This is a genomic window from Bacillus sp. D48C, assembly GCF_053345735.1.
The window spans coordinates 275,096-361,008 of sequence record NZ_JBKFAQ010000004.1; the positions used below are offsets into that span (position 1 = coordinate 275,096).

Annotated in this window: 87 protein-coding genes and 1 riboswitch (1 of these 88 cut by a window edge); of the genes, 31 read left to right on the forward strand and 56 right to left on the reverse strand. The window is 35.7% G+C overall.

Annotated elements, in window-relative coordinates; translation table 11 throughout:
* Positions 1–62 carry the 3' portion of a YflJ family protein gene (locus ACLBXA_RS13300; protein WP_242297927.1) on the forward strand. It extends 169 nt beyond the left edge of the window, so the window shows 62 of its 231 coding nt (coding positions 170–231); its start codon lies beyond the left edge, outside the window; its stop codon occupies positions 60–62.
* Positions 63–167: 105 nt separating this feature from the next.
* Here the strand turns inward: ACLBXA_RS13300 and ACLBXA_RS13305 are convergent, their stop codons facing one another.
* From ACLBXA_RS13305 to ACLBXA_RS13315, 3 genes are all read right to left on the reverse strand, one after another.
* Positions 168–1,121, reverse strand: a complete 954-nt coding sequence (locus tag ACLBXA_RS13305) for a TRM11 family SAM-dependent methyltransferase (RefSeq protein WP_001059321.1) — start codon at positions 1,119–1,121, stop codon at positions 168–170.
* 150 nt (positions 1,122–1,271) lie between these two features.
* Positions 1,272–2,879: an N-acetylmuramoyl-L-alanine amidase gene (locus tag ACLBXA_RS13310; RefSeq protein ID WP_000875336.1), complete on the reverse strand. Its 1,608-nt coding sequence runs from the start codon at positions 2,877–2,879 to the stop codon at positions 1,272–1,274.
* A gap of 308 nt (positions 2,880–3,187) precedes the next feature.
* Positions 3,188–4,237 (reverse strand): M42 family metallopeptidase, encoded by a 1,050-nt coding sequence (locus ACLBXA_RS13315; protein ID WP_000930044.1) that lies wholly within the window; start codon positions 4,235–4,237, stop codon positions 3,188–3,190.
* 126 nt (positions 4,238–4,363) lie between these two features.
* Here ACLBXA_RS13315 and ACLBXA_RS13320 point away from each other — a divergent pair, with 126 nt between their 5' ends.
* Positions 4,364–4,543, forward strand: coding sequence for a hypothetical protein (locus ACLBXA_RS13320; protein ID WP_001027087.1), 180 nt, complete (start codon positions 4,364–4,366; stop codon positions 4,541–4,543).
* Positions 4,544–4,564: 21 nt separating this feature from the next.
* Here the strand turns inward: ACLBXA_RS13320 and ACLBXA_RS13325 are convergent, their stop codons facing one another.
* The 3 genes from ACLBXA_RS13325 to ACLBXA_RS13335 all read right to left on the reverse strand — a co-directional run bounded on the left by ACLBXA_RS13325 (position 4,565) and on the right by ACLBXA_RS13335 (position 6,145).
* Positions 4,565–4,891: a nucleoside triphosphate pyrophosphohydrolase gene (locus tag ACLBXA_RS13325; RefSeq protein WP_001277348.1), complete on the reverse strand. Its 327-nt coding sequence runs from the start codon at positions 4,889–4,891 to the stop codon at positions 4,565–4,567.
* A 17-nt stretch (positions 4,892–4,908) separates the two neighbouring features.
* A complete protein-coding gene (locus tag ACLBXA_RS13330; RefSeq protein ID WP_000827125.1) occupies positions 4,909–5,226 on the reverse strand; it encodes a hypothetical protein in 318 nt (105 codons plus the stop codon).
* Positions 5,227–5,332: 106 nt separating this feature from the next.
* Positions 5,333–6,145 carry an enoyl-CoA hydratase gene (locus ACLBXA_RS13335; protein WP_001999174.1) on the reverse strand — a complete coding sequence of 271 codons (813 nt, stop codon included), beginning with the start codon at positions 6,143–6,145 and terminating at the stop codon, positions 5,333–5,335.
* Between the two features lie 301 nt (positions 6,146–6,446).
* Here ACLBXA_RS13335 and ACLBXA_RS13340 point away from each other — a divergent pair, with 301 nt between their 5' ends.
* A complete protein-coding gene (locus ACLBXA_RS13340; RefSeq protein WP_000256705.1) occupies positions 6,447–7,841 on the forward strand; it encodes an O-antigen ligase family protein in 1,395 nt (464 codons plus the stop codon).
* Between the two features lie 46 nt (positions 7,842–7,887).
* Here ACLBXA_RS13340 and ACLBXA_RS13345 read toward each other — a convergent pair whose 3' ends face one another.
* The 4 genes from ACLBXA_RS13345 to ACLBXA_RS13360 all read right to left on the reverse strand — a co-directional run bounded on the left by ACLBXA_RS13345 (position 7,888) and on the right by ACLBXA_RS13360 (position 14,448).
* The gene (locus ACLBXA_RS13345; RefSeq protein WP_000847500.1) at positions 7,888–9,750 is read right to left on the reverse strand and encodes an S-layer homology domain-containing protein; all 1,863 of its coding nucleotides are present in this window, start codon (positions 9,748–9,750) and stop codon (positions 7,888–7,890) included.
* Between the two features lie 142 nt (positions 9,751–9,892).
* On the reverse strand, positions 9,893–10,981 hold the full coding sequence (csaB, locus tag ACLBXA_RS13350; RefSeq protein WP_001241599.1) for a polysaccharide pyruvyl transferase CsaB: 1,089 nt from the start codon (positions 10,979–10,981) through the stop codon (positions 9,893–9,895).
* 143 nt (positions 10,982–11,124) lie between these two features.
* Positions 11,125–12,645, reverse strand: coding sequence for a putative polysaccharide biosynthesis protein (locus ACLBXA_RS13355; RefSeq protein ID WP_001044006.1), 1,521 nt, complete (start codon positions 12,643–12,645; stop codon positions 11,125–11,127).
* Positions 12,646–12,978: 333 nt separating this feature from the next.
* Positions 12,979–14,448 (reverse strand): SulP family inorganic anion transporter, encoded by a 1,470-nt coding sequence (locus ACLBXA_RS13360; RefSeq protein ID WP_000486648.1) that lies wholly within the window; start codon positions 14,446–14,448, stop codon positions 12,979–12,981.
* 187 nt (positions 14,449–14,635) lie between these two features.
* On the opposite strand from ACLBXA_RS13360, the gene ACLBXA_RS13365 reads away from it, so the two are divergent.
* Positions 14,636–15,100, forward strand: coding sequence for a hypothetical protein (locus ACLBXA_RS13365; RefSeq protein WP_000954998.1), 465 nt, complete (start codon positions 14,636–14,638; stop codon positions 15,098–15,100).
* A gap of 27 nt (positions 15,101–15,127) precedes the next feature.
* Here the strand turns inward: ACLBXA_RS13365 and ACLBXA_RS13370 are convergent, their stop codons facing one another.
* Complete coding sequence (locus tag ACLBXA_RS13370; protein ID WP_000281977.1) at positions 15,128–16,684, reverse strand: fatty acid--CoA ligase; 1,557 nt, start codon at positions 16,682–16,684, stop codon at positions 15,128–15,130.
* Between the two features lie 270 nt (positions 16,685–16,954).
* Positions 16,955–18,442: a coproporphyrinogen III oxidase gene (locus ACLBXA_RS13375; protein WP_000908777.1), complete on the reverse strand. Its 1,488-nt coding sequence runs from the start codon at positions 18,440–18,442 to the stop codon at positions 16,955–16,957.
* 253 nt (positions 18,443–18,695) lie between these two features.
* Between ACLBXA_RS13375 and ACLBXA_RS13380 the strand changes: the two genes are divergently transcribed.
* Positions 18,696–20,399 (forward strand): S-layer homology domain-containing protein, encoded by a 1,704-nt coding sequence (locus tag ACLBXA_RS13380; protein ID WP_000726533.1) that lies wholly within the window; start codon positions 18,696–18,698, stop codon positions 20,397–20,399.
* Positions 20,400–20,467: 68 nt separating this feature from the next.
* On the opposite strand, the gene ACLBXA_RS13385 is transcribed toward ACLBXA_RS13380, so the two are convergent.
* Together ACLBXA_RS13385 and ACLBXA_RS13390 are read right to left on the reverse strand one after the other, a co-directional pair.
* Entirely contained in the window at positions 20,468–23,794 is a 3,327-nt protein-coding gene (locus ACLBXA_RS13385) for a SpaA isopeptide-forming pilin-related protein (protein WP_098311518.1), read from the reverse strand.
* A gap of 385 nt (positions 23,795–24,179) precedes the next feature.
* Positions 24,180–25,052, reverse strand: coding sequence for a Cof-type HAD-IIB family hydrolase (locus ACLBXA_RS13390; protein ID WP_000640419.1), 873 nt, complete (start codon positions 25,050–25,052; stop codon positions 24,180–24,182).
* A 134-nt stretch (positions 25,053–25,186) separates the two neighbouring features.
* On the opposite strand from ACLBXA_RS13390, the gene ACLBXA_RS13395 reads away from it, so the two are divergent.
* On the forward strand, positions 25,187–25,804 hold the full coding sequence (locus ACLBXA_RS13395; RefSeq protein WP_086397351.1) for a DNA-3-methyladenine glycosylase: 618 nt from the start codon (positions 25,187–25,189) through the stop codon (positions 25,802–25,804).
* Between the two features lie 179 nt (positions 25,805–25,983).
* Here the strand turns inward: ACLBXA_RS13395 and alsD are convergent, their stop codons facing one another.
* Positions 25,984–26,742, reverse strand: coding sequence for an alpha-acetolactate decarboxylase (gene alsD, locus ACLBXA_RS13400; protein WP_153600734.1), 759 nt, complete (start codon positions 26,740–26,742; stop codon positions 25,984–25,986).
* 16 nt (positions 26,743–26,758) lie between these two features.
* A complete protein-coding gene (gene alsS, locus ACLBXA_RS13405; protein WP_447617246.1) occupies positions 26,759–28,447 on the reverse strand; it encodes an acetolactate synthase AlsS in 1,689 nt (562 codons plus the stop codon).
* A 434-nt stretch (positions 28,448–28,881) separates the two neighbouring features.
* Here alsS and ACLBXA_RS13410 point away from each other — a divergent pair, with 434 nt between their 5' ends.
* Together ACLBXA_RS13410 and ACLBXA_RS13415 are read left to right on the forward strand one after the other, a co-directional pair.
* Positions 28,882–29,442: an HAAS signaling domain-containing protein gene (locus ACLBXA_RS13410; RefSeq protein ID WP_001042971.1), complete on the forward strand. Its 561-nt coding sequence runs from the start codon at positions 28,882–28,884 to the stop codon at positions 29,440–29,442.
* A 21-nt stretch (positions 29,443–29,463) separates the two neighbouring features.
* Positions 29,464–30,069, forward strand: coding sequence for an NDxxF motif lipoprotein (locus ACLBXA_RS13415; RefSeq protein ID WP_000760031.1), 606 nt, complete (start codon positions 29,464–29,466; stop codon positions 30,067–30,069).
* Positions 30,070–30,195: 126 nt separating this feature from the next.
* Here the strand turns inward: ACLBXA_RS13415 and ACLBXA_RS13420 are convergent, their stop codons facing one another.
* A complete protein-coding gene (locus tag ACLBXA_RS13420) occupies positions 30,196–30,552 on the reverse strand; it encodes a YlbF/YmcA family competence regulator (protein ID WP_000164614.1) in 357 nt (118 codons plus the stop codon).
* A 142-nt stretch (positions 30,553–30,694) separates the two neighbouring features.
* On the reverse strand, positions 30,695–31,831 hold the full coding sequence (locus tag ACLBXA_RS13425; RefSeq protein WP_003281617.1) for a DUF445 domain-containing protein: 1,137 nt from the start codon (positions 31,829–31,831) through the stop codon (positions 30,695–30,697).
* A 129-nt stretch (positions 31,832–31,960) separates the two neighbouring features.
* Between ACLBXA_RS13425 and ACLBXA_RS13430 the strand changes: the two genes are divergently transcribed.
* Positions 31,961–33,013: a YheC/YheD family endospore coat-associated protein gene (locus ACLBXA_RS13430; RefSeq protein WP_000242801.1), complete on the forward strand. Its 1,053-nt coding sequence runs from the start codon at positions 31,961–31,963 to the stop codon at positions 33,011–33,013.
* 20 nt (positions 33,014–33,033) lie between these two features.
* A complete protein-coding gene (locus ACLBXA_RS13435; protein ID WP_447617247.1) occupies positions 33,034–34,491 on the forward strand; it encodes a YheC/YheD family endospore coat-associated protein in 1,458 nt (485 codons plus the stop codon).
* Positions 34,492–34,510: 19 nt separating this feature from the next.
* Here the strand turns inward: ACLBXA_RS13435 and ACLBXA_RS13440 are convergent, their stop codons facing one another.
* The gene (locus tag ACLBXA_RS13440; protein ID WP_000510472.1) at positions 34,511–34,756 is read right to left on the reverse strand and encodes a hypothetical protein; all 246 of its coding nucleotides are present in this window, start codon (positions 34,754–34,756) and stop codon (positions 34,511–34,513) included.
* A gap of 450 nt (positions 34,757–35,206) precedes the next feature.
* Between ACLBXA_RS13440 and sasP the strand changes: the two genes are divergently transcribed.
* A complete protein-coding gene (sasP, locus tag ACLBXA_RS13445; RefSeq protein WP_000013338.1) occupies positions 35,207–35,410 on the forward strand; it encodes a small acid-soluble spore protein, SasP family in 204 nt (67 codons plus the stop codon).
* A gap of 51 nt (positions 35,411–35,461) precedes the next feature.
* Here sasP and ACLBXA_RS13450 read toward each other — a convergent pair whose 3' ends face one another.
* The 5 genes from ACLBXA_RS13450 to ACLBXA_RS13470 all read right to left on the reverse strand — a co-directional run bounded on the left by ACLBXA_RS13450 (position 35,462) and on the right by ACLBXA_RS13470 (position 41,759).
* The gene (locus tag ACLBXA_RS13450) at positions 35,462–36,196 is read right to left on the reverse strand and encodes an amino acid ABC transporter ATP-binding protein (protein ID WP_000623613.1); all 735 of its coding nucleotides are present in this window, start codon (positions 36,194–36,196) and stop codon (positions 35,462–35,464) included.
* 28 nt (positions 36,197–36,224) lie between these two features.
* On the reverse strand, positions 36,225–36,923 hold the full coding sequence (locus ACLBXA_RS13455) for an amino acid ABC transporter permease (RefSeq protein ID WP_447617248.1): 699 nt from the start codon (positions 36,921–36,923) through the stop codon (positions 36,225–36,227).
* Positions 36,910–37,707, reverse strand: a complete 798-nt coding sequence (locus tag ACLBXA_RS13460) for an amino acid ABC transporter substrate-binding protein (RefSeq protein WP_000732844.1) — start codon at positions 37,705–37,707, stop codon at positions 36,910–36,912. The genes ACLBXA_RS13455 and ACLBXA_RS13460 overlap by 14 nt, the downstream gene beginning before the upstream one ends.
* 294 nt (positions 37,708–38,001) lie before the next feature.
* A complete protein-coding gene (locus ACLBXA_RS13465; protein WP_447617249.1) occupies positions 38,002–40,002 on the reverse strand; it encodes an ABC transporter ATP-binding protein in 2,001 nt (666 codons plus the stop codon).
* The gene (locus ACLBXA_RS13470) at positions 39,999–41,759 is read right to left on the reverse strand and encodes an ABC transporter ATP-binding protein (RefSeq protein ID WP_000953777.1); all 1,761 of its coding nucleotides are present in this window, start codon (positions 41,757–41,759) and stop codon (positions 39,999–40,001) included. The genes ACLBXA_RS13465 and ACLBXA_RS13470 overlap by 4 nt, the downstream gene beginning before the upstream one ends.
* A gap of 595 nt (positions 41,760–42,354) precedes the next feature.
* On the opposite strand from ACLBXA_RS13470, the gene gapN reads away from it, so the two are divergent.
* The 5 genes from gapN to ACLBXA_RS13495 all read left to right on the forward strand — a co-directional run bounded on the left by gapN (position 42,355) and on the right by ACLBXA_RS13495 (position 49,712).
* Positions 42,355–43,794 (forward strand): NADP-dependent glyceraldehyde-3-phosphate dehydrogenase, encoded by a 1,440-nt coding sequence (gene gapN / locus ACLBXA_RS13475; protein WP_000213629.1) that lies wholly within the window; start codon positions 42,355–42,357, stop codon positions 43,792–43,794.
* Positions 43,795–43,971: 177 nt separating this feature from the next.
* Positions 43,972–44,153, forward strand: a riboswitch (Lysine riboswitch).
* Between the two features lie 147 nt (positions 44,154–44,300).
* A complete protein-coding gene (locus ACLBXA_RS13480; protein ID WP_001186317.1) occupies positions 44,301–45,725 on the forward strand; it encodes an amino acid permease in 1,425 nt (474 codons plus the stop codon).
* Between the two features lie 60 nt (positions 45,726–45,785).
* Entirely contained in the window at positions 45,786–46,985 is a 1,200-nt protein-coding gene (locus ACLBXA_RS13485; protein WP_000021391.1) for an ABC transporter permease, read from the forward strand.
* Positions 46,986–47,175: 190 nt separating this feature from the next.
* On the forward strand, positions 47,176–49,173 hold the full coding sequence (locus ACLBXA_RS13490; protein WP_001036526.1) for a catalase: 1,998 nt from the start codon (positions 47,176–47,178) through the stop codon (positions 49,171–49,173).
* Positions 49,174–49,196: 23 nt separating this feature from the next.
* Positions 49,197–49,712 (forward strand): type 1 glutamine amidotransferase domain-containing protein, encoded by a 516-nt coding sequence (locus tag ACLBXA_RS13495; protein WP_000037536.1) that lies wholly within the window; start codon positions 49,197–49,199, stop codon positions 49,710–49,712.
* Between the two features lie 61 nt (positions 49,713–49,773).
* Here ACLBXA_RS13495 and ACLBXA_RS13500 read toward each other — a convergent pair whose 3' ends face one another.
* Positions 49,774–49,938, reverse strand: coding sequence for a hypothetical protein (locus ACLBXA_RS13500; RefSeq protein WP_176518783.1), 165 nt, complete (start codon positions 49,936–49,938; stop codon positions 49,774–49,776).
* A gap of 99 nt (positions 49,939–50,037) precedes the next feature.
* Between ACLBXA_RS13500 and ACLBXA_RS13505 the strand changes: the two genes are divergently transcribed.
* On the forward strand, positions 50,038–50,241 hold the full coding sequence (locus ACLBXA_RS13505) for a hypothetical protein (RefSeq protein WP_001063872.1): 204 nt from the start codon (positions 50,038–50,040) through the stop codon (positions 50,239–50,241).
* A 116-nt stretch (positions 50,242–50,357) separates the two neighbouring features.
* On the opposite strand, the gene ACLBXA_RS13510 is transcribed toward ACLBXA_RS13505, so the two are convergent.
* Together ACLBXA_RS13510 and ACLBXA_RS13515 are read right to left on the reverse strand one after the other, a co-directional pair.
* A complete protein-coding gene (locus ACLBXA_RS13510; protein ID WP_000789181.1) occupies positions 50,358–50,906 on the reverse strand; it encodes an NAD(P)H-dependent oxidoreductase in 549 nt (182 codons plus the stop codon).
* A gap of 23 nt (positions 50,907–50,929) precedes the next feature.
* Positions 50,930–51,469, reverse strand: coding sequence for an ester cyclase (locus tag ACLBXA_RS13515; protein ID WP_000511560.1), 540 nt, complete (start codon positions 51,467–51,469; stop codon positions 50,930–50,932).
* Between the two features lie 169 nt (positions 51,470–51,638).
* On the opposite strand from ACLBXA_RS13515, the gene ACLBXA_RS13520 reads away from it, so the two are divergent.
* Positions 51,639–51,977 (forward strand): winged helix-turn-helix transcriptional regulator, encoded by a 339-nt coding sequence (locus ACLBXA_RS13520; RefSeq protein ID WP_000997917.1) that lies wholly within the window; start codon positions 51,639–51,641, stop codon positions 51,975–51,977.
* 55 nt (positions 51,978–52,032) lie between these two features.
* On the opposite strand, the gene ACLBXA_RS13525 is transcribed toward ACLBXA_RS13520, so the two are convergent.
* The 5 genes from ACLBXA_RS13525 to ACLBXA_RS13545 form a co-directional block, all read right to left on the reverse strand.
* Entirely contained in the window at positions 52,033–53,235 is a 1,203-nt protein-coding gene (locus ACLBXA_RS13525) for an MFS transporter (RefSeq protein WP_000742945.1), read from the reverse strand.
* Positions 53,236–53,447: 212 nt separating this feature from the next.
* Entirely contained in the window at positions 53,448–54,026 is a 579-nt protein-coding gene (locus tag ACLBXA_RS13530; protein WP_002162922.1) for a TetR family transcriptional regulator, read from the reverse strand.
* Between the two features lie 129 nt (positions 54,027–54,155).
* Complete coding sequence (locus ACLBXA_RS13535; protein WP_000539671.1) at positions 54,156–54,470, reverse strand: DMT family transporter; 315 nt, start codon at positions 54,468–54,470, stop codon at positions 54,156–54,158.
* A gap of 2 nt (positions 54,471–54,472) precedes the next feature.
* Positions 54,473–54,817, reverse strand: a complete 345-nt coding sequence (locus ACLBXA_RS13540) for a DMT family transporter (RefSeq protein WP_000796019.1) — start codon at positions 54,815–54,817, stop codon at positions 54,473–54,475.
* A 411-nt stretch (positions 54,818–55,228) separates the two neighbouring features.
* A complete protein-coding gene (locus ACLBXA_RS13545; RefSeq protein ID WP_000288075.1) occupies positions 55,229–55,588 on the reverse strand; it encodes a MerR family transcriptional regulator in 360 nt (119 codons plus the stop codon).
* Between the two features lie 134 nt (positions 55,589–55,722).
* Between ACLBXA_RS13545 and ACLBXA_RS13550 the strand changes: the two genes are divergently transcribed.
* Positions 55,723–56,493: an SDR family NAD(P)-dependent oxidoreductase gene (locus ACLBXA_RS13550; RefSeq protein WP_000878080.1), complete on the forward strand. Its 771-nt coding sequence runs from the start codon at positions 55,723–55,725 to the stop codon at positions 56,491–56,493.
* A 66-nt stretch (positions 56,494–56,559) separates the two neighbouring features.
* Here ACLBXA_RS13550 and ACLBXA_RS13555 read toward each other — a convergent pair whose 3' ends face one another.
* Together ACLBXA_RS13555 and ACLBXA_RS13560 are read right to left on the reverse strand one after the other, a co-directional pair.
* Positions 56,560–57,015, reverse strand: coding sequence for an N-acetyltransferase (locus tag ACLBXA_RS13555; protein WP_000686659.1), 456 nt, complete (start codon positions 57,013–57,015; stop codon positions 56,560–56,562).
* Positions 57,016–57,143: 128 nt separating this feature from the next.
* The gene (locus ACLBXA_RS13560; protein WP_000446097.1) at positions 57,144–57,638 is read right to left on the reverse strand and encodes an Lrp/AsnC family transcriptional regulator; all 495 of its coding nucleotides are present in this window, start codon (positions 57,636–57,638) and stop codon (positions 57,144–57,146) included.
* A 205-nt stretch (positions 57,639–57,843) separates the two neighbouring features.
* On the opposite strand from ACLBXA_RS13560, the gene ACLBXA_RS13565 reads away from it, so the two are divergent.
* Positions 57,844–58,755: a DMT family transporter gene (locus tag ACLBXA_RS13565; RefSeq protein WP_001146241.1), complete on the forward strand. Its 912-nt coding sequence runs from the start codon at positions 57,844–57,846 to the stop codon at positions 58,753–58,755.
* 34 nt (positions 58,756–58,789) lie between these two features.
* Here ACLBXA_RS13565 and ACLBXA_RS13570 read toward each other — a convergent pair whose 3' ends face one another.
* The 9 genes from ACLBXA_RS13570 to ACLBXA_RS13610 all read right to left on the reverse strand — a co-directional run bounded on the left by ACLBXA_RS13570 (position 58,790) and on the right by ACLBXA_RS13610 (position 66,398).
* Positions 58,790–59,275: a PRK06770 family protein gene (locus tag ACLBXA_RS13570; protein WP_000897996.1), complete on the reverse strand. Its 486-nt coding sequence runs from the start codon at positions 59,273–59,275 to the stop codon at positions 58,790–58,792.
* A complete protein-coding gene (locus ACLBXA_RS13575) occupies positions 59,275–59,676 on the reverse strand; it encodes a nuclear transport factor 2 family protein (protein WP_001126695.1) in 402 nt (133 codons plus the stop codon). The genes ACLBXA_RS13570 and ACLBXA_RS13575 overlap by 1 nt, the downstream gene beginning before the upstream one ends.
* Positions 59,677–59,830: 154 nt before the next feature.
* Positions 59,831–60,235 (reverse strand): DoxX family protein, encoded by a 405-nt coding sequence (locus ACLBXA_RS13580; RefSeq protein WP_001077751.1) that lies wholly within the window; start codon positions 60,233–60,235, stop codon positions 59,831–59,833.
* A 152-nt stretch (positions 60,236–60,387) separates the two neighbouring features.
* Entirely contained in the window at positions 60,388–61,461 is a 1,074-nt protein-coding gene (locus ACLBXA_RS13585) for a DUF871 domain-containing protein (protein WP_000580615.1), read from the reverse strand.
* 48 nt (positions 61,462–61,509) lie between these two features.
* Complete coding sequence (locus ACLBXA_RS13590) at positions 61,510–62,874, reverse strand: PTS transporter subunit EIIC (RefSeq protein WP_000711295.1); 1,365 nt, start codon at positions 62,872–62,874, stop codon at positions 61,510–61,512.
* A gap of 24 nt (positions 62,875–62,898) precedes the next feature.
* The gene (gene murQ / locus ACLBXA_RS13595; RefSeq protein ID WP_000892343.1) at positions 62,899–63,783 is read right to left on the reverse strand and encodes an N-acetylmuramic acid 6-phosphate etherase; all 885 of its coding nucleotides are present in this window, start codon (positions 63,781–63,783) and stop codon (positions 62,899–62,901) included.
* 155 nt (positions 63,784–63,938) lie between these two features.
* Positions 63,939–64,802 carry a MurR/RpiR family transcriptional regulator gene (locus tag ACLBXA_RS13600; RefSeq protein WP_000648168.1) on the reverse strand — a complete coding sequence of 288 codons (864 nt, stop codon included), beginning with the start codon at positions 64,800–64,802 and terminating at the stop codon, positions 63,939–63,941.
* 29 nt (positions 64,803–64,831) lie between these two features.
* A complete protein-coding gene (locus ACLBXA_RS13605; protein WP_000704960.1) occupies positions 64,832–65,146 on the reverse strand; it encodes a hypothetical protein in 315 nt (104 codons plus the stop codon).
* 124 nt (positions 65,147–65,270) lie between these two features.
* Positions 65,271–66,398, reverse strand: a complete 1,128-nt coding sequence (locus tag ACLBXA_RS13610) for a cation:proton antiporter (RefSeq protein ID WP_000899807.1) — start codon at positions 66,396–66,398, stop codon at positions 65,271–65,273.
* A gap of 201 nt (positions 66,399–66,599) precedes the next feature.
* Between ACLBXA_RS13610 and ACLBXA_RS13615 the strand changes: the two genes are divergently transcribed.
* Positions 66,600–68,060, forward strand: coding sequence for an amino acid permease (locus ACLBXA_RS13615; protein ID WP_003276830.1), 1,461 nt, complete (start codon positions 66,600–66,602; stop codon positions 68,058–68,060).
* Between the two features lie 28 nt (positions 68,061–68,088).
* Here ACLBXA_RS13615 and ACLBXA_RS13620 read toward each other — a convergent pair whose 3' ends face one another.
* The 4 genes from ACLBXA_RS13620 to ACLBXA_RS13635 form a co-directional block, all read right to left on the reverse strand.
* Positions 68,089–68,259: a hypothetical protein gene (locus ACLBXA_RS13620; protein WP_001174833.1), complete on the reverse strand. Its 171-nt coding sequence runs from the start codon at positions 68,257–68,259 to the stop codon at positions 68,089–68,091.
* Between the two features lie 12 nt (positions 68,260–68,271).
* On the reverse strand, positions 68,272–68,475 hold the full coding sequence (locus ACLBXA_RS13625; protein WP_000435797.1) for a hypothetical protein: 204 nt from the start codon (positions 68,473–68,475) through the stop codon (positions 68,272–68,274).
* 79 nt (positions 68,476–68,554) lie between these two features.
* Entirely contained in the window at positions 68,555–71,017 is a 2,463-nt protein-coding gene (locus ACLBXA_RS13630) for a LamG-like jellyroll fold domain-containing protein (RefSeq protein WP_000439563.1), read from the reverse strand.
* 261 nt (positions 71,018–71,278) lie between these two features.
* Positions 71,279–71,527, reverse strand: coding sequence for a hypothetical protein (locus ACLBXA_RS13635; protein ID WP_003276823.1), 249 nt, complete (start codon positions 71,525–71,527; stop codon positions 71,279–71,281).
* On the opposite strand from ACLBXA_RS13635, the gene ACLBXA_RS13640 reads away from it, so the two are divergent.
* A complete protein-coding gene (locus ACLBXA_RS13640; RefSeq protein WP_223308658.1) occupies positions 71,415–71,795 on the forward strand; it encodes an S-Ena type endospore appendage in 381 nt (126 codons plus the stop codon). The genes ACLBXA_RS13635 and ACLBXA_RS13640 overlap by 113 nt on opposite strands.
* A gap of 53 nt (positions 71,796–71,848) precedes the next feature.
* Here ACLBXA_RS13640 and ACLBXA_RS13645 read toward each other — a convergent pair whose 3' ends face one another.
* From ACLBXA_RS13645 to ACLBXA_RS13660, 4 genes are all read right to left on the reverse strand, one after another.
* Positions 71,849–72,193: a DUF3992 domain-containing protein gene (locus ACLBXA_RS13645; RefSeq protein WP_000525819.1), complete on the reverse strand. Its 345-nt coding sequence runs from the start codon at positions 72,191–72,193 to the stop codon at positions 71,849–71,851.
* A gap of 20 nt (positions 72,194–72,213) precedes the next feature.
* The gene (locus ACLBXA_RS13650; RefSeq protein WP_001277542.1) at positions 72,214–72,582 is read right to left on the reverse strand and encodes a DUF3992 domain-containing protein; all 369 of its coding nucleotides are present in this window, start codon (positions 72,580–72,582) and stop codon (positions 72,214–72,216) included.
* A gap of 98 nt (positions 72,583–72,680) precedes the next feature.
* Positions 72,681–73,286 (reverse strand): DedA family protein, encoded by a 606-nt coding sequence (locus ACLBXA_RS13655; RefSeq protein ID WP_000435017.1) that lies wholly within the window; start codon positions 73,284–73,286, stop codon positions 72,681–72,683.
* Between the two features lie 11 nt (positions 73,287–73,297).
* Positions 73,298–73,579: a YkvA family protein gene (locus ACLBXA_RS13660; protein ID WP_000733844.1), complete on the reverse strand. Its 282-nt coding sequence runs from the start codon at positions 73,577–73,579 to the stop codon at positions 73,298–73,300.
* 351 nt (positions 73,580–73,930) lie between these two features.
* Here ACLBXA_RS13660 and ku point away from each other — a divergent pair, with 351 nt between their 5' ends.
* On the forward strand, positions 73,931–74,743 hold the full coding sequence (gene ku, locus ACLBXA_RS13665) for a non-homologous end joining protein Ku (RefSeq protein WP_000557750.1): 813 nt from the start codon (positions 73,931–73,933) through the stop codon (positions 74,741–74,743).
* Positions 74,744–74,761: 18 nt separating this feature from the next.
* Here the strand turns inward: ku and ACLBXA_RS13670 are convergent, their stop codons facing one another.
* Together ACLBXA_RS13670 and ACLBXA_RS13675 are read right to left on the reverse strand one after the other, a co-directional pair.
* Positions 74,762–75,541: a DUF2935 domain-containing protein gene (locus ACLBXA_RS13670; RefSeq protein ID WP_447617250.1), complete on the reverse strand. Its 780-nt coding sequence runs from the start codon at positions 75,539–75,541 to the stop codon at positions 74,762–74,764.
* A 14-nt stretch (positions 75,542–75,555) separates the two neighbouring features.
* Positions 75,556–75,924: a VOC family protein gene (locus ACLBXA_RS13675; protein ID WP_003257386.1), complete on the reverse strand. Its 369-nt coding sequence runs from the start codon at positions 75,922–75,924 to the stop codon at positions 75,556–75,558.
* A 93-nt stretch (positions 75,925–76,017) separates the two neighbouring features.
* Between ACLBXA_RS13675 and ACLBXA_RS13680 the strand changes: the two genes are divergently transcribed.
* From ACLBXA_RS13680 to brnQ2, 4 genes are all read left to right on the forward strand, one after another.
* On the forward strand, positions 76,018–76,233 hold the full coding sequence (locus tag ACLBXA_RS13680) for a spore coat associated protein CotJA (protein WP_001046257.1): 216 nt from the start codon (positions 76,018–76,020) through the stop codon (positions 76,231–76,233).
* A gap of 8 nt (positions 76,234–76,241) precedes the next feature.
* Positions 76,242–76,505: a spore coat protein CotJB gene (locus ACLBXA_RS13685; protein WP_000194492.1), complete on the forward strand. Its 264-nt coding sequence runs from the start codon at positions 76,242–76,244 to the stop codon at positions 76,503–76,505.
* A 12-nt stretch (positions 76,506–76,517) separates the two neighbouring features.
* Positions 76,518–77,087 carry a spore coat protein CotJC gene (gene cotJC / locus ACLBXA_RS13690; protein ID WP_000265275.1) on the forward strand — a complete coding sequence of 190 codons (570 nt, stop codon included), beginning with the start codon at positions 76,518–76,520 and terminating at the stop codon, positions 77,085–77,087.
* A gap of 218 nt (positions 77,088–77,305) precedes the next feature.
* Positions 77,306–78,622, forward strand: a complete 1,317-nt coding sequence (gene brnQ2 / locus ACLBXA_RS13695; RefSeq protein ID WP_044783302.1) for a branched-chain amino acid transport system II carrier protein BrnQ2 — start codon at positions 77,306–77,308, stop codon at positions 78,620–78,622.
* A 44-nt stretch (positions 78,623–78,666) separates the two neighbouring features.
* Here brnQ2 and ACLBXA_RS13700 read toward each other — a convergent pair whose 3' ends face one another.
* The 3 genes from ACLBXA_RS13700 to ACLBXA_RS13710 all read right to left on the reverse strand — a co-directional run bounded on the left by ACLBXA_RS13700 (position 78,667) and on the right by ACLBXA_RS13710 (position 81,364).
* The gene (locus ACLBXA_RS13700; protein ID WP_000266973.1) at positions 78,667–79,671 is read right to left on the reverse strand and encodes an ABC transporter permease; all 1,005 of its coding nucleotides are present in this window, start codon (positions 79,669–79,671) and stop codon (positions 78,667–78,669) included.
* Position 79,672: 1 nt separating this feature from the next.
* Positions 79,673–80,539, reverse strand: a complete 867-nt coding sequence (locus tag ACLBXA_RS13705; protein ID WP_000239690.1) for an ABC transporter permease subunit — start codon at positions 80,537–80,539, stop codon at positions 79,673–79,675.
* 90 nt (positions 80,540–80,629) lie between these two features.
* A complete protein-coding gene (locus ACLBXA_RS13710; protein WP_000388717.1) occupies positions 80,630–81,364 on the reverse strand; it encodes a YwaF family protein in 735 nt (244 codons plus the stop codon).
* 211 nt (positions 81,365–81,575) lie between these two features.
* On the opposite strand from ACLBXA_RS13710, the gene ACLBXA_RS13715 reads away from it, so the two are divergent.
* The 4 genes from ACLBXA_RS13715 to ACLBXA_RS13730 form a co-directional block, all read left to right on the forward strand.
* Positions 81,576–82,682 (forward strand): efflux RND transporter periplasmic adaptor subunit, encoded by a 1,107-nt coding sequence (locus tag ACLBXA_RS13715; protein ID WP_000728803.1) that lies wholly within the window; start codon positions 81,576–81,578, stop codon positions 82,680–82,682.
* Entirely contained in the window at positions 82,679–83,353 is a 675-nt protein-coding gene (locus ACLBXA_RS13720; RefSeq protein ID WP_447617251.1) for an ABC transporter ATP-binding protein, read from the forward strand. The genes ACLBXA_RS13715 and ACLBXA_RS13720 overlap by 4 nt, the downstream gene beginning before the upstream one ends.
* 26 nt (positions 83,354–83,379) lie before the next feature.
* Positions 83,380–84,531: an ABC transporter permease gene (locus ACLBXA_RS13725; RefSeq protein WP_412036596.1), complete on the forward strand. Its 1,152-nt coding sequence runs from the start codon at positions 83,380–83,382 to the stop codon at positions 84,529–84,531.
* A gap of 457 nt (positions 84,532–84,988) precedes the next feature.
* A partial coding sequence (locus tag ACLBXA_RS13730; RefSeq protein ID WP_447617252.1) for an SH3 domain-containing protein occupies positions 84,989–85,913 on the forward strand: 925 nt, incomplete at its 3' end.

The following is an 85,913-nucleotide window of genomic DNA, read 5'->3' on the forward strand; positions in this document are numbered from 1 at the left end:
ACCGCGGGCACATATTACGCAATTTATTAATTGCACAACAAGAGAAATTAAAAGAACATTAATAGATTCTCCTATCACAATATCAACTTATCGCCGCCTACAAACTGCCAATCAATCACACATTAAACTACACTAAAAAGGTCACCCAAACGGGTGACCTTCCTTTCTTATTCACAAACAAGAATTTGTCTAGTAAATGACCCTTTTCTTGTAATACAGCGATCTGTAATTTCAAATCCTGCTTCATGGATCATGTCATCCATTGTCTCCATCGTTACAACGACTACCTTTTTAGCAATGCGGCGCGCACTTGAAAGAATGGAGAGCTGGTCTTCTGGTGTGGCATGCGTAAATAAGTCATAGGGCATATCGATAATTGCAACGTCGTAGTTCTCAGTAATTTCTTCAATTGGTCCTTTTGTTACTGTTCCTTCAAATCCAAAATGTGCGATGTTTTTTCTCGTTCCAAGAACTACAAGTGGATTTATATCTCTACCAACGATATTAATCCCCATAGAAAGTGCTTCTACTACTACTGTTCCAATACCGCAGCACGGGTCAATTGCTCGTACTCCCTCTGGATTTGGTACAGCGATATTTGCAACTGATCTCGCAACACGTGTGCTAAGTGATGTCGAATAGCTATGCGGTTTTTTTATGTGATGATACCAAACTGGTTCGCTTTCTACATAGTGCCCGAAGTACCAGCGTCCTCCAAGAGGAACAATCCCGAATACACGCTCTGGATTACGAACATCCGCTTCTCCTTCGATATGCATGCCAAGGTCTCGTTCAATAAGACGTCTTTCTCCATATTCAATTTTATTCTCCCCAACGAGGTCATTGATTTTAACGAAAATAACTTTAAATGTCGCTCCCGCCAAATCAATTTGTTCCACTTGTTTTAAAATGCTTTCTAAGTCGTCCCCTTCATACATAACCTCAACGCGCTCTTTCATAAACGCACTTCTACTCGGGTCAATTTTGACATCACTTTTTAAAATATTAACGTGGGACTCCATTCCAAAGAACGAGCGCATTTCCAAGTAACATAAAGCACGCTCCTCCTCACGAAATGCATACGTATATATACAGGCAGGTGTTTTACTATGATTATTCAATCTATTATCATCCTCTATCGTTTAAAATTGTTATGATTACAATTACTCAAATACTTTTTTATATATAAAATTAAATGATATCATATGCCGGAAATAAAGAGAAACGTTAATAAATAAAAGAGACTGCCAATGGCAATCTCTTATTATTTATTAACGGAAAGAAGACACGTTGTTACCCATTTCTTCATAGTAATCTAAAATACCTTGATAAATAGCTTCCGCTGCATTTTGTCTTTGCGCTGGTGTAGCTATTTTATCTGCATCACTTTTATTATCTACAAATGCTAATTCTGCTAATACAGCTGGCATTGTATTTTCTCTAATTACGTATAAATCGCCTTTTTTCACACCACGATCTTTTGTTCCCAGTGCATCTACAAGACGCTCTTGAATTTTTTCTGCTAGTAAACGACTTTCTGATACGTTAGGATTTGTTCCTCTTGCTGTCGCTGATTCATAATAGAACGTTTCTGTACCTTGTCCATTTTTCTCTTCCGTGCCATTACCATGAATACTTACAAAAATATCCCCATTATTTTTTTGAGCAAATTCTACACGTTTCTTTAAAGAATCAGAAGCACTTGTTCCTGGACGTGTATCATCTGTACGAGTGAATAACACAGTAAATGGTGTCTTTTTCTCAAATATCTTCTGTAATCGTAGTGATACATCTAATACAGTTTCACTTTCTTTCTCATAATAACCTGGATTACCTGAATCAACTCCGCCATGACCTGGATCAATGATAATAGCTTTTCCTTCTAAGAAGTTACCTTGCTTCACTGGATTTAATTGATTTTTATTAACCCATTGGAAACCAGCGCCCATGCGGATACGAATCCAGCTGCCGTTCTCTTCAATAACAGTTACTTGTTGTGCGTTATGTGTTCCCATTACTTTTGAAGAAGAAGAAGCTTCTGCATAAGTAGTGAATCCTTCATTAATAACTTCTGTTTTCTCTACTAAAGGTGTCCATTTATCACCTTTACTTGTTGCAATTTTGATCCATCCATCTCGTTCTTCTTTAATTTCAACCATTTGTGGATTATGCTGATTTGCACTAATCCCAGAACTTAATGATGGTGCGTGATATGTAATGAATTTTCTATCTATGTACATTTTCTTTGTTTCTACTGGACGATCACTATTCTTGCTAAATTTATCTGTTTGCGCAGTAAGCTGAGCTGCTTGTTCACGCGTAATAGAATCATTCGGTTTCCAGCCATTCTCTGTACCTAAAGAAAGTTTTAATTCTACTAAAATATTAACTTCTTCTTTACCCCAATGATTCTCTAAATCAGCGAATTTTGTAGGAACTGGTCCTGTTACTTTGCTCTTCAGATTATATGCTCTTACAAGCATAGCTGCCATTTCAGCACGAGTTACTTTTCCTTCAGGATCAAATACTCCTGGTTCTCGCCCTTTAATAATATTCTCTTTTTCCATGGCTGCAATAAATGAAGCTGCCCAACTATTTTTTGCATCATTATAAGACGGCTTTGCATTTGGATCTACTTTAGCCCCAATTGCTGTTGCGATAATCTTTGCTGCCTGGGCACGTGTTAAATTTCCGTATGGCATAAAGTTACCATCTGGCATACCGTTAATTACATTTCTCTCTACTAAATAATAAATTGCGTCTTTCGACCACGCACTATCTGAAACATCAGGAAATTTCTTCGTTTCTGCTAAACTACTAATTGGATGTGCTAGTAAATTTGCTGCTAATAAACCTGCGGCTATTGCTTTGTACTTCATGAAAAATAAATCTCCTCTCAAAACTTCATATTCATACAATTTTTTTAATCAAGCTAACTAAAACATATTAACTATTAATTAATTCCTTTCATAGTGTATAACATTATATATCTATAGTAAACACGTTTCCGGCCGTATAACAAAAATCGCATATATATAACTTATAATGAATGTATATAAAATAAAACTTTAATCAGCCCACAAATAGCGGGCTAAAAAAGCGATTAGAACATGTCTCCTAATCGCTTCGCCAAATAAAAAGCTGATTAAAAATAATATTTTTAATCAGCTCTCTATTATCTATGAAATTATTCTTCAATTAAATTAGACATTACATATGCATACACTAATGATTCTGTATGCGCAATAGAACTTTCATGTGTACGTTCAAATGCGTGAGAAGAATCAATACCCGCTCCAATTAACGCATGTTTCACGTCAAATCCCGCACGAATCGCAGCTGATGCATCAGATCCGTAGTACGGATAAATATCTACTTTATATTCAATATGATTCGTTTTCGCAAGCTCTACTAAATGTTTACGTAAAGCGTAATGGTACGGGCCGCTAGAGTCTTTTGCACAAATAGATACTGTATATTCATCAGATGTTTGTCCATCACCTAACGCTCCCATATCAACTGCTAAGTATTCAACAGTTTCTTCTGGAATATTAGAATTACCACCGTATCCAATCTCTTCATTATTAGAAATTAAGAAATGCGTCGTATATGGTAATGTTACGTTTTCATCTTGTAATCTTTTAATTAATTTTAATAAAATCGCAACACTTACTTTGTCATCTAAATGACGTGATTTTATGTATCCACTCTCTGTAATTTGAACGCGCGGATCAAATGAAACGAAGTCTCCTACTTCAATTCCTAATTCGCGTACTTCATCAGCTGAAAATACGCGCTCATCAATACGAACTTCAATATTTTTCTCATCGCGTTTTGCTTCACCTGCATCTTTATATACATGTACAGATGTTTGATGCATTAAAATCGTTCCTGTATACGTCTTGCCACTTGATGTTTCAATTTCGCAATATTCTCCTTCTACAGAGTTCCAGCGAAATCCACCAATCATAGAAAGACTCAGGCGACCATCAGGCTTAATTTCTTTCACCATCGCACCTAACGTATCAACGTGTGCCGTTAATAAGCGGTGCTGCGCATCATTCTTCCCTTTTACCGTTAAAATAAGAGCGCCTTTATTGTTACGTTTCGTTTCTACATTCCACTCACTGACATAGTTTTCAATAAAATCAATAATTTTTGCTGTATTTCCAGACGGACTCGGAATAGAGACAAGCTCCTTAATAAGTTCCATCGTTTCTCTCGCATGATGTGCCATTGTCGTTTCCTCCTCATTTTCTCTACTATTCAGTATACAAAATTCACCAGAAAACCTCTACTTATATAGCTTAATTTTCTAAATTGTAGTAAAATTCTTTTTAGTATACAAAAGGAGTCCTGAAATATGAATATATCAAAAAAATATATACACATTGCACTCATTTGGTTTTTAGCATCATTATTTTGTTTACAAGTTTCTTATGCCGTTCATACTACTACTTCTATTACAATCGGCTGGATATTAACAGCTATTTTCTTCATTATTAGCTTCATTGCAACAAAAAAGCATAGCGTTACTCATTAACGCTATGCTTTTCCTATTAAACTATTCTTCCGAGACATCTAATAAATAAATCCCTCTTTCAAATCCACCGCGCTCTACTTCTTTTTTCTTACGAAGGCGTTCCACATCTTCAATTGATGCACCTTCCGCACGTGCTAATGAAATGATTACTTCTAGTGCATCCGCAAGGGAATCTAGCGCATGTTCGCGTTCTTTCATAGAAGCAAATTCACGAATTTCTTCCGTTCCAATTTTCGCTAAAGCTTGTATATATGCTTGACCTGTTAATTTTTGTGCGGTATACGTTTTTCCAGACATTAAAATCTTCTCTGGAACACGATCTCTTACTAACTTGTTATATGCTGACATCATTCATCCTCCTATATTTAATAACACCCGAGCTCTGCTTTATAGAAAAACCATTTTTTCTTCACGCATGCACTTAACATATCAATTCCTGATTCATGTGCTCTTACATGCGGAAAGAAATAGTGCTCTGAGTTTTCTTCCTTACCATATAGAGTTTGGTACTCATCTGGAATCGCTTCTTTTTTCACATCTTTTTCTTTCGTCACCCCACCAGAAAACGCAACACTTGGATGTCCCTCAAAAAATAACGCAGTCCGAACTGCCAAAGATGGTGTACTATGCAAAGCAGAATATGTAAGCAAAATAATAGTGATAACACCGATCATTCTCTTCATGTATTACTCCTTAAAAAAAAGTGCTAACACAATTATACTAAAATGTGTTAGCACTTTCTCCCCTTTATCCCGAATTAACGAGCTACTCATGAGGAATGGACAAACTTTATTCCCCTTTAAATGCTGGTAAACGTTTCTCTAAAAACGCAGCAATTCCTTCTTTATGATCCGCTGTTTGTCTCATTGCATATTGACCACGCTTTTCTAATTGCAATGTTTGCTCTAAATTAGAGCGATTTACTTCACATAAAATTTGCTTCGTTTGAATCATTGCTTTAATCGGTTTTTGTGACCATTCATTAATTTTTTGCTTCACAGCCGTTTGGAAATCTTCGCCGATTACTTCATCAATTAAGCCGATATCAAGCGCTTCTGTCGCTGATAATTTCTTACCTTCCCAAATAATTTGCTTCGTCATATTTTCACCGACGCGCTTTTGAAGGAAGAAATGACCGCCTCCATCTGGAATTAAAGCGATTCCAATAAAGTTCATTGCAATAACAGATGATATATCCGCCATTACATAATCAGCTGTTAACGCAATACTTAATCCAAGACCTGCAGTTGGTCCATGAATTGCACTAATAACAAGCTTTGGCATCGTATATAACGTCACGACAACTTCAGAAATAGTATTCATAATGCCATCAAACTTACTTTCATCATTACTTGAAAGCATCGATTTAATATCCCCACCCGCAGAAAAACCACGGCCGTTTCCGCATAACACAACGATATGCGCAGAACTTTCCGCTACTTCTTTCAACTTTTGTAATAACTCTTTTAATGTCGGCTCATCTAACGCATTTAACACCTCTGGGCGATTGACCATAACCGTTGCAACGTGGCCTTCATATTTCACAACGACAGATTCTGTTTTACTTGTTATTTCCATTATATATACCCCTCTTTTCTCCATAAAGATTATACTTATATAATTATAGAGAACCATTGAAAAATCCTTCTTTTTTCTCAATTTTCTGTCTAATAATCTCGCAATTTGTACATATACCGTATAAAACATACAATTCCGTTGAAAAATATAGAAATTAAAGTCGGTTTATCCATGCTTTTCATCTATTTACCATTACAATGAAATGGTGTATTCTTAAGTTTGATAAAAAAACAAATATTGAAATTCATTCGCCTTACTATGTAAAAAAGGCTTTATACCCATCTTTTGGGTGTTGTAATAAAGGAATGAAGAACTGGAGGAACATATGGTTACTAAGTTGAAACAAACGGATAACTACTTCCCACATTTCCTATTGCTATTCATTGTGTTTCAACCAATTTTAGATTTATTAACATCTTTTTCAATCTATATATTACACATGAGCGCAACAGTTGGAGTTGTAGTCCGTTTCGCCTTTATGCTTCTTGCATTAGGATACCTACTTCTTCATCACAAACAACAAGATGCGAAAAAGTACATCCTCTATTTATGTTTACTCGGAATCGCACTCGCAATCGGTCTTGTAAATAATATGATGGTTAAATCTCCAGTTTCATTTGGAGAAGAAGTTAAATTCATCTTAAAGAGCATATATCCAATTGTGCTACTGTTTGGATATATTATCGCCTTTAAAGAGCTAAAAAATAAAGAGTATGTATTTCATAAAATCATTACATATTTCTTATATGCAACTTTAATTTTAAGCATCACAATGATTGTCGCAATGCAAACTGGAACAGATTTCCCAAGCTATCCTCACTCAAAAATCGGTTCAAGAGGTTGGTTCTTCGCTGGAAATGATTTAAGTTCTCTTTTCGCCATTATGTTCCCAATCATTGTCTTATATTCGATACATAAAACAACTTCTTTCTCGAAAATATATTACTGGATTCCAACAATACTTGCGATGTATGCAAGTATTATGGTCGGAACGAAAGTCGGATATGGCGCAATTGTTATTACATTAGGCGTAGCACTTTTCTTCTCATTCATTGAATACATGATAAATCGTAAAAAAGAAGGAAAGGGATTTACACATATTGTAAATACCATTGTTGCCGCAGTTATACTAGGAGGTTTAATTGCTCTTACACCGCATACTCCTATCGCAAAAAATATGGGCATTCACATGCAAATATACGAATACAAAAAATCAGTACAAGAAGAGAAAGATCGAAAAGAAGGAAAAGTAATTAAAGAAGATCCAGAAGATGCAAAAAAACATGCAAAAGGTGAACTTACAGATTCTGAAGTGAAAAGTTTAATTTATAGTGATCGCGACAAATTCTTAAAAACATACAAACAATACTATAAAGACGCACCGCTTTCACAAAAACTATTCGGAATGGGTTACGCTGGTAACTACACAGATAAAATTAAATTAATTGAAATGGACTTCCATGACCTATTTTTCGCCTTTGGCATTGTCGGTTTCCTTATTTACTTAATACCACTTCTATACTTTGGTATTAAATTATTCATCAGCATGATCACAAACTTTAAGAAAATCATGAAAGTAAAGTATATGCTATTAGCGAGCACACTCATTCTATCACTTGGCATTGGTTTTATGTCTGGCCACGTATTAACAGCGCCAGCCGTTAGTATTTTCTTCGTTGTTATACTCGCTTATATCATTGTTGATTTTGAAATTGAATAGAAAGAAGGTGCTACGAAATATTAGTAGCACCTTCTTTTTTATTTAATTAATGTTTTACGTACTCTAAGCTTTCTTTTGCAATATACGCTTCAGTTACAGTAGGATTATCTGAAATAACTTTAATCCACGCTTTTCCATTTATTATTTCTTCACCAGTAACTGTGACAACTACATTTGTATTCAAACGATACAGTCGCTCATTTGATATACTAGGATTCTTTTTCACTTCTACGTTATTCATCACACGTGCAAGTTTATACTTGTTGTATTCTTTTTTACCTAAATAAGAATCAAAACGGTTCATATGCCCCGCTACTTTTTTACCCCAGTTCGCATCAGATGCATATTTCGCATTTAAACCAGCAGCTTTATCACCTGTATATGTTGCTGTATAACGCCAATGTCCTGGATTTAAATATCCTTCATTCATGTATAATTTTGCTGCATGTTCAATACAATCTTCTTTTGAATTAAATGCTTCCCCGTTACCATATGGACTATCGTCTGTTGCTTTTAAACCAAATAAATTATTTTTATCTTTTGCAAGAGCGCTTGTTCCATAATAACTTTCATGGATTGCTAATGAATATAAGAATAATGCATTTACATTATACTTGCTTTCTACTTCTTTAAATTTCTTTCCTAAACCAATTAATGGAGAGTCTGGCTTAATCGATTTCACATAACTATCTAGTTGTTCAGCTGTATAATTTGTTTTCGAACGTAATGATAAATAATTGAAATATTGATAGAAAGTTTCATCTCCAAATGTTTTTCCATCTACACTATACATTTGCTGTCCTTGCTTCATGAAAGAAGGTGCCACACCATATCTAAATTCTGTATATCCAGGTGAACTTGTATTATATGTATAATATTTATGGTATAAATATCCATCTGATTTCACATAATAAGACGACTGTTTCATTTCATTTGTAGGAATTAAAGTGATTTCATTCTTCTTCACATAACCTGTCAAACCAGAAAGTTGAACTTTCACACGATCTTCGCCAACTTCTAACACTTTCAATTCTGTTCCATACTGAATATACGTATATACTGTTGACAAATTCTCATCATAAATATTAATGATGTTTTGCCCAGTTATTCTTTTCGCACTTGCAAAACCATCTTTAATCCATAAGAATTCGTTCTCGTATTTTACCGCATTCATACCTTTATTTTGAGCAGCCGTAACTGCCTCTTTATACGTATTATAGCGCTCTACTTCTTGCTCTGTTCCGTTTTCTCTTACATTTGTCACAACATATTTCTTAGTTTCTACAGGATTGCTATTTCCGTTTTTTTCAATCGTCTGAAGCATACGATCCAACATAGCTGAAGCCATCCCTCTTGTAGCTGATAAATGTGGTCTAAATGTATTATCTTCTGGATACCCTTTAATAATTTGAGTAGCCACCATAACTTGTACATGCTCTTTATAGTTAATACTATCTTTATCAGTAAAGGTAAGCGGACTTACAGCTACTTTAATATTTTTATAGTCTAATGCTCGCTTTACCATTATCGACATTTCTTCACGTGTAATCACATCATTTGGTGAGAACGTCTCGTTCGTACGACCATTAATAATTTTCGCTCCATATGCTCTACTTACACCATCATATAAACCGTAAGTCTTCGGCACATCCTCGAAATTCGAATCAGCTTTCGGTAAATTTAAAGACCTTGCTATGAATGTAGCAAACTCTGCTCTTGTTACTAATTTATCAGGCGCATATACATTCTCACCATACCCCATTAAAACTCCTTTAGTAATAAGTGAGCGCATATGCGTCTCAAACATATGTCCTGTAATATCATCATTTGCCGCATAACTTGAAATAGGAGTTAAAAGTAATGATCCCGTTAATGCCACTGCTGTTATACCTTTTGAAAAAGTCTTCAAGGTTATCCTCCTCGTAATCTACGAATTTATTATCACAAATTTGATTATATAATAATCGCAATCATTTTAGCATAATAAATAGGAATTAAAATAAAACGTTTTTATAATTATAATTTTCATTAAATTCAAAACAAAAGACACTTTACTTTTTTAATAAAGTGTCTTTTTCCATATGATCAATGAGTTTCTTTGTTGCCTGTTTGCCTTGCAACCGAAGCTCATCTATTATTAATTGTAACTCTTGCTCCACAGTTCCTTGTTGCATTAATTGCTTTTTCGCAATTTCATATAAATACTCCGCACTCCATTCGCCATCCACACTTCCTATAACTGGCTGATTCACTTGACTTAAAAACGAATCAATTTTCGGATCGTACGAAATCCCGACCATTGGAGTTTTGGCTACAGCAGAAAAAACAAGTGCATGAAGACGCATACCAATTAGTAATGAACATTGTGATAAAATGAATATTTTCTCGTCGATATCCATTTTATATGGAAGCATATACGTCTCTTCTCCCATTAAGTCTACTACTTCACGCGAAGCTTTTTGATCAAATGGCTCATGCATTGGAACAAATAGAATTTGGTATCCTTCTTGCTTTAATTTTTTTAATGCCGTAGCTAATTTTTTTACATAATCTTCTTTTGAATTCCAATAACGCACACTAACCGCGATTACTTTTCCATGTATCGAATGCTTTTGCAACCAATCCGATTGTTTTGTCCGTTTCCATGTTAAAACAGGGTCTGGAACAATTTCAATATCGTTTTTTATGCCAAGTTCTTTTAAATATAAAAACGAATCTTCATCTCGAACTGATACATAGGAAGCTTTTGACAAGTTCCATTTTACTAATAGACGATTATATCCTTTTGTAATTGGACCTATTCCTTGTGAATAAATATAATACGGCTTTTTTAATAATCGAGCGAGTCCCATAATACCCGTATAATATAGAATACTCTTCGTACTTGTCTGATCTTGAAGAAGGCTCCCGCCACCGCTAATAACTCCATCACTGTTTTTGATTGCATGATAAACAGCTTTTATATTCCAGCGATCTACCGATTCTACACCATACCTTTCCTTTGTATATTTAGAATCATTTGATAGTACTACTAGTTCTATATCCGGGTTCTCTTTACTTAACGATTCAATAATTGATTGTAGAATCGCCTCGTCTCCAACATTATAAAAACCATAATATCCTGATAAGACTAAACGCACCCTAAATCTCCTCCAAAACTAGGTAACCGTTTATTTCATCTAACATAAACTGGTACCCATTCCTTACCTAAACACTTAATACCCTACATAGTTTCCTCTTTATCAGCTCATATGAATTTTAATAAAAAATTAAATTTTTATATTTATCTTTTCAAAAATGGTATTTTTTTTATTGATATCCATTTTAATTTCAAAGCACATACACCATACAAAATGGTTGTAATACTTAATGCTATACCACTGAATAATAACGTCATAATTCTTGAAGATGTAACATCTATCACATTAAATAGTTCATACAATCCTAGTCCTAAAATAGATGCTATTGCTAGCACACCGAAAAAGTTTTTGAAATGAATAGAATAGGCAATATAGCTTCGAATATACAAATGATTTACAATACAAATCAATACGTAAGTAATTAATGTACTATACGCCGCTCCATCTATGCCAAACTTCTGCACTAACATAATGTTTAACACGACTTTCACACAACTCGCGCCAATAACAATCCATGCAGCTTGTGCAGAACGATTAATCCCCTGTAAAACACCTATTGATAATACCATAACCGCAGTAAAATACGAACTGCCAATCATAACTGTTAACATACTACTGCCTTTTACGTCTGTGAACAATCCGACATTTAACGGTACTGTTAATGCCATCAACCATACTGTTAATGGTGCTGTCAAAACATGCGCTAGTCGATTTGTATTTTGAATTGTTATTTTCGCCAAATTTATATCTCTTTTGGCCAATGCGGAAGTTAAAAGTGGTATTAACGGAAATACAATTGCACTTGCAAAAATAACAATTATTTGCGTGAATGCAAAACCGCGACTGTATATTCCAAATTGTTCTTGAATTTCTGTTGATGATCCTTGTAATACATGCGGTATTGTAAGCGAGTCTACTAAATTTAAAAGCGGCATTGATAAAGCTCCGATAGCGATTGGGATCGATACCCGCAATATCTTTTTGCCGTTTTCTCTTAAATCTCGGAGCGAATAGGAATTGCTTTTATTGTAGTATGGACTTCTATTATATTTTATACGCAAATATATAAGCGAACTAATGACTCCAAGAAAAGAGCCAACCATCGCACCACTAGTAATAACAGTATTACTCTTATCCCACGATACTAGTATGTAAGCAATTATTAACATAAAAAACACACGGACAAATTGCTCAATGACTTGTGATACTCCTGTTGGTTTCATATCACCGAAACCTTGGAAATACCCTCTATACACCGCCATGTATGGCGCAATGAGTAATGCTAATGAAGTAATAAGCAACGGCATTCTAGTTTCTTGTCCACCGAGCATATTTGCAATTTCAATAGAAAATAATACAATGACTAAACAGCCGAAAACGCCAAATGCTATCCCTATAATTGACGCTGATTTAAATAATTTCGCAATTTCCTTTTGCTTATTTTTTTCGTTCAACTCTGCAATTAGTTTCGAAATTGCAAGTGGAACTCCGGCTACCGATAATGTAAGAGCAATCATATATACAGGAAAAACAAGGCGGAAAATACCTAGCACTTCATCTCCTGCAATATTTTGTAATGGAATTTGAAAAAAACTACCAAGCAATTTCGACAAAAAAGTTGTAATGGTTAAAATTGCTGCTCCTTTTACAAATGTTTTATTCATATTTTTTCTCTTTTCTTTTATACATATACTCTCAAACATATTGTTTTAAACGATAGGGATTCACTTTATCCCATTGGTTATCATAACAAATTTATTATAGGTTGAATACTTGGTTTTTTTTTCAAAATAGAAAACAGAACCAATTCAAACCTATCTCTTCACAATTTTTTCTAATTCCTTCCATTATATATGTACACATTATAACCGTTTCTGTTACGCAAAAAGAGCTCTTCCTCTCTATCACTGCGATACATATTACTAAAAACATTATAAGAATATCCCACAACTCTACATTATAATTTATGTAAAGTTGTGAGATATTCTAATTGCCATCTAAACACTTAAGATTTTCAATTGCTCTTTCTGTTCATCGCTTGCCATTACTACAATTGTTTTTTCAATACTTGGATGTACTTGCTCAAGCTTTACACTTGCCCCTACTTTATTTGATTGCTCAACAAAATTTAATAATGCCATAGCTCCTGATACATCCATATAACGCACATCTTTCATACGTAATACAACTGGTGACTTCACATCTTGTAAAGTAGAGAAAATACGATCTACTGATAGGAAAGAGAGCGGTCCTTGAATTGTATACGTTTCTTCTCTTTCTTTTACGATAGAAGTTTTACGTTCTTTACATTTCACCATATATATGATGAACGAAAGAATAATACCGAATGCAACGGCAATCATTAAATCGAACTTCACCGTTACAATCATCGTTACGAGCATAACAACGACATCACCTTTAGGAGCGACATGCATCTTTTTCATGCTTTCCCAATCGAACATTCCAATACCAGTTAAAATTAAAATACCTGATAATACAGCAAGTGGAATATATTGTACGACCGAACCAAGACCCATAATAAAAATAAATAAGATAACACTATGCATACATGCCGAAAGTGCCGTTTTACCACCACTTCTTATATTCACGATAGATCTTACAGTCGCACCTGCACCTGCTAATCCGCCAAACAATCCGCTCATCATATTACCGATACCTTGTCCAACAAGCTCTTTATTACTTTTATGACGCGTACCTGTCACATTATCCATTACGACCGATGTTAACAACGAGTCAATCGATCCTAATAAAGCAATACTAAGCGCTGGTAAAATAAGTGCTGCTATTCCTGTTCCACTTAAAGATGGAATATGAAGCGTAGGCATCGCTTCTGGAATGGTTCCAATCTTTTCAATTACTTTATTTAGTGAAAGATTTCCGATAATCGGTAACTTTACTGCAAGTCCTTCGAGTAGAGAAGAAAATAAAGGAAGCAAAGCTGTCACACCGACTAGTGCTACTAAACTAGACGGAATCGCCTTAATCCATTTGCCAGAAACAATCATTACAATAATCGTTAACACAACAAGTAGAAAACTATTTTGTACATGCTTTATTTCACCTAAAATAATGATTAATGCAATACCATTCATAAATCCTGAAACGACAGGATACGGAATATATCGAACGTAAGAACCGAGCTTACATACACCGAATAAAATTTGAAATAATCCTGCCATCATAAAGGCAATAAAACTTGCCTCTAACCCGTGCGTCGCAATAACTCCCGTTGCGATAACGGTAATTGGTCCAGTTGGCCCCGTTACTTGCCCAGGTGTCCCGCCAAATAACGCTGCGAATAAACCTGCAAAAATCGCACCATATAATCCAACAAGCGCTCCCTCAGACGTTCCTGTCGCGGCAATACCAAATGCAATCGCAAGTGGTAACGCAACAATCGCAACAGTAAATCCTGCTAAACATTCCTTTGCTATTTTTTGAAACATAAAAAAACCACCTTTGTATAAAGTCCATGTTCCATTGTACACCTAAAAAGATACATTCGTTAGCTCACTTTTTACATTCTCGTGACGTAAACGGATTTAATGAAAAGTTTCCCCCTTATCTTTGGAAACAATTGCAACTATGCTATAATGAACAAATTAAATCTTTTACTATATACTTGGAGGCACTATGCTAACTTTTGAAGAAAAATTATCGATTATTGAATCTTTCCCAGAACTAGAAAGAAAGAACGTATCATTAAAACGTGTAAACTTCCACTTTGAAGAAAGTCGTTTAGATAAAAAGAACGTTGTATTTCATTTACACCCAAATGGAAATGGATTTGTGTATGCAAGCGGTATTAAAGGTTACAAAACGGATGATAAAGGTATGGTTAACATCCGCGAGTTTTCAGCAGAAGAGTTACGTTCAGTAATTGAGAAATCAATTGACCTTCTATCACAAGAAGAAGTAGTAGCACCTGTAGAACCTGCGAAAGAAGAAGAATGGCAGAACGAAGATGGTCATATTCTTACTCTTATTTCAGAGGATGACATGTGGAACGTGTACGCTGGTGTAAACTTAGACGGTACATTCAACTCTTATCCAGAAGCTGCGGAATACCTTGATGAAGAAGGTTTTTCACGCAAATAAAAATAGAAAGTGGGTATCCCCCACTTTCTATTTTTTTGTCCCTTTCAATGACTCCCTCAGCACAAACTTCTGCAACTTCCCGCTCGCATTACGCGGAAGTTCATCTACAAATAAATAATGACGCGGACGCTTATAATCTGCTAATTCGTCACTTTCTTTGCAATACGTTTCTAAATCAGCTTCTGTTATTGTTTCATCTTTCTTCACAATAACTGCCACCACACGCTCTCCCCATAATTCATCTGGCTCACCAAGTACCGCCACATCTAATATACCGTGATGACTATGAAGGAAATCTTCAATTTCACGAGGGTAAATATTTACACCACCGCTAATTACCATATCATCAACGCGATCTGCAACGAATAAATAACCATCTTTATCGAAGTATCCTAAATCACCAGAATGATACCATCCTTTATACATCGATTTTTTATTTGCCTCTTCGCGATTATGATAGCCAGCCATCATAGTTGGGCCACGTAAAATAATTTCTCCCACCTCATAAGGAGGTAATACATCATCTGGTTCTGCCGGTGCCTCCTCGTTCGGTTTCACAATACGAACTTCGTGGCTAAAGCATGGCGTGCCTGCTGAACCAGCTTTCGTAATTTGATCCTCCTCTACGAGAAACGCAACAACTGGTCCCATTTCTGTCATTCCGTATATTTGAACAAGGTCAATATAAAGACGTTCTTTACATTCCTTCACTAACGCCGGCGCCATTGCCGCTCCGCCATATATACCAATTTTCATTGAAGTTAAATCATACTGAGTTAAATCTTTTTGCAACAACATATTCCACATCGTCGGTGCTGCAAAGAACGTCGTAATCTTTTCTTCTTGAATCGTATGTAATACTGTTTCTGTATCAAAATGATGCAAAATAACATTCTTCCCGCCAACTTGAATGCGTGGTATGATTCCGGCATTTAATTCACCACAGTGATATAAAGGCGCAACAACAAGCCCCACACTATCTCTATTATATTTTAGGAAATACGTACAAATCATACTATGCTCAGCCATTTCACGATGACGATGTAACACACCTTTCGGATGACCTGTCGTACCGCTCGTATAAAGCATAGAACAAAAGTCCATTTCATCAATTTCGATATTTACTTTCTCAGAAGATGCTGCATTCACTTTTTCATGGTAGGAACTTGCATAGGAAGGTTTATCGTTTTCTATAGACCAAAAAGATGTATTTGGAAAATCTCGTTCAATGATAGCAACAGTTGACTCAACTGCTTTTTCAAAGACAACGACTTTCGAGGATGCGTCCTGAAGAATATAAGATACTTCTTTCGCCTTTAAACGAAAGTTAATTGGGTTAAAAATCGCACCAATTTTCGCACAAGCTAAGTAAACGTTTACAAATTCATGGCAGTTATATAAGTAAACAGATACCGTATCTCCCTTTCTTACTCCGTCTTCTAATAAAGCGTGTGCCGTTTTATTTATTTGTTCGTCCCACTGTTTATATGTCCAGCGAATATTTTTTTCAGGTTCCACTAACGCCTCTTTATTCGGATACTTACCAACAGATAAATCAAAAATTCTCCCTATCGTCATGTACATGCCAACAATTTCCCCCTTTTCTCTTTCATAAATCTATCATTTCGTCCATAAGTAGACATTGTCCTTCAATGTTTTGACTAATTTTTCTGATTATTATCGACATAGTTTTACAACACGTGCAAACCTTTGATACATGAAATTATATTGGCGATTTTTCAAATATATCGACCGCAATTCAATTTATAGCAGCGATTTTTCGAATATATCGCCTTACTGACAAAAGCTGACAATATAAAAAAGAGAGTGTTCCGATTTGGAACACTCTCCCTCTTATACAAATAGCTCTTCTAAAATTTTCAGTTTATCTTCTGTATATTTTACAAAGCCATCGTTATATGATTTTGGATCTTTCGGATTTGCGAAGTGCGTAATTGCCCCCGTCTTCGGATGAACAAATTTACTTGATGCACCGCAACCAAGTCCGATAATTGATTGTACTTCTTCCATAATGACAATGTTGTAAATACTCTCTTGCGTCGGCATTGCATAACCAACGTTCTCTAAGTTACCTAAAATATTCTTTTGACGATATAGGTAATATGGTACGTAATTATGCTTTTGCGTCCACTCTTCTGCTTCGTGCATCATCGCTGTAATCTCTTCGCGACCTGCTACTTTATATTTACGTTTGTTTTGCGTCATTTCAGAAGCACGTTTAAATGATAACGTATGAACTGTTAATGATTCTGGCATTAACTTTTCTGTTTCATCTAACGTATGCTTGAAGATATCTAACCCTTCACCAGGAAGACCAATAATTAAGTCCATATTAATATTGTTCATTCCCATTTCACGAGCTAAATGGTATTTCTCAATTGTTTCTTCTACAGTATGGTGACGTCCAATTGCTTTTAGTGTCTCTTGATGGTATGACTGCGGATTAATACTAATACGGTCAATGTTCCATTTATTTAACACTTCTAGCTTTGCTGGCGTGATCGTATCTGGACGACCTGCCTCAACTGTAACTTCACGTACATTTTTCACGTCTGGGAACGCTTCGTACATTTCTTCATACAGCATATCCATCTCTTCTGCTGTAATACTTGTAGGTGTACCGCCGCCATAATAAATCGTCGTAACTTTCACACCTTTTTCTTTTAAAAACTTACCAATTTCACGAACTTCATAATGTAAACCACCTAAGAACGAATCAACAGACCCTTGGCGTCCATTAATCGCATAAGCCGGGAATGTACAGTATGCACATTTCGTTGGGCAGAACGGAATACCGATATAAATACTTACTTCTTCTTTCAAACGGTATAAATCCGGAACAACTGCTAATTGGCAATCAACAATGCGCTGAAGAAGTTCAATCTTCTCTTCATGAATTAAATAACTTTCACGAAGTTCTTGATGCGCTTCTTCCTTTGACATACCATTTTGAAGCATTTTATGAAGAAGTTTCGTCGGACGTACTCCCGTTAAAATACCCCAGCTTTGTTCAAGTCCAGTTAACTGCTGAAGAACAGAAAGATATACATAAGAAACAACGTGCTTCACTTGCTTCATACGCTCTTTTTCATCTGTGAAAGCAGATAAATCTTTCGAGAATGTTTCTTCATACACATTTCCTGTGCTAACATCCGTTAATCGAGCGGATGCTTTCACATTATCCTCAATGTGTATATCAACGATCAGATTCGCTTCCTCTTGTTCAAATCCAATCGTACTATCTTCAAAAAATAAGCCGCCAATATTTTGTAGCGGACGTAAAAAACGATCATCTTGTAACGTTTTAATTGAAATTAACACATTATCACCTTTTCATTTGCAAACTCTCTTTAGTTTACTTGAAGGGCGTTTACAGGTCAATACAGAAGGTTTTACCTGTTTCTCTTACATTTTTTCAAATAATTCTTTTTATGAATATCGCTCATGTATATAGACATCATGATTTTCTCTTGTTAAAATTTATTAGTACAAAAAATCGTTACATAGCGAAAATACAATATATAAAGGAGGAATGTTAACACTAGATTCCATAATCTAATGTGTTAAAAAAAATATGAAAAAGAAATTTTATAGTGTATTAACTCTCTCTCTTGCATTACAAACTGTTCTTGCACCTACTTATTCATTTGCAGAGAGTGCTGAAAAATCCGCCGAAGTATATACGGAGGATCAAGTTTTTAAAAGTATTAAAGAGCATGTTAATGAGCATAGTACTCATGAAGAAGATATCGAGGTTACTGGTCAATTCCTACTATACACTTCAAAAAAACATTCATTATATACCGCGAATGATTTAAAAAACAAATCGAATATCGAGATTACAGAACAAGTCGTAACGGCGACAAAGAAAAAAGGAAATGCTTACTACATAACGACGTCAACTGGCGCTGGATGGATAGATAACAATGATAATAGCTTAGAAGTTCAAGAGATTCATAAACTATCTAACCAAAAATTAATCGTAAAAGAAGAAGCTTCCATACATGCACTTCCGTTCCAATCGTTTAACGAAGAAGGGAAACTACAGCCACAAGTCATTACTCCTACTGAACAAGCTGGAAATTGGTTTAAAGTCCAAATAAATGAAACAGCAAAATGGATTTATGCACCTTCTGCTACATTTGAAGGTACAAAAGCTTCATTACTAAAAAACGTTCGTTCTGCTAAAAATAGTTTATTAAGAGCTCCAGATGCTCTACAAACAAACAATATTTATGGCGTTACATTTAAAGAAATGATTGTCCCTAAAGGAAATGACGATATTCGCCCTGGCTACCCGATGGTACCTAAATATATTACGATTCACGAAACGGCTAATACAGCGAAAGGTGCTAATGCTCTAAATCATGCAAAATTCTTAGATAATCAAGCACGCGGAACAGCTGATCGCGCCGCATCTTGGCATTTCACAGTAGATGATAAAGAAATTTATCAACATCTTCCAGTAAATGAAGTTGGATGGCATGCTGGAAATAAAACTGGAAACTATGAATCTATCGGAATTGAAATTGCCGTTAATCAAGATGGAAACTATGAAAAAGCGGTAGAAAATGCCCGTAAATTGGCAGCTTATTTAATGAACGACTTAAATATTTCTCTAGATAAGGTCCAAAAACATCAATTTTGGTCAGGGAAAAACTGCCCTGCGTTTATGATTCAACGCGGACAATGGAATGCTTTCTTAAAAGGAACTGAAACATACTATAAGGAAAACCAAAAAGATCCAGTAACTGATGACATTACAGGTGGATGGTATGAACAAGACATTCGTCAATTAGCAGCTAGAGGCATTATGCAAGGAGAAGGGAACGGCAAGTACTTCCCAGAACGTCTTGTAACGCGTGCTGAATTCGCTACACTAATTACTCGTGCTTTACAATTACCAAGTGGAAATGCTAAGTTCACAGACTTAGAACAAGTACACCCATCTTTAAGAGACGGTATTAATCGTGCAGCAAGCGCAGGCATAATCCGCGGACGTGGTGATAATACATTTGATCCAAATACCACAATTACACGTGAAGAAGCTGTTATTATGATTGATCGTTCTCTAAAACACGCTGGTATTTTTGCAAAACAAGTTGAACTACCATTTGTAGACCAAAACTTAATTTACGCTAAACAAGAAGTACAAAGAGTGTATGGATTTGGAATTGTAAAAGGTAATGAATTTAATCAATTCGTACCAAAAGGACCATCACAACGCGCTCACGCAGCTGCATTTATAAACAGAATGCTTAGCGTAATTGAAGCTTAAAATATTTATCTGTATTAATTTAAAAGGCATCAGAGATTGTATAATCTCTGATGCCTTTTATACATCTTTTAACTATTTTTAGCCATGAATCTTAAACGTATTCCTAGTAACAGAAGCATAAAACCGATGAATGGAACGTAATTCGTATTGTGTCCTGTAGCTGGAAGTTGTTGATTATTAGAAGAACCTTGTCCTTTTTCTGGTAAATTAGGTTTTTCTACTCCCTCACCTGGTTTTTCTGTTCCTTCACCCGGCTTCTCTGTTCCTTCATCTGGCTTTTCTGTTCCTTCACCTGGCTTCTCTGTTCCTTCACCTGGCTTCTCTGTTCCTTCACCTGGCTTCTCTGTTCCTTCACCCGGCTTTTCTGTTCCTTCACCTGGTTTTTCTGTTCCTTCACCTGGTTTTTCCGGACCTTTTTCTGTATCTTTTTTATTTGTAATTTGAAGCTTTACAACTTCAATTTTTTCATTAGAAATCGTAAATTTCATTTCCTTATCGGATAAAGTATATCCTTCTGGCGCTTGGATTTCTTTTAAAGTGTAATCTCCTGGTTCTAACTTCTTAGAAGTCACTTTACCGCTCTTGTTTGTTGTTAATGTGTCGATTTTTGTTCCGTCTTTCCAAATTTCAAACACTGCGCCTGCTAAAGTTTTATTTGTATTATTGGCATCTACCTTTGTAATTTCTAATTGACCTGTAATTTCTTCTTTCACTTTTTCATTCATAACTTCTTGTTTTACTACTTCATTTGCTACAACGTTTACTTCTACTGTTACTTCTAACGCCTTATAACCTTCTGGTGCTTTCGTTTCTTCTAACGTATACTTTCCTGGCACTAAGCTTTCGAATTTCACAACGCCGTCTTTATTCGTTGTTTTCGCTTCTCCAACTACTTGACCAGCTTCGTTCTTTAATTTAAATTCTGCACCTGCTAGAACTTTTCCACTCTCCGAATCCTTTTTGATTACTTGTAAGCTTCCTAGTTCTTTTACGTTTTCTACTTGTACTTCTACTACTTTGTTTGCTTCTACAACGACTTCAATTTCTTCTTTTAACAACTTATATCCTTGTGGTGCTTTCGTTTCTTTTAATGTGTACTTTCCTGGCTCTAATTTCTGTGAAACTACTTTACCAGTTTTATCTGTTCGTAACGTATCTACTTTTTTACCATCTTTATACACTTCGAATTCTGCATCTGATAATACTTTCGTTTTATCTTCCGCATCTACTTTTACAATTTCGAATTGACCAAGGCTCTTACTGTTCGTTACTTTTACATCAACAACTTTTTCACCGTCAACTGTTACATGAATTATTTGTTTTGTTAACTCATAACCTTCTGGTGCTTTTGTTTCTTCTAACGTATATTCACCTGGCACAAGTCCGTCTACTTTAACCGTTCCAGACTTATCTGTTGTAATTCCTTCTTTTACAACATTTCCTTTCGCATCTTTCAATGTAAATTTTGCGCCTGCTAAGCGTTTCGTTTGATCTTTATCATCCATTTTAATAATTTGTAGAGAACCTAAGATTTTTTCGTTTTCTGCCTCTACTTTTACTACTTCTTTCTCGTTTTGAATTGTTACTTTCCATTCTTTATTTGAAAGCTTGTAGCCCGCTGGTGCTTTCGTTTCTTTCACTGTGTATTCACCTAGCGGTAATTTCGGTGACATCACTTTTCCACTCTCATCTGTTTTTAGTTCTGCTACCTTTTTACCACCTTTATACACTTCGAATTCTGCATCTGATAATACTTTCGTTTTATCTTTCGCATCTACTTTCACGATTTCAAATTGACCCGTTACTTTTTCGGAGATCTTTTTATTCACCACATCTACAGTCACTACTTTATTAGCCTCTACATCAACAGAAACTGAACTAGATGATAATTCATATCCTTTCGGTGCTTCTACTTCTTTTAATGTATAGCTTCCAACTGGAAGTTGTTTCGATAAGGCTTCACCTTTATCATCTGTAACAATTGTTTCCACAACTTTCCCATCTTTATCGATAACATCAAATTTTGCACCTGGTAGAAGTTGACCAGATTCACTATCTTTTTTCAATAATTTAAATTGGCCATTCTCTACTTTTCTCGTATTCTTCATAACAAGTTCAATTACGTTTGTATTATCAATTGTTACTTTGACTGGTGTATCAACTTTTATATATCCTTCTGGTGCATTTATTTCTTTTACAAAATAGTCACCAAGTGGTAAATCTTTAACTTCCGCAATACCCTTTTCGTTTGTTGTAACAGTAGCCACAACGTTATTATCCTTGTCTATAACATCAAATTTTGCGTCTTTTAAAACAATATTTTCATCGTTTTCATCAACTTTTTTAATTTGTAAATGTCCTTTTTCAACTGCTGGTTTATTCCACTTTGGCCAGTTAAATTTAAAGTTATGAACCTCAAAACCATCTCTTTGGTGTAATCCTCCAACATAGGCTTGTCCATTAATAGAACCACCTTTTGTTTCTACAACTGCATTAGGTGCAAACACACTACCTACTACACCATAACCTTTAGTTGTTATCTTTGTAGCATTAGGAAATACCCAAATTACCTTACTAGCTAACTCAGTAAAAGATGAATTAGGATCGTATGCTTGAGATGTATTAATTAAATCCGTCGCCATCCCAGTATTTCTTGTATCATACAAAATTGCACCGCCACCAAAACTCACTTCTTCTGCATCTGAATAAATAACAATAAAGTCTTTATTCTCTACATTCGGAAGAAAAACGTCTTTTACATCAAATGCTTTCTTTCCCGTCTGGCCTGAAGAGACATAAATATTAGGGTTGTTTACATCTTCACCGATTCCAAAGCTCATATTAGTTTTTGGCTTATCAGTGTATAGTTTACTTGCATCCCCAATTACACCATCAACGTCTTTTCTAAATTCTTTAAACTTAGCATCAATCTCCGCTTGCTCTTTATAAGAGATACGGTCATATGACGTTTTCATTGCGCCATCTGGGTCACCGTCTTTTGTCATCGCCACTGTTCCATCTTGAATAATTACCTGTCCTGCTCCCGCTTTCGTAAATTGACCGCCTAGTAATAATGATGGATATCCTTCATCTACCCAAGTTGCTCCAGCTAAGTTATTTGCTCCAGTTGCAGCCGCTACGACTGTATAACTTGATGCGTTCATATTTTTCTGAACAGCCATCGCACCTTCAATATCCGCACTCGTTGCACTATGATCTCCAAAAATGATGGCGTTGTAATAAGATACATCACCTAAACCTTTTAACTCTGTTGTAGCTGCCTCCGCTTTAAATGGTAAATGGATTAAAAAATTCATACATATTAGTAATACAACTATTAAACTACTACTTAACTTTTTAATTTTTTGATTAAATGATTTCCTCAAGAAATTCATTCCCCCTTTTAAACTTCCTAAAATCACAAAAAGAAGCACATTTCATATGTACCAGGTCTTACTCACATTAACTTAAAATAATCCATTTAAATAAAACAAAGGAACGCTACAACTACTTAATAAAATTACTACAATTCATTTTTGAAATAATACGTGAACTAAACTATCATGCGGAAATGTTTTTACGTACGGGAGCTCAATAAAATTAATCTGAAGAATATTTCATGTGGTGTAACTGTTTTGGCAACATCATCCACTTTACATTAGTTTTCTAAAGGATTCAAGTGAATTGTATGAATCCCATACACAATTCACAATTTAAAACGTTTTCATTCCTTTTAATAAGCTCAACAAAAAAACGTAGCCAAAAAGCTACGTTTTTCTGTCATCGTTTCGGTGTATTTTTATGATTCTTCAAAAACGGAAGCGGGAATTGCTTACGGAAATGCTCTTTAATCATATACTCTACACCGTTTTCACTATTTGAACGTGTGATCCAATCTGCTGCTTGCTTTAATTCTACAGGCGCGTTCCCCATCGCTACCCCAAGTCCCACGTTTTCAATAACCTCTAAATCTTCCATACTATCTCCAATCGCAACCATTTCATTTAGCGAAATATTTAAATGCTCTCCAAGCAATTGTAATCCACGTAACTTTGATACATTTTGCGGTAAAATTTCTATTCGTTTTGAATCACATTCAACATACTCTACATCTTGGAATGCTTTTCTTAATGTGTTCAGTCCTCTTTCTTTTTCACCTTTACTTTGGAAAAGAACATCAATTTTTGGCGCCGCTACCGGATGGTCCCGAAGCGCATCACCTAACGAATCTACAAATTGAACTGGATAAAATAACGGATCTGCGCTTGATAATACAGTGCGCGCAATTAAGTTTGGTGTATTTCTCTCACGATTTCCTATCGAAAACCGTTCATGAGAAATACGTACGTTACAATCAAAGTGCTCTAACACTTGCACAATGTTAAAAGTCTTCTCTTCAGACAATCTTCTTTGAACGTACGGCTTATCTAACGTTGCTGAAACGAAAGCACCACCATGTGTCACTAATATAGAATCTAATTTTAACGCCTTTGCTACTTTATGAGCGGATTGAAAATTACGACTCGTAAATAACGTAACGTATACATCTTTTCTTTTCACAAATTCAATTGTTTCTCGTAATCCTTTTGCAATTTTTCCATTGTTGTATAGTAGTGTCCCATCTATATTAAGAGCTAGTAAGCGATAAATCATGTCGCACTCCCCCTCTTCGCTGTTGTACTCTATCCATAATTTATGAAATAAACCCGATAAATAGAACGAGTTAGAATTACTACTGAAAATTTGGTTTACTATATACATATACACTTAGCAAAGGAGATAGTACAATGCATGCACCACCTTCCTTTTATGAAGGCGATACGTTAGAAGTCGCAAAAAAATTACTCGGGCAAAAACTTGTTCATATTGTAGACGGAATAAAGCGAAGCGGAATCATTGTAGAAGTAGAAGCATATAAAGGCCCAGATGATAAGGCCGCACATAGTTACGGCGGTAGACGGACAGATCGCACAGAAGTTATGTTTGGCGCACCAGGGCATGCTTACGTATATTTGATTTACGGTATGTATCATTGTTTTAACGTTATTACAGCACCAGTGGGCACCCCACAAGGTGTTCTCATTCGAGCCCTTGAGCCGGTAAATGGGATAGAAGAAATAAAACTAGCGCGCTACAATAAGACCGAAATTACAAAAGCACAGTATAAAAATTTAACGAACGGTCCTGGCAAACTATGCCGTGCCCTCGGAATTACTTTAGAAGAACGTGGCGTATCATTACAAAGTGACACATTGCATATTGAACTCGTCCCAGAAGATGAACACATATCATCACAATATAAAATAACAGCAGGACCTCGTATTAATATCGACTATGCAGAAGAAGCTGTACATTATCCGTGGCGTTTTTATTATAAGGGGCATCCGTTTGTTTCAAAGAAATAAACGATATCAATGATCTTTCAAATATATCTATCGTAACTTACAATATATCAACGATTTTTCAAATATATCTATCATAACTTACAATATATCAACGGTTCGACAAGAAATATCGATTTATCGACAAATAATAACATTACGAATAAAAGAAGACTGTTCCAAAATGGAACAGTCTTTCCCTCTTACTCTGCACCTTCCGCAGTTGCAATATTATCCTCTAAGTTTTCTCTTGATAATTCAGCCGCCATAAAATCTGCTGTTTCTGGAAGTGCTAAATGCATATGAGCTTTTTGACAAATTTGGATCGTGCAGTTTTCTACAACATAGTCGAAAACATGTCCGCCTCCGCTTCTTTCATCATCAATGTAATGTAAGTGGAATCCAGCTACCCCAATACCTTGTGCGTAATCTGGTGTCCAAAATCCAGCAAGCGTACCTTCTGTATTTTCAAACGAAAAGATTGGTTGCGATTTCGTCACTTCAACGAGTGGTGTATACGGTTTTTCTTGTCTTGGAACAGTTCTCGTTCTTACTTCACGGAACGTACCGTCCATTCGAATAGCGTAAAATAAGTTTTTACTTGGCATTAATTCATGTAATAATGCTTCAACTTCTTCACGATTCATCGGATGCTCTACCGTATAACTCATTTCTTTTTCAAAAAACGTTACAGTCGCAAATGGCGTTGTTTCTTCTGGCTCTACTTTTTCCGCTGAACCGTCTGAACGTAAATGATAAAATTCATTATCAAATGCAATCATTTCACCATCTAATTGATCAAATGTGCCGATGCCGAAATCACCATGTTTTTTCAAATCTTCAAAGCTAATCACACCATCATATATACCATCTAATAGCGCAAGCATTGTAGATGTTTGATATACTTCATTACTCATTTTCGTTTTTTTTGCATCAATATCAATTAATTGCGCAACAGTCATCTCAAATCTGCCTCCATTAGTTTAATTGGTTTGGTAATAATTTTTCGCTTAATTTAATGTTGTCACGATAGTCAATTGGAATATCAATAATGACAGGACCATCTGCTGCTAATGCTTCTTTTAATACCCCTTCTAATTCATCAGGCGTGTTAACACGAAGACCTAACGCTCCGAAACTTTCCGCATATTTCACAAGATCAACATCACCAAACTCTGTAGCTGATGTTCTACCGTATTTCATCATTTGTTGGAATGCAACCATATCATATGTGCCGTCTCTCCAAACAAGATGGACGATTGGAGAATTTAAACGTACCGCCGTTTCTAACTCCATCGCTGAGAATAAGAAACCACCGTCACCTGATACGGAAACTACTTTTTTACCTGGTTCTACTAAAGTAGCTGCGATTGCCCAAGGAAGTGCAACACCTAACGTTTGCATGCCGTTACTAAATAATAATCTACGTGGTTCATAAGAACGGAAACATCTCGCCATCCAAATAGAATGGGAACCGATGTCACATGTAACAGTTGTATCGTCACTAATTAAAGAACGAAGTGTACGAATCACTTGAAGTGGATGCGTAACACCCTCCGAAGCACGGTTCGGAACTTCTGCTTGTTCTGATAATTTCGCGCGTAATCGTTCTAATACCGCTTCTGATTTCGTACTTAATACAAGTTTCGGTAATTTCTCCGCGATGCTATTTACCGTTAAGGCAATATCACCAATTAATTCACGCTCTGGTTGGTAATCATGGTCGATATCTGCTTGATGGTCGTCAAGATGAATAATCGTTCTGTCGCCAAGTTTATTCCAGAATTTTGGATCATACTCGATTGGATCATAACCGATAGAAATAACAAGGTCTGCTTCTTCTAGTAAAATATCACCTGGTTGGTTACGGAATAATCCAACGCGGCCGAAGAAATGATCTTCTAACTCACGTGAAATCGCACCAGCTGCTTGATATGTTTCAACGACAGGAAGTTCTGTATCCGCAATTAATTTACGAACAGCTTTCGTCACTTCATTTGTGCTCGCTCTCATACCGAGTAAAATAACTGGTAATTTCGCTGATTTTATTTTTTCTACTACATATGTAATATCATTTGTGGGAGCGATTCCAAGCTGTGGCTTAGAAAGCGCACCGATAGACTCTACAGTTGTTTCCGCAGTCATAACGTCTTGCGGAAGACTTACTAAAGTAGCTCCCGGATTTGTGGAAGTCGCACTTCGAAATGCATTACTAAGTGCTTCTGGCACATTATCAGGATGCTCTACTTCTACGCTATATTTTGTGATTGGTTCGAATAGTGCAGCATTATCCATAGATTGATGCGTACGTTTTAATCGATCCGTACGCGGTACTGCACCAGCTAAAGCAACAACGGGATCACTCTCCGCATTCGCAGTAACAAGACCTGTCGCTAAATTTGATGTCCCTGGTCCTGAAGTTACAAGACATACGCCCGGTTTCCCTGTTAATCTACCAATAGCAGCTGCCATAAATGCTGCATTTTGTTCATGACGACAAACGATTAACTCTGGTCCTCTTTCTTGCAATACATCAAATACAGAGTCAATCTTTGCTCCTGGAATACCGAAAACATGTGTAACACCTTGTTTAATTAAACAATCAACAACAAGATCTGCTCCTTTTGTTTTTGTCTTCACGTCGTTTGCTTTTACACCTGTCCTCAAACTAATCATCCCTTTATTTCATAATGTGTGTAATAAAGATTTTAATTTCACCTAGTTAATTAAGCTGGTGAAGTATCTTTATCATTATATTACAAATGCATTATTTTTCCAACAATATGAATTTGAAATTATTTTGACAAGTTTTAAAGAATGCGCTTACAACCTTTTGTTTATCTTAAAATAACATTTTTATATCTCTTCTAAAAATACGCAAAAATATTTTCACCCATTTATAATATTAACAATCTTATAGTACCTTGCAAAGAACAATAGTAAGTGATATATTTGTAAATAATGGAATAACCATTATTTGGAATGTTATTCGCAATTAGTATATCTCCTTTCAAAAAGTAGATATAGATTGTGTGTGCTGTTTAGAAAAAAGATAGGATTTTCAGCCATAATTCATCATTTTATAAAGGAAAGTGATCGTTATGAACAAAAGTGAATTTTTAGAACAACTTAGTTCTTCCCTACGGAATATGCCTAATTCAGAAAAGGAGGATATTATCTCGGAGTACGAAACTCATTTTATTAGTGGTAAACAAGATGGAATATCTGAAGAGGAAATTTCTAAAAAGCTAGGAAATCCTAAAACTATCGCTAAAGAACTTAATATTTCATATGTAATAAGTAAAGCTGACAAGAAACGCAGCCTAAAAAATATTATGACAGCACTGTTTTCTGTTATGAGCTTAAGTGTTTTAAACTTTATATTTATCATTATCGCCTTTTTCGTATTACTCTTTCTATTACCGCTTCTTCTAGCACTTATAATTGCTACACCATTATTAATTATTTCACCTATCTTATTAATAGGATTAGGATTCTTTAAAGGGTTTCATCAAATCAGTTATTCCGATGTTTATAATGTATTTATAGCTTTTTGCATCGGCTTACTAATATCCGTCATATCTTATCAATTAATAAAACATATATACTCACTTTTAGTTAAGTATTTAAAATGGAATTTAGCTATTTTACAAAGATACTAATGAATATAAAAGGAGATTAATATGAAAAAGTATATTTTATATCCACTCATGTTACTTACAATGTTATTTCTATCAGCTTGTTCAAACAGTGTACAACCTAAGGAAGAAAACGATGTCCAATCTATTAAAGATGTTGCTATTAAAGTTCCAGAAAATATATTTAGTTCCTCAAAGAAAAATGAAAATATTAGTGAAGACGAAATGAAACAAAATATAAAAAGTTATTTAAATTATAGCGGAGAGTTAGACGAAAATATCGTTCCACTTTCATCCACTACATCCGATGAAAATATCACTGAATCTGACCGAGAAAAATTACAAAAACTAATAGAATTAGCGAAACAAAATGATACAAACTTCCATAATTTTATTAGTAACAATACAATCCCTGATGATTACAAAAAGCCTTCAAAAGAAATATATGAATTTATTTCATCATCTACAGCACTTTCAGTAGAACTAGATCAAGAATTAGACAAACTCGCTCAAGATCGTAACTTATTCAAAACTGATTTCTCTTTTACAAAGCGCTTTGAGAAAGCTAATGGTAGGAAGCAAAAAGAAATTGAAAAGTTTTTGAAGGAAAAGAACATTAAAACTTCAATTAACAGCAATAAAAAAAATTAGATGTATTACATACCCCTTTCAAAATAACCAATAAGAAATGGCTATTTTGAAAGGGAGTTTTTGTGGTATAACTATTAAATTCCCTAAACAAAAAAGACGCTCCTAAACTAGGAGCGTCTTCCACTATTACGCTTGTTGTTGCGCGCTATATAATTCTTCAAGTGGCTTCATGATAATTTTGTTAACGTCACCGATTACAACGTTTAGGCGTTGCTCAGTTTCCATTAATTTTGTAATTTTAGCATCTTGTTGAATGCGAGCTACAACTTCTTGTGCTTGTTGGTTGTCTTCTTCAGTGATTTCTTGGCCTTGCATCATTTTTTGTTGTAGGCTAAGTTGCATTGTACGGAACTCATCAAATAAGTTCTTTGAAGCTGTGTCAGCTTGAACTGCTGCGTAGCTCTCTTTTAAAGTTTTGAAGTCTTCGTTTTCAGCGATTGCTTTTTGTAATTCATATGCAACATCATGAATGTTCTTTGTCATTTTATTTTTCCTCCTTTAGAAGGCTAGCGCTTTTCATACGCACTGCCTTTTCAGTGCATTTACATACGCACCTCTTCTTACCATATCAAACTATGCAAGAGATGTGAAGAAATTTCACTTTTATTTCTATGTACTCACCTTATTATCTAAGAAACAATAGTAACAATCCTTGTACGAGTCCGATTATTCCACCTAATAATGCTCCTAAATACGTAATCATTTTCAATTCATTTTTCGTAATAGACAGAACTAAGTCTTCTAATCTTTCTGTTGAGAATGTAGACACTTCTTGCTGGACAATTTCCGCAAGATGTAGATTGTTTAGTATACTCTCTACGTTTTCTGTTCCCCACTTCAAGCCTTTCGTTACTGTGCTTGGAACCACTTTTTCAATAATTGTTTCTCGAACTGGCTCACATACTTGCTGAACAGATTGATTTAAAAACTTACTCACTGTTTCCTCTACTTTAACTGCTGACAACACGGAGCTTACAATCATTTCTTTCTCTACAAACGATTCTAATTCTTTTACATCTCTTCCTTTTAACTTTTCCCATTCTTTTTGCAGTACGTCAGTTAAAAGCTGCTTTGTACCATCTTGCCCTAAAAACTTAATAACTTCTGGCTGCACACGATCCACTACACTTACATTTCCTAAAAACATTCCGACTAAGTTAAGTAGCGTTCCGCGAGAAGCAAAGAAATCATCAATCATTTTTGAAAGACGGCCTTTCCCTTCTTCACTTTCAAAAAAGCTAATTCCTCGCTCTAAAATAAACGCCGAGACATTCGGAATCGCATTCTCTACTTTTTCATTTACAGAATGAGGTAAAGCCTGTTCCCATGTATATGTATAATACTCAGCTAAAAATGCCTGTATTTTTTCTGTAATCACATGTTCAATTTTTTGAGTCACTTCTTCTTCTACATGCGCTACATTCCATTTTTCTAACATATGTCGCAGTGATTGTTCATTCTTAATTACTTTATCCACTTCCACTTGCGCCCAGTGGATTAAACCTTTTTGAAACTCTTCATTTGTTAGCTTTTTTCCGATTCCTTCCGGTGTTAACAAATGTTCTACGACCATTTTCCCTAATTGAACAGCAAGTTCATCACGACGTTTCGGAATTAATCCTGGTGTAAATGGAACTTGAAACTTCCCGATATAAATAGGGCGATGAGGACGAAATAACATTTTTATCGCTAAATGATTCGTATATCCCCCAATAATTGCTCCGAGTCCTGTCGTCGTTAACATATTTAACCATATATTCATTACAATCAACCTTTCACTTCTCCAAAACTATAGCATATCATCATACGGACAAAAGTATAATGGTATAAAAACGTATTTGCAATATATAGCTTCGCCTATTATGCAAATAGTAGTAAAGGAGTGATTTCGTTGGTTCTCGGTCTTTTAGCTTCTAAACTTCATTACGAACAAACGTATTACACCGAAATCGCTAAACGCGCTCGGCTTTATCATAATGTCGTTGCCCAGTTTACGCCATTTTGTATTGATCCTAAAACAGACCTTGTTTCTGGTCTTATTTACGATACAGATACAGGAAAATGGAAAGAGCAAACATTCCCTATTCCTTCTTATATATATGATCGTTATTCTTTTCACGAGGAAACAGACTTTGAAAAAGCAAAATCAATTATTCACTCTTTGCACAATCGTCCTTCCACTACCTTTTTAAATAACACACTTATTAATTTAAGTGAACTACATGATTTATTTCTCACTAATAAGAAACTGTCTCCTTATATACCAAAATTTGAAATAGCAACGATACAAAACATTTTCAAACTGTTGTTAAAAACTAAAGATATTATTATACGCCCCACTAATATACATTCTAAGGATAACTTATATCGAATTGCTTACAAAAATAAAACGTTTCATATCGATACAGTAAATGAAAAATACCATACTTCTATTACAATCAAACGGACAGACGAATTTATATCTTGGTGTAAATCTAACATACGTTCATCCCGTTACATAGCGCACACTATGCTACAACCACCAAATCAATTAACATATCCACTCCACATTCGAACCATTTTGCAAAAAAACAAAGAACAAACTTGGAATGTTATCGGTCAATTTATACAAAAAAGCTCATTTCCTAATCAGCTTTTACCCTCAACAACGGACGATGATTCATTACATTCATTTTCAAAAATTAAATACGTACTATCTAGTACGGGTGTGCAACTATTGCAAGATGCTTTACACGACATTGTAAATGAAGTATTCCAAACACTAGATCAGTCTTATTCTTCGTTATTTGAACTAGAACTTTCCACCATTATGGATCAAAAAGGCGCAATTTGGCTTATGTATGTCAACACGATTCCCCCTTACGAACAATACATTCGTCATAGTGATTCATTAGCTGAAAAGATATTTCACGGACCACTTAAATTCAGTCGCTTTACACCATAATGAAAGGAGGTAAACCTATTTTGAAAGAACATATATATACATTAAACATTTCAGATGAACATCCAAATAGCATTACTTTACCTTACGTTTTTTCTATTACGCCACCTATTACATCCCTCTCCTTCGGTATACGTCACATTGCAAGTGAAGAGGTGAAAATTCATTATTCCTTTACTCGCGAAATTATTATCGGAAAACATATTGCCGAAAAACTTTTACTACCTCAATCCACTACTATTCATGCATTCACACAAAACCAAACAATTATTTTCGGACCATTAATCGGCATTTTTACAACTGGCTTTAACGATGATTCTTCTAACCCTTTAGGAAATCGTTCAATTGCTCTCAGTGAGTTGTTAACACCACCATTCTCATTACGACCGTTCGTATTCGTCTTTGGCGTTCAACATATAAACTGGGAAGAAGAAACGATTGAAGGATATTTCTTTCAAGAGAAACAATGGATAAAGAAAAGGGTCCCTTTACCAAATGTCATTTACGATCGATTACCGAATCGACAAGCTGAAAATTATAAACCAATCGTCAGAGCAAAAAGAAAGTTAGAACAAGACTACTCCATTCCATGGTTTAACCCAGGTTTTTTCAATAAATGGGAAGTTCATCAACTTCTTATGAAAGACGAATCAATTAGACCCTTATTACCAAACACAGAAGCATTTCAGCATTTTGAACAAGTAGAACGGTTTCTTGGCACGTATAAATCTGTGTACATGAAACCAATACACGGGAGCTTTGGTAGAAATATTCATCAAATATTTTATTCTCAAACAGAGAATTGCTACTACTGTCGTTATCGCGAAAATGAAGAAAATAAACTGAGAAAGTATCAATCATTAGAAACTCTTCTAAACCACGTATTAAAGGGACATGATTTAAAAAAGTTTATCGTACAGCAAGGTATTTCGTTACTTCGCTTCGATGGGCAACCTGTTGATTTCCGCATTCATACAAATAAAAATCATTTCGGTAATTGGATAGTTAGTGCAATCGTCGCCAAAATCGCCGGCAAAGGCAGTTTAACAACGCACGTAAATAGCGGCGGTGATACAAAATTGCTACAAGAGCTTTTTCCAGATTCAACGAAACAAGTTCAAATTGAAAACAAATTAAAACATACTGCCTTACAAATAAGTTACGCGCTCGATGAACAAGTAACCGGAAATATTGGAGAAATCGGTTTTGATATCGGTTTAGACACAAAGGAAAATCCGTGGCTCTTTGAAGCCAACTCTAAACCTGGGCGAACTGTATTCCAAGATGAAAAATTAAAAGAGCAAAGTGAAATGACGCGCCAGTTATTTTACGAATATGCCGTCTACTTAACTGAACATTCTTTACGTGATACAAAAGAAAAAATGTCTCAAATAAAATCAGGGGCTTCATCAAATACCGAACATATCCCTTCCCCTATGATTCACTCACAAATACAAAAACAAAAACTTCCACCTAGATAATAAGGTGGAAGTTTTCTATTTACACAAGTTTTACTACAACCTCTGTTTCCACGTTACATACTCCGCAATAAAAAATATGATTGCAATATTCATTTGAATTATTATGCGTTAAACCATCTACTGCATTTAATAATTCTTGATCCATATAGGCACTATAATCGTCTATGTAATCTACAGACTTCCCATAATCTTGGAGTATACTTTGGCAATTTTGACAAGAATATGTTTGTGATTCTAATGCGTTGCAAAGCGGGCAAATCCCCATCATGATTCCTCCATACGTTATCGTTTAAAGCCTCTCTTTTTTAGATTGAAGAGAGCACCTACCCATGCATAGGAGCGGTCACTCCATCCCTACTTAAAAATAGAACTATGAAGTTGCTACCGATTTCATTTCAATAAATCATAAATAAGAAGCTAATGATTAGCCTACAAGTAGCAGGCTACAATGAGAAAATTATATTTAATATCCTCCTTAGTTTGGCCTGTTTTCTTAAAAATACAACGATTACTCTTATTTCATAATTTACGAAATCAATAAGTTTTTTTGACAAAATTTACAAATTATTATTTTGTATATCTTTCTAGGTAACATCCATACTATGAGTACAAACTTAATTACCGATGGATTAGCGCCAACCGGGGCGATAATCTGGTTCAACTCCAGCTAGTCCAACCAAAAAAACTTTTATAACTCTAAGGAGGATATATTCCTATGGCAAACCAAAATTCTTCAAATCAATTAGTAGTACCAGGTGCAACAGCTGCAATCGATCAAATGAAGTACGAAATCGCTCAAGAATTTGGTGTACAATTAGGAGCAGATTCTACGGCTCGTGCTAACGGTTCAGTTGGTGGAGAAATTACAAAACGTCTAGTTGCAATGGCTGAGCAAAGCCTTGGCGGATTCCACAAATAAATATATATGGCAAAAAGGTCTCAAGGCATATGCCTTGAGACCTTCCTTAATTTATTGCAACATTTGTAAAAACTTCTTCGTACGTTCTTCTTTTGGATTTGTAAATACATCTTCTGGTGTACCTTGTTCAACAACGACACCGCCATCCATGAAAATAACACGGTTCGCAATTTGATGTGCAAAACGCATTTCGTGCGTTACAATGACCATCGTCATACCTTCTTTAGCAAGTTCTTTCATTACTTTCAGAACTTCTTGAACAAGTTCAGGATCAAGTGCTGACGTCGGCTCATCAAATAGTAACACTTCCGGCTCCATCGCAAGCGCGCGCGCAATTCCAACACGCTGTTGTTGTCCGCCTGATAATTGAAATGGATATAAATCCACTTTATCTGCTAAACCAACTTTTTCAAGGAAGTAGTTTGCTTTTTTCTTCGCTTCTTCTTTCCCTACTTTTTTCACTGTAATGAGTCCTTCCATTACGTTTTGAAGTGCTGTCAAATGAGGGAATAAGTTATGGTGCTGGAATACCATACCTGTTTGCGTACGAAGATTTACAATATCTTTCTTCGATACTTTTTGAGCAAAATTAAGCTCTTTATTGCCGATGCGAATGCTACCGGCGTTTGGTGTTTCTAGTACGTTAAGACAACGTAAGAATGTCGTTTTACCAGATCCAGACGGTCCAATAATAACAACAACCTCGCCTTTCTCAACTGTTAAATCTATATGCTTTAGTACGGTATTATCTCCGAAACTTTTTTGTAAGTGCTGAATTGAAATCATAAAAACAAAAACTCCTTTTGTAAAAGGATTATTTTAATGTGTAGCGTTCTGAACGCTTCTCTAACATCTGTTGTACGATTGATAATAAGAAACAAATAACCCAATAAATAAGACCTGCTTCAAAATAAACAATTAAAAACTCGTAGTTCATCGCCGCAATCTCCTGCGCTTTTCGGAACATTTCTGTTACTAAAATTAATGATGCTAATGAAGTATCCTTCACTAAGCTAATAAATGTATTCGAAAGCGGTGGAATTGATACGCGCGTTGCTTGTGGTAAAATAACACGTTTTAATGCTTGTGGATATGTCATCCCAATTGTGTAAGCTGCTTCCCACTGCCCTTTCGGAATGGAAAGGATAGAAGCACGAATAATTTCAGATGCATATGCACCGACATTTAATGAAAATCCAACAACTGCTGCTGTATATGGCTCAACTTCAATATTAAGAGTTGGAAGACCATAGAAAATAATAAATAACTGTACAAGAAGTGGCGTTCCGCGAATGATAGATACATAGATACGAGCAATCCATTGTAAAATACGACTACCAGAAATACGTGCGAGCGCTGTTAACGTTGCCAGTATAATCCCGATAATAAATGTAATAAGCGTTAATGGAATTGTCGTAAAAACAGCTTCCTTCAGCATAGGCATGAAGGCAGACTGCATAATATCTATCCAAGTAGACAATCGATCTGAAACCAATGCACTACTTAGATACATTTTCACCGAACCATTTTTTCGTTATTTTGTCATACGTACCGTCTTTTTTCATATCTTCTAACGCTTTATCTACTTCTTGTACAAGCTTAGTGCTACCTTTACGGAATAAGAATCCACTTTCTGAAGCTTCTTTTTCAGTATCTACAATTTTAATTTTCGCATCTTTTTTCGTTTCTAAGTAGTTTAGTACTGATAACTTATCATTGATTGTGAAGTCAACGCGTCCTGAAGCTAATAATTCTGCTGCTTGGCTAAATCCTTCTACACCAATAATTTCCGCACCATTTTTCTTAGCGATATCTGCATAGTTACTCGTTAAAGATTGTGCTCCTTTTAGTCCTTTTACATCAGCAAATGTAGCAGGCTTATCTTTATCTTTTGCAATAACTAATGCCGCTGAAGATGAAACGTATGGCTTAGAGAAATCGTATTTCTTTTGACGATCTTCACGAATACCAACTTCGTTTGCAACCATATCGAAACGTTTTGCATCTAGGCCAGCCAGTAAGCTATCCCATTGTGTTTCTTTAAATACAGGTTTTACACCTAAACGTTTTGCAACTTCTTCTGCTAATTCAACATCAAATCCAGTTAATTTATTGCTTGAATCGTGGAACGTAAATGGTGGGTATGTACCTTCTGTACCAATTACAAGTTCACCGCTTTGTTTAATCTTTTGTAACGCGTCTTGACTAGCTGTATCTTTTTTCTCTTCTTTACCGCAGCCGGCTACAATCCCGATCGCTAATGTAGTTACTGCAAGCACTGAAAATAATTTCTTCATGATTGTAATCCTCCAAGTATTCTGATAGGAATTTAAAAACTATATTGATTGTATGCAATCTTGAACAATTTTTCAATGAAAATGTTCTTATTTAGTTTATCCTTTTTCTTCATAATCAAACAAAAGGGAAAAATAACGCCACATACAAAAAATAAGTAACATTTTTTAATATAGCATTTATAAAGAAAAAGGTAAAACAATACTTCTTATTTAACTGTCGTAATTCGCTAAAGAGTCGACATGTTCATCAATAAAAAAGAACTTGTGAAAATCACAAGTTCTCCTCCATACCTATTAAGCACTCTGATTGCCTTCCATTTGCGTTTTATACATATCATAATAACGCCCACGCTTTTTCATGAGTTCATCATGAGACCCTTTTTCCAAAATTGTTCCTCTATCGAGTACAATAATTTGATCCGCACTTTTAATCGTTGAAAGACGGTGAGCAATAATAAACGTCGTTCTTCCTTTTTTCACAACTTCCAGCGCTTGTTGAATCATCGCCTCTGTTTCTGTATCAATACTAGATGTTGCTTCATCTAAAATTAAGATAGCTGGATCAAAAGCGAGTGCTCTAGCAAACGAAATAAGCTGACGTTCTCCAGTGGAAAGCGTACTTCCCTTTTCTGTAATTTCTTCATTTATATTGTTTGCAAATCTTTCAGCACCAACATCACGTAGCGCCTTTACAATGCGCTCTTTTGAAATTTTTTCGTTTTCTAAGCTTACGTTGGAAGCGACCGTCCCGCTAAAAAGAAACGGGTCTTGCAGTACGATTCCCATATGCTCACGAGTTGCTTGTTTCGGCATTTCTCTTACATCATGACCATCAATCGTAAGCTTTCCTTTTTCAAACTCATAAAATTGAAAGAGTACATTCATGATAGAACTTTTTCCTGATCCAGTATGACCGACAAGTGCCACTGTCTCGCCTTGTTTCGCTTCAAAAGAAATATTTTTTAACACTTCATCTTTTCCATTATAAGAAAATGATACATTATCAAATTTTACATTTCCTTTTAAACGAGACATACGTTCTTCTTCTACCGCTTCTCCTTTTTCCTCTAACAATTCAAAGACACGTTCTGATGCAACGCGCGCTTGCTCTAAGTTTGCAAGCTGGTTCACCATATTCGTAATTGGCGAGAATAATCGTGTTAAATAATCGACGAACGCATACAGTACCCCAAGTGAAATAATACCTGTAGCACTTAATGACGCACCGCCGAAATACCAAATCACTCCTGTGAAAGCGATATTTCTTAATACAGCTACTAAGTTATGCGAAGTTGCTGCATTTAAATTTAAAATTTTATTTTGATACTTAAAATAATCGCCGTTTAATTCTTCAAATTCTTTTTTCGTTTCACGCTCTTGACGGAACGCTTGAATAATTGGCATCCCTTGAATGGATTCATTCACTGTTCCGTTAATATCGGATAAACGTGAACGCATTTTATGATTATATACAGACGCATATTTTCTATAAAGAATCGCCCAAACAATTAAAATTGGGATAATTAATAAACATAATGAAGCGAGCTTCACATCTAATAAAAATAGCGCAGCGAATATCCCAATAATATAAATGATACTAGAAACGAATGTTGCAAGTACAGTTACATATAAATCACGAATGGCCTCTGTATCATTCGTCACACGCGAAACAATTTTCCCTGCCGGTAAATGATCGAAATAACGAATCGGCAACGTTTGAATATGAGAAAACACATCTTCCCTCATAATTTGAATAATTTTGTTCGCTGCCTTCTGCAAGAAGAACTGCTTTCCGTATGCAAATAATGATACGACTACTAATAAAGCGAAATAGCCACCACCAAGTAATAATAGACGGTTTATTTCTGGTTTATAAAATGCAAACACTTCTTCTTTCGTTAATGCCTTCGCTTTATACACTTGCACCGCCTTACCATTTTGAACGGTAATCATATCACCTTTTACAGTACGTGACCCTTCAATACTCACTTTATTCGGTACAAAATAATATTGAAAACCGACTTGCATCACACGTACTTCTTTACCTTTTGTCTCGCCTTGTTCAAAGCGATCACTTCGCTTATATAAAGCGCCATTATATGAAACAGCTTCTTCACTCTTTTCTGTTTCATACCAAGGTTTCTCTATCCCGACGATATGATCATCAATCATCGTTTTAGCGACGAAAGGACCAGCAAGCTCTGCAATGACGAAAATAAATAACATTAGCATCGCTGCAAAAATCGTCCCCTTCACTTTCATCGCATATTGAAACAATCGTTTTGAAACGCTCATATTTTCACCCCACTATCCGCACTTTCACTTTCACCTTGTTGTCTTTCAAACTGCTCAGCATACCAGCCTCCGCTCTGGATAAGCTGAGCATGTGTACCTTCTTCCATTACTTGCCCCTCATCCATAACGAGAATCCAATCCGCATGTTGCACTGCAGATAAACGGTGCGTCGTAATAATCGTCGTCTTTCCGCTTCTTTCTGTTCTTATATTTTCAATGATCGCTGCTTCCGTACGAGCATCTACAGCTGATAAAGAATCGTCCAAAATTAAAATTTCTGGATTTTGAATAACAGCTCGCGCAATCGAGATCCTTTGTTTTTGCCCTCCTGATAAAGAAACACCTTTCTCTCCAACGAGCGTTTCTAATCCTTCTGGTAAAAACTCTAAGTCTTTTTTAAACGCAGCAATTTCAATTGCTTTCTCAAGTTCTTCTTCCGTCGCTTCCCTATTTCCGAATAAAATATTTTCTCTCGCTGTTTTTGAGAACAAAATATGTTCCTGAGGTACATACCCAATCCATCCGAGTACATTTTCATTTGTTATTTTATCTAATGTCACATCAGAGACCGCAATATCTCCATCTCCAAGCGGATATTGACGAAGAAGCTGACGTACAAGCGTCGTTTTCCCGCTTCCTGTTTTTCCGACAACCCCTAGCGTTTCTCCTTGCTTTAATGTGAAAGAAACCTTCTTTAAATTTTCTTCAGTTGATGAAGGGTATGAGAAAGACACATCATCAAACTGAATATAATCCGGATCTTGCACAAGCTTTGGATGTTTTGGATTCTTTACATCTGGCTCATACGCTAACGTTTCATTCACACGGTCAAGCGAAGCATTTCCTCTTTGCATAACATTGATTAATTCACCAATTGCAAACATCGGCCAAATCATCATCCCTAAATACACGTTAAAAGAAACGAGTTCACCAAGCGTCACCTTTGACTGGAACACAAGGTATGCACCGTACACTAAGCCGATTAAATAACTAAGACCGACAAGCATTTTCACAGTTGGTTGGAATAATGCATCAATTCTTGCTACCTTCATATTTTTTTCGTAGACGTCATCTCCTAAATGATGAAATCTTTCCTCGTCTGCATTCTCTTGTACGTATGCACGAATAACACGCACACCAGCAATCGATTCAAGTACTTTATCATTCATATCTCCGAACGCATCTTGCGCGACTGTAAATCTCTCATGCAATTTCTTTCCATATATGTTCATCGCATACGCCATAATCGGAAGCGGTATAAGCGCCGCAAATGTAAGCTCCCAACTAATTGTAAATCCCATCATAAAGACAATCGTAAGCATATATAAACTCGAATCCACGAGCGTTAATATACCGAAACCAGCTGTCATAGCAATTGCTTTTAAATCATTTGTCGCTCTCGCCATTAAATCACCCGTACGATTTTTATGATAAAACGTCGGTGTCATTTTAAGTAAGTGCCCCATAAATTTAGAGCGCATCGTTTTCTCCAGTACGAATGCTCCCCCAAACAGCTGGTGTTGCCAAACGAAAGTAAGACCATATCCAATTACCGTAACCCCTATTAAAATGAGAATAAATTGCATAATCTCCGCATTCGTTAACGTTCCTGTTTTTATATTATCTATCGTAACCCCTAACACTTTCGGGGGAATGACTTCAACTATATTTACAATTAAAAGAGCTCCAATAGCGATACTATATCTCTTCCAATGCTCTTTAAAAAACCATTTTAGCTTTAGTAATACTGATAACAATGTAACCTCTCCCTTCTCGTTCTCGTTTAACTCTCACTTCTTTATCCACTATCCAGACCCATCACATTTACATTTCGTAACCCATACAATCTCATCACATTTTTCCACCTTCCAAAATTTTCATCGTAACCATACAAGGAAAAATAAACAAAAAAAAGCATACCGCCGCTTGACGATATGCACAAAAATGCATAAAAAGCGTACGTTACGATATACGCAACGTACGCTTCTTATAAGACAGAGAATGCCTTATATATCCGCACGGGTTGCGTAATGATATGAATGTTTTCTGCCATTTAACAGAGCTAAGCCCATTACATTTACGATTACAATCATTACGCACACCCCTTTCATTTATTTTCCATTTATAATCTTACAACTTTATTGAGTATTCTGTCAATTTTTTTTTACAAACTGAATAAAAATATACGCTACATCATTTTGAAATAAGAGAATATTCCGTAAGAAAGGGCATACAAAATAAAAAAAGAATAAGAAATCGTTTTCACAAACATTTCATTTGAAAAATGTTATCAAACCCCCTACAATCACCTTATACTCACTCTTACAAGTTGCTATTTTAGGAGGACTAATCATGACAACTAGCAATACGTACAAATTTTATTTAAACGGAGAATGGAGAGAAAGCTCTTCAGGAGAAACAATCGAAATTCCATCTCCATACTTACACGAAGTAATTGGACAAGTACAAGCAATTACTCGCGGAGAAGTAGATGAAGCAATTGCATCTGCAAAAGAAGCTCAAAAATCATGGGCTGAAGCTTCCCTACAAGATCGCGCAAAATACTTATATAAATGGGCTGATGAGCTCGTAAATATGCAGGATGAAATTGCCGATATCATTATGAAAGAAGTCGGTAAAGGCTATAAAGATGCGAAGAAAGAAGTTGTTCGTACAGCTGACTTCATTCGTTACACGATCGAAGAAGCTTTACATATGCACGGAGAAAGCATGATGGGCGATAGCTTCCCTGGCGGAACGAAATCTAAACTTGCGATTATCCAACGCGCACCACTTGGTGTTGTATTAGCAATCGCACCATTTAACTACCCAGTAAACTTATCTGCTGCAAAACTTGCACCAGCATTAATTATGGGTAACGCTGTTATTTTCAAACCAGCAACTCAAGGTGCAATTAGTGGTATTAAAATGGTGGAAGCACTTCACAAAGCTGGCCTTCCAAAAGGTCTTGTAAACGTAGCTACAGGACGCGGTTCTGTAATTGGTGACTACTTAGTAGAACACGAAGGCATCAATATGGTATCGTTCACAGGTGGTACAAACACAGGTAAACATTTAGCGAAAAAAGCTTCAATGATTCCACTTGTATTAGAACTTGGTGGTAAAGATCCTGGTATCGTTCGTGAAGATGCTGACTTACAAGATGCTGCAAACCATATCGTAAGCGGTGCATTCTCTTACTCTGGTCAACGTTGTACAGCTATTAAACGTGTACTTGTACACGAAAACGTAGCGGACGAGCTTGTTGACTTAGTAAAAGCACAAGTAGCTGAACTATCAGTTGGATCTCCAGAACAAGACAGCACAATCGTTCCATTAATCGACGACAAGTCTGCTGACTTCGTTCAAGGTTTAGTTGACGACGCTGTAGAAAAAGGTGCTACAATCGTTATCGGTAACAAACGTGAGCGTAACTTAATTTACCCAACATTAATCGATCACGTAACAGAAGAGATGAAAGTTGCTTGGGAAGAGCCATTCGGCCCAATCCTTCCAATCATCCGTGTTTCTTCAGATGAACAAGCAATTGAAATTGCTAACAAATCAGAGTTCGGTCTGCAAGCAAGTGTCTTCACTAAAGACATTAACAAAGCATTTGCAATTGCTAACAAAATCGAAACTGGTTCTGTACAAATTAACGGACGCACAGAGCGCGGCCCTGACCACTTCCCATTCATTGGTGTAAAAGGTTCAGGTATGGGCGCACAAGGTATTCGTAAGAGCCTTGAGTCTATGACACGTGAAAAAGTAACAGTATTAAACTTAGTTTAATTTTATATGTAGAAGCTGATCTAGTTTAGATCGGCTTCTTTTTATATCAAATAATTATTCATTCCTAATCACAAACTCTTCTCTATAATCTGATTATTACTATATCCATTGACGTATAAAAATTCATTTGTTACTCTTAAAGACGTTAATTTAATATTTAAATCCTCATTCGTATCTCGGTGAGGTAGAGGTTGCAATCATTAAGAGTATCATTTCAGGAGATGTAGTGGCATTGATGAAGGAATGAGAAAGGAATGGTTGCCGAAGTAAGTCGTGTCCACCATGCACGCTTGCTGGGTCTGCATTTAATAAGTGCAGAACTGTCACAAACGTTTCGTTTGTGGAGAGCTATCGAGAGATATGTCGTGGGTTTCTTATAAGATAGAAAGCATGTAGCGGCAGATTACGTGCTTTTTTTGTTTTGTTTGGGACTTCTCTTCCTGACTCAGGAAGACATACATATCTCCTCGCTTGACTTGGTTATACTAACTTTGGAGGTATTTTCTATGCAACAAAAAAAATGGGGCTTTTGGGTACTAACAGCTTTCGTTGTCGGTAACATGGTTGGCGCTGGTATTTTCATGGTGCCAAGTACGTTGGCACAAACAGCAAGCCCACTCGGTGTCACTTTAGCTTGGTTAACTACAGGATTTGGTGTTTTAATGCTAGCTCTTGTTTTCGGTAATTTAGCAATTCGTCGTCCTGATTTAACGACAGGGCCACAAAGTCATGCATATGCTTTATTCTCAACACCAAAAAAGAAAAAAATGGCTGGCTTCAGTATGGTATGGGGATATTGGGTTGCAAACTGGGCAAGTAACGTTGCCATCATTACATCATTTGCGGGATATTTATCGCTCTTCTTCCCAATTATGAAAGATACGCGACTACTATTTTCAATCGGTTCTTTTAACGTAGAAGTCGGAAAACTAATTACATTTACGATTTGTTCCATCTTACTTTGGGGAACTCATATTATATTAACAAATGGTGTAAGCGGAGCTGGAAAGCTAAACTTCTTAGCAACAACAACGAAAGTAACTGGATTCCTTTTATTCATCGTCGTTACGTTATTTGCATTCGAAGCTTCTAAGTTTGGACAATGGTACACGCCGATGATTGATAAATCAGGTGTATCACACGGTCTTCTTTCACAAGTAAATTTAGCTGCTCTTACAACGCTTTGGGCGTTTATCGGAATTGAATCAGCCGTTCTTTTATCAAACCGTGCTGTTTCTCCAAAAACGGTAAAACGTGCAACAGTTGCGGGATTACTTATTACAGTTGCGATTTACTTAGGAATTACAATTTTAACAATGGGTGTACTTCATGTTGATAAATTACAAGCTTCGGAACGTCCATTAGCAGATGCACTAAACGCTGCAATGGGTCATGGCGGCGGGAAACTTATGGCATTACTTGCTCTTACTTCCCTGTTCGGTTCTATCTTAGGCTGGATTTTATTAAGCTCAGAAGTACCTTATCAAGCAGCAAAAGAAGGTTTCTTCCCTTCCTTCTTCACGAAAACAAATAAAAAAGGAAGTCCAATTTACTCATTACGATTAACAAACATTATGTCGCAAGTATTCCTATTCTCAACATTATCAGGAACTATTGCGGAAGCTTATACATTCGTTATTACCGTATCAACACTGGCCTACCTCATTCCATATCTCGTTTCACCAATCTTCCAGTTAAAACTAGTCGCAACTGGTGAAACATATAAAAATGAAATGCGGGCAAGAATTACAGATGGTATAGTCGCAGTGATCGCACTTTGCTACGCACTATGGGTTATTAAAACCGGCGCATCCGATATAAAAACGTTCCTTCTCGGAATTGGTTTATTCGTAATTGGATTTGCTTTCTATCCATTAATGAATCGTGATCAGAAAAAAAATAACGAAAAGAAAAACGGGCAAGTTGCATAACGCAATTTGCTCGTTTTTTCTTTTGTAAAACATATATAATAGAACAAAGAGGTGAAAAACATGTCAATCGAATCGCTATGGAGCAGTCGCTTCCAACAACATATTCAAAATATCATTACATACTTTGCACGTATGATTAACGGTTTACTATATAGCTTTATCTTTATTTCATGCGTTGGCGCATACTACTATGCTCAGTTTCTAAAAACATCTCCTTCTAAAGGAATATCTTTACTACTCATCACGATTGTACTTACATTCATTATAACGAGATCCCCTATCCGTACATTTATTCAAAAACCTGATGCTGTCTATTTGCTTGCATTAGAAGAGAAATTAACATCCTATTTCAAAAAATCTCTTCTATACAATTACATCATTCAGCTTTTTCCATTATTATTTACGTTCCTTATTCTCGTACCACTTGCTATGCAATCATTGCAATTAACTGTACCTTTTTTATGTACAATCTTTATCGCGTTAATGATTACGAAAGCTTGGAACATGTACATACATTGGATGTGGCGTGATAGTCACGAAAAAAATATATGGCTGATCATTCGTATTACTTGTAACGCCCTAATCATTTACATGCTGTTTTATTCCGCAAATGTTCTCATATTGGGCGGACTACTCTTACTACTTGCTTTCCTAATTCTATATACGAAAAAACAGCCTACAAAGCGAATACCGTGGGATTACATAATCGAGCAAGAAGAAAAAATGAACGTTCGTTTTTATCAATTTGCTAGCATCTTCACCGATGTTCCGCAACTAAATAAGCAAGTAAATAAAAGAAAATGGCTTACAACTTGGATTGAACCTTTATTACATAAAAAACGAGCAACTTTCTTCTACTTACATACACTAGCATTTTTACGTGGAAATGATTATTTCGGTATATATATTCGCTTAGGATTGATCGGTGCTTTCGCCTTATATTTTATACCAAACATATACGTAAAAGGTGCTATCGCTTATATCGTTCTATATATGATCTCTATGCAGCTTCGTTCACTGTGGAAATATTTTTCGGGAAATATTATTGTAGCATTATATCCAATCCATACTGAAGAAAGAATGAAACAATTTCTTAGCTTAATCTTTATATTGCTAAGTATTCAACTCATTGTATTTTCGAGTGTTATACTCATTGCTACAGGACAAATTTTACATAGCCTTATCATTATGATTATCGGGTTACTCTGGATCAAATTTATTATTGTACCAAAAACGAAGCAACGCGTTTCTTCGTTTTAACGAAAAGAAATATCTTAAAAGCCAAGGAGAAAATAAATTATCCTTGGCTTTTTTATTTTGCTTCCTCAAACAAGAATCACTGAAACAACCGATATTTTATGATTTTTACATACAAAAACGATAATACATGTTTACATACTAATAAAAAGGGTATCTATTAAATTAACAGAGTAAAGGAGGGGCCTATATTGTGAATAAAAAAACGGAACAATTGAAGCATCACGTTACTGACAATCAATGCAAACATGCTTTAACAACAAATCAAGGGTTAAAAATAGCTGAAGATGAATTTTCTTTAAAGATGGGCTTAAGAGGCCCAACCTTAATGGAGGATTTCCACTTTCGCGAGAAAATGACTCATTTTGATCACGAACGAATTCCCGAAAGGATTGTTCATGCACGCGGGGTTGGCGCTCATGGTTATTTTCAGCTTTATGAATCTTTAGAAACATATACGAAAGCAGATTTTCTTACTAATCCTTCAAAGAAAACACCTGTATTTGTACGGTTCTCAACCGTTCAAGGTTCTAAAGGATCCAACGACACAGTAAGAGATGTACGCGGATTCGCCACAAAATTTTATACAGATGAAGGAAACTATGATTTAGTGGGTAATAATATGCCAGTATTCTTTATCCAAGATGCTATTAAATTTCCTGATTTTGTCCATGCAGTTAAACCAGAACCACATAATGATATTCCTCAAGGAGCTAGCGCTCACGATACCTTTTGGGACTTTGTTGCGCATAATCCTGAGTCCACTCATATGGTCATGTGGCAAATGAGCGACCGAGCTATTCCGCGTAGTTTACGAATGATGGAAGGTTTTGGAGTTCACACATTTCGACTCATTAACGCAGAAGGAAAAGCCCATTTCGTAAAGTTTCACTGGAAACCTACCCTCGGGGTTCATTCATTAGTATGGGATGAAGCTCAAAAGATTGCTGGGAAAAATCCTGATTTTCATCGTCAAGATTTATACGAAGCAATTGAAAAAGGAGATTATCCTGAATGGGAACTTGGATTACAGTTAATTCCAGAAGAAGATGAACATAAATTTGATTTTGATATTTTAGATCCAACGAAATTATGGCCAGAAGAAAAAGTTCCCGTAAAATTAGTTGGTAAAATGACATTGAACAAAAATGTTGATAACTTCTTTGCTGAAACAGAGCAGGTAGCTTTTCACCCTGGTCATGTCGTACCAGGTATTGATTTTTCAAATGACCCTCTTCTGCAAGGAAGATTATTCTCCTATACAGATACACAATTATCTCGTTTAGGGGGCCCTAATTTCCATCAAATCCCTATCAATCAGCCCGTATGTCCTTTTCATAATAATCAACGTGATGGTATGCATCAAATGCAGATTCATCGCGGTCAAACAAGCTATCATCCTAATGGATTAAATAACAATCAACCTGCAACCGTCCAAGCCGAACAAGGAGGATATGAACATTATCAAGAAAAGATTGATGGGCATAAAATTAGAGGTCGCAGTAAAAGCTTTCTTAACTTTTATTCTCAGGCTAAACTTTTCTACAATAGTATGAGCCCTATTGAAAAGCAGCACATAAAAGAAGCTTTTTGCTTTGAAGTTGGGAAGTGTAAATCAGACATGGTGAAGGCAAATGTAATTGCTCTCTTAAACCACGTCGATCGTCAATTAGCACAAGAAGTCGCTAACATTATTGGAGCTCCTTTACCTAAGGAAAATCACGAAGTAAATTCAGATGCAAAATCACCTGCACTAAGTATGTCCAATACTATTTTTAAATCTGATTCCAAAAATGTTGCAATTCTATTAAATGGTGACCCAAGCGTCTCACTTCTGTCCGAATGGATTCAAGCTTTTGTACAACACCGAATTAACTATAGCATCATAGATAATAAAATTTATCAGTTCAATGATTCCATTAAAGTAACTGATACTTATACAACAACAGACTCCTCCCTTTTTGATGCAGTATTAGTGTTTAGTAGTGAGTCTGTCATTCACCCCCCTGTTTTAGAATTTGCAGAAACTACTTTTAAACATTTTAAACCGATAGCTCATGTTCTTAGTAATCCTCATGCTTTGGACCATAGTAAGATTAAACTGGATGGAGCAGGAGTTTACAACTTAACAAACACTTCAATTGAGTCATTTATAGAAGGCATTGCCCAAGGACGATTCTGGAACCGATAATATAATGTAAGGAGCGGATTAGAATGAGTAAAAAAATTGCTATTTTAATAACGGATTATTTCGAGGACACAGAATACACAGAGCCAGTAGAAGCTTTTAAACAGAAGGGATATGAATTAACAACTATTGAAATGGAAAAAGGTAAAACGGTACACGGTAAACAAGAAAAAAGCGAAGTCGTAATTGATAAAAATATTGATGGTGTTTCTCCAGAAAACTTTGATGCACTCTTCATACCCGGTGGATTTTCTCCAGATATACTTCGTGCAGATGAGCGTTTCGTTCGCTTTAGTAAAGCATTTATGGATGCAAAAAAACCTGTTTTCGCTATTTGTCACGGACCTCAGCTACTCATCACTGCACAAACACTTGAAGGACGTGATGTCACTGGATATAAATCTATTGAAGTCGATTTAAAAAACGCCGGCGGAAACTTTCATGACACAGAGGTTGTCGTATGCCAAAACCAGCTAGTCACAAGTAGACAACCAGAAGATATACCGGCGTTTATTAAAGAATCATTGCGTATATTAGGATAACTACTTTGGTTAACTAACCTCCTTTTATTTACATGAAAATAATGAATCAGTGGGGTTTTATTCATCCCCCCACTGATTCATTAGCCCTCACCAACTGGTCGTTTGCAGAAAATCCGACCACCACAAATAGCAAGATAAATAAAAAGAGGGGAATCCAAAAGTTCAGTTTTAATAATCTTTTGGATTCCCCTCTTTTCTCGCCCAAAAATTCCTTATCACTTTTCATAGGCAGTTCTCATATAGTGAAAATGACTATATAATTCCTATCCATAAGTTAAATAATGATTTCGCACATATATAAATACAAAAGATGGGAGCCCTATTTATGAATAACAATCCACCTTCAACGCCCCAAGACAACTCCGAAAACAATAGCCGTGATATCACACTGCAAACATTAAGGGTCATCGGACTCGTCGTCCTTATTAGTGGTTATATCCTCGTTGCGCTCTCTGAAGTAGGTGAGCTGAAAGTCTTATTAACAAACCCAAATAGCAATCCTGATTTAGCTGAAGTTGATCCGTTTTAAAAAGAATAACATATCACCCTTCCTAAAAAAACGTAACAACTGATTCATTCGGCTGGGCAAATTTTGCGAAGTTATGGATAGAGTCATCCCCGCATTAAATACGGGGATGACTCTAATTATTGAATGACTTCTTCTAAACGATTCTTCAAGTTCCCTAAATACTTCTCTATATCCGGATTCTTCACCACATCATAACAAGCAAAACTCTTTAACGGACTCATACCGAGAAACTTCTGCACGCGGTGTAAATGACTAAGCGCTGATTCTAAACTTTCTCCTTCAAAGAACTTCGTCTTATCTCCAAATGCTTTTTCAGGTGCATTCCAAGTTGTAGAGAACATATACTCTTTCTCTTTTAATAAACCACCTGTTCCATATTCATCAGCACCTTTAAAGAACAAACCGTATTCATATACTTCATCCATATACGTTTTAAATAAGCCCGGTACACTAAACCAGTAAATCGGCGTTTGATAAATCACAACATCAGCCCATAAAAACTTATCTTGTTCTTCTTTAATATTGTAACCATCTTGAATCGTTGTTGTTTTCACATGATGATTCTCGCCTAATACAGTAACCATATAATCTACTAACGTTTTATTTAATCGTCCTTCCTTTGTACCGTATTTTTCATGTCCATTTATAATAAATATATTTTTCATCGCTTTCCTCTCCCTTATATGATCTACTCTTCAGCTATTAAGCCGAGTTGCTGCTGTAGTGTAAGATTATCTTCTAAATGCCAATCTTCTGTTATCTTTCCGTCTTTCACATGTAAAATATCAATTGCAAAAAAATTAATTTTCTTACCATTATGCGTTCCTGTAAAAGAAAGACGGGCCGTTACTTTATCACCAACAACTAATAAGTCTTCAATCTCGCAATGTATATCAGGCACAACTTTACGAAAATTTTGCGCTGCAAACTTTAATCCTTCAATACCTTGTGGTCGCCCTTTCGGCAATGTATTATCGAAGAAATCTTTAGTAACAGTCTGCGGAATAAGTTCCTCCTTACCTGTATCCCAAAATGCATAAAAACGCTGCGCCGCATGAACCATTTCTGTCGCTTCTTTTTTACTTAGTGAGGGATCAATTGTCATTGCTTTTGGCTTTGGCATTTCTTTTAATAACTGAACTTCAGTTTTTTGTTCCACACCACATGCTACAAGCACAATACAAATAACAAACAAACTAAGAAACCCAAATAACTTTTTTATCCCCATGGAAATCACCACCTCCTTATATAAATCCTTTTTGTTTCGTATTGCTATTGTATATGCACTAACTTCCTTTATGGAAGTAGTGATATTTTTTTCATATAGTTACCAAAAGTATAGTTTTGTGATACTATAAAGCAAATTCATCCAAAAAAATTTTATGGAGGCTAGTTCCATGAACGATATAAATCCAGTTGAATTAACGAAAGGTTTACCTGGCATACCTTGTCCCATCGCTAAAACGCTTGATGTAATTAGTACAAAATGGACGTTTTTAATCATTCGTGATCTTCTTATCGAAGGAACATTACGCTTTAGTGATTTACAAAAATCAATGGATGGTATTAGTCCAAAAACATTATCGCTTCGACTAAAAGAATTAGAGTCTCAAGGCATTATAACGAGAAAAGTATATCCAGAAGTTCCGCCTCGTGTAGAGTACACATTAACGGATAAAGGAAAGCAATTAGAGGGGATTTTTATTGAATTAAAACGGTTTGGGTTAAGTTTATAAAATGAAACTTTAATCAGGATAAAACAAAAACCCCTTACCGTCGTAAGGGGTTTTATTACTTCGCAAAACTTTCAGCCAACTGTTTCTCTCTCCACATAAATGTAATGCCGAGACCAACTATTAAAACAACGCCTGAAAATGCATATGGATAATGAATATTCATATCAAATAATATTCCGCCCATCGCTGGTCCTGCGATATTTCCTAAACTCGTATAAGTCGAGTTCATACCAGCAACGAATCCTTGCTCTTTTCCAGCTGCTTTTGATAAAAACGTCGTTAAAGCTGGACGAAGTAAATCAAATGCTAAGAAAATGAAGCAAGTAACGAGAAGTACAATCCAATAATTAAAGACTACAGTCGAGACGAATGCTAATACTGCCCCTACAATTAAACATATTTGGATTAATACTTTCTCACCGAACATGTCTACCAATTTGCCAAACATAAATACCTGTACAACTACCCCAAAGATTGAACTAATTGTAATAATCGCTGCAATATCTTTCGGCGAGAAACCAAATTTATGATCAGAGAACAAGCTAAACACTGTTTCATACGCTGATAATCCGAATGCGAGTACAAATACAATAATAAATGCAATTGCATACATTGGATGTAATGATTTCTTTAAATCACCAATAAAACTTGATTCTTTCGTATTAGAAGAAATCTCTGCAAGTTCTTCTTTCGTTAACGGTTCTTTTAAAATAAAGATCGAAATCACACATGCTATAAAAGCAATTACTGCTGCAACGAAAAACGGCACACGTATACCGTATTCTGCAATAAATCCGCCGATTCCAGGCCCTATAATGAATCCAGTACTAATAGCCGCAGATAAGTATCCCATCGCCTTTGGACGTTCCTGAATAGATGTAATATCCGCAACATATGCCGTAACACCAGGCATAATAAACGCAGCACTAATTCCGCCTAATACCCTTGCTACATAAAGCATCCATACATCTTTTCCTAATCCAAAAAGAAGTTCTGAAACACCAAAAATAAATAATCCAATGATGATCATTTTCTTCCTACCGTAAAGGTCAACCCATCGGCCTGTAATAGGTGAAGTAATGAGCTGGGCCATTGCAAACACTGCAACGAGATATCCCATCGTCTTCCCTGTTAAACCCATATCATTCATAAAGGACGGCATAACCGGAATGATTAATCCAATCCCTAAAAAAGCGATAAATATATTACTCAAAAGAATGACCAATACCATCTTTTGTTCTTTTATCGGTTTCTTCACTTTTTAACACCTCTTCCCGTAAGCTCCTCTCAAAAAATAATGCCCAAGAAGCTTTTTCTTTATCCTGCTATTTGTGGGCTAATCATGAGTAGAGATGCCTCCACTCATTAGAATTTCACTCTATCCTTCCACACATACATAAATATTAGGTGAATGACTATCATTCATTTCCCCTCAAAAATAAACCTACCTTTTCAGACAGGTTCATCTCACTATTTCTTTATATGTAGTGCATGTGTTAAAAAATCTAGTACTTCTGCCTTTTGTAGCTCGACCTGCTCATCATCTTTATGATCATATAAATAAACTTGTTCCGCTGCTGATTCAACAAGAGCAATAAATAACTTCGCTGTTCGCTCTGCGTGAACTGAATCACGAATTTCACCGGCTTCTTTCGCCCCACTTAAAAATTCACTTAGCCACATATAAAGAGGCTCATACACAGCTTCCCATTCTTTTATATGTTCCGTAGATGCAAGACCTGCATACATTAAAGCTTGTATTTCACGATATTCCTCTATAAAGTGAAACACCGCATCGATTACTTGTGCCACTTTATTTGAAAAAGGTACATCTTTTTGTACTTTTTCTTTCACTGCAAGTATCATCTTTTCAACCATCACTTCTGCTATTGCAGGCATAACAGATAGCTTAGAAGGAAAATATAAATAGAAAGTTCCTTGCGCAATGCCAGCTAATTTCACGATATCAGAAATCTTCGTTTTTTCGACGCCCTTTTCCTGAAACACTTCAATAGCTGCATAGACAATTTTCTCTTTTTTATTCATCATCTAAACCCTTTCACACGCGTATTGAATGACTGTCACTCATTTTATAAAATAACTAGCTGTACTGTCAATTATCGTGCACTTTTTATAATAAAAATCTCCTAACGACTTGTTAGGAGATACAGTATATCTTTAAGAAAGTGCCTTTAATCCTGTCACTCCACATACAATAAGAAACACACTAATGATACGCGCTTTACTTTTCGACTCACCAAACAAGAACATGTTTAACAAAACTGCACCTGCTGTTCCGATACCAATCCAAACCGCATATGCGACACTTACTTGTAAAAATAAGAAGGAAGTATACAAAAATGCGAAGGATGTAGCAAACCCACCTATATAAATCGCACCATTGGCTAATGTCTTATCTTTACTATACATTTTAAGTCCTATCACACCGACTATTTCACTAATTGCAGCACAAAATACGAAAAACCAACCCATTTTTAAGCAACTCCTTCCACAGTTTCTTCTTTATTGTCAGCTAACTTTAAACCGATAACGCCGGCTACTACCATAAGAATGAAGAATAGTTTGCCTGCGCTGAAACTTCCACCGAAAAGAAATACATCCATTAAGAAAGTACCTACCGTACCAGCTCCAGCGAAAATAGCATATACAGTTCCTGTTGCAAGATGTTCACACGCTTTAGAAAGGAAGTGAAAATCAACAGCGATAACTCCTAAAATAATAATCCAATGCCACCAAGTATTAGCCGTATTAAAACCAAACACCCAAAAAATTTCAAAGATACATGTTAATATGACATATAACCAAGCTCTATTTTTCATACCTCTCACCTCTTATGACTGACTATCAGTCATTTTTGTTTTAAAAAAATATACTCTTTCATCAATACTATATAAAAACAACTATCATCCTCATTTACCATTGTATTTGTTCCATTTCTAAGCTAAATGCATCCTGTCACATAAAAATGACTGAATGTCATTCATATGTATTGTACATGAACATTTTAAAAATTGTCAATGCCGAAAGTTTATTTAAAATTTCTATCATCAGATTTGTATATTTCCTAATAATCTGTCAATAATGCTAGTAACATAATATTTTCTCCACTCCCCCTTGGAGAGATCCCTTGAATGGAGCAGTTAGCTTTTGCTAGCTGCTCTTTTTTATTTATCCGCACACTATGATGAAATACTCATAGATCAAATCCATTTTTCATCACATAACAACATCTATTTATTTTCCAATGAGCCTTTGTATGCACTAATTTTATTCTCGAGCATCTTCTCTGTAACTTCTAAGTTTTCTCTTTGAATCTGAATAGATTTCCTATGATCTTCTAGAAGCTGTAAACGAGCTTCTGTTGTATGCTCCCCTTCTGTATATAGTCTAGCGTATTCTCTTATTTTCGCTATTGGCATTTGCGTTTGTTTTAATTTCATTACAAACTGCAACCACTTTATATGTGACTCTTCGTAAAGTCGATTTCCATTTGTATCACGATTTGCAATTAATATACTTTCCTTTTCATAATAGCGTAGTGTATGTGTGCTCACTCCTAATAATTTTGCTACCTCGCTAATTGTGTACATACTCAAACTCCCTCCATATGCTTACCCTCATATATCTTATGACCGAATCAAATTTATAAAAAACATTTGACTTAGAGTATACTCTAACAAATACAATCTAACCATAAATGAATTTGAATTTAGGGGGATTTTATATGAAATACACGGTTATTACTGGCGCAAGTTCCGGAATTGGTTATGAAGCAGCTTTAGCATTTGCATCTCGCGGAAAAAATTTAGTACTTGTAGCTCGAAGACAAGAAGAATTAAACGGATTAAAATTGAAAATTAACGAAATGCATCCTGAGTTGGATGTTGTCATTCGAAAAACTGATTTATCTGTGACTGAAGATGTTTATAAACTTTATGAAAGCCTACAAGCTTTTCAAATTGAAACGTGGATTAACAACGCAGGTTTTGGTAATTTCGCCTCAATTGCTGAACAAAATTTAAATAAAATAGAGACGATGTTGCATGTCAATATAGAAGCACTAACAATACTCTCTTCTCTTTTCGTTCGAGATTATTCAATGGTTGATGGAACACAGCTTATTAACGTTTCATCTGGCGGCGGATACACGATTGTTGCTGATGCTGTTACGTATTGCGCTACGAAATTTTATGTAAGTGCCTTTACAGAAGGGCTGTCTCACGAACTGAAAGAACAAGGCGCAAAACTGCAAGCAAAAGTTTTAGCTCCTGCTGCAACTGAAACAGAATTTGCGAAACGTTCATTTGATATTGATGAATTCCAATACGATAATGTTGTACCAAAATTCCACACTGCAAAACAAATGGCACAATTTATGCTCGATCTTTATGATAATGATAAAGTTGTAGGGCTTGTCGATGGTTCTACTTATAACTATGAGCTTAAAAATCCCATTTTTAATTTTGCAGTACGAAAAACGAATTCAAGTTCTTAATTCCCCTAAAATATAGATGCCTACTATTACATAAATAATAGTGGGACTTTTCTCTCTCTGAAACTTTCACCCAACATACCGAACCATCGCCACTTCATCACAATAATCAACCTTTGGACAATGTCTACAATCAATCCATACTTTCTCTGGTAACGCCTCTCTATTCACAAAATCAAACCCGCACTTTTGAAAAAATTCCGTTTCATATGTTAAAGAAATGACTCTATTCACTTTTATTTTCGCTGCTTCATTTATTACATGGTTCACTAACATACGCCCTATCCCTTTTCCTGCATATGTATGCGAAACTACTAACGATCGTATTTCTGCAAGATCTTCCCCCAATACATGCAATCCAGCAACTCCAACAATTTTCTCGTCCTCTTTCATAACATATAAACATTGCAAATATTGATAAAGAGACAAAAGAGATCGCGGTAAAACAACTCCCTCTTTTGCATAAACCTCAATAAGACTATAAATTTCTTTCACATCACTCGTCACCGCATTACAGATTTTCATATTACATCCCCTTGCCCTCGATATTAATATTTATAACTTCAAATGAATTTTAATTCATAATTTTATATAATAATACATCTCTCTTTTCTCCTCGTCAATCAATTTATACAAACAAAAAACCAAGCAATCTAATCGATGCTCGGTTCCTCATTTCGTATCGGCAATACTGTCGAATATTTAATTTCACGAAGTGCTAAACTTGTCTGTATCCTTGTAATACCAAGCTTATTCAGCTTTCTAATAAACTGCTCTAGTTCTTTACGATCACGATTTGCAACCTTTAATAAATAATCGTACTCTCCTGTTAAACAGTGACATTCTAACACTTCCGGCATCGATTCTAATTCTTTCTCCAACACTTCCAACTTGTCAAATTGATGAATATTCGTACTCATAAAAATAAAACATAATAAATCAAACCCAAGCTTTTCTTGATTTAAAATCGCGACTTGCTTATCGATGAAACCTTCCCCATCCAATCTTTTTATTCTTGCATGCATCGCAGCCGGTGATAAATTAACGCGACGTGCCAGCTCTGCATTACTTACTTGTGACTCCTTCTGCAATATATCTAAAATTTGTACATCCAAATCATCCAACACTTTAATAACAGACGACTCCATTACAATTCCCCCTTTTTTCTTACCGATGATTATTCGAAAAAACACCTTATACCTTACACGAAACTGAATATCATTCCGTAAATATCACTCATCACTAAAGATTTTATCGAGTTTTCACCATTATACAAAAGAATATATTACACAATAAAGAAAAATGCTAAAATTATTTACAATAAGTATTGATTACAAAAAAGGGGATTTTATCATGCCTTATTTTTACGTCTTTTTACTATTACTAACGAGCTTATTATGGGGAGGAAATTTCGTCGTTGGAAAATCACTCGTCGATCATGCATCGCCGATGACACTGACAAATTTAAGATGGATGATTGCGATTGTTTGTTTATTACCAATGGTATGGTTTAAAGAAAAGAAAATCCTTCCACCACGTACCGCAATACTTCCGTTAATATTGATGGGAATTTCAGGGGTCGCTCTTTTTAACATCTTTCAATTTTTAGCATTAGAAAAAACATCCGCTACGAATGTAGGTCTTATCTCTACTTTGAATGCAATTTCAATTGCATTATTTTCAGTATTATTTCTAAAAGAAAAAGTAAATACACTTCAAATCCTATCCATGATTCTTTCATTCTTCGGGGTTATCCTCGTCCTATTAAAAGGTGATTTCTCGCTTTTATTTTCACTACATTTTAATAGTGGCGATTTATGGATGATTGCAGCAGTTTGTATTTGGGGAATCTATTCTGTTTGTAGTAAATGGGCAACAAAAACAACTACACCACTTATGGCAACGTTGTACTCTGGTATTTTCGGCGTTATTTTATTACTACCGTTTAACATAGGTAGCTTCACTGTTTCAAATATAAATACTTCTTTCATCACATCACTTTTATATACTGGGCTTATTTCGACAGTTCTTTGTATGGTATTTTGGAATATTGGCGTACAAAAATTAGGCGCAACTACATCAGGTATTTTTCTAAACTTCAATCCAATTTTCACAGCCATTTTAGCATTCATATTCCTCGGAGAAGAATTAACGTGGATACAAATTTTAGGAACAATTGTCGTTGTAACAGGATGTTATTTATTTTCTCATTTCAAAACTGTCGCTGTTCAGCCTGTTAGACCTTTAATGCGAAAACATCCTTAATGAAAAAACATCGTCATCTGGGTTGGCGATGTTTTTATTTACTCTTCATTTCTTTTATATACTGCTTTTCCTCTTCTGGCGATAAACGTTCCGTCGCCTTGCCAGTATCTCCACCTTGAAGGCTCCATAAAAAGTTATGCTCCTCAACAGTTTGAGAAAAATCTCCTTTTTCCCATCTATTTATAATAGAAAATAACTTCATTTTATATTGAAAACCTGTACTATTTTCAATATCTCTTTTTACATTAGAAATTTCCTTTTTTGTCATCTCTACAAATCCCCATTTTTCAGAGGATTTTACCTTTTGGTGCACCATTTTATGCATGGTAGAAATAATTTCACCTTCACTAATTTGCGGGGCTTCTTCTGCAGCTTTTTTCTCTTTTTCGTTTGCCGCTCGCTCGGTTTGAATATTTGTATTTTCTTTTTCCACATATGCAAGCAATTTCTTTCCGCCAACTATAGAAGAGATGATTACCATAATGGTAATACATATACCTACAATCCATTTAAAAAGCATTAGCTCTTCATCGCTTCCCTAACAATATGACTATCTACATATTGCTTAAACTTCACGATTTTTCCATCTTCAAGCTGCCATACATGAACAAATTCTGCTTCAAATGATTTTCCTGTTTCTTTATAAACTCCAGAATACATACCTTCTGCAATAATTACATCTTTTCCGTCTACCTCATGATATGTATTTACACTTGCTTTATAATCATCCCAGTCTGATCCTAAACGGCTAAATACATTTTCCATTATAGCTTCTACGCCTTTATATGTTCCGCCGTATGGGAAACCTTCTGCCTCTGTCCATTCCACTTTTTCAGAGAAGGCTTCTGCTAAATGCTTTGCATTCGAAGAAGCTGATCCTTCATACGTGCTTTGAATAATTTCTAAATTTGATTTAGGCATATTACTTCCTCCCGTTTATTTATTTTTACACAAGACGTAACCAATGTAGTTACACCTTGTGTAAAAAAATATTTAAATTGTTTCATTCGTAATTCATTAGTTGTAATCATTATAGTTACAATAATTCTTCAAGTCAACAATTTATAAATAAAATTTACTTCGTTTTCATTACTTTCTCTTTTAAGAAACGATCTACATATCCTTCTGCTTTTACTACGAATAAATACGCACCCATTGATAATAATGCAAGATCTAATTCATATCCTGGATTCTTTCCATCTCCTAATAAACCTGCTGCTCCATTTACCTTTACGATAGCTCCAGCTAAAATAAGAGCGAATAACAATCCTACATATCGTACACCTAAACCGATAATTAATAATATACCACCAACTAATTCTACAGTTGCTACGCCGTATGCAAGGCCACCTGGTAAACCGATGCTTGTAAACCATCCTGCTACATTATCGATACCTGATTGAAACTTTGCTAAACCGTGTGCAAAGAACGTAACTCCTAACACGATACGAATAATTAAATTCCCAATATATTGATTCATTTTGAACTCTCCTTTTTGTTTTGTTATGGTGAACTTTTATTTACAAGTCAAAACAATACGGTATTTTATTTCATTCGTCAAATACTTTTTTAAAGAAAATAAAAAACATTATCCGTTTTACGGATAATGTTTTCCTACAAAATAGCGCTAATTCAAGCTTTTATTCTATCGCATAGAAAAAGTTGAAACATTTTTCCAGCGCCAATATAAGGCAGTAAAGACACGTCCTCTTCCACAACCATTCCCACAACATTCACTTTCTCATCTACAGGTAAATCATGTGTAGCAACTTGCATCTCCCCTGCATATCTACCGTACAATTCATTATCAATTGTAATGCTGCCTTTCTTTCTTACAATTGTATGCATCGGCTGTAAAACCACTCTATTTCCTTCCCTTGATTCTACAGATCGAATAACATCACGAGCCGGATCTAGTCTATTTGTATGCACTTGCTCCACCACTTTTAATACTTCTTTATCAGTTATAAATGATTTGTAACGCAATGGAATAATCCCCCTACTCGCACTAGCTACTTCTTGCATACTTTCCAAACTTGCGCTTATATCTCCAATCAATACTTTATCAACACCACAATCTTGAACAAGTTCTAAGTACGCTTCAAGCGGGCGCATATTGCGATGTTTTTCTAACGTTGGTAACCCTTCATATAACGGACCACGTTTTTCCGCGTCTCCTGGAATAAATGCCATCGTTTTTATTCCGCACTCCTGTAAATATTGATTTTGTTTTTGTAAGAAGGACTTTGCTAGTCCTGTCTCTGGACGTGGGTAAAAATTATGCAACGCTTCTACATTCTCTACTCGTATATGTTCTGTAAGTAACTCTTTCCAAAATGGCTTTGTAATCGTACTCGCATTTAAAGCTACTTTCATCTTATGAGATACGCTTGCAATTTCTTTTGGCGCAATGCCGTAATCCATTCTTAAACCGGTAATGCCCCAGTCCAATAGTTCTTCCACATTTTCATATGTTAGCCCTAAATGATGTAACGATTTTGGAGAAACATCAACCATTAACTCCATTTCATTTTCAAGAGCCTGCTTCCCAAGTATCTGAATTAACTCTTTATACGTACCAGGATCATCCTCTGGTATATGAAGTGATGTAAAAATAGACAAAAATCCATTTTCCTTCGCCACTTTTAGCCACTCTTCTTGTTTCTCTACTCGTTCTTTTGAAAGATAAATGGAAACTCCGATCATATAAATCTCCCTTTCTATTAATAGAAAAAGAGAAAGGAATCCCTTTCTCTATATGTTTTCTGCCATTTCTTCTTTAAATCCGAAGAAGTACGTAAAGATAAATCCGAAAGTATATGCAATTACTAAACCTAAGAAATATAGTAAATATTTATTGTCAGCAATTAACGGAATTAAAGATAGCCCTGATACGCCAATTCCAAGTGAAGCCGTTTGCATAACTGCTTGGAATGCACCACCGACAGCCGCTCCTAAACAAGCAGTAATAAACGGTTTCCCAAGTGGTAATGTAACCCCGTATAATAACGGCTCACCAATTCCTAAAAAGCCAACTGGCAATCCACCTTTAATTACATTTCGAAGTCGTTTGTTTTTTGTTTTCACATAAATCGCAATTGCTGCGCCCACTTGGCCAGCACCAGCCATTGCGAGCACTGGTAATAAAGGTGTTACGTGTGTTTGATTAATAAATTCCATATGAATTGGTGTTAAACCGTGATGCAATCCGACCATAACGAGAGGTAAAAATGTTCCCGCAAGTACTGCGCCAGCAAATGCTCCGCCAATATTTAAAATAGCATTAATTCCGCTCGTAATACCATCTGATAAGAAACCTGCTAATGGCTGAATGGCTAACATCGTTACGATACTTACAACTAATACAGTAATGAGTGGTGTCACGATAATATCAACTGCATTTGGCACTGCTTTTCGAACTTGTCTTTCCACTACAACCATAAGCCATGCTGCAAAAATAACTGCAAACAATCCGCCCCGTCCGGGCACTAATGCTTCACCAAACAATTTTACGTTTGCCATCGCCGGGTTGAAAATTAAAATACCAGCAATTGCCCCAAGAACCGGTGTCCCGCCAAATTCTTTCGCTGTATTCCAGCCGACTAAAATTCCTAAGAATGTAAAGATACCGCCGCCAATGAGTAGTAACATTTGTAACCACGTTGCATTTGGATCAGCACCAGCATTTTTCGCAAAGTTAGCAACCCCGTTTATAATTCCTGACGCAACAAGCCCCGGAATTAATGGGATGAAAATACTTCCTATTTTTCGTAAAAAGTTTTTCACCGGTGTATTATTTTTCTTCTTAATCTCTGATTTCATCTCTTGCCCAATATCTTCAAGGTGATGATCTGCTACCTCACCAATTCGTAGTCCTGTCAAACCTTCCATTTCAGCTGCTACTTTATTTACTGTTCCTGGACCAACGACAACTTGAAGCGTCTCATCTTCTATAACACCCATAACGCCTTCAACTTTTTTCAAAAGGTCCATATTTACTTTACTTTCATCATGAAGCGTTAAACGTAGTCTCGTCATACAATGAGCAATACTACGAATATTTTTTATTCCCCCAAGTTGCTCCGAAATTTCCTTGGCCATTCTCTCTTCTTTCTTCATAATAGAATCCCCCTTCCTATTACTTTATAGTGCTTTCTTCACAAACCCTTTTGCGTATTTTAGTTTCTCCAGTGCTTCCCCATACTCACACTGCAACAACACCATAACAATGGCAGCTTTTACGTTACGTTCTGCCTTTTCATAATACTCTGCCGCTACTTCATAACTAGCGCCTGTTGCTTCCATAATAATTCGTTTTGACCGTTCTACTAACTTTTCATTTGTGGATTGAACATCTACCATTAAGTTTTTATATACTTTTCCTACACCAATCATCGAAGCTGTTGAAATCATATTCAGCACTAATTTTTGTGCTGTACCAGCTTTTAAACGCGTTGATCCTGTTAATATTTCTGCACCTGTCTCTACTTCTACATTTAACTTTGCATATTTACTTATTTCAGCATTTTTATTACAAGAAATACTCGCTGTACTCGCTCCTACGCTCTGTGCGTATTTCAAGCCGCCAATTACGTAAGGAGTTCTGCCACTTGCAGCAATTCCAATCACTGTATCTTTCTCATTTAATCCAATACTTTTTAAATCTTCTTCTGCTAACTCTTCGCGATCTTCGGCACCTTCCACCGCTTTAGTAAACGCTTTCAACCCACCTGCTATAAATCCTTGCACCATTTTATCATCCGTGCCAAATGTCGGCGGACATTCCACTGCATCTAGAATACCTAAACGACCACTCGTACCAGCACCAATGTAAATTAAACGTCCCTCTTCTTCAAAAGATTTAATAACAGTCTGTACAACCTTTTCAATTTGTTCTATCTCTTTTTCAACTGCTAACGCAACAGTTCGATCTTCTTCATTCATACTTTGCAATACTTCTTTTATGCTCATTTCATCCAGATTCATTGTTTTCTCATTACGATGTTCTGTCGATAAATTTTCTAACATATTGTCACCCTCTTTGAAATTATATTTCACACTTTTATTATAACTTTAAGAAACTAAAAATCAATATCCCTTTCTTATTTTATGAAATAAAATTTCACAACATGACATATTTGTGTCAAAGATAATAAAAAAGATGAGTCTCCTCATCTTTTCTTCTACTTTAACTTCCGTAACCGCAACGCTTCTTCTCGCGTCTCCATAAATTGATCCAATACTTTATTACCAATTCGGTTGAAAGTAATCACATATAAAGCATCAATCATATTCAGTTGCGTCATTCTCGACGCAATACTTGCAATACGATGATCTTGTTCTACATCTGGCATACAAAGACGAATGTCCGCTTCTTTATATAAGGGGGATGATTGATCTAGCTTCGTAATTCCAATAACAGTTGCACCTTGTCTCTTTGCATACTGCGCCATTTCAAGCACATCTCTCGTTCGACCAGATGTTGAAATCGCAACAAATATATCGCCTTCTTTTAAATTCGTCACAAGCGGCAACATCATATGAAAATCAGATAGCATCATCGCTGTAAATCCAAGCCGTGTAAATTTATACGCCCCATCCATTGCTGGCGTAGCTGATCCACCTACGCCGTAAAATATAATTTTGCCCGCATTGACAATACGATCTGCAGCTTTCTCAAGTTCCTTCTTATCTATCGCAGTAACGCTCGCCTCAATTGCAGCTTTATTCACATAAGTGACTTTATTAAACAAATCGTACGGTCCATCTTCCGTATTCATCACTGAAAAATCGTTAATATTATAATCAGCAATCGTTAATTCACGAACGAGTGCTATCTTAAATGCTTTAAAACTTCCGATCCCAATCGACTTACAAAAACGAACGACACTCGCCTCACTTGCGCCTGCATTCGTTGACACTTCTTTCGTCGTTAAGTTCGGAACAATCTCTGCATTCTCCATTATGTACATGGCAACCTTCTTTTCAGCTGGTGAAAATTGATCCATATTACTTTCAATTTTAAATAGTAATGTTGAAGCTTTCACTATTTAACCTCCACTTCTTACGGTTGCGTTCACTTATTTTCTCTTGCTTCAAGAAGGTAAAAACCATCATCGCCAGGAGGATGAAACACATTTACAATGCGATTCCCTTTTTGATAAACAGTTCTTTCTCCTTCTGTCCACTTCTCTTTCCAACCGTTCATCCAAATCGCAACATCAGGTAAAAAAGCAGTATATTTCAGCTTCTGACCGTACTCACCATCTGCTTCTTCCGAAAAAATAGAAACCGGAAAATCTTTCACTTTTGATTCTTTCCATGCAGTAAATGGTATACATACTGCAATAAGTACGATTACACCGATAACCTTCTCCTTCGTAATCTTCACACTTCCCTCTCCTTGTCATATCACATACATAGATTTTACCATAATTACAAACCCTTCATGCTATATGACCATTGCTTTTTGGAATAAAAAAAGAGCTTACCTACATCAGATAAGCCCTTCCTCTCTATACAAAATATTTCTTCAAAAGTGGCGGTGTAATAATCGTCGTCAATATAACAACAATAACAATCGCTGTGAAATTTTCTTTCGCTAATAAATTCGCCGTAAGTCCATTTGCTGCGATGATAAGTGCTACTTCACCACGTGATACCATCCCCGCGCCAATACTAATAGAAGATTGGAGATTAAAACCTGTCAATCTCGCTCCTAAACCTGATCCAATTAACTTTGTGAAAATCGCAATGAGGGTCATAATAATAATGAACCAAAGCTGGCTTCCAATGCCTTGAAATGTAATTTCCATTCCGATACTTACGAAGAATACTGGAACAAATATTGCATAAGCAATCGGTTCAATTTTATGTTCCACTTCATGCTTATACTCTGTTTGAGAAATAGCAATTCCTGCTGCAAATGCTCCAATAATGCCTGCAATTCCCATCATTTCACTGTAATAAGAAAAAGAGAAGCAAATAATAAGAGCCGCGCTAATTAACGCTTCTGTTACACGAAGCGGGACAAGCATTTTCATAATCCAAGGAACGACTTTCCAAGCAATAAAAACAATACTTACAAAGAAAATAATTTTCTTTGCAATGACAAGTGTTATATTTACATCTTGTGTTCCTAAAAAACTCATTACAAATGCCAATAAAATAACGACAATGACATCATCAAATACGGCAGCACCTAAAATTGTTGTACTTTCTCTCGTATTCATTTTTCCTAAATCACGTAGCGTCTGCACCGTAATACTAACCGATGTTGCGCAAAGTAATAATCCTAAAAAAATGGCATGGGACTGCATTAATCCAAACAGCAATCCTGTTACATAACCACCGATGAAAGGAAAAATAATTCCACCAGCCGCTACTGCAAATGACGATTTCAAATTCCGATTTAACTCTTCTAAATCTGTTTCAAGTCCCGCCATAAACATAAGTAACAAAACACCAATCTCACTCAGTTCATCAATTAGTTCAGAACTATTAATAATACCGAGTACAGCTGGACCGATAATAATACCGACAATTAACTTACCAAGTACAGAAGGCTGACCAAGTCTCACGCTAATGTCACCAGCTAATTTCGTACAAAGTAAAATGACGACAAGTTCAAAATAAAATAACATAGCATCTGCTCCTACTTTAACTTTAATCAGTGGGTCGTTAACCCCCGTTCATTTCTGCAAGTAGTTTCCCCTATTGATCCGAATTTTATTTTTCATATTTTTATTTGACAAAATATTCTGAATTATATTAAGATTAATCCAGCAATTTTAAAAAACTACATACCATAACTGTACCTCCATTTCCTTACATACTCTTTTTTAATGGGCTCATACTATAGTCGCAGTTATGGAAATGAAAAAACGGGGGGAGAGTCCAAAGTGAAGTCATTATTACGAAAAAAAGCGCTTAGTACTGAATCACCAAAGCAGCTAGATAGAACATTAACTGCACTCGATTTAACGTTTTTAGGGATCGGCGCCGTAATTGGGACAGGGATCTTTGTATTAACAGGTATTGTTGCAGCAAAACATTCTGGTCCTGGTATTATGCTATCATTCCTTATTGCTGCATTTACTTGTGCTTGTGTAGCCTTTTGTTATGCTGAATTTGCTTCTTCTATTCCTGTCTCAGGAAGTGTGTATACTTACGCATACATGACAGTCGGAGAAGTCGTCGCCTTCATCGTCGGATGGTGTTTAATGCTCGAATATTTACTTGCCGTTGCAGCAGTAGCTGTCGGTTGGTCTGGTTATTTGCAATCATTACTACAAGGGTTCAATATACACCTACCCGCCATAATCGCCTCGGCCCCCGGCGTAGGAAAAGGTGGTCTCATCGATTTACCAGCTGTCTGCATTTTACTTCTTATTACTGGTCTTTTAAGTTTTGGTATACGTGAAAGTGCACGCATTAATAATATTATGGTTCTTATTAAACTAGCTGTTATCATTGCCTTTATCGTAGCAGGCGCAAAATATGTAAAACCTGAAAACTGGACACCGTTCATTCCATTCGGATACGACGGTATTATTACCGGAGCTGCCACTGTATTCTTCGCCTTTTTAGGTTTTGATGCAATCGCAACCGCTGCAGAAGAAACGAAAAAACCGCAGCGTGACTTACCAATTGGTATTATCGGTTCTCTTCTTATTTGTACTGTTTTATATATGATCGTATCTTTCGTTTTAACAGGTATGGTTCCTTATACGCAATTAGACGTTTCTGATCCAGTTGCATTTGCATTGCATTTCGTTGGTGAGGATGCAATTGCAGGACTACTCGCTGTTGGAGCGATGACTGGAATGACAACCGTTCTCTTAGTCGTTATGTATGGACAAGTTCGAGTTTCGTATGCGATGAGCCGTGACGGTCTACTTCCAAAAGCGTTAGCACGTGTAAATAAAAGAGTAAAAATCCCTTTATTAAATACGTGGATTACTGGCGTTATTGCCGCTTTATTAGCAGGACTTTTAGATTTACATTTGCTAGCAAATTTAGTAAACATCGGTACGTTAACAGCCTTTACATTCGTTTGCTGCGCGGTACTTATTTTACGAAAAACACATCCTGATTTAAAACGTGGATTCCGTACACCTTTCGTACCTGTATTACCAGTTGTCGCGATTCTTTGCTGTTTATATTTGATGGCTAATTTATCTAAAACGACATGGATTAGCTTTATAGCTTGGCTTATAGTCGGTTTATGCTTCTATTTCTTCTACTCTAGAAAGCATAGCCATTTAGCTACCGAAAAAACGAATGATGAACAGAAAAAAGCATAACAAAATAGCTCGCCGTTTTAGCGGCAAGCTATCTTTCTGTACAATTATATTTTTTCGTTAACGATTGTAAAATGAAAAATATGCCGATGCAAGCTGTAAACCACGCCCAATTTCCTATTGGTGTAGAATATTTAAAAACGCCAATACCTACAAGCACTATGAAAATGATTACTTGATATATGAGCTTCCACTTTTGCATATATTCCCTCCTTTACTTCGTTCCCTTCTTTTTATTCTTCCAGGCATTCAAACTATCAAAGAAAAAGTTAATAAATAACGTTCCTAGTCCTGCTAATAAGAAAGTCATTAAAAATAAAACCCAAATACTTTTCTCTTTTAAGAAATAATATCCTACAAGGAGCACAACCGCGATCCATACATATTCAAGAATTCTTTTTAGCTTTTTCTGTTCCAAATTATTCGCTCCTTCTTTCTATGCTACTTTTAGTATAACAAAAAAGAAGCCTATCATGATAAGCTTCTTTTCTTCTCTCTTATTTGTTCATACTTTTTTCAACGAGTGAAATCGCATATTCTAATGTACGATTCATCGTTTCTACCTGTGCATCTTTTACCTTCGCATCTTTTAATACAGCTTCTGCAACTGTAATTTTTTGTTGCAATGATTTCACTGAACCATCTGTTACATTTACAGCTTGCGCTTTCTTCACTACTGCTTTTGCAGATTCAATATTGATCTGTAATTTTTCTTTCGGTGTTTTTGGTTGTTCTTCTGCCACTTTTGATTGTACGAATGTTACATTAGCTGTTTTTAATTCGTTATATGTTTGAATAATTTGTTCCCCAGTACTTCCTACATTTTCAAATGCTTGCTTAGCAGTGTTATAGCTTTTTTCTAGTTCTTGAAATGCTTCCTTTGAATATTGACCTGGCTTACCACCAAACTCATACGTACCATCTAACACTTCCTTTACTTTTCCTAGCTCCTCATATAATGCGTTGACTTGCTCTAACTTCGTACGGTTAGAAAATTCATTGTACGCTGCTAATACTTCTGAAGAACTTAACGCTTTACTATATAATTTTGCAAGCGCGATTTGACCGTTTAATGGAATGCCGCCATTTCCATTGCTATCAGGATCCGCTCCAAATGCAAATGGTACGTTCGGGCTATAAACTTTTCCTTGAGCTAACTGACTATTTACTTTTTTACCATCTACGTAAATTGCCACTTCGCTTCCGTTATATGTTCCTGTTAAATGATACGTTTTGTTCGCTTCCAATTGAACGCCAACACGTTTGTAGCTACCGCCAATGTGAGCCCATAATTCAACATATCCACTTCCTGTAGACTCAAAACCAATTCCGCCGCTCTCTGTATTTTGCAAAATACCTTGTCCGCGAATTTCATTCATTGAAAACACAGTTTCTAACGTAAACGTATTTGCTATTTTCTCTTTTTGTGCTGCTGAAAATGGAATATATCCAAATGTATTAGCTTTTCCATTTAACTTCATAACATTCTTTTTCAATGCTTTATCATATTCAATAGTCACATTACCCTTCAATTCACCTTTTGTACCAAATGGTGAATTGTCTTTAAATGTACCATCTGAGAAATTCACATCAAAAATATCAGCCTTTGGTACTTTCACATTCGGATCAATGTTATCTTTTTTCGTAGTAATTTCTGCCGTTAACGGTTGCACACTTTCATTACCAAATGAATCAATCGCGACTACTTCAAACGTATATGTTCTCCCGCCATCTAATCCTGCAAGTGTAAATGTCAGTTCTTTCGGCACTGGGTCACGATAAAACTCTGAAAATGCTAGTAATTTATTTTTTATTTCTCCAGTTTGCTTATCTCTAGCTTGTACGCGATAAGAATGAACAAGAAGGTTGTCCAATGCTTGCATGAATGTTACTGTTGCTGCATTTTCTGTTACATTCGATACTGATAACTTTGCATCTTTTGCAAAAGATGGCTTTTCTTTATCACGATCTTCTACATGTGTAAAAGTTTCTTTCTTTGATGGCAACTGAATTTTCCATGGCTCGCCTGTCCAAGAATTCGTATGGAAATCGCGTCGATTAATCGTTACTTCTTTATCGTCTACTTCTACTAATAAACCTTGGCTTAATGCACGCGATTCTGAAGGAATATTCCCTTGCACTTTGCCACCCTCTACCTCCATATAGCTTACAGAAGAGGTACCAACAGATGTAAAGTCCTTTTGATGAATCGATCTTGGATCATCTAATGGATAATGCGAATGACCTGAAAACGTAATGACTTGTGGATATTCTTTTAATACTGCATTAATTTTTGCACTATCCTTCGTTCCCCATTCTTGGCTACCGTACACTGTATCTTTAATATGTTGATGTAAAAATACAAAAATCGGTTTTTCTGGATCATCTTTTTGCGCCTTTGCCATTTCTTCTTTTAACCAATTAATTTGTTTGTCCGAATAATACCCATGTGTCGTTTCATTTTCTGGAGACATTACGATAAAATGATACCCTTTTACCACTTTATGATAATAAATTGATTCCATTCCTGTTTTTTCTAAGAAACGCTTCTGTGCTCCCTCTACTGATAAACCGTTCCAATAATCATGATTACCTAGAGAATTCATTCGTACCGCATCTTTATTTGCATTGTCATTATACACTTGCATGAAACGATCATATTGCTGCACAGACCCTGAATCAGTAAAATCTCCTACAATTACGAACGCATCTTGCTTTGGTGCAAGCGTATTGAACTGTTCAATCGCTCTTTTCCAGCGAAACATATCATCTGTTCCACTATTTTTAATATGAACATCACTTACAACGGGGAAAACTATTTTCTTCTCACTTGGTGCCTTTTCTTGCTTTTTCTCTTCCGCTTTGACTGATGTACTCCACGGAAATGATACAAATGCTAATACAAAAACCATCAATAATCCAATAAGACCTTTTACTTTTCGTAAAGCAATTCTTTCCACGTGAATCCTCCTCATAATAATTGATTCATTACAAGGGCTATTTTATCTAATACATGTTAATGTCGTTTAAATAAAAAATGAAGTTTATTAGATTTTTGTAAATATACAGTTAATTAGAAATCAAGTCCAACATTCCTCGTACTATTGTATACAACCACCTTTTGTCTAAAAGAGTCTGATCATTCTTTTCCTATGACTATTCACATATAATCTTTTCTATAACACTAATGATAAGTTAAGGTTTAAGCCTATTAGACAATCTTAATTTTTAATATTTCCTTCTTTTTTTAACACATCGGCCATGCTTTTACATTTAATAGTAGTAAAAGACCACTTAAAAGGAGGGGTTGTATTGAAGAATAAAAAAAATATCGGCTGTTTCGCTCCTTTATCTATTATTTGTCCAGCCCCTTGTCCACCGCCCCCTCCTCCAAATCCAAATTGCGAGCGAGTAACAAATGAATTTGCAGGGAATTTCCTTATAACTAATAACACCATTCCTTCTACCAAAGATGCATCACAATCAATGATACTGTGGCAAAGTGATGGGATACTACTTATATCAGGTACTGTTTCGGTTTACAATAGTACTAGCAGCACAGAATCAATTACAATTCAAATCGTTGGAGCCACAACCAATATTTTCACTGTGTTTCCTGGTAATACAATATCGTACACAGGAAAAAACTTACAGTCAGTCAGTATTATCAATATAACAAGTAATCCTTCACTATATTTAGAAGGCAAGTACTGTTGCGAATTTACATGTTGCTTATAGAATACCAATTTCATTACTTTCTCAAAAAAAGCATACCGTTCACGGTATGCTTTTTATGAGATTGGATAACGTACTGTAATACAAAACTCACCTTGATTAACAGTCGTTCCTGTCGTAGTAATTCGGACAGTAGTAAAATATCGGACAGTGAAAGTACCACTACTTTGTGGTTGTACAGTAATTGTATCAACTACTGTTGCCCCTACTAAAAAATCAACTGTAATCGGGTTGGCTCCCACATCGTATTTCACGTAACCTGAACCATATACTTCTTGCGTGATATTATTTGTATATACAATTTGAGTACCAGCACCTGTAATAGACCAGTCTGTACATACTTGGTCTTGCACAAGTGTTTTATTAGAACAACAAGACAAACTGGAACTTCTCATTCCCATTTTGAACCTCTCCTATTCTGCTATGAAAGTGGATAACGTGTTGTAATACAAAATTCTCCCTGATACGTTCCAGCAGGTGTTGCAGGTAACACAACTTGTATACTATCAAAGCGGCGATACGTAAAAGCAATACTCGTTCCTGGGTTTAATGTTTGTGTATCAATTGTACCCCCAGCAGAATCAAGTACCTCTACAGTAATTGGGCCTGGTCCAACATCATATTTAACAAAACCAGTACCAACTACGTTTTGGTTAATATTATTTGTATAGAGAACATTATCAATTGCTGTTGCAACTACAGTAGCAGACCACGGACTACACACTTTATCTTGCACATAATTTTTATCTGGACAACAAGTTAATGCTGACCCTGAGCACTCACAAGACATAGTTGTTTCCCCTCTCTCTTTTATATTCCCTATATGTGTATGTCCCTCAGAGTCTTTTGCCTGTACTATTCATCTATTTTCAAAAAATATTCAAATGACTAGATAGATTCCGTTTTATTTCTTTTCTTCATATATTTATAGACAAAGATACTAGCAACGATAAGAATAACGCCTCCTAATATCGGTAGCATATATTGCCCAACAACGTCCGCTGCTTTTTCCCAATGAGGACCTAATTTCATTCCAAAATAAACATATAAAGTCGTTAATGGGAACATTGCTACAAATGTATATATACTAAATTTCCATATGTTCATTTTCGCCATACCACACGGAACAGAAATAAGCGTTCGAACTCCTGGCACAAAGCGTCCAACAAATGCTACAACCGGTCCATATTTCTCAAAGAAATCATCTGCTTTTTGAATTTGTTCTTCTTTAATGAAGAAGTATTTCCCGTATTTTATTAATAGAGGACGACCGCCGTAATAACCGAGTGCATATAACGTTAAAGGTCCTGTCGTTCCGCCAAGGGTTCCGGCTAGTACAGCAAGCCAAAAATTCATATCTCCCTCGTACACCCAATAACCAACCATGGGCAAAACTACTTCTGCTGGAATAAATTCAAACGTTAATGCTAACACAACTCCAAAATAAGAAAACTGCTTTAAAAACTCGATTATATCTAAAATAATTTGCTCCATATTTTTAACTCCTATCCTACGTTTACGTTATGCTTTTCTTGTAATTGAACTGGCGCCATTTTTACAATTCGGTTCAAAATAAATAACACAATTCCAATATCATCTAAAATACCGATAAACGGTAAGAAGTCTGGAATTAAATCGAGCGGCATCGCAACATAACCAACTAAAAACGCAATAGATAAAATTTTCTTCTTTATTGAAACCTCTTTTGAAGTGAAAAAGTCAAATAGAAATGGAACAAATCGGCGAACATGAAATACAACTCTTAATCTACTAATAAGTTTTTTCATTTTTATATCTCCTCTCTTTGTATACAAAAAGGACCCTACCAAACATGGTAAGGGTCCTAAAAAAGACAATAAGGGGCCTTTACCATTGCTGGTAAAGGTCTCACTAACAACGGAACGTTGCCAATAAAGCCGAGGGTTTCTCCCTGTAATGACGACTTTACTGTAATAAGTTACTCCCCTTTATAGACAATTTTATACACTCACATTAAAATATTTCGAAGGGCTTGTCAATATATTTTATATCTCAGGCTCTCCCGCTTACTCTTCACTAAAAAAGCAAATAAACGTATAGGAAATTTCTTACTATCTCATAATATACATAATCATTTGTAAGGAAAGGAGAGACTTCATTTGCATACCGTATGGAAAGGTGCACTCTCACTTGGATTATTAAATATAGGAATTAAACTATATAGTGCTGTAGAAGAAAACGATATAAAATTTTTAAGTCTCCATAAAGAATGCTTAACACCTATTAAATATAAAAAATTTGCTCCCGATTGCACGGATGAAGAAATCGATGATACAGATATTGTAAAAGCCTATGAATACGCACCTCATAAATACATTATTATAGATGAAAAAGAATTGGCTGAATTACAAAAAGCTCACGAACCACGCTCCATTCGTATTATATCTTTTGTCCAAAATAACGAAATCGATTCTGTTCTTTATGACCGTTCTTATTTTATAGGCCCTACCCCAGGACATGAAAAATCATATTTATTATTAAAAGAGGCTCTTGAACGTACAAATAAACTTGGGCTTATTCATATTTCTATTAGAAAAAAACAACATTTAGCTATTATCCGTAACTTTGAAGATGGGCTTATGTTACAAACTATTCACTATCCTAATGAAATTCGCGATATAACAAATACACCTAACTTACCAAGTAATGAAAATTATCCTATTCAAAAACAAGAACTCACAGCAGCAATTAATTTAATCCACCACCTTACAAATCCTTTTGAACAAGAAATGTATACAGATGAGTATAAAGAAGCACTTACCGAACTAATCGAAAACAAAATTGAACAACAGGAAAAAACCGAAACAATCTCTCCAACTCCAAACATCATCAATATTATGGAGACATTACAGGCAAGTATTGAACAAGCGAAAATAAAAAGAGAAAATAAAACAGAAAAAGAGGCCAAATAAAATTGGCCTCTTTTTTCTTTAAAGCGGATTACATTTTGGTATCTCAAGTCCAGATGATTGCGCTAATTTTAATAAGTAATAACATTCTTCTCTTGCCATATGATCCGCCATTCTAGCAGATAATGTACTTAATATTTCATTCGATAACTCTAGCTCTTCAACTTCATGGAGAAAATGTGAAAATAATTTTAACTCAAGTGAAACATCTTTTGTAAACTTCTTTAATGCAGGAAAATGATGAAGCTCTGTCCGTAAATACCCTGTCATCTCAACTGCCTTTAAGTAAAATTTTTCAAAGTGCTTCGTGAATTCTTCACTTTTCTCTTTTAATCTTTTTTCAACAAGATCTAGTCCACCAGAAATAGATCCTGCATGACCAGCCGCATCTGTTAACCAAACGAGGTGATAATGTAATTCATGAAAAACAGGCGGAACTTCTCCTTTCTTTAAAAATTCTAACACTGTTATATACTCTTCTACTTCGTTTACCATATGATTGATGAAAGTTGGCGTAAAATGAATAGTGATTTTTCCCTCGAGTTGTTTCTGTATAATACTTAATTTAAACATTCTTATTTCCTTTGCGGCTCGTTCTGCCTCTTTTGAAAATGTAATGAGATTCACATTATGTACTTTATTTAAAAGATTCGTAAATGTTTCAAGAAAATAAGCGGCCTTCTTTATATCCTCTTTTTCCTTCGGAGCTAATACATCAAGTAAAAATTGCGAATGATCAGTAAGCACCTTTAGCCAAAATTGATGCTCAAACAACGCACTTTCTTCATAATTTCTCTCCACTAAATCCCCTCCTTTTATTCGGCCTTCTCTATCACTTGAAGTTTGTATCCATCTGGGTCTTGTACTACAATACTCTTCTCACTTTTGTTTTCCATATATAAAATTTCATAAAACGCTAGCTTCTTTTTTAACTTCTCTATGTTAGAAATCGAAAATGTTAAACCATCGCATGAATTCGTAACACTCTTCTCTCTTCCTCCTAACATGCGATTCATAACAAAACTAATTCTCGTTGAATCGGCATCATACCAAACACCTGTAATATCTAATTGTGGTCTTTCTGAACTAGGTGTTATTCCTAAAATTCCTTCGTAAAAATACAGAGTTTCCTTTAAGTTCTTTACTTCTAACACAATTAAATTTTTTACATTCTCCACATTCATTCCCCCTGCACTTATTACTTTTTTATATGTGTCATAAAGGCCTATTATGTCTGAATACAATACGTAGTAATGAACATTTAAGGAGGTTTATTCGTGAATAAATATATGAGATCATTCGTGCCCTATCATAGTCCTCTCGATCCTTGTCCTCCTATCGGAAAAAAATATTATTCTACTCCTCCTAATTTATTTTTAGGCTTTCAACCGCCAAACTTACCGCAATTCACGCCAAAAGAAGCACTACAAAAAGGGACTTTATGGCCTGTTTTTTATGACTATTATGAAAATCCTTATAAAAAAGGGCGGTGACTACTGACGTGACTCAATCGCTACCAGAAGAATACTATCAGCTTTTACTGGAGCTTCAAGAACTGGACTTTGTACTAGTTGAACTCACTCTTTATTTAGATACACATCCAGATGACACCGCTGCGATTAATCAATTTAATGATTTTTCCTATAAACGGAGAGTATTAAAACAAAAGATGGAAGAAAAATACGGACCACTCCAACAGTTTGGAAACAGCTATTCTAATGCCCCTTGGGAATGGAGCAAAGGTCCTTGGCCATGGCAAATATAAAGGAGAGAAACTATGTGGATTTATGAAAAGAAATTACAATACCCAGTTAAAGTGGGAACTTGCAATCCAGCACTTGCAAAATTATTAATTGAGCAATACGGCGGTGCAGATGGCGAGTTAGCTGCTGCACTACGTTACTTAAATCAACGTTATACAATTCCTGATAAAGTCATTGGCCTTCTTACTGATATTGGCACAGAAGAATTTGCTCACCTTGAAATGATTGCTACGATGGTTTATAAGCTGACGAAAGATGCGACTCCTGAACAGATGAAGGCAGCTGGTCTTGACCCTCATTACGTCGACCATGACAGCGCTCTTCATTACCATAACGCTGCTGGTGTTCCATTTACTGCAACCTATATACAGGCTAAAGGTGATCCAATTGCCGATTTATACGAGGATATTGCAGCTGAAGAAAAAGCACGCGCAACATATCAATGGCTCATTAACTTATCAGATGATCCAGATATAAATGACAGCCTACGCTTTTTACGCGAACGAGAAATTGTCCATTCACAACGTTTCCGAGAAGCAGTTGAAATTTTAAAAGAAGAACGTGATAAAAAAATATTTTTTTAAAACATGTATCCTAGCGGTATGTGTTTTTTTATGTTAAAAGTTAAATCCTTCCTATTAAACATATAAATAGTATATTTATTCGATTTAATGCATTATTTTTTAATATTTTCAAAATTCCCTATTGCTTTCTAATCATCAGACCTTTAAAATAATAACAGTTACTCGACAAATTATTTGAATTTTCGACAAAAAATACTCATTAGGAGGATTTTCTTTATATGCGTACAACTTTAAAACCAGCGCAAATACTTTCGATTAGTTTATTACTATTCGCAGTTTTCTTCGGTGCTGGTAATATGATTTTCCCGCCCCTTCTTGGTCTTTCTTCTGGAGAAAATATGTGGGTTTCCATTACAGGGTTTATTATTACAGACGTCGGTTTATCTTTACTTGCTATCGTTGCTGTTGCCCTTGCTGGTGGTAGTTTTAACACTTTAGCGAGCCGTGTTCATCCAAAATTCGCAGCAGTATTCGCTATCATTATTTATCTTTCAATCGGCCCACTATTTGTTATTCCACGAACTGGATCTGTATCTTATGAAATCGGGATTGCACCACTTTTCCCAGATCAATGGTATTCTATGTTAGTTTTTAGTGCGATTTTCTTCACAGTCGTTTACTTCTTATCATTAAATCCATCCAAGCTAGTAGATCATATCGGTAAAATATTAACGCCAATTTTACTTGTAATTATTGCAATTATGGCAACAAAAGCGATTCTTTCACCAGGGACGTTTGCAGAACCTATCGGTGACTATAAAGACATCCCGTTTTTCAAAGGATTTCTTGAAGGATTTTTAACGTTAGATGCAATTGGGGCTCTCGTACTATCAACAATTGTTGTAAATGCAATTCGTCAAAATGGTATACAAGAGAAGAAATCTATCGCAAAATATACAATCATTTGCGGAAGTATCGCTGCTCTATTCTTAACAATTGTTTACTTCTTACTCGGTTATATTGGAGCTTCAAACGGAAACTTAGGACAATTCGAAAACGGTGGGCAGCTATTAGCTACTGTTATGTATCAATTCTTTGGGACAAGCGGTAATATTTTATTAAGTATCGCCATTATCTTCGCTTGTTTAACAACGGCAATTGGTGTTGTGAGTGCATTTGCAAATTACTTCACAACAGTGCTAACAAATGTTTCATACAAAAAGCTTGTACTATACGTTTGTATCTTTAGTTTCGTTATTTCAAACTTAGGATTAAGCTTATTAATTAAAATCACATTACCTGTATTAATTATTTTGTACCCAATTACGATCATTTTAGTTTTCGTATCATTTATCGATAAATATACGAAACGTAAACCTTTTGTCTACATTGGAGCGATGATCGCAGCGTTTATTATTAGCTGTATTCATGCACTTGATAATGTGGAAATGATACCAGATTTTATCGCTAATATCGTACACACCATTCCTTTTTATAACTTAGGAATTGGCTGGATCATTCCAGCAATAATCGGTGGTATAATTGGATACTTTATTCCGCAAACAGAAGCTGCAGGTGAAGTTTCTACAAAATAAAAAAAAGAAGCAAGCATGAAATCCATGCTTGCTTCTTTTTCTCTTCACATCGTATGTTTAAAAGTAAATAAATCTTCTTTTGACTGCACAACAGATTGTTCCGCTTCTACTACGTCCTTCTTTATCTCTCCTCCTAATCTTACTTTCAACATCGCCTCTTCTATACTTTTTACAATCATATTTCCTGAAAAAATAGTAAGTCCAAAAAATGTAATCGGAACGAGAGGGATCCACGGATTCACTGTTAATGATCTAAAATAGACTCCAATTAAGCCTGACCATTCATGTGTGTATGATTCTATTTCTTCTATCGGTCCTAAAAACTGAACTGTTCCGCCAAAGAATATTTCTAGTAACCCTAAGTGCAGTAAAATAGTAAGAGTTTGCGTAAACTGCTGAAAAAATACAAGTATAAACGTCATATAGAGATGCGGGAAAATATGCTTTATAACAATATGCCTTCTCGATCCACCTAATATGCACGCAGCTTCAATAAATTCTTCGGTTCTCAACTTACGGACTTCCTTCGCAACATACAGTGCAATAACTGGCATCACAAGCATTACAAGTAATAAAACTTGAAACGAAGCCCTTTCAAAAAAGGTTGTTGTTTCCTCTCCACTCCCAAATGCATTTGCAAAGTGAAGAAAAAAGTACGCAATCATAACTGTTGGAATAACTGTAAAACTATCAAAGAAAGCCTCAATTTTTGAAAACCCTCTTTTTACATATGTTCCAAGCACAACACCAAAAAACACACCTATCACCATTCTAAGTGCCGCAATTAAAATAGATATACCAATCGTCCACTTCGCACCTTCAATGACTAAATGTAACAGGTCGTATCCTTTCCGGTCTGTCCCGAGTAAAAATTGTAATGAAGGTGAAAAAGGTGGCACTTGTGGATTTTCATCTGCATCATATTGCAATGTAACTTGCCTAATGTGTCCATCATTCCATAACGTATTTCCGATGCTCAAAAGAACTAATATGAGAAGAAACCCAATACTTATCCAAAATCTTTTATCGCGTTTTATATACATCCACATATTATAATCTCTCCTTCATCGCAGTTGGAATGAAATAATGAAACAGCTTGAATAAAATAAATATCGGGATATATATAAGCAGCATACTAACGATGAAAACCTCAACTCTAATACCCTCATACGATTTCAAAAACATAAAAATACCACCCGTATTAAAAATCCATTCTATAATATATAAATTAGATAACATAAAAAAGATATTCGTTTTCGCAAAGAATAATGTACTAAGCAACACATTTCGTAAAATATGACGATTTAAAATATGAAAACGCCCCAGCCCTTTCGCCTTAGCAAATAGTACATAATCTTTTTCTAGTTCATTTTCAAAACGAATCACTACCATTTTTACAAACATAATCGTAGTCGGGATGCTCAAACACAATATTGGCAACCCTCTAATCGACTCGCCTCCAATTGACGCAATTTGAAAAGGTAAAAAACCTGTTTGTTTAAAAAACCATACAACTAAGATTTGTGATACTAAAATAAGAAGAATATCTGGAATGGATTCTAGGAAGATAAGAAATGATTTAATTCGATGTTGTATACGCGGTGAACTACTCATAATTACATAAACAATGCAAAATGCTACAAATAATGAAATGAAAAAAGCAGCCAAAAAAATAATAATCGTTTCTTTATAATGGACGAACAACTGTGGAAATAAAAATTTACCTCTCACATATTGCAAATTGGAAATATCCATTAAGTTCACAAACACTTCTTTTAAAGTCTGTATGTACTTTGATACATCCACCTTAAATCCATAAAATAATTTCGGCAAAGCCCCTAAAATAATAATCCCCAAAATCGAAATAAGAAATTGAATCGTCACTTCCATTCCATTTAGAAAAACTTTTTTGACCACGTTTTCCCTTCTCTCTATATATAATTTACCCCCTAATTTTATTCTTAATTTTCAGAATTGTAAATATTTTAAAGATAAAAAATCACTAGGCTATGATCCTAGTGATTCTTTATGCGCATGCCTCTCTCTTTTCGCAAACGGCATATACAAAGTGTAACATCCAATAAGCGCAGCTATTTCTAATGAAATAATATAGTAAGGATGCGGCCCTAACATATCGAGTAATGAAGCAGTTTCTGGCTTATGAGCTAAAAACATATAATTACCGCCTGTTTTGTAATTTACAAACGAAACAATCGGAATCAATATGTTTAAAAATATCATCGTACGTTTAATAGATTGTAATGTAGGACGATACCCTTCTACCCAAGTCATAAAGAGCGGTGCCCAAATGAGCAATACATGTGCGATGAAATATTCAATGAAACGAAAATGTGGAAAAGTATACTGCAAGTTCGGCGTTAAAATGGCTTGTGATGCACCAATAATTCCTGTAAAAAATACAATCTCATATATGCGATAACTTTTCGTTACAATCATAATCGACGCTAATAATAAACTAATCGTACATAACTCAAACGGTAATGAAGTAGCTAGCTCAAAAATCCCCGCTTTCCACTCCCACATATAGAGCCCAATTTCACTACCTATAAATAAAAATGCAATCGCATATCGAACCGTTATATTCCACTCACTTTGACGCAATAAATCTTGGTATTGATACAGAAAAAATATCCCCACCAACATAATAAATAATATAAGGACGTGTTGTCTTGAGTATGGAATAAACGATTTTAATGGATGCGCACTAAAATAAGCTTCCATCTTCCTTCCTCCTCTCCTTCATACAATATTATTGTAAGAAAGAAACAACGAGTCAATTCATTTGCTTATACTAGGACAACCTCTACCTTACATTTACATATTCATACCTTACAAAACTGTAAGGTTATTGTAAGCTAAAACGATTTGTCAGATTCTTCACCTCTTCTATACTTAATGTAGATACTAAAACGAACGAAAAGGTGATAAATAGATGAAAAAGAAAAATAAAGTGTTAATTACTAGTGTAGTAGCAATTGGAATTGCAGCTGGATCATACTTTGCATTTGCTGGTGGTGGCGGTTCAGAAGTAGCAATGGCATATAGCGGATATAAAGTAACTGAAAAACAAATCCAAAACGCGCAAAAATTTGGTGGCGAAGTTATTCCAAACGGAATTGAAACTATTTCATTCGATCCAACAAAAGGAACATATGAATTAGCTGTAAAAAAAGGCGATGAAGTGAAAAAAGGTCAGCTTCTGTTTAAATACAATGACCCTACTGCTAAACAAGGTGTAACAGAAGCAGAAATGCAAAAGAAAATCGCACAAAAAGAAGTAACGTTGTTTCAAAAACAAATTGATGCAGCGAAACAAAAATTACAAAAAGATAAAAATGCAGGCCTTCCTTCTGAAGCATTAAAAGCATCAGAAGTTGAAGTTGGGCAATTAGAATCACAACTTGAAATGAAAAAGTTTGAAGTTGAAAAAGCTGATGAAATGATTAAAGCAGCAAAAGAAAAAGTAAACACACTTTCTGTAACAAGTCCTGCTGATGGCGTAATTGATGATATCGTGAAAACTGCTGACGAAAAAACAGGTATGAGCGGAATTACTCTTCGTCACGCTGGTCAATTCAAGGTAAAAGGTCAACTTTCTGAATATGAGCTTGCTAGTATGAAAGTTGGGCAAGAAGTAACTGTTTCCTCAAAAACTGTCGCTGGTAAGACTTGGACAGGAAAAGTAACAGAAATCGGTTCTACACCATTAAAGAGCATGGATGAAAATAAAACTGTTTCTAACTATCAATTCACTGTCACATTAGATAATAGTGACGAACTACAAAACGGCTTCCACGTATACGTAACAAGTAAATCTGGCGAAGCAACTGGTACAATTGTTCCGAAAAGCAGTATCGTGAAAAAAGGTGACAAAAATGTTGTCTTCGTTGTAAAAGACGGTAAAGCGAAAGAACAAGCAGTTACTGTTGAATTCGAGACTGATAGCGAATCAAAAGTTTCTGGAGTGAAAAAAGGAGAGGAAGTTATCTCTAAACCTGAAAAAGACTTAAAAGATGGTATGGAGGTTGTCGCCCAGTGATTAACTTAAAAGGCATCACGAAATCCTTCCAAAATGGTGCAGAATCCGTTCAAATATTACACGGAATTGACGTAACACTGAATCAAGGAGAATTCACTTCTATTATGGGACCTTCTGGTTCTGGTAAATCAACATTAATGAACATTATTGGTTGCTTAGATAAACCGACGACGGGTACGTACGAACTAGCTGGACAAAACATTTCAAACATGTCTGAAACAGAACTTGCACATGTTCGTAATAAAGAAATCGGATTCGTATTCCAAAACTTCATGTTATTACCGAGACTTACAGCACTTCAAAATGTAGAGCTACCTCTTATTTACGCTGGAGTTGATAAAAAAGAAAGACGCGAACGCTCATTAGCCGCTTTAATAAAAGTCGGTTTAGCTGATCGCGCTACTCACTTACCAAACGAATTATCCGGTGGTCAAAAGCAACGTGTCGCCGTTGCCCGCGCAATCGTAAATAACCCAAAATTCATTTTAGCCGATGAACCGACGGGAGCACTTGATACGAAAACAAGTACACAAATTATGGACCTCTTTTACGAATTAAATAAACAAGGCTCAACAATCATTATGATTACCCATGACCGTGAAATCGGGGAAGCTGCAGCACGTCAAATTGTAATTCGTGACGGAAATGTCGTCCAAGATTGGAGAGGTTAATTTTGAATACGAGTGAAAATATACGCATGGCCCTTTCCTCTATCTTTGCTCATAAAATGCGTTCCATCTTAACGATGCTAGGTATTATTATCGGTATTAGTGCCATTATTACTATCATTTCAATGGGTGATGGTACAAACGCAAAGTTTAAAAAAGAATTAGGCCAAGGAAAAGATAACGAAGTAACGATTTACTACAACAATCCTGATTACGGAACAGATAGTGCCAAAATCACACCTGATATGCTAAACCGTCTGCAAACTGTACCAGGCGTTAAAGATGTATATCCAGACGTAAGTATGAAAGTAAAAGCATCTGCTGGTTCAAAAGATGTAAATCTTGATTTAAAAGGTGGAACAGGCGCCTTTATGAAAGATTCGAAAATAAAATTAGTTCACGGTCGTGAATTAAATGACAGTGAACTAAACCAAGCAATCCCTGCTGTTATATTAAATGAAGAAGCTTTCAACAAATTATTTAGTGGTTGGGAATCAAACCAATACACAGATATAAAAGGAAAGCCTTATAAAATAGTCGGTGTATACGAAACGAAAAACGACTTTGGAATGCCTATGCCTGAAGGTTATACATCACTTGAAAATGCACCTGTAATTTCAGGAGTAAATGAGTATGACTCCGTAAGATTAACAATGACCTCTCCGACAGAACGTAAAAGTGTAGAAAAACAAGCCGTTTCTGTCTTAAACGAACTGAAAGCTCCTAAATTTGAGCACAAATTCGAAGCACAAGATTTAGGTGAATTTACGAAACAACTAGACGAATCAATCGGTATGATGAAAATGGTATTCGGTGGTATTGCTGCTATCTCCTTACTTGTTGGTGGTATCGGTGTAATGAACATCATGCTCGTATCTGTAACAGAACGTACACGTGAGATTGGTATTCGTAAAGCACTTGGTGCAACACGTGGTAAAGTATTAACACAATTCTTAATCGAATCTTGTATTTTAACAGGACTTGGTGGTTTCATCGGATTCATGCTTGGTATTTTCTTCGCTTGGATCGTCTCAATCTTTGCTGGATGGCCACTCGTTGTCTCAAAAGAACTTGGACTTCTTGCCGTAGGTATTTCAATGCTAATCGGTATTATATTCGGTTTACTACCAGCTAACAAAGCTGCCAAACTTGATCCAATTGAATGTTTACGATATGAATAAACAAAAACGTAGGAGTTTACACTCCTGCGTTTTTTATTTACCTATTAAATCGAGTTTCTTCTATTATATATGTTTCACGTTACAACTATCATTCTATTACTCTTCATTATTTATAGGTACTAAGGCTATTATCTAATCCTATTATTGCAAAAATACTATGTAACAGACGAAAATCAAGGCGTAATTTTTTCCATGCTTCGACTGATTTTGTAACAATTATATCGATATTTCATTAAATTTCACCTCATTTATATCTTTTTACATCTAAAAAGGTTATCATTCCATAACTATCTTTTCATTCAGACAGTAAAATATGCTATTTTTGTAACACTATAGATATCCATAAGAAATATTACCGTAACATTATTAATTTTACGGTAATTGAAATACTACTCATTTTGTGTTTTATATGCCCTAATACGCCAAAAAACAACAAGGAAGCGCTATCAGGATATTTATGGAATTGTTACAGAATATTAATGCTCCGTTACGAAAGCTTTGTAATTATATGTTTTTCGCAAATAAGAAAATAATGGTTGCTATAATGAGGTCAACGAAAACAAATGCAATGGAGGCTATTATGAAAAAATTTATGGGTATAGCAACAGCAGCGGTTTTTGGTCTTGGGATTTTCACAACATCTGCTAAAGCAGAAACAATCGTAACGACTGACGTACTAAACGTACGAGAAAACCCAACTACTGAATCAAAAGTTGTAGGAAAATTATTAGATGGATATAAAGTAAATGTTTTACATACAGAAAATGGTTGGTCAAAAGTTCAATTGAATAGCGGTAAAGAAGCTTTCATAAGCGCTGACTATACAAAAGACACTTACTACGTAACAGCAAACGTATTAAACGTACGTGCTGGTGCAAACACAGATTCAGAGATTCTTGGTAAGTTGAAAAAAGATGATATAATCGAAACAACACACCAAGTACAAAATGATTGGATTCAATTTGAATATAACGGAAAAACAGCTTATGTTCATGTTCCTTACTTAACAGGTAAAGCTCCAATTAAAGTTCAGCCAGTAGTTAAAGTTGAAAAAACAACTACAGTTCAAGATACAGCTAAAGTTCGTGAAGCAGTTAAAGCTCAAGAAGTAGCTGAAGCTCAAGCAAAAGCTAAGGCCGCGGAAGCAACTAAAGCTCGCGAAGCAGCTGAAGCTCAAGCAGAAGTTAAGGCTCAAGAAGCGGCTAAAGCTCGTGAAGCAGCTAAGGCTCAAGAAGCAGCTAAAGCTCAGGCAGATGCTGAAGCTCAAGCAGAAGCTAAAGCTCAAGAGGCGGCTAAAGCTCGTGAAGCAGCTAAAGCTCAAGCAGATGCTGAAGCTCAAGCAGCGGCTAAGGCTCAAGAAGCAGCTAAAGCTCGTGAAGCGG

What these genes read in the sequence shown, in the direction of transcription:
- ACLBXA_RS13310 (WP_000875336.1), bottom strand. Translation starts at nt 2,879, where the DNA reads ATGAAGTACAAAGCAATAGCCGCAGGTTTATTAGCAGCAAATTTACTA.
- ACLBXA_RS13315 (WP_000930044.1), bottom strand. Translation starts at nt 4,237, where the DNA reads ATGGCACATCATGCGAGAGAAACGATGGAACTTATTAAGGAGCTTGTC.
- ACLBXA_RS13320 (WP_001027087.1), top strand. Translation starts at nt 4,364, where the DNA reads ATGAATATATCAAAAAAATATATACACATTGCACTCATTTGGTTTTTA.
- ACLBXA_RS13325 (WP_001277348.1), bottom strand. Translation starts at nt 4,891, where the DNA reads ATGTCAGCATATAACAAGTTAGTAAGAGATCGTGTTCCAGAGAAGATT.
- ACLBXA_RS13330 (WP_000827125.1), bottom strand. Translation starts at nt 5,226, where the DNA reads ATGAAGAGAATGATCGGTGTTATCACTATTATTTTGCTTACATATTCT.
- ACLBXA_RS13335 (WP_001999174.1), bottom strand. Translation starts at nt 6,145, where the DNA reads ATGGAGAAAAGAGGGGTATATATAATGGAAATAACAAGTAAAACAGAA.
- ACLBXA_RS13340 (WP_000256705.1), top strand. Translation starts at nt 6,447, where the DNA reads ATGGTTACTAAGTTGAAACAAACGGATAACTACTTCCCACATTTCCTA.
- ACLBXA_RS13355 (WP_001044006.1), bottom strand. Translation starts at nt 12,645, where the DNA reads ATGAATAAAACATTTGTAAAAGGAGCAGCAATTTTAACCATTACAACT.
- ACLBXA_RS13360 (WP_000486648.1), bottom strand. Translation starts at nt 14,448, where the DNA reads ATGTTTCAAAAAATAGCAAAGGAATGTTTAGCAGGATTTACTGTTGCG.
- ACLBXA_RS13365 (WP_000954998.1), top strand. Translation starts at nt 14,636, where the DNA reads ATGCTAACTTTTGAAGAAAAATTATCGATTATTGAATCTTTCCCAGAA.
- ACLBXA_RS13370 (WP_000281977.1), bottom strand. Translation starts at nt 16,684, where the DNA reads ATGTACATGACGATAGGGAGAATTTTTGATTTATCTGTTGGTAAGTAT.
- ACLBXA_RS13380 (WP_000726533.1), top strand. Translation starts at nt 18,696, where the DNA reads ATGAAAAAGAAATTTTATAGTGTATTAACTCTCTCTCTTGCATTACAA.
- ACLBXA_RS13385 (WP_098311518.1), bottom strand. Translation starts at nt 23,794, where the DNA reads ATGAATTTCTTGAGGAAATCATTTAATCAAAAAATTAAAAAGTTAAGT.
- ACLBXA_RS13390 (WP_000640419.1), bottom strand. Translation starts at nt 25,052, where the DNA reads ATGATTTATCGCTTACTAGCTCTTAATATAGATGGGACACTACTATAC.
- ACLBXA_RS13395 (WP_086397351.1), top strand. Translation starts at nt 25,187, where the DNA reads ATGCATGCACCACCTTCCTTTTATGAAGGCGATACGTTAGAAGTCGCA.
- alsD (WP_153600734.1), bottom strand. Translation starts at nt 26,742, where the DNA reads ATGACTGTTGCGCAATTAATTGATATTGATGCAAAAAAAACGAAAATG.
- ACLBXA_RS13410 (WP_001042971.1), top strand. Translation starts at nt 28,882, where the DNA reads ATGAACAAAAGTGAATTTTTAGAACAACTTAGTTCTTCCCTACGGAAT.
- ACLBXA_RS13415 (WP_000760031.1), top strand. Translation starts at nt 29,464, where the DNA reads ATGAAAAAGTATATTTTATATCCACTCATGTTACTTACAATGTTATTT.
- ACLBXA_RS13420 (WP_000164614.1), bottom strand. Translation starts at nt 30,552, where the DNA reads ATGACAAAGAACATTCATGATGTTGCATATGAATTACAAAAAGCAATC.
- ACLBXA_RS13425 (WP_003281617.1), bottom strand. Translation starts at nt 31,831, where the DNA reads ATGAATATATGGTTAAATATGTTAACGACGACAGGACTCGGAGCAATT.
- ACLBXA_RS13440 (WP_000510472.1), bottom strand. Translation starts at nt 34,756, where the DNA reads ATGGGGATTTGCCCGCTTTGCAACGCATTAGAATCACAAACATATTCT.
- sasP (WP_000013338.1), top strand. Translation starts at nt 35,207, where the DNA reads ATGGCAAACCAAAATTCTTCAAATCAATTAGTAGTACCAGGTGCAACA.
- ACLBXA_RS13450 (WP_000623613.1), bottom strand. Translation starts at nt 36,196, where the DNA reads ATGATTTCAATTCAGCACTTACAAAAAAGTTTCGGAGATAATACCGTA.
- ACLBXA_RS13455 (WP_447617248.1), bottom strand. Translation starts at nt 36,923, where the DNA reads ATGTATCTAAGTAGTGCATTGGTTTCAGATCGATTGTCTACTTGGATA.
- ACLBXA_RS13460 (WP_000732844.1), bottom strand. Translation starts at nt 37,707, where the DNA reads ATGAAGAAATTATTTTCAGTGCTTGCAGTAACTACATTAGCGATCGGG.
- ACLBXA_RS13465 (WP_447617249.1), bottom strand. Translation starts at nt 40,002, where the DNA reads ATGAGCGTTTCAAAACGATTGTTTCAATATGCGATGAAAGTGAAGGGG.
- gapN (WP_000213629.1), top strand. Translation starts at nt 42,355, where the DNA reads ATGACAACTAGCAATACGTACAAATTTTATTTAAACGGAGAATGGAGA.
- ACLBXA_RS13480 (WP_001186317.1), top strand. Translation starts at nt 44,301, where the DNA reads ATGCAACAAAAAAAATGGGGCTTTTGGGTACTAACAGCTTTCGTTGTC.
- ACLBXA_RS13485 (WP_000021391.1), top strand. Translation starts at nt 45,786, where the DNA reads ATGTCAATCGAATCGCTATGGAGCAGTCGCTTCCAACAACATATTCAA.
- ACLBXA_RS13495 (WP_000037536.1), top strand. Translation starts at nt 49,197, where the DNA reads ATGAGTAAAAAAATTGCTATTTTAATAACGGATTATTTCGAGGACACA.
- ACLBXA_RS13500 (WP_176518783.1), bottom strand. Translation starts at nt 49,938, where the DNA reads ATGAAAAGTGATAAGGAATTTTTGGGCGAGAAAAGAGGGGAATCCAAA.
- ACLBXA_RS13505 (WP_001063872.1), top strand. Translation starts at nt 50,038, where the DNA reads ATGAATAACAATCCACCTTCAACGCCCCAAGACAACTCCGAAAACAAT.
- ACLBXA_RS13510 (WP_000789181.1), bottom strand. Translation starts at nt 50,906, where the DNA reads ATGAAAAATATATTTATTATAAATGGACATGAAAAATACGGTACAAAG.
- ACLBXA_RS13515 (WP_000511560.1), bottom strand. Translation starts at nt 51,469, where the DNA reads ATGGGGATAAAAAAGTTATTTGGGTTTCTTAGTTTGTTTGTTATTTGT.
- ACLBXA_RS13520 (WP_000997917.1), top strand. Translation starts at nt 51,639, where the DNA reads ATGAACGATATAAATCCAGTTGAATTAACGAAAGGTTTACCTGGCATA.
- ACLBXA_RS13530 (WP_002162922.1), bottom strand. Translation starts at nt 54,026, where the DNA reads ATGATGAATAAAAAAGAGAAAATTGTCTATGCAGCTATTGAAGTGTTT.
- ACLBXA_RS13535 (WP_000539671.1), bottom strand. Translation starts at nt 54,470, where the DNA reads ATGGGTTGGTTTTTCGTATTTTGTGCTGCAATTAGTGAAATAGTCGGT.
- ACLBXA_RS13540 (WP_000796019.1), bottom strand. Translation starts at nt 54,817, where the DNA reads ATGAAAAATAGAGCTTGGTTATATGTCATATTAACATGTATCTTTGAA.
- ACLBXA_RS13545 (WP_000288075.1), bottom strand. Translation starts at nt 55,588, where the DNA reads ATGTACACAATTAGCGAGGTAGCAAAATTATTAGGAGTGAGCACACAT.
- ACLBXA_RS13550 (WP_000878080.1), top strand. Translation starts at nt 55,723, where the DNA reads ATGAAATACACGGTTATTACTGGCGCAAGTTCCGGAATTGGTTATGAA.
- ACLBXA_RS13555 (WP_000686659.1), bottom strand. Translation starts at nt 57,015, where the DNA reads ATGAAAATCTGTAATGCGGTGACGAGTGATGTGAAAGAAATTTATAGT.
- ACLBXA_RS13560 (WP_000446097.1), bottom strand. Translation starts at nt 57,638, where the DNA reads ATGGAGTCGTCTGTTATTAAAGTGTTGGATGATTTGGATGTACAAATT.
- ACLBXA_RS13565 (WP_001146241.1), top strand. Translation starts at nt 57,844, where the DNA reads ATGCCTTATTTTTACGTCTTTTTACTATTACTAACGAGCTTATTATGG.
- ACLBXA_RS13570 (WP_000897996.1), bottom strand. Translation starts at nt 59,275, where the DNA reads ATGCTTTTTAAATGGATTGTAGGTATATGTATTACCATTATGGTAATC.
- ACLBXA_RS13575 (WP_001126695.1), bottom strand. Translation starts at nt 59,676, where the DNA reads ATGCCTAAATCAAATTTAGAAATTATTCAAAGCACGTATGAAGGATCA.
- ACLBXA_RS13580 (WP_001077751.1), bottom strand. Translation starts at nt 60,235, where the DNA reads ATGAATCAATATATTGGGAATTTAATTATTCGTATCGTGTTAGGAGTT.
- ACLBXA_RS13585 (WP_000580615.1), bottom strand. Translation starts at nt 61,461, where the DNA reads ATGATCGGAGTTTCCATTTATCTTTCAAAAGAACGAGTAGAGAAACAA.
- ACLBXA_RS13590 (WP_000711295.1), bottom strand. Translation starts at nt 62,874, where the DNA reads ATGAAGAAAGAAGAGAGAATGGCCAAGGAAATTTCGGAGCAACTTGGG.
- murQ (WP_000892343.1), bottom strand. Translation starts at nt 63,783, where the DNA reads ATGTTAGAAAATTTATCGACAGAACATCGTAATGAGAAAACAATGAAT.
- ACLBXA_RS13610 (WP_000899807.1), bottom strand. Translation starts at nt 66,398, where the DNA reads ATGTTATTTTATTTTGAACTTGTCGTCATTTTACTTTGTACGAAATTA.
- ACLBXA_RS13615 (WP_003276830.1), top strand. Translation starts at nt 66,600, where the DNA reads ATGGGCTCATACTATAGTCGCAGTTATGGAAATGAAAAAACGGGGGGA.
- ACLBXA_RS13620 (WP_001174833.1), bottom strand. Translation starts at nt 68,259, where the DNA reads ATGCAAAAGTGGAAGCTCATATATCAAGTAATCATTTTCATAGTGCTT.
- ACLBXA_RS13645 (WP_000525819.1), bottom strand. Translation starts at nt 72,193, where the DNA reads ATGGGAATGAGAAGTTCCAGTTTGTCTTGTTGTTCTAATAAAACACTT.
- ACLBXA_RS13650 (WP_001277542.1), bottom strand. Translation starts at nt 72,582, where the DNA reads ATGTCTTGTGAGTGCTCAGGGTCAGCATTAACTTGTTGTCCAGATAAA.
- ACLBXA_RS13655 (WP_000435017.1), bottom strand. Translation starts at nt 73,286, where the DNA reads ATGGAGCAAATTATTTTAGATATAATCGAGTTTTTAAAGCAGTTTTCT.
- ACLBXA_RS13660 (WP_000733844.1), bottom strand. Translation starts at nt 73,579, where the DNA reads ATGAAAAAACTTATTAGTAGATTAAGAGTTGTATTTCATGTTCGCCGA.
- ACLBXA_RS13675 (WP_003257386.1), bottom strand. Translation starts at nt 75,924, where the DNA reads ATGAATGTGGAGAATGTAAAAAATTTAATTGTGTTAGAAGTAAAGAAC.
- cotJC (WP_000265275.1), top strand. Translation starts at nt 76,518, where the DNA reads ATGTGGATTTATGAAAAGAAATTACAATACCCAGTTAAAGTGGGAACT.
- brnQ2 (WP_044783302.1), top strand. Translation starts at nt 77,306, where the DNA reads ATGCGTACAACTTTAAAACCAGCGCAAATACTTTCGATTAGTTTATTA.
- ACLBXA_RS13700 (WP_000266973.1), bottom strand. Translation starts at nt 79,671, where the DNA reads ATGTGGATGTATATAAAACGCGATAAAAGATTTTGGATAAGTATTGGG.
- ACLBXA_RS13710 (WP_000388717.1), bottom strand. Translation starts at nt 81,364, where the DNA reads ATGGAAGCTTATTTTAGTGCGCATCCATTAAAATCGTTTATTCCATAC.
- ACLBXA_RS13715 (WP_000728803.1), top strand. Translation starts at nt 81,576, where the DNA reads ATGAAAAAGAAAAATAAAGTGTTAATTACTAGTGTAGTAGCAATTGGA.
- ACLBXA_RS13725 (WP_412036596.1), top strand. Translation starts at nt 83,380, where the DNA reads ATGGCCCTTTCCTCTATCTTTGCTCATAAAATGCGTTCCATCTTAACG.